This is a genomic window from Pasteurella oralis (assembly GCF_002850605.1).
Classification (GTDB): domain Bacteria; phylum Pseudomonadota; class Gammaproteobacteria; order Enterobacterales; family Pasteurellaceae; genus Pasteurella; species Pasteurella oralis.
Window position 1 is genome coordinate 173,014 of sequence record NZ_NXGB01000001.1, and the last position, 115,343, is coordinate 288,356.

Genomic DNA, 115,343 nt, shown 5'->3' on the forward strand with positions numbered 1-115,343 from the left:
ACCAGCCAATAGAGCCTGTAATATCCTGTTCTGCTAAACGATAATCAAAACGTAATGAATCATTGAAATCTTTAAAACGCTTATCTGCCGCTTGTGTAAAGCGACCACCCCAAAGTGCCATATCTTCCTCTTGTTTTTTAAGGTTTAATTCTTGTACCAATAATTTCTCCGCTAAAAAGTGCGGTCAGTTTTTCAGGATATTTCCAACTTGCAATATCTACACCACGATTGAGTATCGTTGCTGCATCTAATGCTGCTTTCACTTTGACAATCATGCCGTCAGTGATCACTTTCTCTGTAATGAATTGCTCAATTTGTGTCGTTGTCAATTCAGATAAGAGTTGCTTATTTGCGTCTAATACACCCTCTACATCAGAGAGCATGACTAAATCAGCATTAATCAGGGCAGCGATAGCAGTTGCAGCTTGATCTGCATTAACGTTCATTAATAAGCCATTTTCGTCTACTGCAATTGAGCTAATAATAGGCAAGAAAGCTTCGCCAAGCAAATAGTTTAATAATGTAGGATTTTTAGGAATAACAGTCGCAACATGCCCTAGTTCGGGATCAAGTTGAATGGCTCTAGTTAGGTTGCCATCTGCTAAGCATAAGCCAACAGGATTTAAATGGAACTTCGCAGCTTGGGCAACTAATGTCTTATTAGCGATACCAGCTAATGCCCCTGTAATGATATCAATTTGATCACTTGGTGTGATACGCAGTCCATTTTTCTTCTTTACGGGTAAATTCAAGCGCTGCATAAGGTCATCTGCAACGCAACCGCCACCATGAACAACGACTAAAGCACGATCAAAATGTTGTTGATAATTGGCTAGTGCGGTAAATAAATTTTGCAGAGCGATAGGCGTATCAAGTAATACGCCGCCTAATTTAATGACTAACGGGTTCATTTAAATTAATCCTAATGTTTCTGGTAAACCATAACGAATATTGGCACATTGTACGGCCTGTGCTGCTGCACCTTTTAATAAATTATCTTCTGCACCAATAATAATGATATATCCATTTTTAGTGACGAAACCAATATCGCAATAAGGGGTAAATTCGACAGCTTTAATGCTTGGTAACCCTTGTTGATAAAGACGCACTAATGGTTTATTCGCATAATATTGTTGATATGCAGCCTGAATTTGCTCATCTGTGATACCCACCTTGAGTTTTGCCGTGATCGTCGCGAGGATTCCTCGTTTAAAGTTACCCAAATGAGGTGTAAAGATGACTTCTGTACCTAAATGCGTTGCGATTTCTGGTTGGTGACGGTGATTAAATATACCATAGGCATTGAAACTGACTTCACAAAAACTCGTCGTGAGTGAGGCTTTCCGCCCAGCACCGCTTACACCACTGATGGCATTGATAATCGGGAGTTGGTTTAGATCGAGTAAATGATGCTCAATTAACGGTTTTAAACTTAATTGCGAAACTGTTGGGTAGCAACCTGCAACAGCGACTAAATTTGTTTGCTTAATTTGTTTATCATTCCATTCCGCAAGCCCATAAACAGCTTGTTGTAATAGCTCAGGGTATTGATGTTCAAAACCATAATAGTCAGTATAAAATTGCATATCATTGACGCGAAAAGCACCAGATAAATCAAATACTTTACAGTGATGTTGTAAGAAAATGGGAGCTAAATTATGACTGACTTCATGAGCTGTTGCTAAAAAAACAAGATCGTTTTGTTGTGCTAGCGTAGTCAAGTTTTCTGGCAAAGGTTGCAATGATAAATTGACAATGTGCTTAAGTTGAGGGTAGATATCAGCCAAAGCTTTGTGGGCATCTTGACTTTGATTTGATACATATAACCCTGTTAATGTGAATTTAGGGTGCTGAGTCAAAATACGCGCGAGTTCAGCTCCTGTATAACCGCTTGCACCGATGATGATTGCTTTTTGCATGTGATGTTGTACCTTAAATATACTAAGATAATATTACCTTTGATTAATTATGCTATTATTGTGCATAAATATCTAAAATACAATATTTATTTCATTTCGTAAGGTAAATTCAATGAAAAACATTCCTTCTTTTTTACAGATGTATCAACAATTAATAGCATCACCGACGATGAGTAGTGTAGAACCGAATTTTGATCAGTCTAATCGTTTTTTGATTGAGTTATTAGCAAGTTGGTTAGAGACGATAGGATTTAAGACAGAGATTATGGCGGTAGAAGGAAGTCGAAATAAATTTAATTTATTAGCAAGTTATGGTGAGGGTCAAGGAGGACTATTACTTGCTGGGCATACCGATACAGTACCTTTTGATGAAGGACGTTGGCGCTTCGATCCATTTAAGTTAACAGAACAAGATGGCAAATTGTATGGATTGGGGACAGCCGATATGAAAGGTTTTTTTGCTTTTGTGATTGATGCTGTGAAACAACTTGATTTGAAGCAATTAACAAAACCGCTTCGTATTTTAGCCACTGCGGATGAAGAAACGACGATGTTAGGTGCAAGGACTTTTATTCAACATACACATATTCGTCCAGATTGTGCCATTATTGGTGAACCTACTTCATTAAAACCAATTCGGGCACATAAAGGGCATATTGGTGAAGCATTACGTATTATCGGTAAAAGTGGTCATTCTAGTGATCCAACTAAAGGGATCAATGCGATTGAATTAATGCATGAAGCGACAGGCTATTTAATGCAAATGCGTGATGAGCTATGTGCAAAATATCATCATGCAGCCTTTGAAATCCCTTATCCAACTATGAATTTCGGTGCTATTTCGGGTGGTGATGCGGTCAATCGTATTTGCGCATGTTGTGAGCTGCATTTTGATATTCGCCCTTTGCCCAATTTATGTCTGCAAGATTTAAATGATATGTTACAGGAAAAATTAGCGCCAATGTTTGAGAAATGGGGTGATCGTATCTCATTGCACGCATTACATGAACCAATACCGGGCTATGAATGTGAGCATTCAGCCCAAATTGTACAAGTAGTTGAAAAATTATTAGGGGAAAAATGCGAAGTTGTTAATTATTGTACAGAAGCACCTTTCATTCAGCAGCTTTGCCCAACATTAGTATTGGGTCCAGGGTCAATTGAACAAGCTCATCAACCTAATGAATTTTTATCGACTGAATTTATTCATCCAACTCGCGAGCTATTGAGTAAAATGATTTGGCATTTTTGTATTTAGCATAGATGTGTTTGCACTGGCTTTTATATAGAAAAGTGCGGTCAGTTTTACAAAAGTTTTGTCAACCTGATCGCACATTTAAATGTCATGGCTTATTTCAACAAATCTTCATTTTTTGCGTGAATCCATTTGCCTCGTTTCTTATCAATATATTGAAAATATTCATTGGTGAAGGTACCTTGTGAACAAGTGAGTTTATCTAAGCGTGAGTTAACATCTTTATTTTCTAATGCTTTGATTAATGTTTTTGGTCCAGTTAAACTGAATACGCCTCCATTGACGCGTTCTTGCTCAATGTTATCAATAATGATATCTAATGTTTCCTTCAAAAAAGCATTGCCTTTTTTACTGGCTAAAAAGAAATTAGTATATTGACCACGACGTGCGATCACGACTTCATCGTCTTCCTCATCAATAATGCTGTCTAAGCACCACACAAGATGTCCATCAATATCCATATAAACACCGCCTTCATGATAAAGAGTGAAAATTCGCCAAAAATCAGCTTGTGCGGCACCGTCAGTTAATTTGCTATAAGCGTTAAATGTACGTTCATCACCGTGAGTTTTAATGTAGTCAGCACGTGCTTCTGTGCTGACATAACGATATTCATAGCTCCAAGAGAGTAAACGATTAAAAAGATAGTTACAGTAAATGGGTAAAGTGACTTTGTTACTGTAGTTCGTTTGCCAAATTACTCGATTAATTTTTGTGTTCTTCGTAGATTGGCGGCGAGCAGGATCAAATTCTGGGATAGTGAAACGTTTTTTGGGAAAAATGAAATGGAAAGGATAACTTAATGTTTTGACAATATTACCGAGTAAACGAGTTAAGCCGTTCGCAATTAAGATTAAGTTTTTGTATTTAACGGGTTTATACATCAGAGAATGCCATATTGAATAAAAATCATTGTGCGTACTTTATCATCTTATACAGAAAAGAACAAAATGCTTATGGAAGATATGTCTATTTTCTTAGGTTAGCTTGTGACATAAAGATATTTGAGTAGTCATGGCGGGCGATACCAGTCTCGAACCAGTGACCCCCTCCTTGTAAGGGCGGTGCTCTCCCAACTGAGCTAATCACCCTTCTTCTTTTTTACACATGAAATATGACATTGTCATCATCGAGGATGATTATTTGAGGCAATATATTTTGTAAGAAATTTAAACTTAAAGAAGAGGTTTTTTAAGTCTTAAGTGGTGGGCGATACCGGTCTCGAACCAGTGACCCCCTCCTTGTAAGGGAGGTGCTCTCCCAACTGAGCTAATCGCCCACTTGAGACTTAAAATCTTTGGGTAATATAACGAAGTGGAACACTTAAAAGTGGTGGGCGATACCGGTCTCGAACCAGTGACCCCCTCCTTGTAAGGGAGGTGCTCTCCCAACTGAGCTAATCGCCCTCGTTATATAACAACATTGGACACACCATCAAATAAGTTGAAAAGTGGTGGGCGATACCGGTCTCGAACCAGTGACCCCCTCCTTGTAAGGGAGGTGCTCTCCCAACTGAGCTAATCGCCCAAATGTTGTGAGGAGGCATTATAATTATTAGTTCTATTCAGTCAACAAGTTTTTGCAAAAAAATACTCAATTGTTTTAAAAATAGGCATAAATTCATAATTTTTATTCGGAATTATTTAAACTTATAGTACAATTTTGAACAAATTTTTCTTGAAAAAATGAAATGAGATAAAGGTTATACAATGAAATTAGCAGCATTATTTAATTTAGATCCAAATGTAAAAGTGCGTACACGTTTTGCACCAAGCCCAACAGGATATTTACATGTTGGAGGTGCTAGAACAGCACTTTATTCATGGCTATATGCAAAACATCATAATGGTGAATTTGTATTGCGGATTGAAGATACGGATTTAGAGCGCTCTACACCAGAAGCAACTGCAGCCATTTTAGAGGGTATGGAATGGTTAAATCTAGCATGGGAACACGGTCCTTATTTTCAAACGAAGCGTTTTGATCGTTATAACCAAGTTATTGATCAAATGATTGAACAGGGATTAGCATATCGCTGTTATTGTTCAAAAGAACGCTTAGAAACGCTTCGTCATACACAAGAACAAAATAAACAAAAGCCACGTTATGATCGCCATTGTTTACATGATGATGAGCATGATCCTAAACAGCCGCACGTTGTACGTTTTAAGAATCCAACGGAAGGTTCGGTAATTTTTGAAGATGCAGTACGTGGACATATTGAAATTAGCAATAGTGAATTAGATGATTTAATTATTCGCCGTACTGATGGTTCTCCAACCTATAATTTCTGTGTAGTAGTGGATGATTGGGATATGGGCATTACCCATGTTGTGCGTGGCGAAGACCATATTAATAATACACCGCGTCAAATTAATATTTTAAAAGCATTAGGTGCTCCAATTCCAACTTATGCGCATGTTTCAATGATTTTAGGTGATGACGGGCAGAAATTATCAAAACGTCACGGTGCAGTCAGTGTGATGCAATATCGCGATGATGGTTATTTACCAGAAGCATTACTCAACTATTTAGTTCGCTTAGGCTGGGGACATGGCGATCAAGAAATTTTTTCTGTGGAAGAAATGATTAATTTATTCGAGCTTGAAAGCGTGAGTAAATCAGCGAGTGCATTTAATACGGAAAAATTACTCTGGTTAAACCATCATTATATCCGTGAATTACCTGCAGAATATGTTGCAAAACATTTAGCATGGCATTATCAAGATCAAGGTATTGATCCTTCAAATGGTCCTGCGCTAGAAGAAATTGTCAACATGTTAGCAGAACGTTGTAAAACATTAAAAGAGATGGCTATTTCTAGTCGATATTTCTTTGAAGAATTTGATTGTTTTGATGAAGCAGCCGTGAAAAAACATTTTAAAGCAGCTGCGATTGAGCCACTTGAAAAAGTGAAAGAAAAACTGACCGCACTTTCAAACTGGGATTTACAGAGTACGCACGAAGCTATTGAACAAACTGCAACAGAATTAGCGTTGGGGATGGGGAAGGTTGGGATGCCGTTGCGTGTCGCAGTAACAGGCTCGGGTCAATCGCCATCAATGGATGTTACTTTAGTCGGTATTGGCAGAGAACGTAGCTTAGCACGTATTCAAAAAGCAATTGATTTTATTAAAAGTCAAAATGCTTAATATTTAATCTTGTAATACAATATCATGAAATTGATGTTGACAGCTTGCGTGGCGGAATTTATCATTACCGCCACGACATTTCTAATATGGGGTTATAGCTCAGTTGGGAGAGCGCTTGAATGGCATTCAAGAGGTCGTCGGTTCGATCCCGATTAACTCCACCAAGTTTTTCTTGTCTCCATTTTTATCATCGTTTTTTAACTTATTCATTGTTGTCTCTGAAAATAAGTTACCAATCCCTAGAAAAGCCTGTATAATAAGCAAGTTTTATTTTCTGTATTAGCGTGCGGCTATCAAAAGTAATTTTTAATTTTAAAAAACAGTCAAAAAGATTATTTTTGCTAGTCGCAATTTGGAAAGTAAAGCAAAGTTTAAGTTTATAAGTCGGTGAATTAATTCTTAGTTTCTCGACTTTTCATGTTAAAAAGGAAAACATTGTGAATCCAATTGTAAAACAATTTAAATATGGTCAGCATACTGTAACATTAGAAACCGGTGCGATTGCACGTCAAGCAACTGCAGCAGTAATGGCAAGTATGGATGACACAACCGTTTTTGTTACTGTAGTAGCAAAAAAAGATGTGAAAGAAGGTCAAGAAGATTTCTTCCCATTAACAGTGAATTATCAAGAGCGTACTTATGCAGCAGGTCGCATTCCTGGTGGTTTCTTCAAGCGTGAAGGTCGTCCATCTGAAGGTGAAACGTTAATCGCTCGTTTAATTGACCGTCCAATTCGTCCTCTTTTCCCAGAAGGTTTTTATAACGAAATTCAAATCGTTGCAACCGTTGTTTCTGTAAATCCACAAATTTGCCCTGATTTAGTTGCTATGATTGGTGCTTCAGCTGCACTTTCATTATCTGGCGTACCATTTAATGGTCCTATCGGTGCTGCTCGTGTTGGTTTGATTGATGATAAATTCGTATTAAACCCAACTATGAATGAGCAAAAACAAAGCCGTTTAGATTTAGTTGTTGCGGGTACTGATAAAGCGGTATTAATGGTTGAATCTGAAGCTGATATTTTAACTGAAGAACAAATGCTAGCCGCAGTTGTCTTTGGTCATCAGCAACAACAAGTGGTTATTGACGCAATTAAGGAATTTGCAGCTGAAGCTGGTAAACCGCGCTGGAATTGGGTTGCTCCAGAGCCAAATACGACATTAATCGATAAAGTAAAAGCCATTGCAGAAGTACGTTTAGGTGAAGCTTATCGTATCACTGAAAAGCAATCTCGCTATGAACAAATTGATGTAATTAAAGCTGATGTGCTTGCACAAATTGCTGCTGAAGCAACAGAAGGCGAAGAAATCAGTGAAGGTAAAATTATTGATATTTTCACCGCACTTGAGAGTCAAATCGTGCGTGGTCGTATTTTAAATGGTGAACCACGTATTGATGGTCGTACCGTAGATACGGTTCGTGCGTTAGATATTTGTACAGGTGTATTGCCACGTACTCATGGTTCTGCAATTTTTACCCGCGGTGAAACGCAAGCGCTAGCAGTCGCTACTTTAGGTACTGAACGCGATGCGCAAATTATTGATGAATTAACAGGTGAACGTTCAGATCATTTCTTATTCCATTATAATTTCCCTCCGTATTCTGTCGGTGAAACCGGTATGATTGGTTCGCCAAAACGTCGTGAGATTGGTCATGGCCGTTTGGCAAAACGTGGTGTTGCAGCCGTAATGCCAACATTAGCTGAATTCCCATATGTTGTGCGTGTTGTGTCTGAAATTACTGAATCAAATGGCTCATCATCTATGGCATCAGTGTGTGGTGCGTCGTTAGCTTTAATGGACGCTGGTGTACCAATTAAAGCAGCTGTTGCAGGCATTGCAATGGGATTAGTGAAAGAAGATGAAAAGTTTGTTGTGCTTTCTGATATCTTAGGTGATGAAGATCATTTAGGAGATATGGATTTTAAAGTGGCAGGAACACGTGAAGGTGTGACTGCTCTGCAAATGGATATTAAAATTGAAGGCATTACCGCTGAAATTATGCAAATTGCATTAAATCAAGCAAAAGGGGCGAGATTACATATTTTAGGTGTTATGGAGCAAGCTATTGCGGCTCCTCGTGCCGATATTTCTGACTTTGCTCCACGTATTTATACGATGAAAATTGATCCGAAGAAAATCAAAGATGTGATCGGTAAAGGTGGTGCAACAATTCGAGCATTAACTGAGGAAACAGGTACGTCAATTGATATTGATGATGATGGTACAGTGAAAATTGCTGCAGTCGATAGTAACGCTGTGAAAGATGTGATGGCGCGTATTGAAGACATTACTGCAGAAGTTGAATCTGGTGTAGTTTATAAAGGTAAAGTTACCCGTTTGGCTGATTTTGGTGCGTTTGTTGCTATCGTTGGGAATAAAGAAGGGCTTGTTCATATTTCTCAGATTGCAGAGGAACGTGTCGAAAAAGTTAGTGATTATTTAGCACTAGGTCAAGAAGTCACGGTTAAAGTTGTTGAAATTGATCGTCAAGGTCGTATTCGTCTAACGATGAAAGATATTGTACCTAAGCAAGAGCAAGCTGATGTTGTAGAAGAAATAACAACTGAAGAGCAAGCGTAATTAAGTTATAGGATTACAGTTCTTATTTTGAGAGCTGTAATTTTATTTTAGCAAGTACTATTTGTGCTTTAAGGCTAATCGAGATGAAGCAACCTAATAAGTTGTTAAATTTCATACTGTTCTTCCCTTTTTGGGTATTATTTTTGAGTGCTTGTGTCAATCATGAGCAAGTATTTATTGCGAAAGATAAATTATTATTAGCAGAACAGAATCCAAATAACCATCTTGAACATGAAATTATGGTTGCTAAGATTAGCCAATTGTTACTTATTAAAGGTTTAAAAAAAGAAGAACGGGCTATTTTATATTTTGAACGAGGCGTACTATACGACAGTTTAGGATTATGGGGATTAGCGCGTTATGATTTTGACCAAGCATTAACGTTGTATCCAAAATTGGTGGCAGCGTTTAATTATTTAGGATTATATTTATTATTAGAACAGGAATATAGTGCGTCTCTTGATGTGTTCAATATACTGTTTGAACTTGATCCTAATTATGAATATGCGTTTTTCAATAGAGGACTAAATTTTCATTACGTTGCACGTTATGAATTAGCACAGCGGGATTTTCTTCAATTTTATCAAGCTGATAAATCAGATCCTTACCGCACTTTATGGCTCTATTTAAATGAATTAAAGCTCAATCCTCAGGAAGCAAAGCAAAATCTTGCTCAACGTGCAGATTTGCTTTCTGATGAATATTGGGGGACGCATCTTGTCCAATATTATTTGGGAAAACTATCAGTTAAAGAATTATTTATTCAAGCACAACAATTTGCTGAAGCTAATAGAGCAAAATATGCTGAAATTTTAACTGAAACCTACTTTTATTTAGCAAAACTAAAACTCAATTCAGGTCAATTTAATGAAGCGGAAACACTGTTTAAATTGGCTCTTGCAAACCAAGTATATAACTTCGTTGAGTATCGTTTTGCGATGTTTGAACTTTTGAAATTGAAGCAAAATTCAAACCAATAATGACATTTTTAATGTCATGGGCTGTTGTAAAACGTGAAAGCGAACAACATTTATTACACTAGCTCACTGCTTAGTGAGCTTTTTTTTTATATTCGAGTATTTTAATGACTGAAACGAAAATGACTTTCAAAGATTTAGGCTTGCCTGAATTTCTTATTAACGCTGTATCTGATTTAGGGTTTGAAACCCCTTCTCCAATCCAACAAACTTGTATTCCATACCTTTTAGAAGGCAATGATGTCTTAGGTATGGCACAAACAGGTAGTGGTAAAACTGCTGCGTTTTCTTTGCCTTTATTGGCACAATTAGATTTAGATAAAAAGTATCCACAAATGTTGGTTATGGCACCAACTCGTGAATTGGCAATCCAAGTGGCTGATGCTTGCGAACAATTTTGTAAATATGCTAAAAATGTCAATATTGTGACACTTTACGGTGGTCAACGTTACGACATCCAATTACGTGCTCTGCGTCAAGGCACACAAGTGGTGGTGGGAACTCCTGGCCGTATTTTAGACCATATCCGTCGTGGAACATTAGACCTATCTAATTTACGCTTTATGGTGTTAGATGAAGCTGATGAAATGTTACGTATGGGCTTTATTGATGATGTTGAAACAGTAATGGCTGAATTACCAGAGCAGCATCAAACCGCACTTTTCTCGGCAACAATGCCAGAGCCAATTCGTCGTATCACCAAACGTTTTATGCATGATCCAAAAGAGATCAAAATTAAATCGACACAAACCACGAACCCTGATATTACGCAGAGTTGCTGGTATGTACATGGTTTCCGTAAAAATGATGCTTTATTACGTTTTTTAGAAGTAGAAAATTTCGATGCTGCAATTATTTTTACTCGTACCAAAACAGGCACGCTTGATGTGACGGAGCTACTTGAAAAACATGGTTTTCGTGCAGCTGCGTTAAACGGGGATATGACGCAACAATTACGTGAGCAAACCTTAGATCGTTTGAGAAATGGTAGCCTCGATATTCTTGTGGCAACTGATGTGGCTGCGCGTGGTTTGGATGTAGAACGTATTAGCCTTGTTGTGAACTATGATATTCCGCTTGATGCAGAATCCTATGTACATCGCATTGGGCGTACAGGACGTGCGGGTCGTACTGGTCGGGCGTTATTGTTTGTTGAACCAAGAGAACGTCGCTTATTACGTAATATTGAGCAGTTAACTAAAAAGCCAATTACTGAAGTTGAAGTACCAAATCATGAAGTACTGCAGGTTTGTCGTCGTGAAAAATTTAAAGCGAAAATCACTGTACAGCTTGAACATCATGATTTGGAACTTTACCGCAGTTTATTAGAAGACATGTTTACTGCTGATCAAGATCAAGAAGATATTGCTGCAGCAATGTTAATGTTATTGCAAGGTAAACAAAAATTAATTCTGCCGCCAGATCCAATTATTGACCGTAAAACTTCTCGTGGTGAACGAGGTGAGCGCCGAGATCGTGGCGGGCGTGAAAATCCGCGTTCAGCAGAACGTCGTGGCTATGGTAATCCACAACCAATGGATTTATATCGTATTGAAGTGGGACGTATTGATGGGGTTGAAGTGCGCCATATTGTGGGTGCCATTGCAAACGAAGGTGATATTAACAGCCGTTATATTGGGCATATTAAACTTTATGATGATTATTCAACGATTGAACTGCCACAAGGCATGCCAAAAGAATTGCTGAAAGTGTTCGAAAAAACACGTGTTATGAATAAACAAATGCAAATGTCATTTGTTAATACAGTTGGTGGTGGTCGTGAAGACTTTGCTGGTGAGCGTCGTGGTGGGAAGCGCAAAGGACGTGGCGATGAGTCGCGTTTTGCACGTGAAGATCGTAAATTTAAAGAAAAAAGTCACCGCACTTTTAATGAGCGTCCACGTAAAGAACGTCGCGATCGCAGCAGATAAAGTTAAATTATTTGATCATTAAAGGCATATTGAGCGCTGTATTATTCAGCGCTCAATTTATTTTTGTATGTAGCAAAAAGTTGATCTATTGTTTTTCAATAATCACTTTAATATCTTCTGGCGGGGCATAATAAGGGGCAGAAGTAATAAATAGATCAATTCCGAGTTTGGCATAATCTGCTACGTTATGTTTATTTACGCCTCCTGCTACTGATAGTTTGATATTTTGCTGTGTTGTTTTTAAGTATGTTAATGCTTGTTTTACTTGCTCTGGTGAGAATTTATCCAATTGAATAATATCGGGTTGTGCGTGAAGCATGTGCTGAAATTGCGTGAGATTATCTACTTCGAGCGTAATTTTATGTTCAGGAGCATTACGTTTTAGTGTTGCGACAATATGTTGCCAGTCTTCAGGGCTATCCAGTAAGTTACGATGATTAGTAAATACTAATAAGGTTTCACTAATCCCTTGCCGGTGAATATGCCCACCAGCAGCAAGTACTGCATTAGTCGCTAGTTTTCTTGTACCAGGAATACTTTTACGTGTGCAAGCAATTACCGCATCAGGATTAATTGCTCTTGCGTTGGCGAGCATGTCTGCTGTATATTGTGCAACACCACAAGACCATTCAAGCACTAATTGAACAACTTTCCAAGCTTGATGTAATTTATCTGCCGAATCGACCGCACTTATCAGCACTGTATCTGCGCTTACATAATCACCGTCATTCACATAGATTTTGGGGTTAATCTCTAGCTTTTTCAATAACTTCTCAGCAATATGAATGCCTGCCACAATTCCTGTATTTTTACGTTTAAATAATATTTTGGCTTGAGTGTTCTCAATATCTAAAGCATGCGTAGTGAGATCTCCACGATAAATATCTTCAAGTAAAAAATCATCAAGCTCGTTATCTGAAAAATAAATCATAGTGGATTCCTTTTTAGTTAATTAAGTTGCCCTTGGTGTAATTGGATTTGTCGATCTGCAAGATAGTCAGCTTCTTTAGGCTCATGTGTCACCAATAAAGTTGTAATTTGCGCTGTTTGAATTAAGCCTTTAAGCATTGTCCAAGTATGTTGTCTCGTTTCCCAATCAAGTGATGAAAATGGTTCATCCAGTAGTAATATATCTGGGGGATTAATGAGTGCTCGTGCTAATGCTGCACGTTGTTGTTCACCGCCTGAAAGTTGATGTGGATAGCGATCAATTAAGTGATCGATATGTAGTTTAGCCAATAATTGCAGTTGTTCAGCGCGAAGTGCGGTTGGTTTTGCCAAAATTAAGTTGCCAGCAACAGTTTTGTGTGGAAATAAATATAATCGTTGATTTAGATAGCGGCAATTACGTTGCCAAGGTGGGATTGAGCTGAGATTTTTTTGAGCTAACTCAATCTTACCTTGATAATCAATATAACCAGCAATCGCATTCAGCAAAGTAGTTTTTCCACTACCAGATTGTCCAACAACAGCAACACATTCGCCTGTTCTGAGGTGTAAATGGATATTTTTAAGAATTCCTGCATATAAGTGTTGAATCACTAGCATATTAGATATTCCGATTAATCGTACGCAATAAAAATAAGAGGCAGGCTGAAATAAAGAGTAGCCACAATGAGGCACCAACTGCAATCTCAAAATCGCCGCTCGCAATATTGAGATAAACTGCCATAGGTAAGGTTTCTGTTTTAAAACGCGTTGCACCAGCTAACATTAATGTAGCACCAAATTCACCTATTGCTCTTGACCAGGCAAGAATAGCACCGCATAGAAGCGGCTTCCAACACATGGGTAATTCTATTTTTAGTAACGTATTAAAAGGGGATAAGCCCAGATTATAAGCAACAAGGCGATAGCCTACATCTAACGCAGAAAATGTGCCACGTGCATTACGTAGCATAATTGAGCTTGCAATGTAAGTTTGGGCAATCACAATACCAATAGGGCTAAAAATCCACTGACTAATAAAAGGGACTAATTGACTTACAATACCCTGTGAATTGAATAAAAGTAGTAAACTTAGTCCAGTGACGAGAGGAGGTAAAACCATAGGTAAATCAAGGATAGTATCAATAAACTTCTGGAAAGGTAACTGCACTTGACTCATGACCCATGCTGAAGGAATCGCAATACAAAGCGCGAGAATAAGTGACAATAAGAAAGTACTAAGTGACATCAGCAGCGCAAAATGCAATTCAGGATCAGTTAATATGATCTTAAAAAAGTGCATATCTAGCTGGGTGATTAAAGAAAGCACTGAACCTAATACAATCAAGAGTAAGATAAGTAATGGTAACAGTGCTAATTTTAAACTGGCGCTTTTATTTAGCAGGTAAGAAACCTTCATCCGTAAAATATTTTATACCTTGTTCTGATTTGAAAAGTTCAAGTAACTGTTTAGCTTCTTTTGGATTTTTGCTTGAGGTCAGTAATGCAATAGTGACTTTTTCTTCTGGTGTACCAGCAGGGTTTGGTAGTAAATCCAGTTTATCACGTACTTTCCAAGCGCCTGAACGTCCTATGACAGCGGCATCGACATCACCATTTAATAAATACAACATAAGCTGCTTCACAGTGGCTGCTTTTACAACGATTTTGTCATTTAATTCTTTTTGATAGCCTGATAATTCAATGATTTTCTCAGCCCCTTTACCAAGAGCCATGGCTTTGCTATCGCCAATACCTAGGCGTAAGTTACTCTCAGCAAGGGCTTTGAAAGAATCAATTCCTGAGCTTTTGTCTTTACGAATTGCCATGACAGGAATATGTAAGACTAACGGTGCTGATTCTTTAACGTCACCTGTTTTTTCCAGTTTTTCTACGTAATCACTTGAACCTGGTAAGTAAAGATCGCCTGTTTTGACAGTATTATAGCGAGCAAGGAGTTGCCCTGAACCTGCATATTCAATCGTCACTTTATTGCCAGTTTCTTGCTCGAATTTTTTGACAATTTTCTCAACGGGATCTTTTAAACCTGCACCAGCATAAAGGTATAAATCGGCAGCTTGCACTGAAAGTGCGCTCATCATTAATGTTGAAAGTGTGATAAGTTTTTTCATTTGTATCTCCTTGATTTAAAGGAAACCCAATATAGCATATCATTATATAATTTGTAATATATCGAGCTTGAATGGAGGAGATGAGTAGATAATTTTTAACAAAAAAAGACTGAGTTTTTAAACTCAGTCTTTTTTAATTTATTGGGAGAGAGATTACATCATACCGCCCATTCCACCCATGCCGCCCATACCAGCTGCACCTAGATCTGCTTTGTCATCTTTTGGTAAGTCTGTCACCATACATTCTGTCGTGATCATTAAACCAGCTACAGAAGCGGCGAATTGTAATGCACTACGAGTTACTTTAGTTGGATCTAGGATACCCATTTCGATCATATCGCCGTATTGTTCTGTACCTGCGTTATAACCGAAGTTACCTTCACCATTTTTCACTGCGCTTGCAATTACAGAGGCTTCTTCACCAGCATTAGCGACGATTTGACGTAATGGTGCTTCCATTGCGCGTAACGCAAGTTTGATCCCAACATTTTGCTCTTCGTTATCGCCTTGAAGACTCGCTACTTTGCTTGCTGCACGAATTAATGCAACACCACCACCAGCAACGATACCTTCTTCAACAGCAGCACGTGTTGCGTGTAATGCATCTTCTACGCGTGCTTTTTTCTCTTTCATTTCAACTTCAGTTGCGGCACCCACTTTAATTACAGCCACACCGCCAGCTAATTTAGCGACACGTTCTTGTAATTTTTCTTTATCATAGTCAGAAGTGGATTCTTCAATTTGCTGACGAATTTGTGCTACACGACCTTGGATTTGGGCTTCATCGCCAATACCGTCAATAATAGTAGTATTGTCTTTATTGATAACAACACGTTTTGCTTGACCAAGATCTTCTAAAGTCGCTTTTTCTAATTCCATACCGATTTCTTCAGAAATCACTGTACCCGCAGTGAGGATTGCGATATCTTGCAACATCGCTTTACGACGATCACCAAAACCAGGCGCTTTTACTGCGGCTACTTTGACGATACCGCGCATAGTGTTCACAACTAAGGTTGCAAGTGCTTCACCTTCGACATCTTCAGCGATAATTAATAATGGTTTACCTGCTTTCGCAACACCTTCTAGCACAGGAAGTAATTCGCGGATGTTAGATACTTTTTTATCTACTAATAAAATAAATGGATTATCTAATTCAACGGTTGCGGTTTCTGGTTTGTTGATGAAGTATGGAGACAAGTAACCACGATCAAATTGCATACCTTCAACTACAGCGAGTTCGTCTTCTAAGCCTGTACCATCTTCAACAGTAATGACACCTTCTTTACCGACTTTATCCATTGCTTGCGCAATGATTTGACCAACAATACTGTCCGAGTTTGCAGAGATGGTACCAACTTGTTCGATTTCTTTTGAAGTTTCACAAGGCTTAGATAGTGCTTTTAATTCAGTGACTACGGCTGCTACTGCTTTATCGATACCACGTTTTAAATCCATTGGGTTCATACCTGCTGCAACTGCTTTTAAACCTTCATTGACAATAGCTTGTGCTAAAACCGTCGCTGTTGTTGTACCATCACCAGCAGCATCGTTAGCTTTAGATGCTACTTCTTTCACCATTTGCGCACCCATGTTTTCGAATTTATCTTCTAATTCGATTTCACGTGCTACTGACACACCGTCTTTAGTGATTGTTGGTGCGCCGAAAGATTTATCTAAAACTACATTACGACCTTTAGGACCTAAAGTGACTTTTACTGCGTCAGCTAAAATATTGACACCTGCTAACATTTTTACACGTGCATCATTACCAAATTTAACGTCTTTTGCTGCCATTTTTATCTTCCTTATTTATGTAGGACGGGTTTTAACCCATCGTATTCACTTTAATTAAATGATGGGCTATAGCCCATCCTACTTTTATTCAACAATTGCTAAAATATCGTTTTCAGAAATAATTAATACTTCTTCGCCATCAATTTTTTCTGATTTTACACCATAACCATCATTGAAAATGACGGTGTCACCAACTTTCACATCTAAAGGCTGTACTGTACCGTTTTCTAAAATGCGACCTTTGCCTACTGCTAATACTTTGGCGCGAGTAGATTTTGTTGCGGCAGAACCTGTTAAGACAATACCACCAGCAGATTTAGTTTCAACTTCTTCACGTTTGATGATCACACGATCATGTAATGGACGAATATTCATTTAATTACTCCTTAATTAAAAAAGTTATTTTACTTAAAACGTTTTCTTAATATGTGGGAGATTTCATCGGTTTCAAGGGGAAAAATGAAATTATTTTATTTTTTTATCTTCATCGACTTGTTTTTCATATTCTGCTTCAAATACGTTACTGTCTTGCTGAAAACCTTGCTGTGTTTTACGGAAAAAGCGAGTATGGAAGAATTGAATTTTATTGGCAATCAGATTTTCTATCCATAAGCCTGTTGCTGGTATTAATAGAACAAGCCCAAGTAGGTCGGTCAGAAAACCTGGGATAAAAAATAAGATACCCGCAACAATCCAAATTCCCGATTTTAATAATGAACGAGTAGGAATTTCACCACGAGAGAGTTGTTTTTGGACATTAAGCAAGGTATACCAACCTCGTGCGCGAATCATTAATAACCCAAATACTGAAGACAAAATAAGTAAAGCAATTAAGCCTAAAATGCCAATTGTAGAACCAATCCAAACGAGTAGTGATAGCTCTATATAGATAAATAGAAAGGCAAGGAGAATAAATAAAATCAGTGGCATATTGTTGTTTCCTTATTAGCGCGGTATATGTTGATTTTATAGATGGTATCAAACTTTTAAAATTTCAACCGCACTTTTATATAAAGTAGCAATAATAAAGCTCACATAATTATGTGAGCTTGAGTAATAGGAATTTTATTTTTTTATTGTGCAGGATGTGCAGGATAGAATATCGGTGAATTTGGACCTACTGGTAAGCCTAGTACAAATACCCAAATAAAGAACATTGCTGACCAGGCGATTAAAAAGGCGATTGAGTAAGGTAACATCATTGAAACTAATGTACCTACACCAGCATCTTTTTTATATTTAATTACGGTTGCCATAATTAAACCAAAGTAACTCATCATCGGAGTGATAATATTCGTTACTGAGTCATCGATACGATAAGCGGCTTGAATGATTTCAGGTGAATAACTCGTTAACATTAACATTGGTACAAAGATTGGTGCTGTTACTGCCCATTGTGCAGAAGCAGAACCGATCATTAAGTTAATAAAGGCACAAATTAAGATAAAGCCCATAAAGAGTATGCCACCATGTAAGCCGACTTCATTTAAGAAGTTAGCGCCTTTTACTGCAATATATTGACCAATATTAGTCCAGTTAAAAAACGCGACGAATTGGGAAGCAAAGAAGATAATAACCAGGTATAAACCTAATGTATTCATCGCTTCTGCCATTGCATTGACTACATCTTTTTCACTGCGAATACTTTTGGTGACAACACCATATACTGTACCTGGTAGGGCAAATAGAATAAAGATAAAGGCAACAATCGATTTTAAGAATGGTGAGCCTGTGACTAAACCAGTTTTAGGATCACGCAAGATACCATTTTCAGGCACAACACTCCAAGCAAGTAATGCGCAAAGAATTAAAAATACTAAGCCTGCATATTTTAACCCTTTACGTTCTAATGGGGTGACTTCATTCGAATGTTGTAGATCGATTTCATCTTGTGATAAATGACTGTTATAAGGGCCAAGCTGTGGTTCAACGATTTTTTCAGTGATGAAATAACCAATGAAGGCAATCACAAAAGTACTTGCTGCCATAAAGAACCAGTTTGCCTCTGGACCTACCGTATAAGTCGGATCAATAATTTGGGCAGTTTGTTGAGTAATCCCTGCTAATAATGGATCGATAGTTCCCAATAATAAATTCGCAGAATAACCGCCAGAAACCCCAGCAAAAGCAGCAGCAAGACCTGCAAGTGGATGACGACCAAGTGAATGGAAGATAATTGCGGCTAATGGAATCAATACCACATAGCCTAATTCTGAGGCAGTATTAGAGAAGAATCCCTGCAAATACAATTGTGAAAGTCGTTAGTTTACGTGGTGATTTAGTCACTAATAAGCGCATAACGGCAGAGAGTAAGCCTGCTTTTTCGGCGATACCTACTCCAAGTAATGCAACTAATACCGTGCCTAATGGCGCAAAGTTGGTAAAGTTTTTGACGAGATTAGTTAAGATTCGGCTTAAGCCATCAGCGTTCAGTAAGCTGACAACGTAAATCATGCCATCAGCTGCACGACCTTTAGTACCTTCAGGACGAGGATCGGGTACTGCTAACCCAAAATATTCACCTAATGCGGAAGAAATTAATAGTAAAACAATAAAAATCATAAAAAGAGTGACAGGATGCGGCAGCATGTTGCCTAGCCACTCAACAGTATGCAGAAATTTACTGCCTTTCTTTTGTTGTTGTGTTGTATTCATATTTAGTCCTTCTATTTTCAGCATGATACAAGGGCTACGATGATTTTGCCCAGTGGCAATCTATCATGCTCTGTATAATATTCAAACAAAAAAGTTAACAAAGTATTAACAAGATCAAATTATTTTGTTTCTATTTCTGTTATCCTAATTAAATCTATATGTATAAATTTTTATATAGCTATTTTTTAGATTAGAAAAAGTAATCTGAAAGATAAAAATATGTCGTGGAGTGGACAGTTAAAATGTGACCGCGATCAAATTTTTAGCATATTCATTTCCCTATAATAGGCGACAACTTGTTCAATACTCGAGATGGAGGATTAAAATGGTGGCAACAAGAAAAGAAGTGGATTTACTTGGTGAACGTGAAGTTCCAGCAGAGGCATATTGGGGAATTCATACTTTAAGAGCGGTAGAAAATTTTAACATTTCAAATGCGGTTATTTCAGATATCCCTGAATTTGTGCGTGGTATGGTTATGGTAAAAAAAGCAACAGCATTAGCAAATGGTGAGCTTGGGGCAATTCCAGATAAGATTGCTAAGGCAATTGTTGCAGCTTGTGATGAAATTTTGACAACAGGCAAATGTTTAGATCAATTCCCTTCCGATGTTTATCAAGGTGGTGCAGGTACTTCTGTCAATATGAATACAAATGAAGTTGTCGCAAACCTGGCATTAGAAATTTTAGGTCATAAAAAAGGGGAATATCAGTATTTAGATCCGATGGATCATGTTAATGCTAGCCAGTCTACTAACGATGCTTACCCAACAGGATTTCGTATTGCTGTATACAACAGCATTATGAAGTTGGTGGCGAAAGTACTTTATTTACAACAAGGATTTGAAAATAAAGCAAAAGAGTTTTCTCACATTTTAAAAATGGGGCGTACTCAGCTACAAGATGCTGTACCAATGACAGTTGGTCAAGAATTCAAAGCATTTTCTGTCTTGCTTGATGAAGAAGTACGTAATTTAACTCGTACTGCCGAGTTATTACTTGAGGTCAATTTAGGAGCAACTGCAATTGGAACAGGATTGAATACGCCACAAGGTTATGCGCCTTTAGCGGTGAAATACCTTGCAGAAGTAACAGGCTTGCCTTGTACATTAGCTGAAAACTTGATTGAAGCAACATCAGATTGTGGCGCTTATGTGATGGTACATGGTGCATTAAAGCGCACTGCAGTGAAATTATCTAAAGTGTGTAATGATTTACGCTTGTTATCTTCAGGTCCACGTGCTGGTTTGAATGAAATTAATTTACCAGAGCTACAAGCAGGTTCTTCAATTATGCCTGCAAAAGTTAATCCAGTGATACCAGAAGTGGTGAATCAAGTTTGCTTTAAAGTGATTGGTAATGATACTACAGTGACCTTTGCTGCGGAAGCAGGTCAATTACAACTTAACGTAATGGAGCCAGTGATTGGGCAGGCAATGTTTGAATCGATTGAGATTTTAACGAACGCTTGTGTCAATTTACGTGATAAATGTATTGATGGTATTACTGTGAATAAAGAAGTCTGTGAAAATTATGTCTTCAACTCAATTGGCATTGTCACTTATCTAAATCCATTTATTGGTCATCATAACGGTGACTTAGTCGGTAAAATTTGTGCGAAAACTGGGCGAGGAGTGAGAGAGGTTGTGCTAGAAAAAGGCTTACTCACTGAAGAGCAGCTTGACGATATTCTGTCAGTTGAAAACTTGATGAACCCAACTTATAAAGCCAAATTGAATAAGTAATTCATCAAAATTTGTTTAAAAGTGACCGCACTTTTTGCTATGGCGATAAAAGTGCGGTTTATTTTTATCAAGTTTTTTGCTTCAAGAATAAAAAAATAGCACTGAGTTAACAGCGCTATTTTTAAGTTTTATTACACTGACTATTGAAGTAATGAAATATCTGCAACTTGTAAGAAGAGATTACGTAAATTATTCAGGATTGCTAAACGATTTTGGCGTAATTTCTGATCTTCAGCATTCACCATTACATTATCGAAGAAGGTATCTACAGGCTCACGTAATGCAGCTAAGCGATCTAACGCGGTTTGATATTCGCCTTCGACAAATAATGGGGTTAATTCAGTCTGTAAAGCAAGTACTTGTTCTGCTAAGACTTTTTCAGCTATTTCAACACATAATGCCATATCAATGTTTGCTGTTAATTCACCTTCAACTTTTGCCAAAATATTGCTTACACGTTTATTCGCCGCGGCTAAGGCTTCTGCTGCATCAAGAGTGCGGAAGTGTGAAACTGCACGTACACGAGCATCAAAATCTGCTGGACGAGTTGGACGGCGAGCTAGTACTGCTTGGATGACATCTACCGCAATGCCTTCATCTTGATACCATGCACGGAAACGACCTAGCATGAAGTCAACCACTTCTTCCACTACATTTACATTCGTGAGTTTGTCACCGAAAAGTGCGGTGGATTTTTTCACAATTTCTTCAAGATCAAGCGGTAAGTTCTTTTCAACAATAATGCGTAACACACCTAATGCCGCACGACGTAGAGCGAATGGGTCTGCGCTGCCTTTGGGTTGTTGCCCGATACCGAAAATCCCCGTGAGCGTATCGAATTTATCTGCTAAGGCAACTGCACTGGCGACTAACGATTTCGGCAATTCATCACCAGCAAAACGTGGCATATATTGCTCATTTAAGGCAACGGCTACTTCTTCGTCTTCGCCATCGTGGCGTGCATAGTGCATACCCATCACGCCTTGTGTATCAGTAAACTCAAATACCATATTGGTCATTAAGTCACATTTTGACAATAAACCCGCACGTTTTGCTTTAGTTTCATCTGCGCCGATCTGTCTAGCGATTTCCCCCGCAAGTTGTTCAATTCGTGCCGTTTTGTCACGTAATGTACCAAGTTGTTGTTGGAACAACACCATTTCTAAGCGTGGAAGCTGATCTTCTAAACGCTGTTTTAAATCGGTTTTGAAGAAGAATTCGGCATCGGTTAAACGTGGACGAACCACTTTTTCGTTACCTTCAATAATTTTGCTTGGGTCTTCTGGATTGATGTTCGACACGAAAATAAAGTGCGGTAACAATTTGCCGTCTTTGTCATAAATAGGGAAATATTTTTGGTCACCTTTCATGGTGTAAACCAAGGCTTCCGCAGGCACAGCAAGGAAACGCTCTTCAAATTTAGCCGCTAGTACATTTGGATATTCCACAAGCGAAGTCACTTCATCAAGTAAATCGTCTTCAATATCCGCCACGCCGCCAAGTGCGGTGGCTTTCTCTTGCGATTTTGCCAAAATCATTTCACGACGTTGGTTGAAATCAGCAATCACTGAACCTTTTTCCGCTAACAGTTGTGGATATTGGTCAGCGTGAGTAATTTGGAATTCACGTTCACCTAAGAAACGGTGACTACGAATAGTAGTAGCACTTTGTACGCCTAAGATTTCACCTTCAATTAATTCATCCCCCAATAACATAGTGACAGTATGAACAGGACGAATAAATTGCACGGTTTTGTCTGCCCAACGCATAGGTTTTGGAATGGGTAATTTTGCTAAGGCACTAGCGATAATATCTTTTAATAAATGTTTAGTCGGTTGGCCTTCGATCGTTGCACGATGCACAAGCCATTCACCTTTATCAGTGGCAATGCGTTCCGCTTGATCTACACTGATACCACAACCACGCGCCCAGCCTTCAGCTGCTTTAGTTGGTTTACCTTCACTATCAAATGCCGCTGATACCGCAGGACCGCGTTTTTCAACTTGTTTGCTAGGTTGTGCTGTGGCTAATCCTAACACTTTCACCGCCAAACGACGAGGTGCCGCAAACCATTCTGCTTTTTCAAAAGCTAAACCAGCTTGATTTAACTCGAATTCCACATTCTCTGCGAATGCGGTTGCTAATTTCTTGAGCGCCTTCGGTGGCAGCTCTTCAGTGCCGATCTCGGCGAGGAAGTTTTGTGTTGTCATTGTGTTTCTCTTTAAAAAATATCAAGATTCTATTTCTTTCTCGTACATTTAATTGTTATTTTTTCTGTTTTAAGATCTGTTCCAAATTCAGTATGATAATTTTTATAAAGCATCATAGCTAAAGTCATTCCGCCAAAAAGAACAGCCAATATAATCGCGATTTCAAGTCCTATAAGTATGCCGATAGCCATTAATATTGTGTCCCTTGTTATTTCGAATAGTTCGTCAGTCGCTGATGGGATGAATGCTACGGCAAGGACGATAGCAAATGCGACTAAAGTCAATTTATTGATTGTGGTAATCTTTTTGGCCTTTTTTATTTTTTCGGCTAATTCTCCCTCAATAATGAAACTGGGTTCTTTATTATTTAGAGCTCTTTCAAGGTCTTCCTTCATATTAATGACTAACATTTAGTTTCTCCTTGTCGACATAATTTAGTATTTATAGCACTTTGATTTTGCTAAATCTTCAATATAACTAAAACTAGTGGTATTTCATTTGATAGCACTTGTAGCCTAATGAGTGCCTTTATTTTATTCGCTTCATTAAGATATATACTATCAATGCATCACTCATTTCGGCAGCGTTTCGTTCAGTTCCGTATATTTCTCATTCATCTCCATTGCCCATTGCACTAAGTGTGGTGCGATGTCTTTCAAATTCACACCGAGTTTTTCACCACGTAAGGCGTACCAGTCGATCAAGCAAACAGCAGAAATGGTGCCTAAATTCAGTTCATCGCCGAATTGTACTAAATAACGTTCTAACTCTTTGAAACTGCGGATATTGCGTTCGGTTAATTGTTGATGACGTGCAGTCCACCATTCGTTTTCAGGGCGGAGTAAACGCTCGGAAATAATCGGCAAGGTGTTTTCCATAATGCCGTCAGTTAGCGCGTGCAGTTGCAATACCTTCCAGCGTTGGCTGTTACGAGGCAATAAATGACTCTCTGACTGAGTTTGTGCACCAAGATGATCAAGGTATTCACAAATCACATGACTGTTATACAGCCATTCACCGTTATCCAGTTGTAATGCAGGCACACGCCCAAGCGGATTATCTTGATTGTGCGGTGAATTAGGATCAAAAGAAGATTGAATCGTGTGTAATTCAATTTGATCCTCAAGCTGATGATGTTTAATCACCGCCATCACTTTGCGTACATAAGGACTGGTGTTGGAATGCCAGAGTTTCATTTTTTGCTCCTTAATTTTTAGCCGAAAATGTCTTTTAACTGGAGAATATCGAGAATCACTTGCTCGTCTGCCAATAACAACGCCGGAATGCCAATATAGCCATTTTCTTTCGCTTGCTCAAAAGCGGGATGCTGATCACGCAGTGTTAAAAAACGTTTGAAATTTGCCATAGACGACATGATTTCAACGCTTTCATAGTCCACTTCTAAGCGCGCTAATTCTGCCACAAATGGGGCAGTATCAGGGCAGAGGTTGGCGAAGAATACAACGGGTTTGCTCATCATAAAAATACCTGAAAATGAACCACACTTTATTTACAGCCCGGGAACCCTAAGGCTTCACGGCTTGCATAGTAAGCTTCCGCCACGCCTTTGGTTAATGCACGAATGCGTAAGATATAACGTTGGCGTTCCGTCACGGAAATCGCTTTACGTGCATCCAGCAAGTTAAAGCTATGTGCTGCTTTTAAAATGCGTTCGTAAGCCGGTAATGGCAACGGTTTTTCTAAGGCTAACAATTCGCTGGCTTCTTTTTCGTATTGATCGAAGCAATAGAATAAGAAGTCAGTGTTGGCGTATTCAAAGTTGTAGGTGGATTGTTCCACTTCGTTTTGGTGGAAAACATCGCCATAAGTGGTTTTACCTAATGGACCATCGGACCAGACAAGATCGTACACACTGTCTACACCTTGAATATACATCGCTAAACGTTCTAAACCGTAGGTAATTTCACCTGTAACAGGTTTACATTCTAATCCGCCGACTTGTTGGAAATACGTGAACTGGGTGACTTCCATACCGTTTAGCCAAACTTCCCAGCCTAACCCCCAAGCGCCTAAAGTTGGGTTTTCCCAGTTATCTTCCACAAAACGAATATCGTTTTGAGTGGGGTCAAAACCAAGCATTTTTAAGCTGTCTAAGTAGAGTTCTTGAATATTATCGGGTGAGGGTTTTATGACGACTTGAAACTGGTAATAATGCTGTAAACGATTCGGATTTTCACCATAACGCCCGTCCGTTGGACGACGTGAAGGTTGTACATAAGCAAACGCCATTGGTTCAGGACCTAAAGCGCGTAAACAAGTCATCGGATGTGAAGTCCCAGCTCCAACTTCCATATCAAAAGGTTGCACAACTGTACAACCTTGTTGCGCCCAGTAATCTTGCAGCGCCAAGATCATACCTTGAAAAGTGTTAACATTGAATTTTGTCATAATAGTTTCTTGATAAAATTAGGTTAAAAATAGATCGAAAAATACGCTCTATTATAGGGGAAAGTCGCTTGGGGATAAAGAGTAATCTCTAGTGTGTAGTACGCATTTTGTGCCTTTTCAATAAAGTGCGGTCTATTTTAGCAAAGTTTTGCTTAATCGAACAAAATGGAGCAATTTTACTTGCCTGACAATAAGCAGCTTTTCAGGTAAACTTGGTCATCTTTTAGGCATATATTGAGGAGCTTGCTTATGATGTACCAATGGTTGTTAACATTGAAAAAACCAAGTAATCAACTATGGGTGACGCCTGCGATTTGGGCGTTAGTTACAGTGAGTTTTGTTTTTTCGCTACGTTTGGGGGCAAGAACATTAAAAGCAGGCATTCTACCCGATATCACTCAAGATACCTTAGATGGTTTATTGGATGTGATTGCGTCAAGTATGCTTGCAGTAAGTACTTTTTCTTTATCTATTATGGTGTCAGCCTTTGTTTCTGCTGCAAGTAATGCAACACCGCGTGCGACGGATTTAGTGATGGGCGATCAGAATACACGCACAGCTATCACTAGTTTCATTTGTGCTTTTATTTACGCCATTATTGCTAAAACTGCATTGGGTATGGAGTTTTATGAGCAAAATGGGCGTTTTATTTTGTTTATTAGTACTGTTGCCGTATTAGCTTATTTAATTGTCACTTTGATTCGCTGGGTTTACACCTTATCTCAATTAGGACGCTTAGGGAATACGCTAAGTAAAATTGAAAAAGTGACTGCAAAAGCATTACACCAATACCGTTTAGCACCAAGTATGCAAGCAACGCGAGTCAGTCAGTTAAGCCCTTACGCAAAGCCACTAAGAGCAGGATGTAGCGGCTATTTAACACATATTGATATGCAAACTTTACAATCTCAAGCGCAGCAGCATGATTGTGCTATCCATATTAATGTACGTCCCGGTGAATTAATAACACCAGATACAGTACTTTGTTTAATTGATGGAGAGATGGAAGATATTGCGGTATTACAACAGAGTTTTGTTTTTGCTCGTGAAAGAACTTTTGAGCAAGATCCACATTGGGGATTTATTGTATTAAGCGAAGCAGCACAACGTGCATTATCCCCAGCAGTGAATGATCCTGGTACGGCAATTAATGTCATGACGATAATGATGTCATTGTTGTTAAACGACCAAATTGCGCCACAATCTGATGATGTGGGTTATGATCGTTTGTCTATTAAAGCGCTTGATTTTTGCGAGTTAATTCGTGATGGATTTTCTCCTATATCTCGTGATGGCGCAGGTATTTTAGAAGTTAATTTAGTGATGCAGAAAGTGTTAGCGGGAATTTGGCGTAATGTATCAGAACCTGCAATTGCAGAAGCTGCATTTGAGATGGCACAACTTGCTTTAGCACGTGCGAAAAATGAAATGACGTTTGAACCTGAATTAAACCTACTAATACAAAAGCATCAAGTATTATTTGAACAGGCATAAGCAGATAAAAGTGCGATGAAGAATTAATGACGGCAGGTCAAAACTTCCGCTATAATGACCGCACTTTGTCTTACTAAAAACAATTTGAAGGAATTTATCATGCAAAATCCAAAAGATGATGTACTTTATGCACCGATTGAATGGCAAGATTGCAGTACAGGATATACGGATATCCTTTATCATAAATCTGTTGATGGTATTGCTAAAATTACTATTAATCGCCCTGAAGTACGTAATGCTTTTCGTCCTCAAACAGTAAAAGAAATGATTCAGGCTTTTTCAGATGCGCGTTTTGATGAAAAAATTGGTGTGATTGTTTTAACAGGACAAGGAGAGAAAGCGTTTTGTTCTGGCGGTGATCAAAAAGTACGTGGTGACTACGGTGGGTACAAAGATGATAGTGGTGTACACCATTTAAATGTATTGGATTTTCAACGTGATATTCGCACTTGTCCGAAACCTGTCGTTGCGATGGTTGCAGGTTATGCAATCGGTGGTGGTCATGTGTTACATATGATTTGTGATTTAACGATTGCTGCAGAAAATGCAATTTTTGGTCAAACTGGACCAAAAGTGGGCTCATTTGATGGCGGCTGGGGAGCAAGCTATATGGCGCGTATTGTTGGTCAGAAAAAAGCGCGTGAAATTTGGTTCTTATGCCGTCAATATGATGCTAAAGAAGCGTTGGAAATGGGCTTAGTGAATACTGTTGTGCCTTATACTGATTTAGAAAAAGAAACCATACGTTGGTGTCGTGAAATGCTGCGCAATAGCCCAATCGCATTACGTTGCTTAAAAGCCGCCTTAAATGCGGATTGTGATGGTCAATCGGGTTTACAAGAACTTGCAGGTAATGCCACTATGTTATTCTATATGACTGAAGAAGGACAAGAAGGGCGTAATGCTTTTAATGAAAAACGTGCACCTGATTTTAGTAAGTTTAAACGTAATCCATAATTATCTAGTGTGGTTGAAATTTAGTAAATTTTGACCGCACTTTTCAACACATAAGGAATGAAGTCTATGTTTTCTTGGAAAAAAATCTTTTTTTATAGCTTAATCATGATGTTTGTCGTTGTCCTATTGTTTATAGGTGGAATGTTTGTGTTAAGCAATGATGCCAAAGATAGATGCTTAGATTATGGTGGTCACTACAATGAAGTGACAAAAATATGTGAACAATAATAATGGTTAGAACATTTCATTTATATAAATATTCAATTCCTGTCGATAGTCAGCTGATTTTACGCCATCGTTTTTTGAAAAAGCGTGAAGGGCTTTTGGTTCAAGTTTGTTGTGATGATGCACAAGGTTGGGGCGAAATTGCACCTTTACCTGAATTTAGTCAAGAAACGTTAGAGCAGGCACTTGAACAAACGGTTACTTGGTTAAAAGAATGGACTATGACGACAAATAAATTATCGTTAGAACATTTATATCCTTCAGTGGCATTTGGATTAAGTTGTGCGTTGGCTGAAATGAAAGGCTTGCTTGGTGAAGCTGGCAATTATCAAGTTGCGCCACTGTGCTATGGCGATCCTGATGAACTTTATGCGCCACTTAATCAAATGCAAGGTGAGAAAGTAGCTAAAATAAAAGTGGGTATGTATGAAGCCAATCGCGATGGTTTGATTGCAGATATGTTATTAGAAGCCATTCCAGATTTACAGTTACGACTTGATGCAAATCGTAGCTGGACACTGACTAAAGCACAAATGTTTGCCAAATATGTTAAGCCTGAACATCGTGCACGTATCCAATTTTTAGAAGAACCTTGTAAAACGCCAGCAGAAAGCTTGCAATTTGCACAAGATACAGGTATCGCTATTGCTTGGGATGAAACTGTGCGTGAACCAGATTTTTGTGTAGAAAAACAAGCCAATTTAGCAGCTCTTGTGATAAAACCGACATTAGTTGGTTCGTTACAACGCTGTATCCAATTAATTGAACAAGCCCACCAATGCAGTTTAAAAGCTGTCATTAGTTCTTCAATTGAAAGTAGTTTGGGGTTGACACAATTAGCACGTATTGCTCAACAATATACACCAAATACGGTGCCTGGTTTGGATACACTAGATTTAATGGACTACCAATTAGTTCGCGCATGGCAGGGTTCGAGTTTGCCATTAGTTGGGTTGGATTCAGAATTTGTCGAACCTTTAGCTATGGACTGATAAGACCAGCGAATTACTGTTATTTTAGAAAAAGCAGTTATAATTTTTAAGTTTTAAAATTAGGAAAGCATTATGGCGCAAAAATCACGAATTTTGCTGTTAAATGGTCCAAACTTGAATATGTTAGGGGCACGCGAGCCTAAGCATTATGGGCGTTTATCTTTATCTGCAATTGAACAGCATTTACATGCATTAGCAGACCAGTATCAATTGCAGTTAGACTGTTTTCAATCCAATAGTGAAGAAAAATTGATTGAGAAAATTCATCAAAGTTTTCAACAAGTGGATTTTATTATTATCAATCCAGCCGCATTTACGCATACGAGTATTGCATTACGCGATGCTTTATTAGCGGTTGCGATTCCTTTTGTCGAAGTACATCTTTCGAATGTTCATCAGCGTGAAGCTTTCCGTCACCATTCTTATTTTAGTGATGTGGCTGAGGGAGTTATTTGTGGCTTAGGCGCTCAGGGATATGAATTTGCATTACAGTTTGCACGAGATTTTCTGTTTAAAACACGTTAGATTAAAGAAAATAACGTAAATTTGCAGAATTTTATCGCAAAGTTACTCTTTTTCAGGTAATCTCTCGCACGAGATGTAGAATTAACCAACTTGCACTGGAATATGACACCGGAGTGATAGAAAAGTGCGGTCAAAAAATAATAAGTTAGGACATAGATTATGGACATTCGTAAAATTAAAAAGCTTATCGAATTAGTAGAAGAATCAGGCATTATGGAACTCGAAATCTCCGAAGGAGAAGAGTCTGTTCGCATTAATCGTGGTTCTGCTGCGCCGACAGCTGTGCAATATAGTGTACCTGTGCAAGCACCAGTTGCGGCACCAGCACCTGTAGCAGCAACACCAAGTGTGCCAACACCAGCAGCACCTGTGGCAAGTGAAACTGTGACAGGTCATGCAATTCGTTCACCAATGGTAGGTACTTTTTATCGCAGCCCAAGCCCTGAAGCGAAACCGTTCGTCGAAGTGGGGCAAAGCGTGAAAGTAGGTGATGCGCTTTGTATTGTAGAAGCCATGAAGATGATGAACCGTATCGAAGCAGATAAAGCGGGTGTGGTCAAAGCGATTTTAATCAATGATGGTGAACCAGTTGAATTTGATGAAAAACTTATCATCATTGAATAATCAAAAATAACTCTAAATAAGCGATATCATATCGCTTATTTTTCATATTAATTTATTTTAAATAGTGATTTTACTATTTAACTCACAAGTGGAATTTTCTTATGTTAGAGAAAGTTGTTATTGCCAATCGTGGTGAAATTGCGCTACGTATTTTGCGTGCTTGCAAAGAATTAGGCATTAAGACCGTTGCGGTGCATTCCACAGCAGACCGTGAATTAAAACATGTTTTACTTGCTGATGAAACTGTTTGTATCGGTCCTGCGCCTTCAGCGAAAAGTTATCTGAATATTCCAGCGATCATTGCCGCAGCCGAAGTGACGGGTGCTGATGCAATTCATCCGGGGTATGGCTTTTTATCTGAAAATGCAGATTTTGCTGAGCAAGTAGAGCGATCCGGCTTTGTGTTTATTGGACCCACAGCAGATGTGATTCGCTTAATGGGAGATAAAGTTTCCGCGATTGAAGCGATGAAAAAATCTGGCGTACCTTGCGTACCTGGTTCTGATGGACCAGTTGGTTCTGACATGGCAAAAAATAAAGAAATTGCGAAACGTATTGGTTATCCTGTAATTATTAAAGCATCTGGCGGCGGTGGCGGTCGTGGTATGCGTGTTGTGCGTGATGAATCTTCTTTAGAAGAATCTATTGCAATGACTAAAGCGGAAGCTAAGGCGGCATTTAATAATGACATGGTATACATGGAAAAATATTTAGAAAATCCACGTCATATTGAAATTCAAGTATTAGCAGATACACATGGTAATGCAATTTATTTAGCGGAACGTGATTGTTCAATGCAGCGCCGTCATCAAAAAGTCGTGGAAGAAGCACCTGCGCCAGGTATTTCTGAAGAAGTGCGCCGTGATATTGGTACACGCTGTGCAAAAGCTTGCATTGAAATTGGTTATCGTGGCGCGGGTACTTTTGAGTTCTTATATGAAAATGGTGAGTTCTATTTCATCGAAATGAATACCCGTATTCAAGTGGAACATCCAGTCACAGAAATGATTACAGGCGTGGATCTGGTTAAAGAACAATTACGTATTGCAGCAGGTTTGCCACTGTCGATTAAACAAGAAGATGTTAAAGTACGTGGTCATGCTATGGAATGTCGTATTAATGCAGAAGATCCAAAATCGTTCTTGCCTTCACCAGGCAAAGTAGAGCATTTACATTCGCCAGGGGGATTAGGTGTGCGTTGGGATTCTCATGTCTATGCAGGCTATACCGTACCGCCACATTATGATTCAATGATTGCTAAATTGATTACGTATGGTGATACTCGTGAAGTTGCTATTCGTCGTATGCAAAATGCATTAGGTGAAACCATTATTAGCGGAATTAAAACGAATATTCCATTGCATGAATTAATTTTAGCAGATGAAAATTTCCAACAAGGTGGAACGAATATTCATTACCTTGAGAAGAAATTAGGTATGCGTGATTAATTAATCATGCTTGTGTTAAACAAAAAAGTGGATTTGCTCCACTTTTTTTATATATGGATGATTTTATGAGCAAACTTTCTCGTTATAAACAAGCTACTAAGGAAGCTCGTTGGGCATTAGGCTTAACTATTTTGTATGTAATAGGTTGGTGTTTGTGTGCTTACTTACCGAAAGGAACTTCAGGACCCATTGGATTTCCGTTATGGTTTGAATTAGCATGTATTTATTTACCTATCTTATTTATTGTGGTTGCTTATTGGGTCATTAAAATCGTCTATCAAGATATGGATTTAGATCATGAGCAAGAGGAGCAACAATAATGAATTTAGGTATTGTGCTCCCTTTAGTTATCTATTTAACTTTTGTATTTGGTGCTGCGATTTATGCTTATGTAAAACGTCAAAAAGGGGATTTTTTAACAGAATATTATGTGGGCAGTCGCTCTATGACAGGGTTTGTGCTAGCCATGACAACAGCAGCAACCTATGCGAGCGCAAGCTCATTTATTGGTGGACCTGGTGCTGCTTATAAATTTGGTTTAGGTTGGGTATTGTTAGCGATGATTCAAGTACCAGCTGTTTGGCTTGCATTAGGTGCTTTAGGTAAAAAATTTGCACTTCTTTCACGTGAAAGCAAAGCGTTAACTATTAACGATTTGTTACTTCATCGCTATAAAAATAAGTATTTGGTTTGGGTTGCCAGTATTGCGCTGTTAATCGCATTTTTTGCTGCGATGACAGTACAGTTTATTGGGGGGGCAAGATTATTAGAAAGTACGATTGGCATTGATTACCGTAGCGCATTACTGATTTTTGCCTTAACTGTCGGAATTTATACCTTCATTGGCGGTTTTCGTGCTGTCGTCTTGACAGATACGATTCAGGGGACAGTCATGATTTTTGGTACGCTGATTCTACTTGGTGGCGTTATTTATGCAGCTGGTGGTGTTGAAAGTGCGGTGCAAAAATTGACAGAAATTAATCCTGATTTAGTTAGTCCCTATGGACCGAATGAGATGCTTGATTTTCAATTTATGGCATCTTTTTGGATCTTAGTTTGTTTTGGTGTAGTTGGTTTACCACATACTGCCGTACGCTGTATGGCGTTTAAAGATAGTAAAGCCTTACATAGTGGTATGTTAATTGGGACTATCGTGTTAAGTATTGTTATGCTCGGTATGCATTTGTCAGGTGCATTAGGTCGTGTAGTTTTACCTGATTTAACTATTCCAGACCAAGTAATTCCAAGTTTAATGCTACAAGTCTTGCCACCTATTGTTGCTGGTATCTTTTTAGCAGCACCCATGTCTGCCATCATGTCGACCATTGATGCACAATTAATTCAATCTTCATCGATCTTTGTTAAAGATCTGTATTTATCTGCTAAACCTGAAATGGCACAGAATCAGCGTAAAATTAGCTGGCTTTCTTCTCTAATTACGCTAATTTTGACCGCACTTTTAATTCTTGCTGCATTAAATCCGCCAGATATGATTATTTGGCTAAATTTATTTGCTTTTGGTGGATTAGAAGCTGCATTCTTATGGGTTATTATCCTCGGTTTATATTGGGATAAAGCAAATGCTTATGGCGCGATAAGCTCAATGGTAGTCGGTTTAGCAACTTATATTTTGCTCACTTCATTCTCGATTAAATTATTTAATTTCCATGCTATTGTTCCTTCATTAGTATTCGGATTAGTGGCATTTCTAGTTGGGAATAAGGTTGGTGAGAAGAAGATAATTAAGTTTTAAAAAATATTGGGAATGAGTTAAATACTTAGGTTTGAATACTGCTATTGTAGTTTTGACTAAGTGAAACGAATAAATAATATCCTGATTAAGTTACTTTTCTCTTTTTCACACAATTTTTTATAGTGAATGTTGTAGTTGCTAACTTAGTTAAAGTAACTATCTCAAATTGAATCAAAGAATCCGCTATATTCAGGTAGCTTAAGAGAAAAGGATAGTTATAAAGGTAATAAAGGAAAACATTATGGCTTGGATCCAGATTCGAATTAATAGTACAAATATACAAGCAGAACCAATGAGTGATTATTTAGAAGAAATTGGTGCAGTATCTGTCACTTTTATGGATAGTCAAGATACACCAATTTTTGAGCCATTACCGGGTGAAACGCGCTTATGGGGTAATACTGATGTCGTTGCATTATTTGATGCTGAAACTGATATGCAGCAAATCGTTGAGAACCTTAGAGAAGCGCAATATCTTGATGCTAATTCTGCATATAAAATTGAGCAAATTGAAGATAAGGATTGGGAACGGGAATGGATGGATAATTTTCATCCAATGCAATTTGGTCAACGTTTATGGATTTGTCCAAGTTGGCGTGAGGTTCCTGATGAAAATGCAGTCAATGTGATGCTTGATCCTGGTTTAGCTTTCGGAACAGGGACACATCCGACCACTGCATTATGTTTAGAATGGTTAGATGGTTTAGATTTAACCAATAAAACGGTCATTGATTTTGGCTGTGGTTCAGGCATTCTTGCGATTGCAGCATTGAAATTAGGGGCTAAAAGCGCAATTGGTATTGATATCGACCCACAAGCTATTCTAGCAAGCCGTAATAATGCAGAACAAAATGGGGTTGCAGATCGCTTACAGTTATTTTTATCTGATGATCAACCTACAGATTTAAAAGCGGATGTTGTGGTTGCAAATATTCTCGCAGGTCCTTTAAAAGCGCTTTATCCCGTGATTAGTCAACTTGTTAACACCAATGGCGTTTTAGGGCTTTCTGGTATTTTAGCGACGCAAGCATCATCTGTTTGTGAGGCTTATGCACAAAAATTTGCTTTAGAACCTGTGCAAGAACGCGAAGAATGGTGTCGGATTACGGGAAAAATTAAATAGATAATGAAGCTATATTCTAGTACAAAAATTGAACTGAACAATAAATTGTCAAGTTTTATTTAAATTTTAATCAAGAAAACGGTTGCATTGTTAATAAAAATCAAAAAACATAAAAAAAATGCTTTTTGTATAAAAAATATGCTTTGCAAATGAGGCAAAAGTGCGTATTATAGCGACCCTTGTCGGTTAGGGTGGGTGTCAAACTGATAATATCAGGATTTATGATGTTTGAGAGGTAGTAAATGCGAATTGGTTCTTATCAACTTAAAAATCGCATTCTGTTAGCCCCAATGGCGGGAATTACTGATCAACCTTTTCGGCGAATCTGTGCTCATTATGGGGCAGGCTTAACTTTCTCCGAAATGATGTCAACAAATCCACAAGTTTGGCATACAGAAAAATCGAAGCTGCGTTTGGCTCATCACCAAGAGGCGGGAATTAATGCTGTGCAAATAGCAGGTTGTAATCCTGATGAAATGGCGAAAGCTGCTCAAGTCAATGTCGAGTATGGGGCAGAACTTATTGATATCAATATGGGGTGTCCTGCCAAAAAAGTAAATCGTAAAATGGCTGGCTCTGCACTTTTACAATATCCTGATTTGGTTAAACGTATTCTTGATGCTGTTGTTAATGCTGTTTGTGTGCCAGTCACTTTAAAAATAAGAACTGGTTGGGATCGAGATAACCGAAATTGTGTCGAAATCGCTAGAATTGCAGAGCAATGTGGTGTTCAAGCTTTAACTATCCACGGGCGAACAAGGAGTTGTATGTTCGAGGGGGAAGCTGAATATGACAATATCAAAGCGGTTAAGCAACAAATTTCTATTCCTGTCATAGCTAATGGCGACATTACTTCTGCTGAAAAAGCAAAGTATGTTCTCAACTATACCAACGCAGATGCAATAATGATCGGACGTGGTTCATTAGGCAATCCGTGGCTTTTCCAAGTGATGGAAGGCTTAATTGAAAAAGACTCGATTGTTTTAGAGCCAAGTTTAAACGAGAAATGTAATGTGATTTTACAGCATATCCAAGACCTTCATCATTTTTATGGTGCAGAGAAAGGATGTCGTATTGCACGTAAACACGTTGCTTGGTACTTACAGGGAATTCAAGCTAATCCCGTTTTTAGACAGGCTTTTAATGCAATTACTGATCCCAAAGAACAATTGATTGCTTTAGAAGATTTTTTTAATTTGATTCTGATGGATAAAGAAAAAAATGTTAGAACAACAACGTAATCCAGCTGATGCATTAACTGTATCAGTGTTAAATTCACAATCTCAGGTAACAAATAAACCATTACGCGATTCAGTGAAACAAGCATTGCGAAATTATTTATCGCAATTAGATGGTCAGGATGTCAATGAGCTTTATGAATTGGTATTAGCGGAAGTTGAGCACCCTATGCTAGATATGGTCATGCAATATACGCGTGGTAACCAAACTCGTGCAGCGACAATGCTAGGCATTAATCGCGGAACTTTGCGTAAAAAACTAAAAAAATACGGCATGGGTTAATTAGCCATTGTATTTTTAATTAATTTTTAGTTAGAGAAGGCGAACTTAGGTTCGCCTTTTTCTATATAGCTCCAGTTTGTTCATCAATCATTTTAGCGAGTTAGTAAAAGCTGAAATCTTGTTCTAATAAAGAGCATCATGTTTGTATTCAGCAATTTTAAATAAATGATTTTAACTTGCAGACACAAGCTATTGTGTTGCCACAGTCATTTCAAATGGTACTTGTTGTATTTGCTGACATAATAACAAGCTATCTTATAAAATTTTGCCAAAATTGACCGCACTTTGATTCTCGCTGGGTGGGATATAAATATCCGCGCAAACGTTTTCGTTTCAAGTAAATTTCCTTTATAATAACCTACAATTTTTTCAATTTATTTAACTCAACAGGGCTAATCCTATGTTACAAATTTTTCGTGGTTCTCCTGCGCTTTCTGAATTCCGTTTAAATCAATTAGCAACGACTTTCCAAAAATCTAGGTTGCCAGTGAAATCTTGTTATGCCGAATATTTACACTTTGCGAATTTGGTTGAAACGTTAACTGAAGAAGAAACGGCTAAATTAGATCAGCTGTTGCATTATGGACCAACACTCGCTGAGCATGAACCTGTAGGAGAATGTTTTATCGTGATTCCTCGTATTGGAACGATTTCTTCTTGGTCATCAAAAGCGACAGATATTGCACATAATTGTCGTTTAAATAAAGTGAATCGTTTAGAACGTGGATTAGCATTCTATTTTGAATTTGAACGTACTTTAACTGAAGAAGAGCAACAAAAATTAGTTTCACATATTCACGATAGAATGTTAGAAGGTATCATCCGTAAGCCAGAAGAGGCACAAACCTTATTTGACCAGCAAGAACCAAAACCATTTACGACAGTTGATATTCTTACTGGCGGTCGTCAAGCGCTAGAAAGTGCTAATGTTGAATTGGGTTTAGCTTTAGCAGAAGATGAAATTGATTATTTGCTCGAAAATTTCACTGCACTTGGACGTAATCCAAATGACATTGAGCTTTATATGTTCGCACAGGCAAACTCAGAGCATTGCCGCCATAAAATTTTTAATGCAGACTGGATCATTGATGGTGAAAAACAAGAAAAATCCTTGTTTAAAATGATTAAAAATACCTTTGAGAAAACCCCAGATCATGTGCTTTCTGCCTATAAAGATAACGCCGCAGTGATGGAAGGATCAAAAGTGGGGCGCTTCTTCCCGGATCAAGATGGGCAGTATCGCTATCACAATGAAGATACGCATATCTTAATGAAAGTGGAAACCCACAACCACCCAACCGCGATTTCACCCTTCCCTGGGGCGGCAACAGGATCTGGTGGTGAGATCCGTGATGAAGGCGCAACGGGACGTGGTGCCAAACCAAAAGCGGGTTTAGTGGGCTTTTCGGTATCTAATTTGGTGATCCCAGGTTTTGAACAAGCTTGGGAAAATCCAGTGTCTAAACCAAATCGCATTGCTTCTGCGCTCGATATTATGATCGAAGGACCTTTAGGCGGTGCAGCATTTAACAACGAATTTGGTCGCCCTGCGTTATTGGGTTATTTCCGTACTTATGAAGAAAAAGTCAAGAGTTTTGCGGGCGAAGAAGTGCGTGGTTACCACAAGCCAATCATGTTAGCCGGCGGGATTGGGAATATCCGTGCGGAACACGTGCAAAAAGGCGAAATTCCTGTCGGGGCAAAACTGATCGTATTAGGAGGACCTGCCATGAACATTGGTTTAGGTGGTGGTGCAGCATCTTCCATGGCATCAGGCAAATCAAAAGAAGATTTAGATTTTGCTTCGGTACAACGGGATAACCCAGAAATGGAACGTCGTTGCCAAGAAGTGATCGACCGTTGCTGGCAGTTAGGTGAGGATAACCCCATTCTCTTTATTCACGATGTGGGTGCAGGTGGTTTATCGAATGCGATGCCAGAACTCGTACATGATGGCGGTCGTGGCGGGAAATTTGAACTACGCAAGATCTTAAGTGATGAACGTGGTATGAGCCCGTTAGAAATTTGGTGTAACGAATCGCAAGAACGTTATGTGTTAGCGGTCGCCCCTGAAAAACTCGAATTATTTACCGCACTTTGTGAGCGTGAACGAGCGCCCTTTGCTGTGATTGGTGAAGCCACAGAACAAGAGCATTTAACCTTACATGATGATCATTTTGACAATAACCCAATTGATTTACCAATGAATGTGTTATTGGGCAAAACGCCGAAAATGACCCGTGATGTCATATCCAAAACCGTAGAAGGTACTGCTTTAGATCACTCACAAATCGACTTAAAAGAGGCGTTCCACCGAGTGTTACGCTTACCTGTAGTGGCAGAAAAAACCTTCTTAATTACCATTGGTGATCGTTCTGTTACCGGTATGGTGGCACGTGATCAAATGGTCGGTCCATGGCAAATTCCAGTGGCAGACTGTGCAGTCACTACAGCAAGTTTAGACAGCTATCACGGTGAAGCCATGTCAATGGGTGAACGTGCACCCGTAGCCTTATTAGATTTCGCTGCCTCGGCGCGTTTAGCGGTGGCAGAATCGATAACCAATATTGCAGCAACTAACATTGGCGACATTAAACGTATTAAATTATCAGCGAACTGGATGTCTGCCGCAGGTCACGAAGGGGAGGATGCCGGCTTATATCAAGCGGTGAAAGCCGTAGGTGAAGAACTTTGTCCACAACTTGGCTTAACCATTCCCGTGGGCAAAGACTCTATGTCAATGAAAACCACGTGGCATGAAAACGGTGAGCAAAAAACCGTGACGGCACCTTTATCCTTAGTCATCAGTGCATTCGCACGTGTAGAAGATGTCCACAAAACAGTCACACCACAATTACGTACCGATAAAGGTCACAGCCGCTTATTATTAATTGACTTAGGCGAAGGCAAAAATCGCCTAGGGGCAACCGCACTTGCGCAAGTGTATAAACAACTCGGTGATCAACCAGCGGATGTAGTAAATGTTGAAAATCTGAAACACTTCTTCAATGCCATGCAAGCGTTGGTGGCAGAGCAAAAACTCTTGGCGTACCACGATCGTTCAGACGGTGGTTTAATCGCCACTCTTGCCGAAATGGCGTTTGCGGGTAACTGTGGTTTATCGATCCATATCAGCGCATTAGGCGATAACGATCTTGCCGTGTTATTTAACGAAGAATTAGGCGCGGTGATTCAAGTGCGTGAGAGCGATTTAAGCTATGTACGTGATGTTTTATCACAACATGGTTTAATCCACTTAACCAAAGAATTGGGCGAAGTGACGACAGAAGATCGCATCGAAATTTCCCGTGGCACTAAATTATTATTTAGCCAAAAACGTTCGGAGTTACGTGGCATTTGGGCGGAATTAACCCACCAAATGCAACGTTTACGTGATAACCCAGAATGTGCTGACCAAGAGTTCGAGGCGAAAAAAGATCCTGACAATAAAGGTTTCTCTGCCTATTTAACCTACGACATTAACGAAGATATTGCTGCACCTTACATTGTCACTGGCAAGAAACCGCGCATTGCGATCTTACGTGAACAAGGGGTCAATAGCCATTACGAAATGGCTGCAGCCTTTGACCGTGCAGGCTTTGACGCCATTGACGTACATATGAGCGATTTACATAACGCTCGTCATCACTTAAAAGACTTCAATGCGTTAGTGGCATGTGGTGGTTTCTCTTATGGTGATGTGCTTGGCGCAGGTGGTGGTTGGGCGAAATCCATCCTATTTAACCCAATGTTGCGTGATCAATTTAGCGAATTCTTTGCCAATCCAAACACCCTCACTTTAGGGGTGTGTAACGGTTGCCAGATGGTTTCCAATCTTGCTGAAATTATCCCAGGTACAGAAGCTTGGCCACGTTTCGTGCGTAATAAATCCGAACGTTTCGAAGCGCGTGCAGCACTGGTACGTATCAATGATACCAACTCAGTTTGGTTCCAAGGCATGGCGGGTTCACATATGCCAATCGCAGTGTCGCACGGTGAAGGACGTGTCGAGTTTAAACACGCTCAACAGTTACAGATGTTAAAAGATCAACACTTAATCGTGGCGCAATACATCGACAACAACCTCAATCCAACGGAAATCTACCCAGCCAATCCGAACGGCTCCGTAGAAGGTATCACCGCATTGTCCAACCAAGACGGACGTGTCGCCATCATGATGCCACACCCAGAACGTGTATTCCGCACCGTATCCAACTCATGGTATCCAGAAGATTGGAGTGAAGATGGGGCGTGGATGAGATTGTTTAGAAATGCACGGATTAGTTTGAAATAATGTGAATTAGCTCACTGAAATTTTTCTGAATAAATGGATAATAAAAAAATTTATTATCCATTTTTTATCGTTATCAAAATAAGGAATGTTATATGTTGAGAGGCTCTGAATGGGGGCGTTGGGATCTCCATGTTCATACTAAAAATACAGCAAAGAATGATCAATTTGAATCTAAAGATATGAATGAATATTGTGAGATTCTATTTAGAAAGGCAATTGAAAAAGATATTAAAGTAATTGGGATAACAGATTATCTTAATATTGATAATTATAAAAAAGTTTTAAATTTTAAGGAGAATATTTATATAAATAATAAATTTACAGATGATGAGAAAGATAAGGTTAGTGATATTTTTATTATTCCTAATATTGAGTTAAGATTAGATAAAATAGCGAGAAAATCTTTGATTAATATTCATATATTATTTAACCCAGCATTTATAGAGGAAGTGGAAAATAGTCTGCTTACAAAAATTGAATTTCCTATCAGCACTGATTCGAGTGCTTCATTAAATCGACATGGCTTAATTAAACTAGGGAAACATAGAAACTCTAGACTTAATGATGAAGAAGCATATCTTGAAGGAATAAAGCATTTTTGTGTAGATTATAATAGGCTAATTAAAATTATTAACGAAAATAAATTATTAAAAGAAAATTGTCTGGTTTTTGTTGCAAATGGTGATAATGATGGTGTTTCAGGATTAAAAACTCACGAAGAACTCTTAGGTAGTACTAGTTCTAATTCAGAGTTGAGAGACTCAATTTATAGACAAGCGGACGGAATTTTTTCATCTAAAATAAGTGATCGAAATTATTTTTTAGGTAATGGAAAGGATAGCTCTGAAAAAATAATTGATAGATTAGGCTTTTTGAAACCTTGTATCCACGGAAGTGATGCTCATACTGAGAATAAGCTTTTTGAACCCGATCAGCAACGTTATTGTTGGATAAAAGCAGATCCAACTTTTGAAGGTTTAAAACAAATTCTCTATGAACCTGAGAGTCGAGTTCATATAGGCGCTACAGTTCCAGAATTTAAAAATGATTATGAAGTAATTGATCATATAAAACTAGATAATCTAGCTGATAATGACGTAGCTAATGAATATATATATTTTAATCAGAATTTAACTACAATTATAGGTGGACGTTCATCTGGAAAATCTACTCTTTTACAATGCTTAGCTAAAAAACTGAATAAGCCTTTAGCTGGAAATGAAGAAAGCGAAAATAAACTCTCTCATATAGAAAAATTATCTAGTAATTTACAAATTATTTGGAAAGATGGGAAAGAGGATAACTCAAGGAGAGTTGAGTATTTTTATCAAGGGCATATGTACCAAAAATCAACAAATAAAGGCATTGAAGATATTATTAAGGACATATTATTACAACAAAAAACGGATATTTTTGATAAATATGATGAGGCAATAGGCAATATTAAAATTAGTAACACTGCTAATTTAACTGAGTATTCTAATGCTCAAGAAAAGATAAAGGTTCTTAATCAATCATTAGAAAAACTTGGTAATTATAATGATGTTCTATCTCAAATAGCTAATTTAAATGAAAAAATTAATCAGCTCAATTTATCTGAGTTAAATGAACAGGATTTAGAATACTATAATAATAAAAATAAGGTATTTTTAGAAAACCATGAAAAATTTGATAAGATAACTAGTATATTGAATAAGTTAGATACTCTAAGAATAGCTGATATTTTCAGCTTCCAAATTAAACCTGGTATACCTTCATATATAGATATTCCTTGGAATCTTTCTCATGATCTTTGTGATATCCCAAAATATATAGAAAGTAAAATTAATGAAAGTCAGAAAGAGTATAGAAACAAATTAGTGGATGAGATAGATAGATTGTCTATATTGAATAGCGAAATAGAGAATGACGCTCTATTTAATAGAGTTAAGAGTTTATTAGAAAAATCTTTGCAAGCTACTCCTATATTAAATCAGCTTGAGCAAGAAAAAACTAAGAAAATTGCTATTGAAGAGATTAATACCGAAATTAAATCATTAGAAAGATTAGCCGATGAGAAATATAACAATATAGAAAATAATTGGCGATTAATGTTTGATGAGTTAGATAATTTAATTGATTCTATAAATCAAATGCCATTTAATGAAGAACAACTAATAATAAAATCTAGTCAAGAGTTTCAAGTAATTTCTTTTAAAGGATTCATTGAAGGATTTATTGATCAAAGATCTGGGCTGGCTCAACGTTTAGTTTCTGAAATACCTTTAATAAAAAATAAAATGGAGCTATATCAATTTTTTAATGAAATAAGAGATGGATTAACTAATCGGAGTATAAAACTAAGAAATAATCTTTCTCTACAGGAATTTATTACTAAGTTTTTTAGTGACTCTTGGTTTAAATTAAAATACGATGTTATCTATGATGAAGATAGCTATAATAATATGTCGCAAGGTAAAAAGGCATTCGTAGTATTAAAACTTAATTTAGAGTGTAGCGATAGTAAATGCCCCATTATTATTGATCAACCAGAAGATGATCTAGATAATAGAGCTATTTATTCAGAACTAGTAAGTTATCTTAAGGCGAAAAAATCAGAGCGGCAAATAATCTTGGTTACTCACAACCCAAATGTTGTTATAAATGCTGATAGTGAACTAGTTATTGTTGCAAATCAACATGGTTCTAAATCATTTAATACAAATGGCAAGAAGTTTGAATATATAAGTGGTAGTATTGAAAGCATTAAAGCAGAGAAAGAAAGCACTTTAACTCTTGCTAAAAAAAGTATTAGGGAACATATTTGTGAAATCTTAGAAGGTGGTGAGCAGGCATTCAAGTTAAGAGAAAGGAAATATAGTTTTTAATCAAATGGTTAGATGGCGCTCGTGTTTCACGAGTGCCTTTTTCTTTTCTTTAGAATATAAAATATTCATCACAAACCACAACATAAATAACCGCGATCAACAACATATTTCAGATATAACAGTTTTTTAATCAATACTATCGTATAATAAACAAGCTGTTTTTGCTTTTATTAGGATTTTATTTATGAAAAAACGTCAATACCTCCAGTCCCTATATGTTGTTCTTTTGGGAAGTCTTTGTTGGTTAAGTGTCAATGCTCAATCTCAGTTATTCACGCCAGAGCAAATAACTAAAATTGAAAATAAATTGATTGGAAAGCACAAACTTTCTTTACAGTGGGTGAGTTGGGAAAAGCTTGGCTCAGTGGATATCTTAAGAGATGCCGATGGGTTAAGTATTGAAGGGATACAAGAGTTAAATGGGAATTTTGTCTCTTTATTTGGCAGAATTAAAGTGATCGATGAAAACGCATTTCTTTTTACAGGGGAAATTGTCACGCGTGTTGATCATATTAACAATGGCAAAGCATGTACACGACAGGGTACGTATGAATTTCGGGCGACAGGCAAACGCAAATATTGGCGTTTACAACAAATGGAGAATCCTTGTGAACTTGTGGCTGATTATGTTGATGTGTATTTTTAGTGAGTAAAGTATGCTAGAAATTTCTGCAAATTTGACCGCACTTTTTAACGGAGAGCAAGATGACGTTAATTGAAAAGCTGAAGAAGATTGAAGACTATGTTTTACAACATAGCCAATACCGTTTTTATTTCGCTAAATCACCATTTGGTATGGCGTTAAAGGCACAATATTACTATTATCCTGAAGATATTCCTGAAGCCACTAAAGATTTGGGTACGCATTTCTTAACTCAAGCGGGCTATGAAGATTTTTATACGCCGCTTGCAGAACTGATGAGCAAGGCGAATATCACACCACCTAGCCCTGCGGAGATGATTGAGGGAGACAATTGGCGATTTTTTGCGATTAAATTCAATTTCTTTTCTCCGCTAAATCCAGCATTGAAGAAATACTATAATACAGAATATGTCACTTTTATTTGCATACCTTGCCAAGATCATGAAGGTAAGGATGATATGGAGTTGCTTTATACCTCACCAACAACGGGCAATCTATTCAAAGAAATGCGTAATAGCCAGTTGCTAGATCCAAGTCAGGACACTTATCATGCTTATCTGCAATTACTTGAAGAAGCTGTCGATTTTATGTGCGAAAAATTAGATATTGATGCAGCAGAACCAATTGACGTTACAGAAGCGTTGCATGAGTTCACTACTTTATTAAATGTTCATGATAAAGAGGAATTTAAAAAACGTTATCAACAAATTCAAGAGGCGCCTGAAAAATGCCTACTGGATTTAGTCGAACAAGGCTATGCAGCGGAAGGTGATAAACCTGAATTAGCATTTTTAAGCTATCGCTTCTTATTGCTACCAATGTTAACAGCGCTTGATACGGATTGGCGTATTGATAATGAAGAGTTAAGTGAATACTTATCAGAGGTGATTGGTAAAAAATTCAAATTACCGAAAAAAGCGCTTGAACCTTATGAAATTATCGAGCGTTTAGAGAAAAAGAGTGACTATACGTTGTTAAATATTGAAACAGAACAAGACTCATATTGCCTATTTGTTTGTAAACAGCGAGATAAAAAGCGGATTTTACAGCTAGCAAGAGTGTTAGATTTGGATATTGTGCCTTTTTAAATAGGAAGAGAGTGAAAATGCGTAATCTTATTTTTTATATTTTAAAAAGTTGGCTAAAAATGACCGCACTTTTCTGCATGTGATATTTTCCTCTGTTATTAATAATGCTACTATTGTCTAACTTTTAACAAATTATTGACATTTATTAGCACAATGGATTGGTTCGTTTTTAGTTTTCTTAGTCTCCCAGTTATTGCTACATTACTGCCTTTTTTGCCGTTTAATCATTGGACGGTACGAATTTTTGATTTCCCTCGTTTGCAGATTGCACTACTTAATTTATTTTGTCTTGGAATAGGCTGGTTTTTGCGACCTGAGCCAACGTGGTTGTTTATCCTTATGCAATTACTCAATTTAGTTTGTATGGGATATCAAATTTGGGAGATTCTAGCTTATACTGCGTTATCTCGCCCGCAAGTATTACATTATCAGGGTGAGCGAAATCAGCGTAGTATTTCATTGTTGACAGTTAATGTGCTCACACCAAATCGACAAGTGGATAAACTATTGGCTTTAATTGAAAAATGGCAGCCAGATATCGTGCTTACTTTAGAAACAGATTTGTGGTGGGAGGATAAGCTTGCTTCATTAGAAAAACAGTACAGTTATACTGTGAAAATTCCACTTGATAATTTATATGGTATGCATTTATATAGTCGCTTGCCATTGCGTAATACAGAAGTACGGCATTGGGTGCAAGAGGATATTCCATCAATTTATACACAAGCTTGTTTGTGGTCAGGTGAATGGATTCATTTGTATTGTTTACATCCTATGCCGCCAACACCAACCGAAAGTGCTACCTCAACACAACGTGATGCTGAGTTATTATTAGTTGGACAAGAAATTAGTAAAAATAACCAATCAGTATTGGTATTTGGTGATTTAAATGATGTTGCTTGGTCATCGACATCGCGTTTATTTCAGAAAACCAGTGGCTTGCTTGATCCGCGAGTTGGGCGCGGTTTATATAGTACTTTCCATGCAAAATATCCTTTTTTACGTTGGCCGTTAGATCATATTTATCATAGTAATGATTTTATGATGCGTGATATTCGCGTGTTATCTGATATTGGTTCCGATCATTTTCCAGTTTATGGCTGTTTTCAATATCATCCTTGTGTTGAAGTAGCTCAGTCTGAGCCAGATGTAGAGGATGCTGATCATGAATTGGCTCAAGAAAAAATTGATCAGGCAGAGCCTGAGAAGAAAGTTGTTGAAGAAAAGTATTGATAAAGATGGGCTAATAGGGTCTGAAATATTTGTGTATTATTATGTTTATCTGTTGCCTTCTGAAAGAATAAGCAAGTCATCAAAGCTTTTAGCGGAATAATATATTTATTCTGAAAGCTGAGAATAGTCTCTATTAATACTGGCTATAGCAGTAAAATTTATTTAGATAGGTACGTAAGTTGAGATTACGATTCTTTATTTGGGTACTTATCCATTAAAAAGAAAGAGACAGGAATTACCATTATTATGTTGAATTATGGAAAAATCGTAGTTAAAAATTTTGTATTTGTAGTGTAATAGTATTTTTAGATTAATATACCGATAGTTACGATATTTGATATACGCGAGAAAATAATAATAGTTAGTGATATTAAATATATTTTTATTAGTGTGATAGTGATCGCGGACAATTACTATAAAAAATGGGTAATATTTGCATAAGATATTACCCATTTTTATGTAAAGGAGAACATGATGTTTGCTTGGCAAAATTTATTAAATTCAGCAAGATTAAGCCATATTGATAATAATGAAACAAAAAGTAATGAAACTGAAATTTCATCTTTTGCAAGTGATTATAAAAGAATAGTGACTAGTCCAGCATTTCGACGCCTGCAGGATAAAACCCAAGTTTTCCCATTAGAAAGAAATGATTTTGTTCATACGCGTTTAACGCATTCAATTGAAGTTGCAATGATTGCGAGAGAGCTTGCGACAAATATTTGTCAGTATATTATTGAGGCTAATTTTGAGCCGAAAATAACAGAAAAACAGCGTGATGATATTTGTCGAATTGTAGAAAGTGCAAGCTTATTACATGATATTGGTAATCCACCTTTTGGTCATTTTGGTGAATACATTATTGCAAGTTGGTTTCAAGAAAAATTTTCAGCTTTATTAAAAGATATACCATTTGAAAAAGCATATTTATTGGATTTGCAACATTTTGAAGGGAATGCACAAGCATTGAGATTGGTGACAAAACTACATGAATTTTCGGGTAATCATGGGATGGATTTAACCTGCGCAACATTGAATACCATGATTAAGTATACAAGCTGTTCTAATGAGCCAAAAGATAACAATTTAGTGACACATAAAAAAATTGGCTATTTTCAATCAGAAAAGACGATTTTTAATACGATCACTTCAACAACACAAGTAGGTAAAAATCGCCATCCATTGACTTTTATTTTGGAAGCTGCAGATGATATTGCTTATTTAACAGCAGACATTGAAGATGCAATTAAGAAAAATGTAGTTTCTTTTCAGAAATTTCGTGATTTTTTACAAGAGTATAATAGTAAGGCAGTTACTAATCCAACTTTAAATAAGTATTTACTTCAAACAGTAATGTCTGAAGAAGAAAATCAAAATCGATTTTTTCTTGATATACGAACAAGATTAATGTCTGGAGCGAAATTTATTTTCACTTCAAAGTACAAAGAAATTATGTCAGGAAAATATCAATATGATTTGTTTAAAGGTAGTAATGGAGAAACGCTGCATCAAGCCCTCAAAGCATTTTCTTATCAATATATTTTTACTGATAAAAATATTCTTAAACTTGAAGTCTCAGGTTGGACTATTTTGACATTTTTGCTAGATCAGTTTATCCCTGCAGCCTTGTACTACAAAGGACTTGATGATCCTAGTTATCAAAATGATCATAAACTCCATCAAAAACTAATTGAGCTCATTTCAGAGAATCATAAACGAGTCTATCGTGAATTTGCTCAGAAGGCAGTTTCTGAGCAAGAAAAATGTTATTTAAGAGTGTTAATGGTGACAGATTTTATTTCAGGGATGACAGACAGTTATGCATATGAACTTTATATGACATTATCTGGAAATAAAATTTCATGATAAATGACAGGGAGTTAGAACATGTCTGCAAATCATATTTTTACTGAAATAGCTTATGCATTAAGTCATAATCGGTTATGTCTGTTTACTGGCGCTGGCTTTACAAAAGCAATTACGGATGGAAAGGCACCATCTTGGCGTGATTTATTACAACAAGTTTGTCAACGCAATGAGTTACCTTTAGATATTTTAGATGAAGCTAATGAATATAGTGCAGCTTTAAATTTGGAAGAAAAAGCACAGCTTATTGCTGGGTTGTTGCAAGATAAAAAGAAGAGCATTCATGTGGAAATTAGCGAAATAATTCAGGATATTCAATTAGCAATAACAGATATTGAAAATATTAAAACATTTTTTAAGAATGAGTCATTTCATCTTTTGACGACAAATTATGATAAGCTTGCGGAACAATTAGCAGGAGAGAATTATCAGAGTTTTTCGCCTAAAAAACCAATACCGAGAAGTTCGGCTAAGACAAAAATATACCATATTCATGGCGCTATTGATGCGCCCGATGGAATGGTGGTGACTGCTGAAGATTATTTTCAATTTATCAACTATGAATCCTATTTTTCACGTAAGTTAAGTGTATGTTTACATGAGAATCTTGTTGTGATATTAGGTTATTCTTTGTCAGATACAAATTTAAAAGCCATTATTAATGAATATAAGGGCTTTTCTACAGATCAGCATATTGCTTCTAATATTTTTTTCGTTTCTAGAGATAATGTTTCTCAGTATACCAAGGATTATTATTCAAATTGCTTTGGTATTCGCGTGATTGATAATATGGAAATTGACGATTTTTTTAAGGCAGTTAATGAGAAATCCAAACTAGTTAAACAGAAAAAAGATAAGAAAATCGAAAATATTAAAAATGTTTTATATAACGGAAGAGAATATACAGATTCATATTTAAAAAAAGATATTGCTTTATTTGAAATTTTAGCGTCTATACAGGCATTAGGTATTGATTTAAAAGATGAAGATGTGCTGAATTTAATTAATTGTATTCTAAAAAAGAAAATTGAATTTACTCGCCAAAATAGCGCGTGGGAGCAATATTACCACCTTGCATTATGGTTAGCCTATTTAGCCAGTATTATTAAGTTATATCATTCACCACTTAAAGCTATTTTTTTAGAGGGAGTCCAGTTATCATTGTCGATGTTAGGCGGTAGAAGAGAATGGGCAACACCTTGGGAAGCGACTCTAGAATGGCAAAAATCTTGGGGGAATATTATTCCTGAAAATCGACTTTTAATTAAAGAATATGTTGAAGAAAATATTTATAATGACTATGCAAGAAAATTAGTTGGTTTGTTATAAATCCGATTCAAATTAAAAATGGCACAAAGATTTGTGCCATTTTGCTGGGTTAAATTAATCAACAATCCTGCTTACCAAATTCATCCTTACGCAAGATCTGACGCACACTTTCATCAAACTGTGCTAAAACTTGTTCTGCATCTTGTGGATCTTTGCCTTTCGCATCTAAATAGAATTTGATTTTAGGTTCTGTACCAGATGGGCGGGCGATTAAGCGGCTGCCATTTTCAAGCACGAAGACCAAAATATCACTTTGGCGGTCAGTTTTAGTGTGATCTAAGAATTGTGCCACTTTGAAACCACCGATTTCGCTTGGTGGGTTGTTACGAAGTGCGGTCATTAATTTACCAATTTCAGATAAATCATCAACACGAATTGAAATTTGTCCACTGACATAGGCACCAAATTCTTGAGTGAATTCGTCAGCATAATCTGCTAGCGTTTTGCCTTGTTTTTTCAAGTAGCGTACTAAATCTAAGAACACAATTGCAGCGGAAATCCCATCTTTGTCACGTACTTTATCAGGGTCAACTAGGTAGCCTAGTGCTTCTTCAAAGCCAAATAATAAGCCTTCTACTTTACCGATATATTTGAAGCCCGTTAGTGTTTCTTCAGATTGGAAACCGTATTTTTTTGCAATTTCTGCCAGAGCAGGTGATGAAACTAATGAGCAAGCAAGAATCCCTTTTTGACCTTGTGCATGGTATTGTTTCGCCAAATACCAGCCTAAGAAACAACCAACTACATTACCATGTAGTGGTTTCCAGTTGCCTTCTGCATCAGGTACCGCCACCGCTAGACGGTCTGCGTCAGGGTCATTGGCAATGATAAATTCCGCATTTTTCTCTTTTGCGACTTTAATGGCTAAATCTAATGCGCCTTTTTCTTCTGGGTTAGGGAAGTTGACGGTTGGGAATGTGCCATCTGGCCAGACTTGCTCTGCGACCACATGAGGTTGTGGCAAACCTGCTTTTGTTAAGGTTTTGCTTAATACTTCATAACCTACACCATGCATTGCAGTATAAACATAGTTAATGTCAGTTTGTGGCTCTTTGGCAAGGGCTGCGGTTTTTGCAATATAAGCATCTACAACTTCGTCATCTAATACAACGAAATCTTGGCTACGAGGTAAATCTGTAATTGAACCTGCGGCAACGTTATCGATTAGCTTAGCAATGTCTTGATCGGCTGGGGAAACAATTTGTCCACCGCCATTCGCTTTACCTAAATAGACTTTATAACCATTGTCTTCTGGTGGGTTATGGCTTGCAGTGACCATCACACCTGCAGTGGTATCAAAATATTTGATGGCGTAAGCGAGTACAGGGGTTGGTAATTTGCGTGGTAATAAATAAGCTTTGATACCTGCACCAGCCATAATTTCTGCCGTATCACGTGCAAAAACATCGGAGTTTTTACGACCATCATAACCAATCACAATAGAAGGGGTTTGGTCATAGTCTTTTAAATAGTCAGCTAAACCACCAGCCGCTTGTGCGACAAGTACTCGGTTCATCCCCATGGAACCCGCTTGTAAGCGACCGCGCAAACCTGCAGTACCAAATTGTAAGCGACCATCAAAACGACTTGCTAATTCTGCGTTTGCTTTTTCATCGCCAGCTTTGGCAGCCTCAAGCAATTGCTCTAATTCTGCACGAGTTTCAGCATCGGGATCTTGTGCTAACCAATTTTGAGCGAGAGTGAAGATTGTCATAAATTCTCCTTAATTTTTTATTAAAAAATTATGTGATGTAAAACACTTCTAGACTAGCTGAAAAAGGGAAGAATTAAAATGACTAAACTCAAATTATTTGAGCTTAGTCACTTTGTAATCGATTGCTTTTTTATTTTAGTAAGAATTTAGGTTGGTTTACTCAGTCATAACAGGGATGTATGTTATTTTGTTAGATGAGGCTTTGTCGATCACAAGAGTAATGCGGCTCCCCATTTGATGATATCAAAGAAAAATTTATTCTGGTTTGTTGCAACACCATCTGGATGAGTTTTATCTTTGATTGCATTTTCTTCTGCCATCCCGCTTTTGTATTGCCCTTTCACGACGGCAAGATCATCTTTAGCCTGCATCCTTAATATTTGGCATTTGGCTTCCTCTAACGGTTTAGCCCTGTTTTGTTTGAATTTTTTATATTGATATGTCGCATAACCCATTGATTTTTCATCAGCTTGGATTATTTTTACATATTTCTCACCGATGATATCTTCTAAGGGATAGAAGAAGACGTATTGTGAATGTATATAAGCATCTTCTTGAGAGAAATGCTCACGTTGAATTCGAGTCAGATTTGGGTAAATACATTGTTCAACTTGTGTACTTGCTATTGCCCATTGTTTAGCTGCTTGATCAGAGAGTTCATAATCCAAATTAGCAAATTCAGCAGGGAAAGTAACAGGTTTAGTTGACAGACAACCTGCAAGCATATATGTCATGCTGAGTAAAAGTAATTTTTTTAACATAGTTAACCTTATTAAATACAAAAATTGGGCAGAATTTTAGCAATAATGCTCTCATTTAGAAAGTTGTGTTAGTTAAAGTGCGGTCAGTTTTTACAAAATTTTAAAGGCTTTGCGTTTAAACAAAGCCTTATGGATGATTAGCTGATTTTTAGATGTTGTTGGTGGTGAGCAATGAGTGTTGAACGGTGCCCTACACTGATAATAGTGGTGTTAGGCAATTCAGCTTTAAGTAAGCGATACATCGCATCTTCTAGACCTTCATCCATACTTGCTGTAGCTTCATCTAAGAATGCAACAAGTGGTTTATGTAACAGTACGCGAGCAAAAGATAAACGTTGTTGTTCACCTAAAGAGAGTACGCGTGTCCATTCATCTTCTTGTGTTAATTTGTTGCTTAAATGTGCTAATTGTACTTTTTGTAAAATATTGACCGCACTTTGCAAGTTGACATCATCTGGAGCAACATCAGGATAATATAACGCATCAATTAAGCGTCCTTGTGGCAAGTAAGGTTTTTGTGATAAGAACAAGGTATTGTGTTGCGGACAGTGAATAGTACCGCTTGCATAAGACCATAACCCTGCAACTGTTCTTAATAATGTGGTTTTACCAACACCGGAGTCACCTTGAATTAATAAAGATGTGCCGATAGGCAAAGTGAGATTTAAGTCTTGAATTAACGTATTGCCATTTGGTGTTTGTACGGTCAAATTTTCAAAACGTAATTGTGTTGTGCTGTCTTGGATAATCAAATCAGAAGCTTGGTTCGCTTGTTGAATCGCAGTATGGAAACCCGTTAGACGGTCCAATACGGCTCGATAAGCGGCGAAATCATCATAGGAATTACGGAAGAAAGATAACGCCGATTGTACTCGTCCAAAAGCACTTGAAGTTTGCATTAGGTCACCTAATGTAATTTGATTACTAAAATAGCGGGTAACTTGAATGACTAAAGGAAACACTACTGAAATTTGGGTCACAATTAAGTTAAAACCTGATAATTTTAAAGTACGGTGTACAACTTTCCATACGTTATCAATCACTTGATCAAATTGGGAATTTAGTAGGCGTTTTTCCATTTTTTCACCACGATAAAAAGCAATGCTTTCTGCATATTCTTTGAGACGAATCAGAGAATAACGGTAGTTAGCATTGAGACGTTCATTGGCGAAATTTAACTGGATGAGTGGGCGTCCAATTTTAAAGGCAAAAATACTGGTAAATAATACATAAATAAAGACCAGGAATACCATTGCATGTGGTACTTCAGTACTGCCAACATTCATTGTGCCAGAGAGGTTCCACAAGATGATAGTAAACGCCACAATAGAAACGATAGCGGAAATTAAGCCCGTAGCAAAATCTAAGGTATTTGAAACAAAAGAATTGATATCTTGTTGGATACGTTGATCAGGGTTATCTAACTGATTTTCAAGATATTGTGTTTTGTAATAGGCTTGATTTTCAGTCCATTTATTTAGCATTTTGCTATTGAACCATTGACGCCAGTGAATCAGAAAACGCTTACTTAAGTAATAGCTGATTAAGGCATTTCCAATACTGGATGTGGCAATCACTGCAAATACGACCATTTGCTGCCAAAACACAGTTTCATTCATGTCTTGTAATGATTTATACAGCGCGTTATACCAGTTTGAAACCAAAATATCGATACGTACCGAGAGTAAGTCAAAGAAGACGATAATAATAAAATAAAGAAGTGGACGGATATTTTTTCTTGGATTGAAATAATCTTCTGCCAATAGCCAAAGCTGGTGTCCCCATCTGGTTGTTTTTGACACAGCATAGACTGCTAAAGGGAAAAATATAGCGGTAAGTGATAGGCTTTTAAGTAGCCAGAGAAATGAGTCAAAGAGTTCCTGCGACCAATTCATAGTAATTCCAAATATAAAATTATTGTTAAAAAAATGGTTCAGTATTCTTAAAAATTTTTGTTAGTTAAGCAAGAAAAATGTGATTAAGATTAAATTTTTATTATTTCTTTAAGTTTTTAAAAACAGAGATTGATATAATTATTTGTAGTTATTTTTGTTAAATTTGAAATTGATATAGAGGTAAATTATGAGTGACATTGCGATCACTATAAGCCTCCTTGCTCTTGTCGCTGTCATTGGGTTGTGGATAGGGCATTGGAAGATTAGAGGCGTAGGGTTAGGTATTGGTGGCGTGCTATTTGGCGGTATTATTGTTGCCCACTTTATAAAGCAATATACAGAATTAGAATTAGATCCACATACACTACATTTTATTCAGGAGTTTGGTTTAATTTTATTTGTTTATACGATTGGGATTCAGGTCGGACCAGGTTTTTTTGCATCTTTGCGCGAATCAGGGCTGAAGTTAAATGGTTTTGCTGCGCTAATCGTATTACTGGGTTCTTTAGCGGTGGTTGTGATTTATATGCTGGCTGATGTGCCTTTAGAAATTATTCTCGGTATTTATTCGGGCGCTGTTACTAACACGCCTTCTCTTGGTGCGGGGCAGCAAATTCTCGCTGAGCTAACAGCTTCTCAAACTACGGCAACAATGGGGATGGCGTATGCTATGGCATATCCGTTTGGGATTTGCGGTATCTTACTTTCTATGTGGTTGATTCGCTTATTTTTCCGTATCAAAGTAGATGATGAAGCAAAAAACTTTTTAAAAGAAAGTGGGCAAGATAAAGATAGTTTGGGTTCGATGAATATTAAAGTCACAAATCCTAATTTAGATGGTTTGCGTTTAGTTGATATTCCCGGTTTCGATGAAAGGAAAGATGTTGTGTGTACACGTTTAAAACGTGATGAAAATATTAGTGTGCCACAAGCGAATACCATAATTAAACAGGGTGATCTTTTACACTTAGTGGGAGAGTTGCCGTTATTGCGTAAAATTAAATTAGTGTTAGGTGAAGAAGTGGATGTACCTTTATCTAGCTTTGCTGGCGATCTTCGTTCAGACCGTATTGTTGTCACTAATGAAAAAGTATTGGGAAAACGGATTCGCTCTTTAGGCATTCATCAAAAATATGGTGTAGTCATTGCACGTTTAAATCGTGCAGGGGTTGAGTTAGTCCCAACAGCAAATACAACATTACAATTTGGTGATGTTCTACATGTTGTGGGGCGTAGTGAGGTATTAAATCAAGCCGTTTCAATTATTGGTAATGCGCAACAAAAATTACAACAAGTACAAATGTTACCTGTTTTTATTGGAATTGGTTTAGGCGTATTATTGGGGTCGATTCCTTTCCAAATACCGGGATTTCCAGTAGCGTTAAAACTCGGGTTAGCGGGTGGACCATTGGTTGTTGCCTTGATTCTTGCTCGTATTGGGAGTGTTGGAAAACTTTATTGGTTTATGCCACCAAGTGCTAACTTAGCATTACGTGAAATTGGTATTGTGCTGTTTTTAGCTGTCGTTGGTTTAAAATCAGGTGGTAATTTCATGGATACTCTGCTAAATGGCAGTGGCTTAGAGTGGATGGGCTACGGTATTATTATTACTTTCATTCCATTGATGGTAACAGGGCTGATTGCGCGTTTATATGTCAAAATGAATTATTTAACTCTATGTGGTTTATTGGCTGGTTCGATGACAGATCCTCCAGCATTGGCATTTGCTAATGCAATTAAAGAAGATAGTGGGGCTTCTGCTTTATCTTATGCGACCGTCTATCCAATGGTGATGTTTCTCAGGATTATTTCACCTCAGTTATTAGCAATATTGCTATTTTAACCAGAAAAAGAAAAGACTGCATATTGAGATGCAGTCTTTTTTATGCTTTAGTATTATCAATTATCGTGTAGACAGTTGGAAAATCATGGCTTCTGCTTGGCAGCTGAATTCAAACTGTGCCTTTAATAATGCGCTATTTTCAGTTTTCACGATTTCACTTTTAATCTCACAAGGATCGCTTTCAGCCGCTTTTGCTTTTTGCGTTAAATAAGCTAGGGCTTCTTGTGCGAGTTCTTCTGTTGCATAAAGCTGCTCAAAATCAACTGTACAGTCAGAACCATCAATAATTGTACCAACATCAACACAGCAACAAGCTTTGGCTTCTTCAGCGTTACATTTTAATTTACTCATATTTTATCCTCTAATTTAGTAAAAATTTGCACTTATTTTAGCATTGTTCCAATCCTTCGCAAAATTTAACCGCACTTTATCTGCGTGATTGTGGTTAGAGGGTGATTTATACTGGTCTGAACTCTTATTTAAATAGAGAAATAAATTTGCACCACTATGCATACTTCTTTAGAATCCAAACGCTTATTATATATAATTTAAACAACAAAGGGCTAAAAATGGCAAGAACTAGCAAATTTACTCAAACTCTTCTTTCTTCAATTTTAGCTGTAGCAGCAGGTAGTGCTTCAGCAGCAGCTTTCCAATTGGCAGAAGTATCAACTTCAGGTTTAGGTCGCGCATATGCGGGTGAAGCCGCAATTGCAGATAATGCGGCAGTTGTCGCGACTAACCCAGCGTTGATGACACAATTTAAACAAGCTGAAATTTCTGTTGGAGCGATATTTGTCGATACGAATGTCAATTTAGAAGGTGAGGCGACTCTAATTAACCCTCAGACTAAACAACCTATGGCACAAAAATCAGCAGATCAAAAAAATGTAGTGCCAAATGGTTTATTACCAACCTTATATTTCATCAAACCAATCAATGAGCGTTTTGCTGTTGGTGCGGGTATGAACGTGAATTTTGGTATGCAAAGTAAATTTGATAGTGATTACAGTGCGGGTATTTATGGCGGTTCGACTAAATTAGCCGCAGTAAACTTAAATTTAAGCGGTGCATATCGTATCTCACAAGACTGGAGTGTCGGTCTGGGTTTAAATGCAGTACATGCCAAAGCCAAATTAGAGCGTAATGCTGGATTAGTTAGCAATCTTTATAATGGTATGGCTGGTAATTTAGGTATGACGACACCTGTTGCTAATGATTCAACGACAGTTTCTCGTTTACAAGATTCAGCTTGGGGCTTTGGCTGGAATGCGGGTGTTGTGTATGAATTTAACCAAAATAACCGTCTTGGTGTAGCTTATCATTCGCCAATTGATATTAAATTTAAAGATAGTGAAGCCTATCGATTCAGTTTACCGAAACCAATTACTGGTCCGGCAGAGTTAACATTGAATTTACCAGCATATTGGGAAATTTCAGGCTACCACAAAATGACAGATAAGTTTGCTATGCATTATAGCTTGAAAAGAACAGAATGGAGCCGTTTCAAAGAATTACGTGCAACCTATACTGATGGTTCAGAAGCATTACATAAACCAGAAAACTTCAAAGATAGTACACGTATTGCGCTAGGTGCAAGCTATGATGCAACAGATGCATTAACATTACGTGCGGGTATTGCATTTGATGAAACGCCATTGATTGAACCTTATAAATCAGCATCTATCCCAGATACCGATCGTACTTGGTATAGCTTAGGTGCAACTTATGCATTGACTCCAAATCTGTCTGTAGATGTGGGTTATACACATATCAGAGGTAAAGAAAGTACTTTCGTTGAAAAAGAAAATGGTAAGCCGCTTGTTGTGAAATACACTGCAAAATCGAAAGCAAATCTTTATGGTTTAAATGTAAACTACCGTTTCTAATTTAGGCAAAAATTTAGGATAATAAAGCGTACTTCGGTACGCTTTTTCTGTTTAAGGAGGAATATGATGCAGCCTATTTATTATTGTTATTTTGAGGCACCTGTTGGACGTTTGTTAATGCTATCTCAACATGACAAATTAACCAATTTAGATTTTGAATTAGAGCAGATTGCACCTAATCCGAAGTGGATTCTTGACGAAAATCGACCGCTCTTTGTAAAAGTGAAGCAGGCATTAGTACGCTATTTTGCAGGTGAGCCAGAAACCTTTGCTGGTATTCCTCTGGCACCACAGGGTACAGATTTTCAACAACAAATTTGGCAAGCGTTACAACAAATCCCTTATGGGCAAACATCCACTTATGGTGAGTTAGCACAATTAATTAGCAATCCAAAAGCGATGCGTGCAGTGGGTGGAGCAGTAGGACGTAACCCGATTAGTATCATTATTCCTTGTCACCGTGTTTTAGGTAAAAATCGCAGTTTAACTGGGTTTGGTGGTGGGTTACCGACAAAGCGTCATTTATTGCAATTAGAACATATTGTTTATGTGGATAAAGGTATTGAATTTGTCAAACCTAAGTTATTGAAAAAATATCGCTAAAATTAACCGCACTTTATGATCCCACATACTGAACAAGAATTACTCGCTCGTGCACAATCTATTGCGGGTTTAACCTTTGCTGAATTAGCCTGTGAGTTAAATCTGCCTATCCCTGCTGATTTAAAGCGAGATAAGGGATGGGTTGGTATGCTGATTGAAACGGCTTTAGGTGCCAACGCAGGCAGCAAAGCAGAACGTGATTTTGCTCATCTTGGTATTGAGTTGAAAACCATTCCCATTAATTCACAAGGATTACCATTAGAAACGACTTTTGTGAGTCTTGCGCCATTAATTCAGAATACGGGGGTTAATTGGCAGAATTCGCACGTTAGGCATAAATTGAGTAAAGTATTATGGGTACCTGTTGAAGGTGAACGGCAAATTCCATTAGCTGAACGTCATATTGGACAAGCAATTTTGTGGCAACCTTCAAGAGAACAAGAATATCGTTTACAGCGCGATTGGGAAGAATTGATGGAGTATATTAGTTTGGGCAAAGTTGCGCAAGTGACTGCAAAATTAGGTGAAGTATTGCAATTGCGTCCGAAAGGTGCCAATAGTAAAGCTTTAACTAAGGGGATTGGTAAAGATGGTGAGATTATCGATACTTTACCTTTAGGTTTTTATTTACGTAAAGCGTTTACGACGGAAATCCTGCAGCAGTTTTTACTTGGTGATGATTAATTTCTTGGCATTTTTTAAACAAAACTATATGATTTGTACAATTTTTTAACTTGAAGGAAACGTGATTATGTTTGAATGGCTCGCTAGCCCAGAAGCGTGGATTGCGCTGTTTACTTTAGCTGCATTAGAGATTGTTTTAGGTATTGATAATATTATTTTTATCAGTATTTTAGTGGGACGTTTACCTGAACATCAACGTCAATCAGGGCGCTTAATTGGTTTGGGATTAGCCATGGGGATGCGAATTTTACTCTTGCTTTCGTTATCTTGGGTAATGTCGTTAACAGCACCTTTATTTACAGTATTTAGCGAAGACATCTCAGGTCGTGATTTAATCTTATTATTTGGTGGATTATTTTTGGTAGCAAAAAGTACTCATGAAATTCACCATGCAATGAGTCCTGAAGAAGAAAATGCAGAAAATACACCGAAAAAGGTCAGTTTTATTGGGATTTTAACGCAAATTGCTATTTTAGATATTGTGTTCTCATTAGATTCTGTGATTACAGCAGTAGGTATGGTTGAGCAAATTGAAGTCATGATTGTCGCCATTGTTATTGCAGTTGGTGTGATGATGTTTGCGGCAAAACCAATAGGTGATTTTGTGGAAACACATCCAACTTTAAAAGTACTAGCCTTATCATTCTTAATTCTGATTGGTGTGGCATTAATTGGTGAAAGCTTAGACTTCCATATTCCGAAAGGCTACATTTACTTTGCTATGGGCTTCTCTGTCGTTGTCGAAATGATTAACATTAAAATGCGTAAAAAATTAATTAAGAAGCCGACAGCATAATTAGTAGTGTTTGATATAGCAAAGGCGGAGTTTACCTCTGCCTTTTTGTTTATGTCGTATAAATATTAATGCGCTTCGTCCCAATTCTTACCTATGCCAATATCGACAATCAGTGGAACGACTAATTGCGCCGCTTGCTCCATGGTTTGTTTAATGAGCTGGCTAAATTCAGCCACTTTTTCTGAGCATACTTCAAACACTAATTCATCATGTACTTGCATAATCATTTGGATATCAGGATGATCTGCGATTTGTTTATCTAATGTAATCATTGCACGTTTGATGATATCAGCTGCACTTCCTTGCATTGGTGCGTTAATTGCCACGCGCTCAGCCGCTTTACGACGAATTGCATTCGCAGAACTAATGTCGGGTAAATATAAACGGCGACCAAACAAAGTGGATACATATCCCTGTGCTTTAGCTGTTTCACGAATCTCAGTCATAAAAGTTTGTACATTAGGATAGCGTTGGAAGTATAAATCCATATACTTTTGCGCTTCGCCGCGTGGAACACCTAATTGGCGTGATAAACCAAAAGCACTCATACCGTAGATTAAACCAAAATTAATTGCTTTCGCACTACGTCGTTGCTCACTGGTCACTTGGTCTAGCGGGACAGCAAAAATTTCTGCCGCAGTAGAACGGTGAATATCTTTTCCTTCGCTAAATGCGTTAATAAGTCCTTGATCTTTTGATAAATGCGCCATAATACGCAATTCAATTTGTGAGTAGTCTGCCGCAATAATCGTATAGCCCTCACGTGCGATAAAGGCTTGTCGAATACGACGACCTTCTTCGTTGCGAATTGGGATATTTTGTAAATTTGGATCACTAGAGGATAAACGACCTGTCGCAGTTACTGCTTGATGATAAGAGGTATGCACACGTCCTGTTTGAGTATTGACCATTTGCGGTAATTTGTCGGTATAAGTTGATTTTAGTTTACTTAAGCCACGGTGTTCGACTAAAACTTTTGGTAATGCATGGTCGTAAGCTAATTCTTCCAACACTTCTTCATTAGTGGAAGGCGCACCTTTAGGTGTTTTCTTTAAAACAGGTAAACCTAATTTATCAAATAAGATTTCTTGTAATTGCTTCGTTGAGGCTAAATTAAAGCATTGACCGGCTAATTCATAGGCTTGTTGCTCAAGTGCGGTCAGTCTTGTGCCAATTTCATTTGATTGATTAAATAGTGCGTCACAATCAATTAATACGCCATGACGTTCCATGCGAGAGAGTACTGCAATTAATGGACGTTCCATATTTTCATACAATTCAACTAATGTTGGCTGCTGTGATAGTTTTTGCCACAGAACTTGCTGTAGTTTCATTGTAATATCTGCATCTTCCGCTGCATATTCGGCAGCTTGTTCTAATGGAATTTGATTGAAAGTCAGTTGTGCTTTGCCTTTACCCGCAATTTCTTCAAAGCTAATCGTTTGATGACCTAAATACCGTTTAGCCAGATCATCCATATTATGGCGCCCAGTGCTATCGAGTATATAAGACAGTAGCATTGTGTCGTAAGCGATACCTTGTACATCAATACCATTACGAGCAAAAATACTGAGATCGAATTTGATATTTTGTCCTATTTTTTCAATAGTTGGGTTTTCTAAAATAGGTTTTAGGAATGCCAGTGCACTGTTAACATCCACTTGTTGTGGTGCGCCGATATAGTCATGGCGGAGTGGAAGATAAGCTGCTTCACCATTCTCTAAAGCAAAAGAAATCCCGACTAAATTGGCAGACATGTAGTCTAAACTGTCAGTTTCCGTGTCTATAGCAATTAATTTTGCACTTTGTAATTTACTGAGCCATTTTTCCAGATCTGGCATTGTCAGAATACAATCATATTTACTGCGATCTATGTCAATTTTGACCGCACTTTCTGTTGCAACAGCAGCTGGCGTTGCTTGATAGTTATTGATTTTAACCGATTGTGTATGACCATTGGTGACAGTATTTTCTCCACTCATGACTTCGGTCAGCCAACGTTTAAACTCATAACGCCCAAAATATTCGATAAGTTGATCGTTATTTGCTGCACCAAAAGTGAGTTGTTCAGGGGTAATTTGTAAGCTGACATCAGTTTTAATGGTGGCAAGTAAGTAAGATAAATCTGCCATTTCTTTGGCACCAAGTAATTTATCCGCCAATTTTTTCGCGCCGCGAAGTGGTAGGTCAGCGACTTTATCCAAATTGGCATAAATTTCAGCCATACTACCAATTCCTTGCAATAGACCTAAGGCAGTTTTTTCACCGACACCGGGTACGCCTGGAATATTGTCTGAACTATCTCCCATTAACGCAAGGTAATCAATAATTAGCTCAGGGGGCAAACCATATTTTTCGATAACACCTTGTCGATCAAGCAAGCTATTATTCATCGTGTTAATCAGCATAATATTGTCATCAACTAGCTGTGCCATATCTTTATCGCCAGTACTGATTAACACTTTTTTACCTGCTTTTGAAGCTTGCACTGCCAGTGTACCGATAACATCATCAGCTTCTACACCTTCAACAATAAGAAGTGGAATACCTAAGGCACGAATAATATTGTGAAGCGGTAAAATTTGTTGGCGTAATTCATCTGGCATTGGCGGACGATGTGACTTGTATTGTTCAAACATTTCATCGCGAAACGTTTTACCTTTAGCATCAAATACTACCGCAATATGGCTGGGTTGTACTTGTGAAATGAGGCTTTTTAGCATATTTAACACACCATACATGGCACCAGTTGGTTCATTTAATGAATTAGTGAGTGGTGGGAAAGCATGAAATGCGCGATATAAATAAGAAGAGCCATCAACAAGAACTAAAGGATTTTCTGCAATGTTTGCCATAATCGATCCGTTTTTTAAAGTGAAAATTTGGGGACATTATAGCGTAAAAGTGAGGGAAAAGTGCGGTTAAAAATAGGAATGTTTTGTCTGTTCATGATTTATTGAATTGTAAGGAAATGTAAAAATAATCACAGAAATTAAAAAGTTTGTGATCTTAATCACGTTAAGCTAGGTATTTTGTATGAATTAATGCATTAGTTTGTTAGATTAGACCACTTACAACTTACAATTAAAATGGAGTCATTTAAGGAGAAAAAATGAAAAAGTTTAGCTTATCAATTATTGCAGTCAGCTCGCTTGTATTATTGACCGCTTGTTCAAATCAACAAGCTATGGAACAAGGTAATCAGGCACAACTACAGCAACAAATGTCTATGGGATTAGTATGGACCCAGCAATCTGGTGAATATGAAGCGTTAGCCCATCAAGCTTTTAATACAGCTAAAATTGCTTTTGATCATTCAAAAGTCAAAAAAGGCAAGAAAAAGGCAGTCGTAGTTGATTTGGATGAAACCATGATCGACAACAGTGCTTATTCAGGTTGGCAAGTCAAAACTGGTCAAGGTTTTTCACCAAAAACATGGACAAAATGGGTAGATGCAAGACAATCAGCTGCAATTCCAGGCGCAGTAGAGTTCTCTAACTACGTTAATGCGAATGGTGGTACGATGTTCTTCGTGTCTAATCGTCGTGATGATGTTGAAAAAGCAGGGACTGTGGATGATATGAAACGTCTTGGTTTTACTGGTGTAAATGATAAAACCTTATTATTGAAAAAAGACAAATCAAACAAATCAATTCGTTTCAAACAAGTTGAAGAGATGGGTTATGACATTGTGTTATTTGTAGGTGATAATTTAAATGATTTCGGTGATGAAACCTATAAGAAAACCAATGCAGAGCGTCGAGCATTTGTAGCTAAAAATAGTAAAAAATTTGGTAAAACGTTCATTATGTTACCGAATACACAATATGGTGACTGGGAAGGTGGTTTAGATAAAAACTATTTTAAAGGCGATTCACAAAGCAAGTTAGATGTTCGTGCGAAAGCAATTCACGCTTGGGATGGTAAATAAGGCTTTTTCTTTTTATTTGATTAAATGCGGTTAAATTAGCGTTAACCGCATTTTTTATTTCTTAGTATTTTGTTATCGCATTTTCAGTGTATTACTTATATCATTAGCCCATCTTGTTTCATGGGTACTATATGCAAAAAATATTTCTTATTTTGACCGCTCTTTGCTGCTTAAATAGCTGTGGGACTGTAGTGAAATTAATTGATCCGACTGAGCCTTATTCTGCGTATGCAGGCACAAAATATGATGTTGAAATGGCAAAGCAGTGGGGATTGCCTATTTTAGATTTGCCGCTTTCTTTTTTACTTGATTCCGTATTATTACCTTATGTATGGTCACAACAAACAGAACAAAGATAATCCGCTATGAAATTAAATGTGCAACAACAAAAAGCAGTTGAATATGTCACAGGACCTTGTTTAGTATTGGCAGGTGCTGGTTCTGGTAAAACGAGGGTGATTATTAATAAAATTGCACATTTAGTGGCAAATTGTGGTTATCAGCCACGCCAAATTGCTGCAGTGACTTTCACGAATAAAGCTGCACGTGAAATGAAAGAACGTGTTGCGCATTCTATTGGCAAGCAAGCAAGCCGTGGACTCATTGTGTCTACATTTCATACACTAGGCTTCGATATTATTAAACGTGAATATAAGCAGTTGGGCTTTAAAGCGAATATGACATTGTTTGATGAACATGATCAACTGGCGTTATTAAAAGAACTCACGGCAGACTTACTTGCAGAAGAGAAAGAATTATTGCGAGAGCTAGTTTCAACAATTTCAAATTGGAAAAATGATTTAATTTCACCTCAACAAGCAAAATATTTAGCACGTGATGCAAAAGGACAAACTTTTGCGCTATGTTACGAACGTTATAGTAAACAAATTCGTGCGTATAATGCGTTAGATTTTGATGATTTAATCATGTTACCGACTTTATTATTTAAACAGAATGAAGAGGTACGTTTAAAGTGGCAACAAAAAATTCGTTATTTATTAGTCGATGAATATCAGGATACTAATACTAGTCAATATGAGTTAATTAAGTTATTAGTAGGTGAACGTGCTTGTTTTACTGTGGTCGGTGATGATGATCAGTCTATTTATTCATGGCGTGGCGCACGCCCACAAAACATGATGCGCTTAAAGACAGATTTTCCTCAATTAGACGTCATCAAATTAGAACAAAACTATCGCTCAACACAACGTATTTTACATTGTGCCAATATTCTTATTGCGAATAATGAACATGTTTTCGATAAACAACTGTTCTCAAATTTAGAGTCAGGAGAGAAACTACAGATTATTGAGGCAAAAAATGAGGATGATGAAGCAGAACGTGTTGTGGGTGAACTAATTGCACATCGTTTCATGCGTAAAACAAAATATAAAGACTATGCCATTTTATATCGCGGTAATCATCAATCTCGTTTATTAGAAAAAGTGCTCATGCAAAACCGTATTCCTTATAAAATTTCAGGAGGGACTTCGTTTTTTTCTCGTGCTGAAATTAAGGATATGATGGCGTATTTACGTTTATTGGTTAACCAAGATGATGATGCGGCATTTTTGCGAATTGTAAATATCCCAAAACGTGAAATTGGTACAGTGACATTAGAAAAGTTAGGTACATTAGCACAAGAAAAGCAAATAAGTTTGTTTGAAGCGATTTTTGACTTTGAATTAATGCAACGGGTTACGCCTAGAGCTTACAATGCATTGCAAAATTTTGGTCAATGGATTGTGCAATTAAGCGATGAAATTATACGTGCTGAACCTGAGCGGGCGATTCGTACTATGCTAGCACAATTGCATTATGAGGAATATTTATATGAATATGCGCCCAGTCCAAAAGCGGCAGAAATGCAAAGTAAAAATGTCGCTACTTTATTTGATTGGATTGGCGACATGCTTAAAGATGATGAGGTTGATGAGCCTATGAGCCTAAATCAGGTGGTGACAAGATTAACTTTACGCGACATGATGGAGCGTGGTGAAGAAGATAATGAAAGCGATCAAGTTCAATTGATGACGCTACATGCGTCTAAAGGGCTAGAATTTTCTCATGTTTTTCTGATTGGCATGGAAGAAGGTATTTTACCGCATCAAACCAGTATTGATGAAGATAATGTTGAGGAAGAACGCCGTTTAGCTTATGTTGGCATTACGCGAGCACAACAAAGTTTGATCTTTTCTTTATGTAAAGAACGACGTCAATTTGGTGAAGTGTTAAAGCCTGAGCCGAGTCGTTTTTTAGCTGAATTACCAGTAGATGATGTGCAATGGGAACGTGATAAACCAGTGATGACAAAGGCACAACAGCAAGAAAATACGGCGAATCAATTAGCAAATTTACGTGCGATATTACGTGGTAAATAATTTTTTCTGTTTTATTTGCTCTAATTTGTAGAGAAATCAGTCAACTGAATAATTTTTTGTAAAAAATGATTTGACTTATTTTTAGAAAAACGTATCATACCGCCCACAAACCAATTGCGGTGAGATGGCCGAGAGGCTGAAGGCGCTCCCCTGCTAAGGGAGTATGGGGTCAAAAACTCCATCGAGGGTTCGAATCCCTCTCTCACCGCCATTTACTCAGGTTTGCTCGCTATTAAGTTAAGTTTTTTATTAAATAGCAAGTAAACAAGTGCTGCACCCGTAGCTCAGCTGGATAGAGTACTCGGCTACGAACCGAGCGGTCAGAGGTTCGAATCCTCTCGGGTGCGCCATTTTAAATTCGACTCTATTGTTTAAAATGGTTAAAGCAACTAAATCAAATTTCGACTATACGCACCCGTAGCTCAGCTGGATAGAGTACTCGGCTACGAACCGAGCGGTCAGAGGTTCGAATCCTCTCGGGTGCGCCATTTAATTTCATGTCTTCTTTATCCTGTTATCTTTGAGTTATTTGACAAGTTTATTTTACACATACAGCTTATCTGCTATCTGCTATCTGCTATCTGCTATCTGCTATCTGCTATCTGCTATCTGCTATCTGCTTCTTGTTTGGCTTGGCTTGCAAAAGTGCGGTCTGTTTTTGAGAGATTTTATGCTTTTAACGAGAAATCTTATTGAGCATGGCGTGATCGAGTTTATCTAAGATCTGTGGTTGATCGAGCAAAAGTGAATAATAATTTGCTAAAAAATAACTTTGCTCATTGGCAGGAATTGAGAAAGGGATCAGTTGTAAGATTTCTTTGTGCATAGCCAAAACTATTGGAAAACAGACCGCACTTTGAATCTTGGTTTGAAAGTCTTTATGCAGTGGTGAGGCACAATGGTGGCGCTTAATTCTGCCTAACGAATTGGCTAAATGAATCAATAGTGTTGTGGCTTGTGTTCTATTCACATCAACATGCCAATGTTGTGCCAAGTGATGTTGCGCATTGAATACAATTTCAATAATTTGTTCGTCAATTAGCTTACGAACTTGTAGCATTTTTAACTGAGATTGGATATTCATACTTTCCTCACCACGACTTGTCATTCAGTCTAGCTCAATTCTGTGTAATTAAACAGTGCATAGATCACAAATTTATAGCACAATAATGTTTATTTAAATTTCATTGAATAAACTAAAGTGATGATGTTAGATAAACAACTGTTTAGCCAATATGCTGGATTAATTTTTGATATGGATGGTACTTTAATTGATACTATGCCTTGTCATGCACAAGCTTGGCTGATGGTTGGTGAGTATTATGGATATGCTTTACAACCTGAAATCATGTATAAAATGGCAGGCGCCCCGCTGCGTACGATTGCACAAGCAATAATGCAAGAAGCGAACATGCCTTTAACTTTATTACAAGATGTGATGCGTTTAAAACGTCAGTTTGGCAAAGCACTTATTTTAAACCAAGCAAAATTATTACCTGCCGCAAATGTCGCCAAGCATTTTTATCAACAGAAAGCTATGGCATTAGGCACAGGATCGCACCGTGAAATGACATATTTATTGTTAGATAAATTAGATATTGCACATTGCTTTGAGGCTGTTGTGACTTCAGAAGATGTAGAAAAACATAAGCCAGCGCCTGATACCTTTTTACGTTGTGCTGAATTAATTCAAGTTAAGCCACAAGATTGTTTGGTTTTTGAAGATGCAGATTTAGGTGTACAAGCTGGGTTAGCCGCAGGTATGCATGTATTTGATGTGAGAACGTGTAGATTAATTACAGAGTAATTGTATGTTAAGCGATAAAGAAAAAATGCTAACAGGTTTAGCTCATCAACCTTATGATCAAGAATTAGCCGCACTGCGTTTGCGTAATAAAGAATTATTGCATGAATATAATGTATTAACTCGCCCTTCTGATAAAGAAAATAAAGCACGTTTAATCTTAACTATTCTTGGTAAAGCAACGAATATTCCACATATTAACTCTCCTTTCTATTGTGATTATGGTCAATTTATTGAAGTGGGCAAAAACTTTTTTGCTAATTATAACTGTACTATTTTAGATACAGGTGGCGTGAAAATTGGTGATGATGTTTTGTTTGCGCCAAATGTGAGTTTATACACAGTAGGACATCCCATTGATCCTGAATTACGTAGATCAGAATGGGAACAAGCATTACCTATTGTGATTGGTCATAATGTTTGGGTTGGGGGTAATGTGGTGATTTTAGGCGGTGTGACAATTGGCGATAATTCCGTGATAGGCGCAGGTTCTGTCGTCACGAAAGATATTCCTGCTAATTGTGTGGCAGTAGGTAATCCATGTCATGTCTTAAGACCAATTAGTCAAAAAGATCGTGATGACTATTTACAACGTTTTAAACCTGATTTAAATGATTGAGTTATGGTCTTGGGAATTTTGGCAGCAGCATAGTTTATACTTGATGTTTGCCAGCGCGTTTTTAAGTGCCACTGTTTTGCCAGGTAATTCAGAGGTGATCTTTGTTGGAATATTAACGCCTTGGGCTTTAAGTCAAGGAACGTTGTTGAGTGATAATGTGTTAAGCTTGTTTACAGTTGCTGTGTTAGGCAATAGCCTTGGTAGCTTCACTACCTATTGGTTTGGGCGTGTTTTGCCCCAAGTGTCAGAAAAACAACAGCGACATCCACGCTTTGGATTGGTTATTCGCAATATCCAACGTTATGGTATTTGGAGCTTATTTTTCAGCTGGTTACCTGTCATTGGCGATATGTTGTGTGTTGTAGCTGGCTGGTTGCGTTTAAATATGCTGGGTGTATTTGTGCTAATGACATTAGGTAAAGCTGTACGCTATCTTTTTTTATTGTTATTAACGATGAATTTGTTTGCAATTTGAGTAAAATAAATACGTTTTTAACGTAAAAAAACACCACCCAAAAGGGTGGTGAAATAACCTAAGGAACCAATTTTATTAAAAACAACTGCAAGTTGCTGTATTTTAAGACAGATGCCTTGAAGTAAAGTTCAAAAAAATTTAACTAAAATTGAAATAAATTGACAATTTAAAGGAAACAATTATGCCACTACTTGATAGTTTTAAAGTCGATCATACTCGAATGAATGCGCCAGCTGTACGTATTGCAAAGACAATGCGTACACCAAAGGGAGATGATATTAGTGTATTTGATTTACGTTTTTGCGCGCCAAACAAAGCTATTTTATCTGCTAAGGGAATTCATACTTTAGAGCATTTATTTGCTGGCTTTATGCGTGATCATTTAAATAGTGATGAAGTAGAAATTATTGATATTTCACCAATGGGATGCCGTACTGGTTTTTATATGTCATTAATTGGCACGCCAAACGAACAACAAGTTGCCGTAGCTTGGTTAGCGTCAATGCAAGATGTACTTAACGTAAAAGAACAAAGTCAAATTCCTGAGCTAAACGAATATCAATGCGGTAGTTATACAGAGCATTCCCTTTCTGATGCACATCAAATCGCGCGCAATGTGATAGCAAGTGGTGTTGGTGTAAATAAGAATGAAGATTTGTTACTTGATGAAAAATTATTAAACCCATAATCCTATATCTGTATGACACAGCCAGAAGGAAATTAACATGACAAAAATTGGTACTGCCTTAACAGCGAAAGCAACGAAAGTAATGATGCTTGGGTCTGGTGAATTAGGTAAAGAAGTCGTGATTGAATTACAGCGTTTAGGTGTTGAAGTCATCGCGGTTGATCGCTATGAAAATGCGCCTGCTCAACAAGTAGCACATCGTGCTTATACACTTTCTATGTTAGATGGTGAGGCATTAAAAGCGTTAGTGGAACAAGAAAAGCCTGATTATATTGTGCCAGAAGTAGAAGCAATAGCGACAGCGACACTAGTTGAACTTGAACAAGCGGGCTTTAATGTCATTCCGACAGCAAAAGCGACCCAATTAACCATGAATCGAGAAGGTATCCGTCGCTTAGCTGCAGAAGAACTGGGTTTACCAACATCACATTATCAATTTGTAGATAATTTTACTGATTTCAAAAATGCAGTAGAAAAAATAGGCATTCCTTGTGTAGTGAAACCAATTATGTCTTCTTCAGGTCATGGTCAAAGTATTTTAAAATCTGCTGACGATATACAGAAAGCATGGGATTATGCACAGCAAGGTGGGCGTGCTGGTGGTGGTCGTGTCATTGTTGAAGGGTTTGTAAAATTTGATTATGAAATCACATTATTAACTGTGCGCCATATTCATGGTACTTCTTTCTTGGCACCAATTGGACATATTCAAGTTGACGGTGATTATCGTGAATCTTGGCAACCACAAGCGATGTCTGATATTGCTTTAGCAAAAGCACAAGACATTGCGGAGAAAATTACGACAGCATTAGGTGGGCGTGGTATTTTTGGTGTGGAAATGTTTGTCTGTGGCGATGAAGTGATTTTCAATGAAGTTTCTCCACGCCCACATGATACGGGCATGGTGACCTTAATTTCACAAGAATTATCAGAGTTTGCGCTACATGCACGTGCTATTTTAGGTTTGCCAATCCCAGAGATTCATTTGATTAGTCCATCAGCATCTAAAGCGGTTGTGGTAGAAGGTCAATCCAATCAAGTCCAATTCGCTAATTTAGTAGAAGTACTGGCTAAACCGAATACCAATATTCGTTTATTTGGAAAAGGTGAGGTCAATGGTCATCGCCGTATGGGTGTGATTCTTGCCCGTGATAGCTCTGTAGCGCGTGCTTTAGAAAAAGTACGTAGTGCGCATGATAAGTTAGAAATTATACTTTGATAAATAGTGGTATAATATCGTAAAGCCGTTTAGAAACGGACCGCACTTGAGGTAAAGTGCGGTCCGTTTTTTGCTAATTTATTGAGTTAAGTAGTCTAATACGACTTGGTGATGGTTTGAGGTTTTAAATTGACTAAAGACTTGCTCAACCATGCCTTGTTCATCAATTAAAAAACTGATGCGGTGAATCCCATCGTAGGTTTTGCCTAGAAATTTCTTTTCGCCCCATACACCAAACTGTTCTGCAACTTGATGATCTTGATCTGCTAGCAAAAGAAAATTGAGTGCTTTTTTGTCAGTAAACTTTGCTAATTTTTCTGGTGAATCAGGGCTGATCCCTAAAATTACCACACCTAATTTTTCTAATTCGGTTTTACTATCACGTAAGCCACAGGCTTGTGTATTACAGCCAGGGGTCAGTGCTTTAGGGTAGAAATAAATGAGCACTTTTTTGCCTACAAATTGTTTTAGAGAAACAGACTCATTATATTGATTAAATAGCGTAAATTGTGGCGCAGGTGCACCAATTTGTAAGATTTCCATGAAAATTTCCCCGTGAGAAATAAGTTTAGATAAAAAATTTAAAAAATGACTTGCAAATTCAGGCTATTTTAGCGATCTTAAACTGCAATTTACAAGCAAACTCAACAATCAATAGAATGAATATCATTCAAAAATGATAACTATTTCAAATTAATAAATATGCTCAGGAGGCGTTATGTCAGTAAATAATTATTTATTCTCGGGTAGCATTGTTGCAATTGTGACACCAATGGACAATTCAGGTGAAATTGACTTTGTGGCGCTGAAGAAATTAGTTGAGCATCACATCGCAGCAGGCACTGATGCTATTGTTTCTGTAGGCACTACGGGCGAAGCTGCGACATTAAGTATTGATGAGAATGTGAAAACGATTTTGAAGACAGTTGAATTTGCCGATGGACGTATTCCTGTTATCGCGGGTGCGGGTGCTAATGCAACCAGTGAAGCGATTGTGATGACGAAATTATTGAATGATAGTGGTGTAGCTGGTTGCCTTTCTGTTGTGCCTTATTACAATAAACCAACGCAAGAAGGGATGTATCAACATTTTAAAGCTATTGCGGAATGTACTGATTTACCACAAATTTTGTATAACGTACCGGGACGTACTGGGAGTGATTTATTACCTGAAACAGTAGGACGTTTATCACAAATTAAGAATATTGTGGGTATCAAAGAAGCGACTGGTGATTTGACTCGTGTAGCGAAGATTAAACAGCTTGCAGGTGAAAATTTTATTTTCTTAAGTGGTGATGATGCTACTGGTCTTGAATCAATGAAATTAGGCGGACAAGGCGTGATTTCAGTGACAAATAATGTTGCAGCAGCAGAGATGGCAAAAATGTGCCATTTAGCACTGAAGGGTGAATTTGATGAAGCTGAGGTGATTAATCAGCGCTTAATGGCATTGCATAAAGATCTTTTCGTAGAGTCTAATCCTATTCCAGTTAAATGGGCAGCTTACCGTTTAGGTTTAATTGATACACCAACGTTGCGTCTGCCGTTAACTACACTAAGTGAATCCTTGCAACCTCAGGTTGAAAATGCGTTAAAAGTAGCTGGGCTACTTTAATTCTCTATGTTGTTTAGGGTCTGTATTAAATAAACAGACCCTAAACTTTTTTATTTTTTCACTGTCAAAGTGCGGTAATTTTTAACAAAATTTAGCATTAAGGAAAAATTTTATGACAAAGTGGCTACTCTCTCTTGCCCTTTTTTCCACGCTGGCAGCTTGTTCAGCAAGTAATGAAAGTAAACAACAAGCTAATGATACTTATCAAAAATCAGATGAAGCGCTACCAGCATTTATGCCGTTAGCAACTGGTGGCGTGAATTTACCGAAACAAGATACGACTTATCAGCTTCCTCAAATTAAAGTGCAAAAAGCACAGAATATTGATATTCGTCCGCCTGAGAATCCATTAGCGATTATTCAAAATTCAATTGCTCAGTTTGATGGTGAGCGTGCTTTAATTGCTTATCCAGCAGATAAACAACAGGTATATAGTGTGGCACAAGTACAGCACTTATTAAAAGAACAAAGCGTAGGTTACAAGCTAGATGGCAATAAAATTGTGACAGATTGGGCGCCAACAGGGCGTACTGATGATATTGGTAAGACTCAAATTCGTTATGAGATTGAACAAGTCAGTTCAGGTGGTTATAGCGCATTATTTGTTTCAGTATTACAGATGAAACGTGATGATGTCGTATTTACTCCAAATTTAGCAGATAAACAACGTTATAGCTCAGATCGTTTAAATCAATTAGTTGGTGAGTTAAATTCAGCCTATCATAAACAAGCCCAAGCATTAAATAACTCGAGCTTTACGCCAATTCAATCAACATTCGCCACTGATAGCAATGGACGTGAGGCTTTAATATTAGCAGCACCTTTTAATCAAGCTTGGGCAAAATTAGGTCAAGTGTTACCACAACTTGAGTTCAGTATTAAAGATGAAGTAATTGGACGAGGTTCTCGCGAATTAAAATATAGTCCTACAGGCGCGAAAAGTTGGTGGTGGCCATTTGGTAGTGCAGATACAAGCACGGGATTAGAAAAAGGCACTTATTTTATGCAATTGAGTGCACTGGGTAAACAAAGTGCAGTGGTGATTACAGATGAGGATGGTAAAGCACTTTCTGATACACGAGCACAAGCAGTATACCAAGCATTACAGAATGTTCTCGCGAGATAATCGTGCTATGAAAAAACTCAATTTAAGCAATGAATGGTTTATTCGCTTAAGTTATATTGCATTAATGGGACTGGGTTTTCCCATTATGCGTTATATGAGTATTCACTTTGACACATTAAATAATAACGCTGTCCGCTTTTTGTCAGGGGGGCAGCGTTTTCATTTTGATATGTCTGTTTAAATTTAGAGGCGAGTTTAAACAAGTCTTACAAGACTATCGGCGTTTATTTAAGTTATTGATATTAGCCTGTTTTATGACAGGGAATATGTATTTCTTTATTAATGGCATGAAACAGACATCGGCGTTATCTGGTAGTATTTTTGGTGTATTAGCAATGCCTTTATCCGTATTAATGGCGGCGATTTTTTATCCTGATGAACGCCAAAAAGTTACTAATATAAAATTTTTGTTGGGTAGCGCGGTTCTAATCATCGGTTCACTGGTATTTGTGTTTTATGGTAAACAAAGTGCGGTTGAAAATAACTTTATTTTAGGTGCAATATTTTTGACTACTGCTATTTTTATCCAATCAATTCAAAATTTAGTGGTCAAAAATATTGCAGGTGGGATGAATGTTATCATCATCAGTGCGTTTACGGCTTTTTTATCAGGCTTGATTTATTTGCTTTGGGCATGGCAAAGTGAGGTGATTTTTAATTTAGCTGATATGAATATTGGTGCTCTGATTGGGCTGAGTTTAGCTGGCGTTTATGGCATGATGACGGGAATGCTTATGGCTTTTTTTATTGTGAAAACACAAGGGATTGTCACTTTCAACATCATCCGGTTATTAGTACCACTTTCTACCGCGATAGTAGGCTATATTACTTTAGGTGAGGTGATTAATTTATATCAGGGCATTGGGGCATTATTGGTAATTTTAGGTTGTGTCTGTTGTCTAAAAATCAAAATGAAGTAAGTAATTTGTGTTAGTTCACGTCTAATTAAATAGCATGAAATGTTGTTTAATCGCTTTTGAAAGGACAGTAAATCGCATTAGTAGTTTGTTTTTTTACTGTTTAATTTTACTAATCCAGAACATGTCGTTCTTTTAATATAGAGAAAGCAAATGAAAATTCAGCAAATGATTAAACAAAATCAATTGGGTTTGTTATTCCAACAAGGTTCATTTGGTTTAGAAAAAGAGAGTCAGCGTGTTTATGCTGATGGTTCCATTGTGACAAGTGCACATCCTAGCCAGTTTGGTAATCGCTCATATCATCCTTATATTCAAACAGATTTTGCCGAAAGTCAACTTGAGTTGATTACACCACCGAATAAAAAATTAGAAGATACTTATCGTTGGCTATCCGCGATTCACGAGGTTGTACAGCGTTCGCTACCTGATGATGAATACATCTTTCCGTTGAGCATGCCTGCTGGGTTACCAGCAGAACAACAGATTAAAGTGGCACAACTAGATAATTCTGAAGATGTGGCATACCGTGAATATTTAGTTAAAGTATATGGTAAGAATAAGCAGATGGTGAGCGGTCTTCATTATAATTTCCAGCTCGCGCCTGAGTTAGTTGCAACATTATTTTCTTTACAGAATACCTATCAAAGTGCGGTCGATTTTCAAAATGATTTGTATCTGAAAATGGCGAAAAACTTTTTACGCTATCAATGGGTCTTGTTGTATTTGTTGGCAGCAACGCCAACTGTCGAAGACAATTATTTTAGCGAAGATGCCGCGCCGCTTAAAGCTGGTGAATATGTACGCAGCTTACGTTCAAGTCAGTATGGCTATGTTAACGATCCTGAAATTAAAGTATCTTTTGATAGTGTGCAACAATATGTTGAAACCTTAGAGCATTGGGTCGCTACTGGAAAGCTTATTGCTGAGAAAGAATTTTATTCTAATGTCCGTTTGCGTGGTGCAAAGAAAGCCCGTGAATTATTGCAAAATGGTATTCAATATCTCGAATTTCGTTTATTCGATCTAAATCCATTTGAAGCTTATGGTATCAGCTTAGCGGATGCAAAATTTATTCACTTATTTGCTTTATTAATGATTTGGCTAGATGACACTGTAGATCAAGATGGCGTTGAATTAGGAAAAGCACGTTTGGCAGAAGTCGCTTTTGAGCATCCATTAGATAAAACGGCATATGCGGAAGAAGGTGAATTACTTTTATTAGAAATGCTTACGATGCTTGAACAAATTAGTGCGCCAATAGAATTAAGTGTGATTGTGAGAGAAAAATTGAGTCAGTTTGCTCATCCAGCACAAACGATTGGTGGACGTTTGTTCCACGCGATTGAACAAGTGGGAGGATATCAGCAATTAGGCGCACAATTAGCACAACAATATAAAGCACAAGCATTTGAACGTTTTTATGCGTTATCTGCGTTTGACAATATGGAGCTGTCAACTCAGGCTCTGCTGTTTGATTTAATTCAACAGGGCATTCAGACTGAAATTCTAGATGAAAATGATCAGTTTTTATGTTTAAGCCATGGTGAACATGTTGAATATGTCAAAAATGGCAATATGACCTCTCATGATAGCTATATTTCCCCTTTGATTATGGAAAATAAAGTGGTAACGAAGAAAGTGTTGCAAAAAGCGGGCTTTAATGTACCACAAAGCCGAGAATTTACTTCCGTTGAACAGGCTGTTGCGAATTATGCATTGTTTGAACATCGCGCTGTTGTGATTAAGCCGAAATCGACGAATTATGGTTTAGGCATTACGATTTTCCAACAAGGTGTACAAAACCGAGAAGACTTTGCTAAAGCAGTGGAAATCGCTTTTCGTGAAGATAAAGAAATTATGATTGAAGACTATTTAGTTGGCACGGAATATCGTTTCTTTGTGTTAGGTAATGAAACTTTAGCGGTATTATTACGCGTGCCAGCTAATGTCATTGGCGATGGGAAGCATACTGTAGCCGAATTAGTTGCCATGAAAAATGATCATCCACTACGCGGTGATGGCAGTCGAACGCCATTGAAGAAAATTGTTTTAGGCGAAATTGAACAATTACAACTCAAAGAGCAAGGCTTAACAATAGATTCTATTCCTGATAAAGATCGACTTGTACAGTTACGCGCCAATTCGAATATTAGTACTGGCGGTGATTCTATTGATATGACAGATCAAATGCATGACAGCTATAAGCAACTCGCTGTTGCAATTACACAAGCAATGGGCGCGGCGGTATGTGGTGTCGATTTAATTATTCCTGATTTGAATAAACCTGCACAACCCAATTTAGCGTCTTGGGGCGTGATTGAGGCTAATTTTAATCCGATGATGATGATGCATATTTTCCCTTATGCAGGAAAATCTCGCCGTTTAACGCAACATGTGATTAAGATGCTGTTCCCAGAAATTCAATAAAAAGTGCCATAAATAGAAAAGCAGACTCTCTGTCTGCTTTTTTAGTCTGCTATTTTTTCAATCAAAGTAGTATAGTTAAATCTGATATTTTGTTTTGTCACCAATATCAAAGTGCAATGGCATTTGCCATTTTTTAATAGCTAAAATCAAAAACAAGATAGCGATAATTACTGACATCACTTGTGTGGCGAAACTGTTATTAAATGGGATAATGCACCAAAATGCGGCTACGAAAAACGGCTGAATATTGAGAAAAAGAATGCGAAAACAAAAGTATTCTTTGTAGCATAATCCTCCTAAAGTTAGAAGTGCACCACCTAAAGCTAAATGCTCAAATCCCATCGACTGGCACAATAATGCGCCCCATGTTGCCATTTGTAAAATGAGCCGAAAAGATTTCATATAAATATGTAAACTTGAAGCACAAAGTACCGCTGCAACTAAAATTCCTCTATGTGCCATTTGGGCGTGATAAGGAAAAATGAGAAGCATGATACCCGCTAAAACAAAGCCTAAACGATATAAAATAACGGTGAGATAATCCCAAAAGTCCATAGGGGATTGAATTTGCGGATCTGCCATATTTTATTCCTTTCCAGTTAAAAATTGAATTTGTCCTTGTTCATTCACCGCCAAAATTGAGGCTGTTTCTCCCCAATCACCTAACACAATACGTGTAAAGTACGGTGGGATTTGGTGGATATTTTGCCGATGAGTATGACCATGAATCATTTTTTTGACAGCAAATTGTTTAAAAGTTTGTAATACAAAATCAGGATTGACATCCATAATTTCAGTAGATTTATGTTGTTTATCTGCTTGGCTTTTAGCTCGGATTTTCTCAGCAATTGTCAACCGCACTTTGAGTGGTAAACATAAAAATAACCACTGACACCATTTTTGATGTACTTTTTTACGGTAACGTTGATAAGTTACATCATCAATACAAAGTGTATCACCATGACAAAGCAAGATTTTTTCACCATATAAATTAATGAGTTGATAGGTTGGTAAAAGTGTTAAATCACAGTCTTGCGCAAATTGTCGACCGATTAAAAAATCTCGGTTGCCATGTTGAAAATAACATTTCACACCTTGTTGGCTTAAGCATTTAATTTCGGCTTTAACTTCTTCAATTAGAGGCGAGCTTTCGTCATCACCAATCCAAAAATCAAACAGATCGCCTAAAATGTAAAGAGATTCTGCTTGTGGCGCTTGATTTCGCATAAAATCGCAGAAAAGCTTGGTTAAGTGCGGTCTGTTTTCGCTAAGATGTAAGTCGGCAATAAAATAGGTTTTTCTCATTGGTTTTCTACATAGTTTTTTGTGTAGAGTAGCACATTTTTTATGTTGATTTGTACACATATTCCAGCAATTTCGCTATACTGAGCCAAATTTTTAAAGGAATAGACTTATGTTGAAATTACTCCGTACGATTGTGATCGTTTTTTGTTGTATTTTAATTTGTGTGTTTGGTTCAATTTACTCTTTTATCCGCTTTAAAAACCCAAGTAATGTCGGTATTATGGCGCGTTGGTTTGGGCGTCTTCATCCATTGTTCGGCTTAAAAGTTGAACATCGCTTTCCAAACAATGCAGATAAAGTCGGACGCTGTATTTATATTGGAAATCACCAAAACAATTATGACATGGTGACGATTTCTTATATGGTGATGCCTCGTACGGTAAGTGTGGGGAAAAAAAGTTTAATTTGGGTGCCTTTTTTTGGCATATTGTATTGGGTTACTGGCAATATTTTAATTGATCGTGAAAATCGAACGAAAGCACATGGCACCATGAATGAGGTGGCACGTCGAATTAATGACGATAATTTGTCTGTTTGGATGTTCCCTGAGGGTACGCGTAGTCGTGGACGTGGATTATTACCTTTTAAAACAGGGGCATTTTATGCCGCGATTGCTGCTGGTGTTCCTATTGTGCCAGTAGTTTGTTCAACAACACATCATAAAATTGACTTAAATTGTTGGGATAATGGCAAAGTGATTTGTGAAATGTTAGAACCCATTGATATCTCTGGTTATGATAAAGATAATGTGCGTGAACTGGCGGCTTATTGTCATCAATTAATGGCAAAACGTATTGCAGAGCTTGACGCTGAAATTGCCCAACAGAGCTAAGTTATTATGCCAACACTTTCTCGCCGTCAGTTTTTTAAAAACAGTTTAATTGCGACCGCACTTTCTACTTTGCCGGCACCTCTTTGGGCAGCGAATCGCCAGCCTTTACGTATCCCACCTTTAATGGAAACACGGCGAGGGCGCCCTATTTTTTTGACGATGCAAGCCGTAGATCATGCTTTGGAAACAGGTAAAAATGTTGAAGCTTGGGGATTCAATGGGCAATATTTGGGACCCACAGTTAAAATTCGCCGAGGCGATTTTGCGAAAGTCAATTATCGTAATAATTTGTCACAAGCTGTTGCCCTCAATATTCAAGGAATACAAGCTTCAAGCGAATTACTAGGTGGTGTAGGGCGTGTTTTACAACCTAAACAAACATGGTCACCAATTATTCCTATTACTCAATCCGCAGCAACTTGTTGGTATCATTCAGTCACCTTAGCCAATTCTGCTTACCAAACTTATCGCGGTTTGGTTGGGATGTGGATTATTGAAGATAACGAAAGTCGTCAGCCGCAGTTACCGCAAAAGTATGGGGTGAATGATATTCCATTAATTTTGCAAGATATGCGTTTGAATAGCAGTGGTTTACAGTTATTTCAACAAAATGAGAACACTTTTTTAGGTAATCGCTTATTTGTAAATGGGCAAGAGGCACCTTATTTAACGGTTCCACGTGGCTGGGTACGTTTACGTTTAGTTAATGCCTCGCTGTCACGTAGTTATGAATTACGTTGTGATGATGAACGAGACATGCATTTAATCGCACAGGATCAAGGTTTCTTACCGCAAGCTAAACGACTAAAATCAATTTTGCTGTCACCAAGTGAACGTATTGAATTATTAATTGATTTGAATGAGGGTGAGAATGTGAGTTTAATTGCTGGCGAAAAGCGTAATTTTATGCATAAATTCACCGCACTTTTTGCCAGTGATGATGAACTGATCGACAATATTATATTAGAACTACGTCCCGAAGGATTAGCCTCTGTATTCTCTAATCAGGCAGTGCTACAGTTTAATACTGATGCGGTTACGCATTTATCTGCTCAAATTGCTCAAGAACGCCAGTTCCATTTTGATGTAAACACGGGTATGGTCAATAATAAACATTTTGATCCAAGACGTGTTACAACAGCTAAATTAGGCACGACAGAACGCTGGACTTTAACGGCTTCTAGCCCAATGGGTTTTCGAATTCAGGGGGCTAAATTTGTGTTAGAAAAGCTTGATGATAACCCATTAGAATTAAATGAAATCGCGTGGAAAGACAGTATTTGGATTACAGGTAAAGTACAAATCTTAGTTAAGTTTGACAATGTCTCTTCAAACAACCATCCATTTATTTTTGGTTCTTCTAATTTAATGTTAGCAGATAAAGGCTGTATTCGATTATTAGTAGTCCAGTAGATTTTATAGAAAAGAAAACCGTTTTAATCAAATTTAAAACGGTTTTCTTATTTTGAGTATAGTTTAATCTAATCTTGTAAAGGACCACTGTTAAACATTGGTAGCCCCATGACTTTTAAACTATCTCGATAAATACCGAGTAAATCTTTAGTTGATATTTTTTGTAGTTCTTCCAACGGTTTATCTAACGAAGCAACCGTTGTTATTGTTAGCTGTTGAGGACCTGATTCCCATAAAGCAATTTCAAATAATGCTTGCCCACGACGCACATGGCTACCTGAACTAATGAGTACTGCTTGTTTAATGTTATGTTTCGCTAAAGCATAGCGAGAGAATAAGGCATTTTCAACGGTCGATCTCGCATAGTCATCGGCGTAAATTCGGTTTGGACTAATCCCTTTGTCAATGAGCCATTGTTTCATTAACTTTCCTTCGGTTTGATTATTTTTTGGTACCCCACCAGTGACAATAATTAACGCATGAGGATTTTGCTTTGCAATTTCTAATGTTTTTTCAAGACGTTCAACTAGAATTTTATTCATACTACCATCTAATTCAAGCGCATAGCCTAAAGTAATAATCGCTGAATTTTCAGGCAGTTTATCTTTTAAATGATCAGTAATGGGTGCCGTTGCAACTTTATCAATTGTCTTAAATACTTTTTCTAATAAAGCATATTTTTCGGGCGCAATGTGTTTAAGTTTACTCGCATAAGTGGAATATTTTTCTTGATTTCCCTTAAAGCGATTCCAGGAGGTTAAATAAATATGTGCTTTGACATCTTCTGGTGCAACAGTTAAAACTTTTTCATATAACTCAATTGCTTTATCAACATTACCATTATAAATATTTGAATTTGCTGCACCAAATAAGAAATCTACTCGATAAGGTTCTAACTCATAAGCTTGCAATAATAGATCAGCAATGCGTTCCATATTGCTTGGTAGTTTTGCCGTAAAGCCTGCATTAGAGACGCGAGCAGGCGAGTTTTGAATGATCACAGCTTGTTCTAACAGTTCATCTACAACTTGGCGCTGAGTTAGAAGTTGCTGATAATTCAGTTGTGGCTGCAGCGTTTGTACTTCAGTTGCACTTATCGCAGAATTTGCGATGAAAGCAGATAGTGTTGTAACTAAGAAAAGTTTAAATGGTTTTTTCATAACTTGCTCCTAATTGAGTTGAGGTAATCAGAGATATCACTTTAAAAAAAGCGGAGTAAAGATGACACATTGAAATAAGGTGTTATTCACTCTCTTTTTATTTTGTTAATAAACTTTCATAAACGTTTAGGCTGACAACTGATTTATGGCATTTCATTGTATTTTCCCCTACAAACGAGTTACTGCCTTCTTATCAATGAATTGGCGACCCAATACTTTTCAAACTCTGGTGATAATAATTTGATAAATACTATTTATCAGATTTAGTTGTTTAAGGCGATTTCTTTAAAAATAAACGTAACACAATCATCGCATACATCATGCTTGGTAAAGCAAACATAGCCGCGTAAAACAGCATCGCTAAACTTTGTTCCCATAAAGAAAGTGCTTGTGCTTCTTGTAAAGGGGCATGCGCGATTAAAAAAGAAAGTGTTACTAATGTATAAAAGAAACTAATTACACCAGAAAAAAAGGCAATTTGAACAAGATTACGTTGATGGTATTGATAACCTATACAAACGAGAGAAAATAAAAATGCAGGAATAGTCGTTAATAGAAAAACATAACTTAGATTATCAAGATTGAACGCATCAAAAAATAGCAAAAATAAAGAAAAAATGCACTGTGTTAAGAGTGGAAAAATAATAAGTGTTTTCTTATTCGTCATTGCTACTATTCCTATTTGTTCATATTGCAGCGTTACTAATATAAGCTAGGAACGCCACAATAGTTGATTTTAACGCTTGGATTTCTTAATAAATTTCATCAAACGTTTACGCTTACGTAACTGATTTGGCGTGAGCTTATTACGTTTACCTGCAAATGGGTTGTTACCTTCTTGGAATAATAAACGAATTGGCGACCCAATAATTTTCAAACTGCGGCGATAATAGTTTGATAAATAACGTTTATAAGAATCAGGCAATTTATCCATTTGATTACCATGTACGACGATAATTGGCGGGTTATAACCACCTGGATGCGCATATTTTAATTTAATTCGACGACCACTCATCATCGGTGGTTGATGCTCGTCAGTTGCCATTTGTAAGATACGTGTCAACATAGAAGTTGTCATTTTCTGTGTTGCACAAGTATAAGCTTCTTGGATCGAATCGAATAGATTGCCTACTCCGCTGCCATGTAACGCAGAAATAAAATGAACACGCGCAAAATCAATAAAGTCTAAACGACGATCAAGTTCAGATTTCACTTGATCTTTAATATCTTGATTTAAGCCATCCCATTTATTGACTACGATAACTAATGAGCGACCCGCATTTAAAATAAAGCCAAGTAAAGAGAGATCTTGATCTGAAACACCTTCACGTGCATCAATTGTTAATAACACGACATTCGCATCTTGAATTGCTTGTAACGTTTTGATTACCGAGAATTTTTCTACTGTCAAATGAACCTTACCACGCTTACGTACGCCTGCCGTATCAATAATCGTATATTGTTGCCCATCACGTTCCATCGGAATATAAATACTGTCTCTTGTTGTTCCTGGTAAGTCGTACACCACAACACGATCTTCGCCTAAAATACGATTAGTTAGGGTCGATTTACCTACGTTTGGGCGTCCAACGATAGCAATCTTAATATTTTTGTCTTGCTCTTCGACATCTTCTGCAAGTGCATCATCTAATAGTGCCGTATCTTCTTCATTAGCGAAATCGAAATCTCGCTCCCATTCATCCTGCTCATCATCTTGCGAAATTTCTGAATTTTCGACCGCACTTTGCTTGCCATCATTTGCATTCATTCGTTCTGCAATTGGTGCTAGTACTTGTTCCATCAAGGCAGAAACACCACGCCCTTGCGAAGCTGCAATTTGCTCTACTTCGCCTAGACCTAATTGATAAAACTCGGCACAATGGGAATCCGCATCAATACCATCTGTTTTATTCGCGACGACAACTGTGATTTTATGTTGGCGTTGACGTAAGTAGTTGGCGATACCAATATCGGCTGAAGTTAAGCCTGCTCGTGCATCCACTAAAAATAACACGACATCAGCTTCTTCGATGGCAAGCAATGATTGCTCCGCCATTTTTTCTTCCACACCTTCTTCTGTGCCATCAATTCCGCCTGTATCAATAACAATAAAATCATAACCAGCAATATTCGCCTGACCATATTTACGATCACGAGTTAAGCCTGGAAAATCAGCAACTAATGCATCACGTGTGCGTGTTAAACGATTAAATAATGTTGATTTCCCTACATTAGGGCGACCAACAAGGGCAACTACAGGCGTTGTCATAAAAACCTCTTTATTTAGAATTTCTGCTTATGGATTCATAGCGCAGTTAAAAATCAAACTATTATAGCGGATTCTGTGAAAGATGAGAAATGGACAAGTAATGAAAATAAAAATTATTTTTTATTAATTTATCAATGCGCGTATTTATAATTTTCTATGAATCACAAAGGTAAAAAATAATGGCTATATAAATAATATCTGTTTTTAAAATTTTATTTTTAAATAATTAAAATGTGATATTGGTCATGGTTTTTGATTCGGCTATATTGACATTTTTTCTTTTAGTATTAATGTTTCTATAATAATTTTTTTGATATGGTTTGATTTACTGCATGACTTATTTAATCATATCAAATGATTAACCAAGAATATTTTTGCTATGTTTAATTTTAAAGTGGTAAATGTTTTTTTGTCTTTTTGTGTTCTTATTCTATTTTATTACTTGTTTTTGGGGATGAGTTGGAATGAGTATAGTTATTTTAATCAATTGATGAGTAAAAATTCAAAACCATTTTTTATTAGCCAAGCGGAGTTTGTCAAAAAGAATAAAGATGGATATTGCTGGAGAGATAGAAAGTATTATTCATTAGATGAACTAAAAGATAAGGCAATGGTTCAATTAAGTTCTATATTACTTTATGAAATATATAGCGCTAGAAATGAAAAATTGGTAAAAGATGGTGGCGAAATTGAGAAAGAATCTGCATATTTTTGTAAGAAAAATAAAGAAGTATGTAGCCTTTGGTTTGTAGCTGGAGATTATACCAATGAAAAATTGAAGAAATATTTATTAAATCACTTTCCTTTATCTCCAATAAATAAAGAAGTCTTAGAAGCGTTTTATGCTAATGAAGTTATTACTCCAGAGTATTTAGAAGATTATATAAGTAATGGTAATCAATATGCATTATTTGGAAATAGTTTCTTAAATAATTATATGCTAGGCTCAGATTGTTGTGCTGTCATAAAAGATAAGCCTCCAGAATTTAAAAATTACAGACTTATTACTGGAGAGAGTAATTTTTCAAAGAGAGGAAATATTCCTGAGCAAGTTGATATCAAGGCTTATGGTATAGGAATATATTATTTTTATTTAGATTATTTTTATTATTTCGTATCAGAATCTTTTGAGGGAGGGAAGCATCATTATGTTAGAGAGTTTAATGATATAAAAGATGTTTATTTTTTAAGTAATTGTAGCGATCTTTTATTTAAGCCATATTATTCAAATTGATTTGATTTTAGTATGTGTTTTTTAATTTCTGTTTTTATAGTTGTAAATAATTTATTTTTACCATAAGGTTTGATTTTAAAAATAGTGAGGTGTTGTTATGGTTAAAATTATTAATAAAAGATATTTTTTTATTATTTCTTTGTTATTTGTTTTGATTTTTTATTATTTAAACTCAAGACATAAGCCAGATCGAGAAGATACACCTCTGTATTCCATTGATTTATCAAAAAAATTTACAAAGGTTATTGATTATCAAACAAAAAAGCATATTAAACATTATAAGTGTTTTGTATTATTGTTTGAACTTAATAGTTTTGAAGAGAAATTAGGTATTTTTCCTGTGGTTTTTAATCCTAAATATAATCCCTACACATTAACTGATGAACAGTTTTATTCTTCTTTAATTATTGGAAAACCTCACTTTTTATTGAATCTGTATAAAGATGGAGAATTAATTTTAAAAAAAGAGATATATATCACAGCTAGTGAATCATCTTTCGGCGAAATTGTGGATGGCAAGAGAATAAGTTTAGGTCAAGCTTATGGGCATTTTAAACCAAGGACATCTGCTTGTTATGATTTTATAGAAAATTCACATTATACAATAGAGTTAATTAATGATACACCATTGCCACAATATCAAGGTGTTGAAACATTCTTTAGCATTAGACATATATACAATAAATAATCTTGAAAACGAGGGAGGCAAAGTATGTCAGAAAATAAATATACTATAACTTTTAAAACTGCTATAAGAGGTCACAAGTATATCAATTATAAGAAGGAAATTTGAAAGACTGGCTATACAAGTCAGTTTGGATAAATAAAAGTAAGTAAAATATTTATTCAGCCCATTAAAAACCACGATAGATGAGAGTTTGATAGAACAGTAATAAAGTGTGAAAAGTTAAAATTTTGAATGAGATCACAAACTCAAGAGAATAATTTTTTTCTGTTATTACTTATGGTATTAAATTAATTATTTTTTATGGTGATAAATTATGATCGATTTTTTAAAGAAACATTATGGTCAAGTGTTATTGTTATTAATCCCAATCCTATTAGGATATTCTATTTATCTTTATTTTTATTTTACTAGGTTTATCTATAAAGAAGATAGAAGAGATTTCCGTTATTACCCGATTTCTTTAACAAATGAATGGATTAAGGTGATTGAGTACGATACTAAACCTAAAGTGAAGCATAAAAAATGTTTTCTTGTTGCATTTAATCATCTCCAGTTAATGGATAATTTGAAAAAGGAATTTGGTGAAAATTATTATAGTGATTTTTATTCTCCAAAATATTCTGCTTATCAAGTTGCTAAATTAAGTGAGAGTGTATTTTATCAAGAAGCTAAAGAAAAACCTAAGTTATTATTAAAGATCTATAAAGATGAGATATTAATAGAAACAAAAGATATTTATTTTTCTTACTTCTTTTCCTTTAGCAGCCTTGAAATTAATGGTGGGGGAATATCTATAGCAGAAATTTTGGGACATTGGACACTTGAGTCTGCAGCTTGTTATGATTTTTCTGAAAATACACATTATAGATTAGAAATAATAAATCAGAGTATTTTGCCGGAATACCAAGATGTGGAAACATTTTTAGTTATTAGACCAGTAGCACATAAAGTTTAATTGATAGCCTTTTATTATCTATATTTAAGGAGAATAATATGCCTGATAATAAATATACAGTAACATTTAAAGTAGCTCAGATGGGAGATGATTATATCGTTCCTATTGCTGGAGATGATAAATCATCAGCAGGTCATCTTTGGTATGTATTACATAAAAATAATGAATTTATTCAAAGTGCAGGATTTCATCCTAAATATAAAGAAATACATGGTCTAGGTGAAATTACCAACTTGGATGAGGGACGTTATGTATCTTCTTTCCCTGCTATAACTATTCAAATTAATCGGCAACAATATGAGACTTTATTAAGATTTGGAGAGTCAAATTCTAATGCTAAAGAAATGGGTTTTGATCCAACGATATACAATGGATTGAAACACAGCTGTGTTCATTATGTTTTTAGAGCATTAGAGCTTATTGGGTATAAATTCACACATGACCCTAGTTGGACATTTCCAATAAACGCATTTGCTAGTATTCGAGCTGTATTAGCAAAAAATAAAGCCATAGAAGTTAAAGAAAATCAGTTATTACCTCTTCGTCCCAATGTAACTCCTAATCCTTTAGTTCCTGGTTTAGTTAATTATTTGCGTTTGAAAAAAGATTATGAAATTATTGGGTATGATGACAGAGCAGATTATATTAAAGGGTCTATGGGAAAAGATCATCTCATAGGCAAAAGTGGCGATGATATTTTAGATGGTGGTAAAGGAAACGATGTATTAGACGGAGGTGATGGTTTTGATGTCTATCATGCAGGTAAGGGCGATACAATTATTGATTCTGATGGGCAAGGGAAAGTCTTGTTAAATAATAAAGTGTTAAGAGGAGGGGAAAGAAATAGTAAAAAAGATCCAGAGGGGGGTTATCGAAGCGATGATGGTACAGTTTATAATTGGACTGGTGGTGATTTGACGGTAGAAGGTGTGACGATTCGCAATTTTAAGGACGGCGACTTGGGGATTCAGTTGAAAATCAAGAATGATAAAAAACCTGATGTTGTTGAAGCTTTCCGTAAGGGAGATTTTGTGACCGCTTCGCCGTTGATTATTGATATGAATGGAGATGGTGTAAAAACGCTAGCGAAAGATAAACATAATGTGTATTTCGATTTAGATAATAATGGCTTTGCGCAGAGTACTGGTTGGGCTAGTCAAGATGATGCACTTTTAGTTCTCGATCGTAATCAAAATAATATGATTGATAATGGCTCTGAACTCTTTGGGAATTATACGCCATTAAAAAATGGAGAAAACGCCACAAATGGCTTCCATGCATTAGCAGAATTTGATGAAAATCAAGATGGTCTTTTAGATAAAAATGATGCTATTTGGGCACAATTGAAATTATGGAAAGACTTAAATAGTAATGGTGTTTCTGAGGCTAATGAACTAATAAATTTATCTGAGTCTGAATTAGAGTCAATTGATTTGGCGTATAAAAATAATAGATATTATGATTCTGGCAATAATTATCATGGTCAAATATCGAAAGTAACTTGGAAAGATAAAACACAAACTGACATTATTGATATTTGGTTTCATAATGATCCAAGTGATGCACGCGCGTTACCAATTAATTCTGCTATTTCTGAAGAGATTGCATTATTACCTAATATTGCTAGCTTTGGTAATATGTATAGTTTACATATGGCAATGGCTTTAAAGCCTTCCTTAGTAGAAAAAGTCAAATCTTATATTCAAGCCTTACCAGAAGATAAAGAATCTTTGTTAGATAGTCTTATTTATAGCTGGGCTGATATTCAGACAATACCAGGTTTACGTGGTTTCATGGATGGTCAGAAATTAGATGTTATTGTAAAGTTAGGTGCGCTTGATAGCTTGACTAAAGCGACTTATGCTGCAGGACCAGAGGCAGCAAAAGTGTTAGAAAAAGAATATCAGAAGTTTCGGCAATATGTTGCAGCTCATATTGAAGCACAAACTACTTATAAATCTATTTTTGATTCGGTTAAATTACGTTATGACTCAACATATCAAAAAGCAGTATATGATTGGACTCAATTTAGCCTTTACATGACTAAATTGAAAGAAGAAGGCAAACATACAGAATTTGAAACCTTAAATAAAATTGCAACGAATTTAGGCACTTATTCAACCGATTTAAACTATAACTACATTGATCGAGTCACATCTGAGGAGGGGAATGAGGGGATAATTGGAACGAAAGGTAATGATACGTTAGTTGGCTCGTCTATTAATGATGAGTTCTATGCAGGAACAGGCAATGATACGATTATTCTAAATCAAGATTGGGGACAAGATATTGTTAGATTATATTGGAAAGGTATTGGTAGCGATATTGATTCCGTTTATTTTAATAATGTTTCGCCAGATGATTTGATTATTAAAATTGTTGATACTGATATGATTATTAGCCATGTGAATGGAAAGGATCAGCTTACTATCGAACAACAATTTAAGGCAGGTTATAGCAACAACTATCGAGAAAATTTTGTTTAGTGATGGTACTGTTTGGGATGCTGACCAAATGAAAGCCGAAGCATTGAAAGGCAGTGCTGGCGCAGATGAAATAGATGGTATAAGTAATAACGATATTATTCGCGCTGGTGAGGGTGATGACATTATTAGAGGTGCTGGTCAATTATATGGCGAAGGCGGCAATGATAAAATATTTATTGTAAATCAGTATTCACCATATTCTGATGAGAAAATTACAGGTAGCTTATTATCTGGTGGTGCTGGAGATGATGTATTAGATGCTGGGGATGGGGGATATTTTTATATTGATACCTCAGATGATTTGGATTCGTTTGATCGAAAAACGATATTTTCAACGAATACATTAGATGGTGGCACTGGTAATGACATTTTGTATGGCTCATATAATAATGAAATATATCATTTTGATGTGAATTTTGGGCAGGATCATATCTATGAGTGCCGTCAAGGAAAAGCTTACAGTAATGTATTAGATTCCTATGATGTTATTCGTTTTGGTGAGGGAATTGCTGTGTCAGATATCCAGTTTATTCGTGACAATAATCATCTTGTTTTAGCTCATCGAAACAATGTTGATCGAATTACAGTGCATAATTATTTTATTGATTGGACACCGCATTATAAAGTCAATGAAGTGATATTTGCTGATGGTACTACATTAGATAGAGAACAAATTGAGGCAAAAGTAATACGTTATGGCTCTGAGAATGGGGATAAGTTATTCGGCACAAATAGCGCAGAAACGATCAATGGTAAAGGTGGGAATGATTACATTGATGGTAAAGGTGGGAATGACCTTTTAGTTGGTGGTTCGGGTGATGATACCTTAGTCGGCGGGATTGGTAATGATATTTTATTAGGTGGTGCTGGTAAAGATAGCTATTTGTATTATGCCGGTCATGGAATAGATGTTGTTAAAACTAATGGGGGAGGAGATGTTTTATTTTTTCAAAATATTAAGCGTTCTCGTTTAAGTTTTCACCGTAATGGAAATGATTTAATTGCATTAGTTGATAAAAATATTAATCAGCAAGTAAGAGTGTTAAATCATTTTGTTGATAGTCAAAGTGCGTTAAGTGCAATTGGTTGCGCAGACGGTTATTTCAATACTGCAACTATTGCTAACAAGTTAACGGTATTGCCACAAATTGAAAGTCAAGTGAATGTACAAGCACAGCAACTTGTTGATAATCTTATACAGACTATAGCAAGTTTTGAAGGAGAAGATGGGGAGGCTATTTCTCTGACAGGAAGTATTAATCCATCGCTTCATACTTTATTAGCCGTGAATGCTGCTGCATAAGAAAAGAGTAAGTAAGAGAGTTGGTTTTTATTACCAACTCTTTTTTATTGCATATCATTTAGTAAAAAGGTGAAAGTGCGGTTGGTTTTTTAAGAATTTTGAACTTAATCACAGAATTGAAATTTTTAACCCGATATAAATTGTGGTTTTTTGAGACTTATGTTAATTAATTTCTTGAACAAAAATAATAAATTAATTTCAATTTAGGTCTTAACATGTCTATACAAACTCCTCCTGATTTAGCGCTTTCTGCGCTAGTAGTATTAGCCAGTTTTCATCGTATTTCTGTCAATCCTCATCAACTGAAACATCAATTTGATATTTATGGTACAGGTTTAAGCAAAGCGAATTGGTTACTTGCAGCAAAAAGTTTAGGTCTGAAAGTAAAAAGTATCAAAAAAGAACCTCATCGTTTACCTTTTTTATCATTGCCTATTATGGTTTGGCGTGATGATGGCAAGCATTTTATTTTAGCGCGTATCGATCAAGAGCATGGACGCTATTTGATTCATGATTTGGAAACAGAAAGTCCAGTCGTATTAAATGAACAAAAATTTAGGGAGCGATATCAAGGTGAAGTCATTGTGGTTGCTTCCCGTGCTTCTGTATTAGGGAGTTTAGCGAAATTTGATTTTACTTGGTTTATTCCTGCTATTGTGAAATACCGCAAAATCATTGTTGAAGTATTAGTGGTGTCTATTGTGTTACAACTTTTTGCGCTCATTACACCGCTCTTTTTTCAAGTTGTGATGGATAAAGTCTTAGTACATCGAGGATTTAGCACATTGAATGTCATTGCGATTGCATTAGCTGTAGTAGTGATTTTTGAAGTTGTACTTGGCGGCATTCGTACTTACGTATTTGCTCACACAACTAGCCGTATTGATGTGGAGTTAGGCGCTAAGTTATTTCGCCATTTATTAACCTTACCGATTTCTTATTTTGAAAATCGTAGAGTGGGAGATACGGTTGCTCGCGTGCGTGAATTAGAGCAAATTAGGAATTTTTTAACGGGTCAAGCATTAACTTCAATCTTAGATTTATTATTCTCTTTCATCTTTATTGCGGTGATGTGGTATTACAGCTTTTGGTTAACGCTAGTTGTATTGATTTCTTTACCTTGTTATGCCATTTGGTCCGCTACAATTAGCCCAATGTTACGTCATCGCTTAAATGAAAAGTTCGCGCGTAATGCGGATAATCAATCTTTCCTAGTTGAATCTGTCAGTGCGATGAACACCATTAAATCAATGGCGGTCAGCCCACAAATGACAGAGCATTGGGATAAACAGTTAGCAGGTTATGTGCACGCAGGGTTTAAGGTCACAAAATTAGCGACGATTGGGCAACAGGGAGTACAGCTAATTCAAAAATTAGTGATGGTTATCAATTTATGGTTGGGCGCCCATTTGGTCATCAGTGGAGATTTAACTATAGGTCAATTAATTGCTTTTAACATGTTAGCAGGTCAAGTTGCGGCACCAGTGATCCGTTTGGCTCAACTCTGGCAAGATTTTCAACAAGTCGGTATTTCTGTGAGTCGTTTAGGGGACATTTTAAATACGCCAACAGAAAACCCGACGAACCGATTAACTCCACCTGAAATCAAAGGTGATATTAAGTTCCAAGATGTGTCTTTCCGTTATCGTCCAAATGGTAATGAGATCCTTAGTCATTTATCACTCTATATTAAAGCTGGTGAAGTGATTGGGATTGTTGGTCGTTCTGGATCGGGTAAAAGTACTTTAACTAAGTTGATCCAACGTTTATATGTTCCTTCAGATGGCAAAGTATTAATTGATGGTCATGATGTCGCATTGCTTGATCCTGCATGGTTACGCCGCCAGATTGGCGTTGTGTTGCAAGACAATATTCTACTTAACCGTTCAATTCGAGATAACATTGCGTTAAGTGAGCCTGCTATGCCGATGGAACGTGTTATACAAGCGGCAAAATTAGCTGGGGCAGATGGTTTTATTGCTGAATTACCAGAAGGATATAACACTATTGTTGGTGAACATGGCACCAGTTTATCAGGCGGACAACGTCAACGTATTGCCATTGCTCGAGCACTTGTTACCAATCCCAAAATCCTGATTTTTGATGAAGCAACAAGTGCCTTAGACTATGAATCAGAACATATTATTATGCAAAACATGAAGCATATTTGTCGGGGACGAACGGTGATTATTATTGCGCATCGTCTTTCTACGGTGCAACAAAGTGATCGTATTTTAGTATTAGATAAAGGACATTTAGTCGAACAAGGTAGCCATCAACAATTATTAGAAAAAAATGGCTTGTACCATTATTTACATCAGCTACAGGCGAATTAGGGAGAATTGTCGATGAATTTATACTGGCAAGGATTATGTGATTTGGCCAAGCGCTATTTAGGTATTTTTAAAGAAGTTTGGAAAGTACGTAAACAATTAGATACACCAGTACGTGAAGCCGATGAAAATGCGTTTCGTCCCGCACATTTAGAATTGATTGATACCCCTGTTTCTGCATTACCAAAATGGATTGCGCGTCTAATCATGCTCTTTTTATTGCTTGCTATCATGTGGGCATGGCTAGGGAAAGTCGATATTGTTGTTGTTGCACAAGGTGAAATTACGCCAAGTGGGCGCAGTAAAATTATTCAGCCAATTGAAACAGCCGTAGTAAAAAAAGTGTATGTCCGTAATGGTGAGGAAGTGAAAAAAGATCAGCTGCTCATGGAGCTTGTGGCATTAGGGGTAGAAGCGGATTATTCAAAATCAGAAGAGGCATTAAAAGCGGCTAAATTATCTCAATTGAGGCAACGTGCTTTGTTATATGCAATGGATACAGGTAATCAACCAATAATGGAAGAAGATGAACAAAGCCAATTGCTGTTTTCGAGTGAACATCCGTTATTTAAGCAAGAAAAATTACTTGCACATAGCCAATATATTGCTTGGAGAGCTCAGAAACAAAAATTAGAAGCGAGTATCGAACAACGTCAAGCAGAAATAAAAACCACCGAAATTGAAGTGGCAAAGCTACAAGAAATGCAAAAATATGGTAAAGAACTCAGGGATGGATTGAAAAATCTTTACAAAAAAGGGCATAGTTCAAAACAAGAGTACTATGCGCAAGAATACCAGTTTATTGAATTAGTCAATAATTTAAATGCACAGCGTAGTCGACTAAATGAACTGACTGCCAGTTTAACTCAAGCAAACGAAGATTATCGCTACTATATTGAATCTTTTCGCCGTGATGTGCTAGAGCAGCTTCGTATGGCAAATGATAATGTGACCCAGTTTGCTTTTGAAGTAGCGAAAGCGAAAGAGCGTCAACAATTTACTGAAATTCGTTCGCCAGTCGAAGGTACGATACAACAATTGCAAACTTATACACTTGGCGGTGTTGTTACCACCGCACAATCTTTAATGGTGATCGTACCAAAACAAGATTATTTAGAAGTAGAGGCAATGATTAGCAATAAAGACATTGGTTTTGTCAATGTGGGGCAAGATGTAGTGATTAAAATAGAGGCGTTTCCTTACACACGTTATGGCTATCTAACAGGCAAAGTTAAAACAATCAGTTTTGATGCGATTGATCATGAACAACTCGGTCCTGTTTTTGCGACAACGATTTTAATTGATCAAAGTACTCTACTGATTGAAGGTAAAATGGTGGAATTAATGGCAGGTATGGTAGTTTCTGCTGAGATTAAAACAGGTAAACGTAGTGTATTAGATTACTTATTTAGCCCATTAAAGACCACACTAGATGAGAGTTTAAGAGAGCGGTAATAAAAGTGCGGTAGGTTTTAGAAAAGTTTTGAATAGGATCATAAATTAAACAAAGTTTGTGGAATATCAAGTCGTAGTTATATGACGAATCATATGTTAAAGTTTAAACCCGTTAAATAACCAAGAGGTGGAAGATGGCGGAAGAAAATGAAGAAAAAGGAAATGGATATATTTTATGGTTCATACTAGCTCTCCTTTCAATCTATTTATTTATTACCATACAAGAAAGGCGGGGTTATTGTTTTGACAAATGGGAGTATATCCATAACCTTTATACTGAGCAAGAGTTGATCGATAGAGGGGTTGAATATGTGGTATCAACAATGCCGTCAGGTGTCATTGAACCAGATGGAACAACAAAAGAAATAAAACGCTATTCTAGCGTTGAGGAGTTTAAACAGATGAACTCAGATTGTTGTACATTAACGACTTTTATTGATGAAGGAGATGGCTATCCAGATGACTATGGATATGGTTATATAAGAATTGAATATTTAAGGCATTATGTCGAGAATTTAGAACCTGATCATGAAGTAATTTATCTTGAATATACGCCTTGTGGAGAGTTAAGGGAAGAGGTTGCATTTTAAACATAAGTAATAGTGAGGTGAAAATGACATTACCAACAGCAACAGAAATAACGAACGCATATTTATATAAAAATAAATTAACCCCTAAAGAGGAAGATAGATTAGATTCAATACAAATTCTTGAAAAAGAAATTAAACCTTTTAAGGTAAATAAGAACAAATTTATGGATTCTAAAACAGGACCTGGACGATTTGTTACAGCAGCTGATTTTGATATTCTACATTTGTTCTTTAGACCATTTTCAAATGCATTTAATGCGTATTGGGGAGATGTAGTTCCTTTAGGTGAGCTTGCTCCAGGAGAATATACAAAAACTCAGATATTACAAAAAACAGGTTATTTAGATGTTAATGGGAAAGCTCTTAATGGATTTGCTGGCGTAAAGCAAACTTTAGCATTTTATGATGATGGGCAAGATGATCTTTTAGAGCGAGCGTATATTTGGAATACGACGGCTTTTAAGATTACTGATGAAGCGATTTTTGTCGTAGAGAAAAATGGTAATCGTTATATTAAAAATTTTGCGATTGAGCCTCATAAAAAAGAAAACTTCGATTTTAAAGGAGGATTTTGGTCTAATCTGGCTAACCTTACATTAGAACCACAGATTGATCCCTCTGGAGTTGGTAAAAAAGTCATAATAGAGTTTATTGGTGAGGTTGAGAAAAAAACTAAGTTTACGAAAGCCGATTTTATTGCTGAGGAAGAGAGAAAAAATCATTTTAGTATTTTAAATGGAGCAGAGGTTGGATTAAAGCTTAATAGATTAATTGAAAGACTTTGGAATAATGGTTCTATTAAGCATTTATATAAAGGTAAGCCTGTTATTTATGGTTCAGTACAAGATGATAAATTAGACGGAGCTACGACACTTACTGGGGTAGAGCTTGATCTAGAGTCTTACATCGAAATGAATCAGGATGGACCTATTAGATATCATAGATTAATGAATTATGTCAAAAATGGTATCACTTATGTAACAGGTAAAGGAAATGATGAAATCAAGGGGACTAAATATAATGATATTTTTTATGCTGGCGAAGGGAGTGATCTTTTAGAGGGCGGAGAAGGGCATGATATTTATTATGTGACAAATGGCGATATTATTATAGATAGTGATGGGAATGGAGAAATTCGTTTTCAAAATAAGGATAATAAATATCCAGAAGAAGTAAAAAATGAAGATAATGAAGTCGTACAAAACATGTATTTCGGTAAAATTACTGAAATGCGAGGACGTAGTGCTAAGTTTGTTGGTTCTGATGGTGTGAGTACTCCTTATTCTTATCAACTGAATGGTTTGTCTTTTAAAGATGGAAATTTTTCTGCCACTTTAATTATGACTAATTTAGTGACAGGACATCACATAACGATCAGAAATTTTAAAAATGGTCAGTTAAACATTTATTTAAATGATCTTATACATTTCGATGGTGAAATGTCTGTTATCCAATATTATTTTGAGAAAGGTGAAAATTTATTTGATACTTATGATGTGGATCCCGATGGTTCTGGTTATAACTGGGCTAGATTAAAACATGGAAGCTATAGAAGTGAGTCTACTGATTTAGATTCACGCAGAGATAATAATTCAAATGGAAATGGTTCCAATGGAGGTTCTAACGGAGGTGGTTCTAATGGAGGTGGTTCTAATGGAGGGAGGGGGTCCCCTAATCAGCGTGGACGCAGTCCTCAACTCTATGATCCTTTAGTCCTTGATCTTGATGGAGATGGTATTGAAACAGTAGGACATAATGGTCATTCTGGTTCATTATTTGATCACGATGCTGATGGTATCCGAACATCTACTGGTTGGATAAAAGAAGATGATGGGTTTTTAGTCTTAGATAAGGATGGCGATGGTAAGATTACGAATGCTTCAGAGCTGTTTAGTGATATGGTAATCTTGTCTGATTCAACTCGTGCTCAACATGGATTTTCTGCGCTAAAAGATTTGGATAGTAATGATGATGGTGTGATTGATAAACAAGATACAAAATTTTCGGAATTGAAACTATGGCGAGATTTAAATCAAAATGGGATAAGCGAAGAAAATGAGTTATTTAATTTATCTGATTTTGCGATTAAATCATTACATACAGCTTATGAAGATCGCTATGATGAAATGGCAGGCGATAATGTGTTAAGCCAACTTGGTAAATATGAGAAAGAAGATGGTTCATTCGGTGTCATGGCGGATATTAATTTTAGCTTTAATCCATTTTATAGCGATTTTGCTGAAAAATTGAAGTTAACAGAAGAACAGGAAAAAATCATCAATCTTAGAGGTATTGGGCGCGTTCGAGATTTAAGAGAAGCCGCAACTTTATCAGCAGAGTTAAATGATTTATTGCAACAATATACTATTGCTAAAACGCGAGAAGAGCAACTTGCTTTACTGCCTAGTATTTTGCAAAAATGGGCACAAACAGATAATAAGTATCAATCTTATGATTTGCATTTAGAAAAAACAGTTGAAACTGATGCGCCAGATGCGGAAGTTATTCGATTAACACCAAACCAGCTAAATGCATTAAGAAATGCGCAGCATGATCCTGCCGTTATGCAACGTTTTGAGGATAATAAAGCAAAAATTTCGACGATCAATTCTTTATATAGTATGAATATTGCCCAACTCTATTATACTGTTGATGAAGATATTGATTATATTACCGATAAAATAAATCAAATTTATAACAATTCAATTCAACTTGCCTATGAATCTTTGTTGTTACAAACACGTTTGAAAAAATATGCAGATTCAGTCGGTTTTCTTTATAAAGATGGCGTATTAAGCCGTGATTATTCTTATACAGTTCAATTATTTAATGAAACATTTGCTGAATCACCTTCTAATGCCTTAACTGATTTAAGTGAGTATATTGCGTTTTTAAAAAATCCAAGAGAATGGTATGAAGGATTACTTTTGCTCAATAAATACTTTGAGACTGCACAAAAAGAAGGTTTCGCTGAAGATTGGAAAGCAAGTTCAGGAAGTATTTTAGGGTACTTACATAAAAAAGGGATTGTGTTTACTGAATCAGTGGTTTTAGAAAGTAATAAAAGTGATGATATTATCATCGGAAATGCGATGAATAACCAGTTAAAAGCAAAAAATGGTGATGATGTATTAGTTGGCGGTGCTGGTGATGATACATTATATGGCAGCTATGGTTCAGATACCTATTTATTTAGTCGCGGACATGGTCATGATGTGATAGAGGAATATGATGATTCAACGCCGACCAAACATGACCGTATAGTATTTAGTGATGTGGCATATAGTGATGTGAAGTTCCGTCGAGAAGGGGATGATTTACTGCTGTTTGGTTACAGTGAGACGGATTCATTGCGTTTGAAGGATTTCTATTACAGTGCACGTTATGAGGTGGAAGAGTTTGTGTTCACGGATAGAAGCTTAAGTTTAACGACGATGCGTGAAGAAGGCATCCGTTTTGTGGGTACATCAGGTGATGATGTAATGACAGATTGGAAGGATGCACAAGCTAAGTCGATTTTTGAAGGTGGTTTGGGCAATGATACCTTGAAAGGGCATTATGGCGATGATACGTATTTATTTAGTCGTGGACATGGTCATGATGTAATAGAAGAATATTCTTCTAATAGCTCAGATATTGATGTTATTCGTTTTGTAGATATAAATAATCCAGAGAAACTTTGGTTTTCAAGAAAAGATAATCATTTGTTGATTACTAACTTGGATACAACAGATACAGTGACTGTAAACTACTGGTATTCTAGCCAAAAATATCAAGTTGAACGTATTGAGTTAGGCGATGGCCGCTCATTAGATCCTAGCCAAGTAGATAAGCTAGTATCAGCAATGGCAGCGTTTGAAACACAGCATGGTAGTGATATGTTTTCAGTTCAACAAGATGATGTGAAACAGTATATAAGTACTTTAGCTGTGGCGAGTTATTATTCTTAAATATATTAAAAAATAAATAATGATCTGTTTTTAATTAGTTGATTATTCAACTTTTTAAGGCAGATCATTTTTTGTTGGTAAATATTTATTACATATAGTTAGAAAGAATAAAGTGTGGTTTGTTTTTATAGGTCGATGTTTATTAATGTCTTAGCTTTTTTATAAGGCCCCTCCAAGTCTAGCGGGTTTTACGCTAGTGATATTGGCTAGTTTTGACGGTATTTCTGCCAATCTTCACTAACTGAAACATTAATTTACTATCTATGAGATGAGGTTAAGCAAAGAGAATTAGTTAGTTGTGGTAAAAATTTACATCTGAAAACAAAAATATGTCATTTATTGAAATTCGTTCGCCAGTCGAAGGCACGATACAACAATTGCAAACTTATACACTTGGCGGTGTTGTGACCACCGCACAATCTTTAATGGTGATCGTACCAAAACAAGATTATTTAGAAGTGGAAGCGATGATTGGCAATAAAGACATTGGTTTTGTCAATGTGGGGCAAGATGTAGTGATTAAAATAGAGGCATTTCCTTACACTCGTTATGGCTATCTAACAGGCAAAGTCAAGACAATCAGTTTTGATGCGATAGATCATGAACAACTTGGTCCTGTTTTTGCGACAACGATTTTAATGGATCAAAGTACTCTACTAATTGAAGGAAAAACAGTAGAGTTAATGGCAGGTATGGCAGTTTCTGCGGAAATTAAAACAGGTAAACGCAGTGTATTAGATTATTTATTTAGCCCACTAAAAACTACGTTAGATGAGAGTTTAAGAGAGCGGTAATAAAAGTGCGGTAGGTTTTAGAAAAGTTTTGAATAGGATCATAAATTAAACAAAGTTTGTGGAATATCAAGTCGTAGTTATATGACGAATCATATGTTAAAGTTTAAACCCGTTAAATAACCAAGAGGTGGAAGATGGCGGAAGAAAATGAAGAAAAAGGAAATGGATATATTTTATGGTTCATACTAGCTCTCCTTTCAATCTATTTATTTATTACCATACAAGAAAGGCGGGGTTATTGTTTTGACAAATGGGAATATATCCATAACCTTTATACTGAGCAAGAGTTAATTGATCGGGGAATTGAATATGTAAATGCTCATGAGTTAGGAGGAAGGGTATGGTTAGAGAATAAAAGGCTAGAAAGTAAGCGTTATTTAAATATAGAAGAATTCAAAAGATCGAATCCAAATTGTTGCAGTTTAACAATATTTATTAATGAAGGAATAGATGGCTATCCAGATGATGATGGATATGGTTATATAAGAATTGAATATTTAAGGCATTATGTCGAGAATTTAGAACCCGAGCGTGAAGTAATTTATCTTGAATATACGCCTTGTGGAGAACTACATAGAAAGGCTTCCTTTTCAAAAAATAAATAAGAGTGAGGTGAAAAAATGACATTACCAACAGCAACAATAATGAGGAATTTATCTTTATCTAAAAATCAATTCACTCTGAAAGGGATGGAATGCGTAGATTCCCTATTTCAAGCATGCAGTAATATGGATCATGGGTACTGAGGTGGCAGATGGCAGAAGAAAATGAAGAAAAAGGAAATGGATATATTTTATGGTTTATATTATTTCTCGTCGCAGTCTATTTATTTATTACCATACAAGAAATGCGGGGTTATTGTTTTGACAAATGGGAATATATCCATAACCTTTATACCGAGCAAGAGTTGATCGATAGAGGGGTTGAATATGTAGTATCCACTATGCCGTCAGGTGTCGGAAAAACAAAAGAAATAAAACGTTATGCTAGTGTTGAGGAGTTTAAACAGATGAACCCTGATTGTTGTAAATTAACAAGATTTATTAACGAAGGAATAGATGGCTATCTCGATGACGATGGATATGGTTATATAAGAATTGAATATTTAAGGCATTATGTGGAGAACTTAGAACCCGATCATAAAGTGATTTATCTCGAATATACGCCTTGTGGAGAATTAAGCGAAGAGGCTTCCTTTTCAAAAAATAAGTAATATGGAGTGAGAAAATGACATTACCAACAGCAACAGAAATAACGAACGCATATTTATATAAAAATAAATTAATTCCGAAAAAAGGAGATAGATTAGATTCAATACAGCTTCCTGAAAAAAGAAGTGAACGTTTCAAAGTAAATTTTAATTGATCAAAATACTCTACTGATTGAGGGTAAAATAGTGGAATTAATAGTGGGTATGGCAGTTTCTGCGGAAATTAAAACGGGTAAACGTGGTGTATTAGATTACTTATTTAGCCCATTAAAAACTACGTTAGATGAGAGTTTGCGAGAGCGGTAATAAAAGTGCGGTGGGTTTTAGAAAAGTTTTGAGCGAGATCACAGAATAGAAATAATAACTAGTAAAGCGTTGTGTTTTTTTTATCTATATGATATTCAAAGGATAGAATATGGTTATTCTTAAATTTAAAGGAGAGAGGATGCGTTCTTTTTCTAAGAAATATCTTTGTTATATTTTGATTTTTTCCTTTATTATTTTCCCTCTTACTTGTTATCTTCTATGGCTTAAAGACGTAAATGATATTCGCTGGTATCCATTTGATTTTTCAGCGTCAGCAGAAAAAACGATTGTATATAAAACCACTTATCCCACTTGGCGTGAAAAATGTATAGAGATGGCAATAGAAATAAGGGAACGTGAGGATATAGGCTATTATGATGCATACTATTCTTATCCCCAAATTGACTTTCCAGACATGACTATAGAAGATTTCAAAATAGCGATGCAAAATAAACCAAAGATATTAATTCAGATTTATCAAGATGATACTTTAATAAAGGAATATCCTCTTTATTTTTTTGCTAGTTATGGAATCGGACATATTGACGTAAATAATGAAAATTATTTTGTGAGTGCAATTTTGAGTATATCTGAGCCAGGGGTTAAGGCTTGTTATCATTTTTCGCCTTTTTCAACGTATAAAATTAAGTTTATTAGTTTAGTTCCAATTTCAATAGCTAAAGATAGGAAGCATTTTCTAAGTATTAGACCGACTAGAGTAAGATAAATATTTCTTTAAATAGCATAATAGCTGTTAAATTACTTATGTAGTTTAAATAAGTATTCATTTTTTTGTTTGATCTAGTATGTTGAAAAGATAAAAATTACTCTATTTTATATAATAATTAGTTAACTTAAGTGCCTAATTTATATTCATTTAACCAAAAAAGTAAAAGAATAGATGGGTATTCTGTAACAGTGAGTTACTGAGGAGTTCTTATTGACAAGATGTAGTACTAGCTTAAAAAGCAGAATATGTTGGGTATACTTCTTGCAATATTTGATAGACGTATTGTTATTACAAATAAAAAAGCCACTTTTTAAAAGTGGCTTTTTTTGAAATTCGTTGGCGGAACGGACGGGACTCGAACCCGCGACCCCCTGCGTGACAGGCAGGTATTCTAACCAGCTGAACTACCGCTCCGTAGTAGAATAAAATTGGCGGAATGGACGGGACTCGAACCCGCGACCCCCTGCGTGACAGGCAGGTATTCTAACCAGCTGAACTACCACTCCGCATAGGTGAGGCGTATATTAATGACGAACAGGATTTTCGTCAACTTTTTTTTTCATATTTGCAGCTACTTGATTAATCAATGAACGATCTTTTTAGTGTATATTTTGTTCTTCAAGTCGTTTTTGCCATAAGCAATTTCCTTTACTTTTTTTATGCAATAGCTGAATGTAATCAAGGTGTGCTTGCAACTCATCTTCATTGGGTTGTAAGCATTTTAAATCTTGTGCAAAACTAACCGCACTTTGGATTTGTACTTGTTTTTGAACTGTAGCAACAATAGGCTCAGGTTCTGCATCATCAAATAAGCTGGTTTGCCCGCCTGTCATAGTCAGATAAACATCCGCTAAAATTTCCGCATCCAGTAATGCGCCGTGTAAGGTTCGTTTGCTGTTATCAATACCGAGTCGATCGCAAAGCGCATCTAAACTATTACGTTTCCCTGGATACATCTGGCGTGCCATTTGTAAAGTATCTGTCACTAAACAAATATTATCTGTGTTGATGTTTAAATTGAGCTTTTTAAATTCATAATCCATAAAACCGACGTCGAAGGGTGCATTGTGAATCAGCAATTCTGCACCTTGAATATAGTCAATGAATTGTTGCGCAATTTCATTGAAGCTAGGTTTATCTGCCAACATTTCATCTGTAATACCATGAACTTTGATTGCTTCTGGGTCGACAGGACGATCAGGTTTGATGTAAATATGGAAGTTGTTACCAGTAAGGCGGCGGTTGATCATTTCGACAGCACCTATTTCAATGATGCAATGCCCTTCATAATGAGCACCAAATTGGTTCATACCAGTGGTTTCGGTATCCAGTACAATTTGGCGAGTTGGATTGATTGATACACTCATTTTCTTTTCTATATATTTAAATTAATTTCGGTTATGATCTTGGTTTAATTCTGAATTGTAACAAAGATTATGCAAAAACAAATTGAAATTTTTACTGATGGCTCTTGTTTAGGCAATCCTGGTGCTGGTGGGATTGGGATATTGTTGCGTTATAAACAACATGAAAAACAGATCTCAAAAGGGTATTTGTTAACAACGAATAATCGAATGGAATTATTGGCTGTGATTGAAGCCTTAAACAGCTTAAAAGAGCCTTGTATCGTGACTTTACACAGTGATAGTCAATATATGAAGAATGGGATCACAAAATGGATTTTTAACTGGAAGAAAAATAATTGGAAGGCGAGTACGGGTAAACCAGTGAAAAACCAAGATTTGTGGATACAACTAGATCAAGCTATTCAGCCTCATGCTATAAACTGGCAATGGGTGAAAGGGCATTCAGGACATGTTGAAAATGAAATTTGCGATCAGTTGGCAAAAGCTGGAGCAGAAAATCCGACTTTAGAAGATGTAGGTTATCAACCTGACTAAAACTTGATAAAAACTGACCGCACTTTTGTGGTTTAAGTCAGATCGTTTGTTAAGTTATAAGTGACCTCGTTAGCTGTAAGTATAAATGGGAGTGAGGAACGAAAGGCTGCTAACATGAGTTAAAGCAATTTAAGTTTCTAGCCAATTTATATTTATCACACTATTTTTTTCCTCTGCAAATAATTCTATTCTTATCTGCTCTACTGTTGGCTATTATCATTTTTAAAAATAATTCGATATTTGCGGAATTGATATACATAAATCTTTTATCGTATAAAATGCATACTTTTAAATGATTTTAAAACTAAGGAAAAAAATGAAAAAAAATCTTATCACAACATCTGTTTTACTTGCCTTACCAACTTTAGTGTCTGCTCAAACTGAGCAAACTCATACTGAGCTTCAACCAATCAATGTTTATTCTGCTTATGCTGTGCCAGTCATTCAAGATAAAACGGCTTCCTCAGTGACAGTGTTAACTGAAAAAGACTTTTCAGCACGTAATGCCACTTATGTGAGTGATGTCTTGAAAACAGTACCAAGCGTTGCTTTAGGTATAAGTGGTGGGCGTGGCACACTAACCAGTCTTTTTTTACGTGGTGCAAATTCAAACCAAACAGCGGTGATTATTGACGGTGTAAAAATGAAGCCTGCTTCCAACTTAGGTTTTGATTTTGGTGGTTTAAGTTTGAGCAATATTGAACGAATTGAAGTACTACGAGGGGAACAATCTGCGCTTTGGGGTAGTGATGCGATGGGCGGTGTCATTTATATCACGACAAAGAGTGGGCTTTATCAAGAGAAACCTTTTAATTTCGATTTTGATTTAGGTGTCGGTTCTCATGGGACATTTGATGTTTCAGCCACACTTTCTGGCTACAAACAAGGGTTTTATTACGCGTTGCATGGTGATAATCATTACACCAAAGGTATTTCAGCATTAAGTGCTAATAAATTCTATTATACTTCCACAACAGGTACTGACTTTTCAACTGGTGGAGCTGTGGAAAAAGATAAGTTCCAACGCGATAATGGGTCTGTGCGTATAGGCTATGATGACAGTAATAAAGGTATTGAAGTATTAGCATCACATTCCTCGCAAACAGCTCACTTTGATGAAACTTACGATCGTCCAGAAACCTTCTACGATGATCAGACTCGTACCCGTGAAACGCTATTTAAGTTGAGTGGTTATTTGGGCAATGATCAGGAATTATTAACGCATAAAGTGGCAGTGAGTCAGTTAAAAACGGATAGTGATACTTTTACAACGACGAATCTTTATGATCCGAATACTTATGCCAAAATAGCGACTGTTCCAAGTACAAGCGCTTATGATGCCAAAAAACTTGCAGCCAGTTATCAATTAGATGTGAATTTTGATCGTGAAGGGAAGACTACACAAGCGGTCAGTTTTTTAACCGAATATCAACACGCAAGCTATAACTCAAGTCATTATGCGAACGGTGAGAAAACATTAATAGAGAAAAGTATTGCAGCTGAATATCGTTTATTTACTGAAACTGATCATAGTATCTCATTGAGTGGTCGTTTTACCGATAATGCACCCTATCAAAATGCATTTACTGGGCGAATTGCAGGGGCATATCGCTTATCACCAAATTTTCGTGCACATGCAAGTTTAGGCAGTGCGATTCAAAACCCGACCTTAATTGATTATTATGGTTATTTTGGCACTTATCGTGGTAATCCTGAGCTAAAACCCGCTAAAAGCTTAGGTGGTGATGTTGGTTTATTAATGGAAAATCACGATAAACGCCATAGTTTAGATATCACTTATTTTGCGCGTAACGTGAAAGATTTTATTGCAAGTAACCAAAGCTATACAGCATCAATTAATCTCGCTGGTACAACTAAAGTTAAGGGAGTTGAGGTTGTGTATAATGGCAAGTTAACGGATGTGTTAACGACTTATGCGAATTATACATTTACTCAAACGAAAGACAGTAACAATATTGAATTACCACGTCGTCCAAAACACTTAGCGAATGCAGGTTTCACTTATCAAATGACACAAGCATTAAGTAGCGATTTGAGCGTTTCTTATGTAGGTAAACGTTTAGATACTTATCCTCAAGTAACTAAATTACCTTCTTATACGTTAGTCAATTTAGGTGTTAACTATCAGTTGACTGAAAACTTGACGATCTATGCAAACTTAAATAACGCTTTTGATAAAAAATATGAAAATATTCTTGGTTATGGGCAAGATGGTCGTAATGTCTATATTGGCTTAAAAGGTTCATTCTAATGTCATCGGGCGTGGTGACACGCCCTTTTATTATGCTCAAAATTCTGAAAATATCTACCGCACTTTTATTGACAATCAGCACCGCTCAAGCGGAACAATTTGTATCGCTTAATCTCTGTGCCGATCGCTTGTTGATCGAACTGGCTCGCTCTGGACAAATTGTGGCGATGTCAAACTATTCTGCTAATCCGTTGATGATGTTGGATAAACTCAACAATGATAAACCACAAATTGAGCCAACTTTAATTAATCTATTGCCTTACTTAGATAAAACCTTACTTATTAATGAACAGTTTTATCCACAATTAGTAGAAAAATTACGCGTTTTAGGGGTAAAAGTAGAAAATATCAGCAATCCACAATCACTCGAGCAATTATTTGAGTTAATTTTACATCTCGGCAAACTAACCGGTAATCAACCCAAAGCTGAACAATGGGTGGAAACGCTTAAATTGCAAAATTTCCGCTTAGACTTACCGTTTGCAAACACTTTGATCCTATCAGATACAGGGATTGTCGAAAGTCAGTTACAACCTTACCGTACATTGCTGGATTTGCTGGGCTTATCGCCGCTAAAAACAGTTTTAACTCAACAAAATTTTTCCCTAGAGAAGCTGTTACTTAGTCAACCAAAGGTGCTTATTCGCCTAACGGATAAACGGGGTTACAATGAACAAGCGGAACTGCTTAATCATCCAATTTTACAAAAAATCTTCCAAAATCGACCGCTTGCAACCATTCCATTAAAATACAGCTATTGTTTTGATCATGGACTGTGGCAAGGGGCAGAGAAGATTTATCAGCAAATAAAACCGGTTGAGGGAATGAAAAATTGAGCCAGTGACGACTTATCAACATTTGAAATTAATTTAATGAAATAAACTACTAAAAATGATGCAACCTAGAACCTTAAATCTTATTTTATTTCTGTCGCTGATTGCCTTGATTGTCTTTGCCTGTAGCTATCAACTCAGTCAATTTAGCGCACTTGCTAACGCTGAAGGTATGTTGACAGATATGCGATCCCTTGTACTATCTGATATTCGCTTGCCACGCATTTTGTTGGCGGTTCTTACTGGTGCAAGCCTTGCTTTAGCGGGCAATGTAATGCAGGGAATTTTTCAAAATCCATTAGCCAGCCCGGGATTATTAGGCAGTGCCAATGGGGCAACTACTGCTAGTGTGTTTATTCTGTACTATTTCTCTGCGCCCTTTACTGTATTACTATTCGGTGGCATTGTGGGGGCATTATTGAGCTTTTTAATCGTTTATTTCATCGCCAGAAATTATGGTACTACAATGATGATTTTAAGTGGCGTGGCGGTGAATATGTTACTCGGCTCCGCCATCGCCTTGTTACTTTCCAACGCGCAAAGCCCTTGGGCATTAGCGGAACTTTATCGTTGGCTACAAGGCTCGCTGATGTGGGCAAAATTTGATATGTTATTGCTTTCGCTGCCGATTGTCTTTATTGGCATTTTCTGTATTTATAACCAACGGCGCTATGTTGATTTACTGACCTTCGGCGAAGAAACCGCTAGCACAATGGGCATCGATCCCAAACAGAGCTTTTTTATCACGACTTTTGGTGTGGCATTGCTCGTAGGAGCGACGATTCCGCAAACGGGGACTATTGGCTTTATTGGCTTAATCGCACCGCACTTTGCTCGTATGCTGCTTAAAAAAAGTCCGTCACAGCTTTATCTTACTAGTAGTCTAATCGGTGCTTTGCTATTACTAGTAGCAGATCTCAGCATTTTGTATATTCCATTCTTCTCACATATTTATATAGGCACCCTCACTGCACTTATTGGTGCCCCTGTGTTGATTTGGATTTTGCTTACACAACAGCGAAGAATTGCGAATTAAAATAGAAGCTAGTCCTGTACCTGTCTATTATCTCTCAGATTTTCAGGTTGGCACAGGTCGCAACCCTTATGGAAACATGATGATAAAAGTAGAAAATTTAACCTTATCCTACGCTTTAAAAAACATTAGCTGCCACATTCCGCAAGGCAAATTAGTTGGAATTATGGGCGCAAACGGCGCAGGTAAATCGACTTTGCTTAAGGCAATGGCTGGGATTGTGCCTGTTACACGCGGTAAAATTTGGCTTGGCTCTCGCAAATTGAGTGAGCTATCCCCTACAGAACGTAGCCAACAGATCGCTTACCTCGCCCAAAGCACTGCCATTCATTGGGATTTAAGCGTCTATGATGTCATCGCCCTCGGCTTGCCGCAGCTGTTGCCAGCGGACAAAGAGCAGCAAAAAGTGCGGTCAATTTCCGCCCAGTTTTCGATTGCTCACTTGCTCGATAAACCTTTCCAACAGCTTTCTGGCGGCGAAAAAACTCGCGTCCAACTCGCGCGTTGTGCCATTAAAAACGCGCCTATTTTGCTTGCCGACGAACCTATCGCCGCCCTCGATCCCTACTACCAAATCGACATTATGGAGCAACTCAAGTCTCTAACACCTGAAAAAACTTGTGTGGTGGTGATTCATCATTTATCACTGGCGTATCGGTTTTGTGATGAAGTGGTGTTGCTCAAAGATGGCAAAATTATCGCGAGTGGTAAAACTGAAGAGATTTTAACTGAAAATAATCTTGCTCGAGCTTTTAGAATTAAAGTAGAGATTGATCAAAAAAGTAAAGAGATTATCAATATAAAAACATTATAATTTTAGTTAATAAAGTTGTAGCCGACCGCGAAATTCGAGAAACACAACCGCTTAAAGTGAGAAATTTTTACAGATTGATTTTTCCCATTTTAAGCGGTTTTTTATTGTCTTTAAATCGTGTTTAAACCACCTTTAAAATTTATAAATCAAATTATCCTCGTACTTACCGTTATAACTTGCTGATGCATTAACTGTAATTCGATTGACTTTATTAAATGCTTGCCAATTATCCCATTTATCTTCCACCATTGCTTCAATAAATCTAATAAACTCGGATTTTGTTGAGCTGAAGAAGATAAATGGTGGTTTTGTGAGGTGAATTAATCGTAAGAAGTCGATTAAATCAAAATAACTAGCCTGTTTGTAGCTTTCCTGTCTTGTACACAAATAAGGAGGATCTAATATTAATAATACCTTTTCGTTATCTATAAACTTAGGTAATAGTTGATGAAAAGACTCATTAATAACTTCTAAGCCATCCAGATAACCATCGGCTAATTCATAGTCACTTTTTCTAATGCAATTATAGAAACGCTGCTTAAATAGCTCATCTAAAGAGTTCACTTGCTGACCGCTAAAAAGCAGCCATGAAGATCATTGACAGATCTGTCTAAATACACACAAATCGCTAGAATAATTGCCATCAATAACGCACCTCCAAATTGAATCGTGCCTGTTGTAGAAAGGCGTCCATTATCATTTGTGATGAGTTCTTTGAGTCCCATGTAATACTCCTTATTCAAATAAGTGTTCATCATTAATCACTTGCTCACTGTCGAGCCAGCTCCATACGTCAAAACAAGGGCAATCTTTCAGCCACTCGTTAGGTGTGATTATGCCGTCGCCATTTAAGTCAGGGCTTAAATCACGATGTCCACAAATACGAGCGCTGGGAAATCGGCTTTCTAGGTTGCGTAAGAGTTTGTGCAAGGCTTGCCATTGTTCGCGAGTATATTCACCATGGTTTTTACCCATACCAGTGATGCCTCCCACAAGACAAATGCCAATAGAATTTTGATTATGACCTCTGACGTGGGCACCTGTTTCACCAACCTCACGTCCAGTCTCAACCCTGCCGTCAGTATCAATAATGAAGTGGTAGCCCACGTGTTTTAAGTGTGGGTTAAAGCGTTTGATATGAGCAAGATTGCGTTTAAAGCCTCGCTTTGCGTGCCATTGGTCGATGTGTTCGGCTGCGGTTTGATTGTTGGTGCGTAACTGTTTTCCGTTTCGTGTAGCAGAACAATGAAGCACAATTTTGGCGATATGGATGGATAATGACATTTCTTAAAACTCCTTTAATAGACATTAAAGAAAGTTTAAGAAATCTAAGACTATTACTACATTAAAGCACTTTAAAGAAAAGGCTGTCATAAGACAGCCTTTAAATTAATGGTTACGATATTTATGTGCTGGGATCTCAATGCGGAAAACACCGCCTTGAGGATGATAAATTCGTTTACCGTTCTTAGTGATGTATGGGGTAAAAATTACCACCACTTGCTCACCATTAGGATTGGTTTCGAATACCATGTAAACCTCCTCATACGTTAGGAGGGCGTATTTATTATTGTAATTTTGTGAGAAAACACACAATTTACAAACTTAATCCTTGCGAAAATCTACTAAAAGAGTAAAATCTGCATTGCGTTTAGGTTAAGAAAATCAGTAACGCCCTATGGAACTGATTTTTTTGCTCTTTATTTATATTTAATAAAGTACTGCAATACTTTATTAAATCTTAGAAACCCAGTCCTTGTGATTGGGTTTTTTACATTCCATCAAAGTCAAGTTCTAACTGTGGTGAGATGCAAAATCCTAGTCTTTCTAATACAATTTCTGCAAATGTATCAGCTTGCCATTCAGCATCTTCATTCTTGGTAGGTGGTATCTTCGCGTTATGTAATACCGCTCTGTGCCCTAAAAACAAATGCCCAAATTCATGAAAAATAATGAAGAGCGATGTTCTATCCCCTCTACAGGCTAAATTATAGGTACTTTCGGGGATTGTTATCGTAAATGTGTTTGGATCAAAATGCCCGCGAGTTAGATTTTTTGTTGACTTAGCCCATTCTTCATCAGATTTTACCGATATATTAATAATAAAATTACTTCTCTCTTCAATTTGTTGAAAAACCTTTTCGCATTTCTTTCGTACCCGTTTATTGAGTGCGAATTCATTACAAAAATTTATTGCAATAGAGGCTACTTCTACTTCTTGCATAGGATGGACTCTATTCCCACGTAATTCGTATATACTCATTTTTTCTCCTTTTCATGACTAATACGAGTTAATAATTCTGAAATTTGAGCTAGTTCTTGAGCGGTATAACGCGAGTTAGCAAATCCAGCCACAAGCATCTTATGATTCTCGGATAAACCCTCAATCGGTACATTTTGATTAGATACATCAGCTAATTGTTGTAAATTAGCAAGTTCAATACCTTTTTCTTTGAAAAAATGAGTGATTTCAGCAACCCATTTTTTAGAAATCTTCTTACTACCAGTTTCCAGTCCGCTCAAATATGCTGGGGTAGTTTGTAATGCCTGAGACATTGTAAGCAAAGTTTCACCGGCATCAATTCTAGCCTTACGAACAGCTTTGCCGAATTCTGTAAGTGCCATAATATAAATCTCCTAATCCTAGTTAAATTACTCCTATGGAGTAACAAATTGAATAATACATAATAAATATAAATAATTCAACTTTTTTAGTTAAATTTTTATACATTAAAAAACGCCCTTCTGGACGTTTTTTCTCACTTATAACGGTTACGTATTGCCAAACATATCAAACTGCCGTCTTGCAATTTCTTCTTTAGTGACCTTCTTCACAATTTGATAAATCCATTGCATAGATACGTTGTATTTTCGTGCAAGTTCTCTGTGATTTGAGCCGTTAAATTCGTTGAAAATTCTGCGGTCACGTTCACTAAGCAATAAGACGAGATTACGTGGTATATAAATCACTTCACCGCCCCAGCTTTGAGCGATATGGCTTGCGACTTCGATACCGATTTGCTTGGCTAATTCTGAGTTGAACTCGTTGCTTTTTACTTTCGTTAATAATTGAGTTTCAATATGTTTAGCTAAATCAGCTAAGATTTCAGGTGCTTTTTCATCAAAAATATCCGCATTTGTACTCATCATTTAGCTCCTATTTTGTTATCTTTCCACGCTTTCCAAATATCGTAGCCTTCTAAGTTTTCAACTGGTTGCCCCAATCGATATATACGATCTATGTATAAAATGGCGTCTTCTATTTTTTTATCTTGTTCTTCAGATATTGTTTTCTTTTGTTGTTGCTCTTCAGCTTTACATCCTCCAACACCTGAGAAATGTGGTTTATTTGTTTCATACACTTGTTTTAAATAATTATGGTTTACCAATGGGGCAGTGTTTTTATATTCACGGCGTTTATTTTGTACTGCGTTCACCGTTTCGCTTAATGCATGGGCTAACAAATGAGATTGAGGAAATAAACTTAATACATCATTAATTAGCTTTACTGCTCTTGCATTATTTAATGCCGATTTTGCAGGGCGAAAGAGAGCAATATAACTAACCAGAGGACGAGCAATACCGTATTTCAACTGAGTTAAAATTGTGAGTAATTCACGTCCCGCATCGTCCTCAAGTAACTGATCTAAATTGATATCAGAGTGGCAAACGGGACAACGACCTAATTTCATTCACTTACTCCTTTTCTTAATGTATTTATTTCTCGCTCACGCCACTTTTTCAAGCGTTCTAATACAATCGTTCCTTGTCTGTAATCTAATGCAGCTACACCCAACACCATTAGTTTTTTAGGCTTTAATATGGGATTGATCACATTACGCACAAATTGATTTAATGCTTCTTCCGAACCATCACGCAAAAAGCCTTGTTTTGACATTTCAATCCAAACAGCTCGAATTTTTAAAGCAATGTCGTGTTTGACTACGGCTTTTCCTGAACTTGGACTGTGATAGTTTGAAGTGCGAGTTTTTTTGTGAAAACCTGCTGCGTTATTTTGAAAGCCTTTCGTTTCTAGCGCACTTAGCACTTTCTCTAACTCTGCAACTTTCATCTGTTTACAGGTACTTTTTCCTGTCAAATTCATTAATAAAGAACGATAAGTTGATTCATCAATTGACAGCTTGTGCTTGGCAATATGGATAAGTTGAATATATTTTGCTTTAGTGTATCGCATGATGTTTTCTCGTTTATGTTAAAACACATTATTCAGCCCACTTTGGGTTTGGGAAGTGGGCTGTAAATGGGTTTTATATGCTTCTTTTCCTTTTTTTTATAAAAGCTTTTACTAATTTAGCGTATAGGATTATTCCATCTAAATTTGCAATAAAATCTGAAATAAACTCTTCTTCAGTGTAAGTATTATTCTCGGTTGGATCGTTTTGTTGTAAGAACTCTGTCAAGGGAAGATTTCTATAACTCATAAATGTCTCATAACAATATTTGCTGATATCGTCCATTGCATCTAAATTAAGTAAGATTAATGAGCCTTCTAATTGATATTTGTTAAAAAAATCATCTTTTGTCATTTTCTCTACCTAATTGATCTCTACTGGTGTCATTCGCCAATTGAGGCGTTTTAGCTGTAATGTTGCAGTTTGTAGTAATAAAGTGTTGGGTTTTCCCTCTGTGCTTCTCAAAACTTCATCTTTAGCGAGCTCTAATAATTGTTGAATCGTATCGATTTCTTCAACAAGATCCTGTTTATTCATAATTTCTCCTTTATTATCTTAAAACACATTTTGAACGCCCCTTAAAATCGGTTTTAAAGGGCGTTTAAATGGGCTTTAATCTGATTACATCACTTCCTGTTCGAAAGGTTTGATAATAAATTCTTCTTCACCTGATTTGATATTTATTCCCTCAATAGCAGAAACAGCTTGTGGGTCTGCTAATACAGCTTCTTTATTCACTTCCGATTTCGTTCTGATGAATTGATATAAACCAAAACTTTCAAGTAGCTCAATGACTGCTTCAGCATTTCTGACACTGACTGAAGGTGGCTTAATACGCCATTGCACCTCACCTGTTACGAATGAACCAGTTTTGCATTTGCCGTTATCGGTCAATTCATTTCTATGTACTTCACACCACATCTGAACACCTTTTTGCATTGGTTTTAGTTCTTCTTTCACACTGTCTAAAAGTGGAGCGTAACGTTCAGAAATAGCGGCAAGTTCATCATTCATTTCCGTTGCTAAACGTTGTAATTCGCGTTGTTTATCACCGATTTCTTTAATTGCAATTTGCACTTCATCACGACTTTGGTAGATTGCCGTTTGAGTTGCACTTTTCATTCTGGTTGCTTTCTTAGCCATTGTTTTTCTCCTGTTTTTCATCAAATAATCCCATAGCCTCTGCCATATTGAACATAGCTTCATACGTCACTAAGCAAGCTTTATCATTGCCGTCCGCTTTAATTTCAATGCCCGATGAACGTTGATATACATTAACGTGATATGTTTTGTTATTGATTTCTGTTATTGCATCTCCGATGTGTTCTTTCAATGTAATACCTAATTTTTCATATCGAACTCCTAGCTTCTCTAACTGAGCTTTGCATTCTTCTTTTGTGATTTGGTTTTCCATTTTTTCTCCTGTTTATTTTGGAATATCATTAGTTTTGGTTGTACAAGTGTATGGGTAGAAGTCTTCATTAATCTTCGGCGTGATACCGCCTTTACTTATTACTAAGTAAGTCACACCGTTTATACATACTTCTGAAATTTGTCCTACTAGCCCTATATATGTTTTATCTCGACTGACTTTTTGTATTTCGCCACATCCGACTAGAGCAAGCAGACTGAAAATCACGATGCTTTTTTTCATTTTCTTTACCTCGCTAGTTAAGATACTTACGCCAAATCACACGAATACCTTCAACTGTCATTTGGGCTTCTTGATAGCGCTTACCGTCTGAACCAGTGATGAAAACAAAAGCTTTGTTTTCACTCTCTAACCGTTCAGTGTTAAAGCAAGGTTGTACACGTAAGGTAGGACGGATTTTTTCAAAATGAATGTTAATCACGCTAAGCCCCATTTCATCTAGCTTGTTAATTGCTTTTTGTACTTGTTTTAGGTATTTGCTCATCACTTCATTATTGTGATTGAGCGTTGTTTGTTGCTGTCCGTTCATCATATTTAGTTCGCTCCCTTCATTTGTGCTTGTGCCGTTAAAATCAGATCTAATGTGATCACTTTTCCTTGTCCCTTAGCTGTCATGCCCGCAAGACGTAGATATTGTGTTAAGGCTCTCAAACCACCTTCCTTGCCGCCAATGTCGTAAAGCACTGTCATTAAATCGTTGTCTGTTACATCTAGCCCCCACGCTTGCGCAATCGCTTTAATATCGCCCTTTGTGCTGGCTTTTAAGCCACAATTGTTGCCGATACGAGAC

At 36.9% G+C, this 115,343-nt stretch carries 104 protein-coding genes, 10 tRNA genes and 5 pseudogenes (2 of these 119 only partly in view); 67 read left to right on the forward strand and 52 right to left on the reverse strand.

What is annotated here, in order from left to right; all coding sequences use genetic code 11:
• The 3 genes in view from argH to argC are tightly spaced (at most 16 nt apart) and all read right to left on the reverse strand, a layout consistent with a single transcriptional unit that may run on beyond the window.
• Window positions 1-121 carry the beginning of an argininosuccinate lyase gene (gene argH / locus C0975_RS00870; RefSeq protein ID WP_101774812.1) on the reverse strand. The gene continues 1,253 nt to the left of window position 1, outside the view, so 121 of the gene's 1,374 nt are visible here — the first part of the coding sequence; it begins with the start codon at window positions 119-121; the stop codon falls past the left edge of the window.
• Window positions 122-137: 16 nt separating this feature from the next.
• Window positions 138-911, reverse strand: coding sequence for an acetylglutamate kinase (gene argB, locus C0975_RS11460; protein ID WP_101774523.1), 774 nt, complete (start codon window positions 909-911; stop codon window positions 138-140).
• Complete coding sequence (argC, locus tag C0975_RS11465; protein WP_101774524.1) at window positions 912-1,919, reverse strand: N-acetyl-gamma-glutamyl-phosphate reductase; 1,008 nt, start codon at window positions 1,917-1,919, stop codon at window positions 912-914.
• A 112-nt stretch (window positions 1,920-2,031) separates the two neighbouring features.
• Here argC and argE point away from each other — a divergent pair, with 112 nt between their 5' ends.
• Window positions 2,032-3,177 carry an acetylornithine deacetylase gene (gene argE / locus C0975_RS00885; protein WP_101774525.1) on the forward strand — a complete coding sequence of 382 codons (1,146 nt, stop codon included), beginning with the start codon at window positions 2,032-2,034 and terminating at the stop codon, window positions 3,175-3,177.
• Window positions 3,178-3,269: 92 nt separating this feature from the next.
• Here argE and C0975_RS00890 read toward each other — a convergent pair whose 3' ends face one another.
• From C0975_RS00890 to C0975_RS00910, 5 genes are all read right to left on the reverse strand, one after another.
• Window positions 3,270-4,058 (reverse strand): glycosyltransferase family 32 protein, encoded by a 789-nt coding sequence (locus C0975_RS00890; RefSeq protein WP_101774526.1) that lies wholly within the window; start codon window positions 4,056-4,058, stop codon window positions 3,270-3,272.
• A gap of 131 nt (window positions 4,059-4,189) precedes the next feature.
• A tRNA-Val gene (locus C0975_RS00895) sits at window positions 4,190-4,265 on the reverse strand.
• 112 nt (window positions 4,266-4,377) lie between these two features.
• Window positions 4,378-4,453 (reverse strand) — tRNA-Val (locus C0975_RS00900).
• A gap of 51 nt (window positions 4,454-4,504) precedes the next feature.
• Window positions 4,505-4,580: transfer RNA gene (locus tag C0975_RS00905), tRNA-Val, on the reverse strand.
• A gap of 45 nt (window positions 4,581-4,625) precedes the next feature.
• A tRNA-Val gene (locus C0975_RS00910) sits at window positions 4,626-4,701 on the reverse strand.
• 182 nt (window positions 4,702-4,883) lie between these two features.
• Between C0975_RS00910 and gltX the strand changes: the two genes are divergently transcribed.
• The 5 genes from gltX (at window position 4,884) to C0975_RS00935 (ending at window position 11,816) form a co-directional block, all read left to right on the forward strand.
• Complete coding sequence (gltX, locus tag C0975_RS00915; protein ID WP_101774527.1) at window positions 4,884-6,326, forward strand: glutamate--tRNA ligase; 1,443 nt, start codon at window positions 4,884-4,886, stop codon at window positions 6,324-6,326.
• A gap of 88 nt (window positions 6,327-6,414) precedes the next feature.
• A tRNA-Ala gene (locus tag C0975_RS00920) sits at window positions 6,415-6,490 on the forward strand.
• Between the two features lie 273 nt (window positions 6,491-6,763).
• Entirely contained in the window at window positions 6,764-8,908 is a 2,145-nt protein-coding gene (gene pnp, locus C0975_RS00925) for a polyribonucleotide nucleotidyltransferase (protein WP_101774528.1), read from the forward strand.
• A gap of 83 nt (window positions 8,909-8,991) precedes the next feature.
• A complete protein-coding gene (nlpI, locus tag C0975_RS00930; RefSeq protein WP_101774529.1) occupies window positions 8,992-9,888 on the forward strand; it encodes a lipoprotein NlpI in 897 nt (298 codons plus the stop codon).
• Window positions 9,889-9,992: 104 nt separating this feature from the next.
• Complete coding sequence (locus C0975_RS00935; protein WP_101774530.1) at window positions 9,993-11,816, forward strand: DEAD/DEAH box helicase; 1,824 nt, start codon at window positions 9,993-9,995, stop codon at window positions 11,814-11,816.
• A gap of 85 nt (window positions 11,817-11,901) precedes the next feature.
• On the opposite strand, the gene modD is transcribed toward C0975_RS00935, so the two are convergent.
• From modD to C0975_RS00975, 8 genes and pseudogenes are all read right to left on the reverse strand, one after another.
• A complete protein-coding gene (gene modD, locus C0975_RS00940) occupies window positions 11,902-12,747 on the reverse strand; it encodes a ModD protein (RefSeq protein ID WP_101774531.1) in 846 nt (281 codons plus the stop codon).
• A gap of 17 nt (window positions 12,748-12,764) precedes the next feature.
• Window positions 12,765-13,364 carry an ABC transporter ATP-binding protein gene (locus tag C0975_RS00945; RefSeq protein WP_101774532.1) on the reverse strand — a complete coding sequence of 200 codons (600 nt, stop codon included), beginning with the start codon at window positions 13,362-13,364 and terminating at the stop codon, window positions 12,765-12,767.
• A 1-nt stretch (window position 13,365) separates the two neighbouring features.
• The gene (locus C0975_RS00950; RefSeq protein ID WP_101774533.1) at window positions 13,366-14,163 is read right to left on the reverse strand and encodes an ABC transporter permease; all 798 of its coding nucleotides are present in this window, start codon (window positions 14,161-14,163) and stop codon (window positions 13,366-13,368) included.
• Window positions 14,138-14,875 (reverse strand): molybdate ABC transporter substrate-binding protein, encoded by a 738-nt coding sequence (gene modA, locus C0975_RS00955; protein WP_101774534.1) that lies wholly within the window; start codon window positions 14,873-14,875, stop codon window positions 14,138-14,140. The genes C0975_RS00950 and modA overlap by 26 nt, the downstream gene beginning before the upstream one ends.
• 153 nt (window positions 14,876-15,028) lie before the next feature.
• Window positions 15,029-16,672 (reverse strand): chaperonin GroEL, encoded by a 1,644-nt coding sequence (gene groL, locus C0975_RS00960; protein WP_101774535.1) that lies wholly within the window; start codon window positions 16,670-16,672, stop codon window positions 15,029-15,031.
• Window positions 16,673-16,756: 84 nt separating this feature from the next.
• The gene (locus C0975_RS00965; protein ID WP_101774536.1) at window positions 16,757-17,047 is read right to left on the reverse strand and encodes a co-chaperone GroES; all 291 of its coding nucleotides are present in this window, start codon (window positions 17,045-17,047) and stop codon (window positions 16,757-16,759) included.
• Between the two features lie 90 nt (window positions 17,048-17,137).
• Window positions 17,138-17,602 carry an FxsA family protein gene (locus C0975_RS00970; RefSeq protein WP_101774537.1) on the reverse strand — a complete coding sequence of 155 codons (465 nt, stop codon included), beginning with the start codon at window positions 17,600-17,602 and terminating at the stop codon, window positions 17,138-17,140.
• Window positions 17,603-17,745: 143 nt separating this feature from the next.
• Window positions 17,746-19,327: pseudogene (locus C0975_RS00975) on the reverse strand (AbgT family transporter).
• Window positions 19,328-19,652: 325 nt separating this feature from the next.
• Between C0975_RS00975 and aspA the strand changes: the two are divergent.
• Window positions 19,653-21,071, forward strand: a complete 1,419-nt coding sequence (gene aspA / locus C0975_RS00980; RefSeq protein WP_101774538.1) for an aspartate ammonia-lyase — start codon at window positions 19,653-19,655, stop codon at window positions 21,069-21,071.
• A 140-nt stretch (window positions 21,072-21,211) separates the two neighbouring features.
• On the opposite strand, the gene glyS is transcribed toward aspA, so the two are convergent.
• The 5 genes from glyS to glyQ all read right to left on the reverse strand — a co-directional run bounded on the left by glyS (window position 21,212) and on the right by glyQ (window position 25,690).
• Window positions 21,212-23,281, reverse strand: coding sequence for a glycine--tRNA ligase subunit beta (glyS, locus tag C0975_RS00985; protein WP_101774539.1), 2,070 nt, complete (start codon window positions 23,279-23,281; stop codon window positions 21,212-21,214).
• Window positions 23,282-23,310: 29 nt separating this feature from the next.
• Entirely contained in the window at window positions 23,311-23,691 is a 381-nt protein-coding gene (locus C0975_RS00990; RefSeq protein ID WP_101774540.1) for a hypothetical protein, read from the reverse strand.
• A 162-nt stretch (window positions 23,692-23,853) separates the two neighbouring features.
• Entirely contained in the window at window positions 23,854-24,477 is a 624-nt protein-coding gene (locus tag C0975_RS00995; RefSeq protein ID WP_101774541.1) for a glutathione S-transferase N-terminal domain-containing protein, read from the reverse strand.
• Between the two features lie 17 nt (window positions 24,478-24,494).
• Window positions 24,495-24,758: a hypothetical protein gene (locus tag C0975_RS01000; protein WP_101774813.1), complete on the reverse strand. Its 264-nt coding sequence runs from the start codon at window positions 24,756-24,758 to the stop codon at window positions 24,495-24,497.
• A gap of 29 nt (window positions 24,759-24,787) precedes the next feature.
• Window positions 24,788-25,690 (reverse strand): glycine--tRNA ligase subunit alpha, encoded by a 903-nt coding sequence (gene glyQ / locus C0975_RS01005; protein ID WP_167383016.1) that lies wholly within the window; start codon window positions 25,688-25,690, stop codon window positions 24,788-24,790.
• Between the two features lie 249 nt (window positions 25,691-25,939).
• Between glyQ and C0975_RS01010 the strand changes: the two genes are divergently transcribed.
• From C0975_RS01010 to C0975_RS01095, 19 genes are all read left to right on the forward strand, one after another.
• On the forward strand, window positions 25,940-27,184 hold the full coding sequence (locus C0975_RS01010; protein WP_101774543.1) for a DUF2254 domain-containing protein: 1,245 nt from the start codon (window positions 25,940-25,942) through the stop codon (window positions 27,182-27,184).
• 99 nt (window positions 27,185-27,283) lie between these two features.
• The gene (menB, locus tag C0975_RS01015; protein ID WP_101774544.1) at window positions 27,284-28,141 is read left to right on the forward strand and encodes a 1,4-dihydroxy-2-naphthoyl-CoA synthase; all 858 of its coding nucleotides are present in this window, start codon (window positions 27,284-27,286) and stop codon (window positions 28,139-28,141) included.
• A gap of 66 nt (window positions 28,142-28,207) precedes the next feature.
• Window positions 28,208-28,369, forward strand: coding sequence for a hypothetical protein (locus C0975_RS11300; protein ID WP_167383013.1), 162 nt, complete (start codon window positions 28,208-28,210; stop codon window positions 28,367-28,369).
• A 2-nt stretch (window positions 28,370-28,371) separates the two neighbouring features.
• Window positions 28,372-29,358, forward strand: coding sequence for an o-succinylbenzoate synthase (gene menC / locus C0975_RS01020; RefSeq protein ID WP_174674036.1), 987 nt, complete (start codon window positions 28,372-28,374; stop codon window positions 29,356-29,358).
• 72 nt (window positions 29,359-29,430) lie between these two features.
• A complete protein-coding gene (gene aroQ / locus C0975_RS01025; protein ID WP_101774546.1) occupies window positions 29,431-29,883 on the forward strand; it encodes a type II 3-dehydroquinate dehydratase in 453 nt (150 codons plus the stop codon).
• 159 nt (window positions 29,884-30,042) lie between these two features.
• Window positions 30,043-30,507 (forward strand): acetyl-CoA carboxylase biotin carboxyl carrier protein, encoded by a 465-nt coding sequence (gene accB, locus C0975_RS01030; protein WP_101774547.1) that lies wholly within the window; start codon window positions 30,043-30,045, stop codon window positions 30,505-30,507.
• A gap of 101 nt (window positions 30,508-30,608) precedes the next feature.
• Entirely contained in the window at window positions 30,609-31,955 is a 1,347-nt protein-coding gene (gene accC / locus C0975_RS01035; protein ID WP_101774548.1) for an acetyl-CoA carboxylase biotin carboxylase subunit, read from the forward strand.
• A 65-nt stretch (window positions 31,956-32,020) separates the two neighbouring features.
• Complete coding sequence (locus tag C0975_RS01040; RefSeq protein WP_101774549.1) at window positions 32,021-32,275, forward strand: YhdT family protein; 255 nt, start codon at window positions 32,021-32,023, stop codon at window positions 32,273-32,275.
• On the forward strand, window positions 32,275-33,708 hold the full coding sequence (gene panF, locus C0975_RS01045; RefSeq protein ID WP_101774550.1) for a sodium/pantothenate symporter: 1,434 nt from the start codon (window positions 32,275-32,277) through the stop codon (window positions 33,706-33,708). Before C0975_RS01040 ends, panF begins: the two co-directional genes overlap by 1 nt.
• 241 nt (window positions 33,709-33,949) lie before the next feature.
• The gene (prmA, locus tag C0975_RS01050; RefSeq protein ID WP_101774551.1) at window positions 33,950-34,831 is read left to right on the forward strand and encodes a 50S ribosomal protein L11 methyltransferase; all 882 of its coding nucleotides are present in this window, start codon (window positions 33,950-33,952) and stop codon (window positions 34,829-34,831) included.
• Between the two features lie 242 nt (window positions 34,832-35,073).
• Window positions 35,074-36,072: a tRNA dihydrouridine synthase DusB gene (dusB, locus tag C0975_RS01055; RefSeq protein ID WP_101774552.1), complete on the forward strand. Its 999-nt coding sequence runs from the start codon at window positions 35,074-35,076 to the stop codon at window positions 36,070-36,072.
• A complete protein-coding gene (fis, locus tag C0975_RS01060; protein ID WP_005723276.1) occupies window positions 36,053-36,352 on the forward strand; it encodes a DNA-binding transcriptional regulator Fis in 300 nt (99 codons plus the stop codon). Before dusB ends, fis begins: the two co-directional genes overlap by 20 nt.
• Window positions 36,353-36,752: 400 nt before the next feature.
• Window positions 36,753-40,646 carry a phosphoribosylformylglycinamidine synthase gene (gene purL / locus C0975_RS01065; RefSeq protein ID WP_101774553.1) on the forward strand — a complete coding sequence of 1,298 codons (3,894 nt, stop codon included), beginning with the start codon at window positions 36,753-36,755 and terminating at the stop codon, window positions 40,644-40,646.
• Window positions 40,647-40,738: 92 nt separating this feature from the next.
• Window positions 40,739-43,513 (forward strand): TrlF family AAA-like ATPase, encoded by a 2,775-nt coding sequence (locus C0975_RS01070; RefSeq protein ID WP_101774554.1) that lies wholly within the window; start codon window positions 40,739-40,741, stop codon window positions 43,511-43,513.
• A 184-nt stretch (window positions 43,514-43,697) separates the two neighbouring features.
• On the forward strand, window positions 43,698-44,159 hold the full coding sequence (locus C0975_RS01075; protein WP_101774555.1) for a hypothetical protein: 462 nt from the start codon (window positions 43,698-43,700) through the stop codon (window positions 44,157-44,159).
• Window positions 44,160-44,218: 59 nt separating this feature from the next.
• Window positions 44,219-45,244 carry a DUF6630 family protein gene (locus tag C0975_RS01080; protein ID WP_101774556.1) on the forward strand — a complete coding sequence of 342 codons (1,026 nt, stop codon included), beginning with the start codon at window positions 44,219-44,221 and terminating at the stop codon, window positions 45,242-45,244.
• 153 nt (window positions 45,245-45,397) lie between these two features.
• A complete protein-coding gene (locus tag C0975_RS01085; protein ID WP_101774557.1) occupies window positions 45,398-46,477 on the forward strand; it encodes an endonuclease/exonuclease/phosphatase family protein in 1,080 nt (359 codons plus the stop codon).
• A gap of 474 nt (window positions 46,478-46,951) precedes the next feature.
• Entirely contained in the window at window positions 46,952-48,343 is a 1,392-nt protein-coding gene (locus C0975_RS01090; protein WP_101774558.1) for a deoxyguanosinetriphosphate triphosphohydrolase, read from the forward strand.
• 21 nt (window positions 48,344-48,364) lie between these two features.
• Window positions 48,365-49,672, forward strand: a complete 1,308-nt coding sequence (locus C0975_RS01095; RefSeq protein ID WP_101774559.1) for an SIR2 family protein — start codon at window positions 48,365-48,367, stop codon at window positions 49,670-49,672.
• A gap of 58 nt (window positions 49,673-49,730) precedes the next feature.
• On the opposite strand, the gene C0975_RS01100 is transcribed toward C0975_RS01095, so the two are convergent.
• From C0975_RS01100 to C0975_RS01110, 3 genes are all read right to left on the reverse strand, one after another.
• Window positions 49,731-51,386, reverse strand: a complete 1,656-nt coding sequence (locus C0975_RS01100) for a phospho-sugar mutase (protein WP_101774560.1) — start codon at window positions 51,384-51,386, stop codon at window positions 49,731-49,733.
• A 209-nt stretch (window positions 51,387-51,595) separates the two neighbouring features.
• Window positions 51,596-52,147: a DUF5358 domain-containing protein gene (locus C0975_RS01105; protein WP_101774561.1), complete on the reverse strand. Its 552-nt coding sequence runs from the start codon at window positions 52,145-52,147 to the stop codon at window positions 51,596-51,598.
• 137 nt (window positions 52,148-52,284) lie between these two features.
• Complete coding sequence (locus tag C0975_RS01110; protein WP_101774562.1) at window positions 52,285-54,042, reverse strand: ABC transporter ATP-binding protein/permease; 1,758 nt, start codon at window positions 54,040-54,042, stop codon at window positions 52,285-52,287.
• A gap of 187 nt (window positions 54,043-54,229) precedes the next feature.
• On the opposite strand from C0975_RS01110, the gene C0975_RS01115 reads away from it, so the two are divergent.
• Window positions 54,230-55,885 carry a putative transporter gene (locus C0975_RS01115; protein WP_101774563.1) on the forward strand — a complete coding sequence of 552 codons (1,656 nt, stop codon included), beginning with the start codon at window positions 54,230-54,232 and terminating at the stop codon, window positions 55,883-55,885.
• A 60-nt stretch (window positions 55,886-55,945) separates the two neighbouring features.
• Here C0975_RS01115 and C0975_RS01120 read toward each other — a convergent pair whose 3' ends face one another.
• Window positions 55,946-56,236 carry a YfcZ/YiiS family protein gene (locus C0975_RS01120; RefSeq protein WP_101774564.1) on the reverse strand — a complete coding sequence of 97 codons (291 nt, stop codon included), beginning with the start codon at window positions 56,234-56,236 and terminating at the stop codon, window positions 55,946-55,948.
• Between the two features lie 218 nt (window positions 56,237-56,454).
• On the opposite strand from C0975_RS01120, the gene C0975_RS01125 reads away from it, so the two are divergent.
• From C0975_RS01125 to C0975_RS01140, 4 genes are all read left to right on the forward strand, one after another.
• On the forward strand, window positions 56,455-57,774 hold the full coding sequence (locus C0975_RS01125) for an outer membrane protein transport protein (RefSeq protein WP_101774565.1): 1,320 nt from the start codon (window positions 56,455-56,457) through the stop codon (window positions 57,772-57,774).
• A gap of 66 nt (window positions 57,775-57,840) precedes the next feature.
• Window positions 57,841-58,377 carry a methylated-DNA--[protein]-cysteine S-methyltransferase gene (locus C0975_RS01130; protein ID WP_101774566.1) on the forward strand — a complete coding sequence of 179 codons (537 nt, stop codon included), beginning with the start codon at window positions 57,841-57,843 and terminating at the stop codon, window positions 58,375-58,377.
• Window positions 58,378-58,392: 15 nt separating this feature from the next.
• Entirely contained in the window at window positions 58,393-59,061 is a 669-nt protein-coding gene (mutH, locus tag C0975_RS01135; RefSeq protein ID WP_101774567.1) for a DNA mismatch repair endonuclease MutH, read from the forward strand.
• Window positions 59,062-59,128: 67 nt separating this feature from the next.
• Entirely contained in the window at window positions 59,129-59,857 is a 729-nt protein-coding gene (locus C0975_RS01140; protein ID WP_101774568.1) for a TerC family protein, read from the forward strand.
• Window positions 59,858-59,922: 65 nt separating this feature from the next.
• Here the strand turns inward: C0975_RS01140 and polA are convergent, their stop codons facing one another.
• Window positions 59,923-62,712 carry a DNA polymerase I gene (gene polA / locus C0975_RS01145; RefSeq protein ID WP_101774569.1) on the reverse strand — a complete coding sequence of 930 codons (2,790 nt, stop codon included), beginning with the start codon at window positions 62,710-62,712 and terminating at the stop codon, window positions 59,923-59,925.
• A gap of 257 nt (window positions 62,713-62,969) precedes the next feature.
• Here polA and C0975_RS01150 point away from each other — a divergent pair, with 257 nt between their 5' ends.
• The 6 genes from C0975_RS01150 (at window position 62,970) to C0975_RS01175 (ending at window position 66,657) form a co-directional block, all read left to right on the forward strand.
• The gene (locus C0975_RS01150; protein WP_101774570.1) at window positions 62,970-63,788 is read left to right on the forward strand and encodes a 5'-nucleotidase, lipoprotein e(P4) family; all 819 of its coding nucleotides are present in this window, start codon (window positions 62,970-62,972) and stop codon (window positions 63,786-63,788) included.
• A 131-nt stretch (window positions 63,789-63,919) separates the two neighbouring features.
• Complete coding sequence (locus C0975_RS01155) at window positions 63,920-64,147, forward strand: YceK/YidQ family lipoprotein (protein ID WP_101774571.1); 228 nt, start codon at window positions 63,920-63,922, stop codon at window positions 64,145-64,147.
• 6 nt (window positions 64,148-64,153) lie between these two features.
• The gene (gene rep / locus C0975_RS01160) at window positions 64,154-66,169 is read left to right on the forward strand and encodes a DNA helicase Rep (RefSeq protein WP_101774572.1); all 2,016 of its coding nucleotides are present in this window, start codon (window positions 64,154-64,156) and stop codon (window positions 66,167-66,169) included.
• A 118-nt stretch (window positions 66,170-66,287) separates the two neighbouring features.
• Window positions 66,288-66,380, forward strand: a tRNA-Ser gene (locus C0975_RS01165).
• 62 nt (window positions 66,381-66,442) lie between these two features.
• Window positions 66,443-66,519: transfer RNA gene (locus C0975_RS01170), tRNA-Arg, on the forward strand.
• A gap of 61 nt (window positions 66,520-66,580) precedes the next feature.
• Window positions 66,581-66,657 (forward strand) — tRNA-Arg (locus C0975_RS01175).
• A 188-nt stretch (window positions 66,658-66,845) separates the two neighbouring features.
• On the opposite strand, the gene C0975_RS01185 is transcribed toward C0975_RS01175, so the two are convergent.
• Complete coding sequence (locus C0975_RS01185) at window positions 66,846-67,253, reverse strand: PRD domain-containing protein (RefSeq protein WP_101774574.1); 408 nt, start codon at window positions 67,251-67,253, stop codon at window positions 66,846-66,848.
• Between the two features lie 123 nt (window positions 67,254-67,376).
• On the opposite strand from C0975_RS01185, the gene C0975_RS01190 reads away from it, so the two are divergent.
• From C0975_RS01190 to purT, 5 genes are all read left to right on the forward strand, one after another.
• Entirely contained in the window at window positions 67,377-67,976 is a 600-nt protein-coding gene (locus C0975_RS01190; RefSeq protein ID WP_101774575.1) for a beta-phosphoglucomutase family hydrolase, read from the forward strand.
• A 4-nt stretch (window positions 67,977-67,980) separates the two neighbouring features.
• Window positions 67,981-68,592 carry a sugar O-acetyltransferase gene (locus tag C0975_RS01195; RefSeq protein WP_101774576.1) on the forward strand — a complete coding sequence of 204 codons (612 nt, stop codon included), beginning with the start codon at window positions 67,981-67,983 and terminating at the stop codon, window positions 68,590-68,592.
• Complete coding sequence (locus tag C0975_RS01200; RefSeq protein WP_101774577.1) at window positions 68,585-69,067, forward strand: YqaA family protein; 483 nt, start codon at window positions 68,585-68,587, stop codon at window positions 69,065-69,067. Before C0975_RS01195 ends, C0975_RS01200 begins: the two co-directional genes overlap by 8 nt.
• Before the next feature lie 181 nt (window positions 69,068-69,248).
• On the forward strand, window positions 69,249-69,755 hold the full coding sequence (gene luxS / locus C0975_RS01205) for an S-ribosylhomocysteine lyase (protein ID WP_101774578.1): 507 nt from the start codon (window positions 69,249-69,251) through the stop codon (window positions 69,753-69,755).
• Window positions 69,756-69,792: 37 nt separating this feature from the next.
• A complete protein-coding gene (gene purT, locus C0975_RS01210) occupies window positions 69,793-70,974 on the forward strand; it encodes a formate-dependent phosphoribosylglycinamide formyltransferase (RefSeq protein ID WP_101774579.1) in 1,182 nt (393 codons plus the stop codon).
• A gap of 78 nt (window positions 70,975-71,052) precedes the next feature.
• Here purT and bcp read toward each other — a convergent pair whose 3' ends face one another.
• Window positions 71,053-71,517, reverse strand: a complete 465-nt coding sequence (gene bcp, locus C0975_RS01215) for a thioredoxin-dependent thiol peroxidase (RefSeq protein ID WP_101774580.1) — start codon at window positions 71,515-71,517, stop codon at window positions 71,053-71,055.
• 175 nt (window positions 71,518-71,692) lie between these two features.
• Between bcp and dapA the strand changes: the two genes are divergently transcribed.
• From dapA to gshAB, 4 genes and pseudogenes are all read left to right on the forward strand, one after another.
• Window positions 71,693-72,589 (forward strand): 4-hydroxy-tetrahydrodipicolinate synthase, encoded by an 897-nt coding sequence (gene dapA, locus C0975_RS01220; RefSeq protein ID WP_101774581.1) that lies wholly within the window; start codon window positions 71,693-71,695, stop codon window positions 72,587-72,589.
• Between the two features lie 112 nt (window positions 72,590-72,701).
• Window positions 72,702-73,715, forward strand: coding sequence for an outer membrane protein assembly factor BamC (gene bamC, locus C0975_RS01225; protein WP_101774582.1), 1,014 nt, complete (start codon window positions 72,702-72,704; stop codon window positions 73,713-73,715).
• Window positions 73,716-73,722: 7 nt separating this feature from the next.
• Window positions 73,723-74,635: pseudogene (locus C0975_RS01230) on the forward strand (DMT family transporter).
• A 150-nt stretch (window positions 74,636-74,785) separates the two neighbouring features.
• Window positions 74,786-77,062 (forward strand): bifunctional glutamate--cysteine ligase GshA/glutathione synthetase GshB, encoded by a 2,277-nt coding sequence (gene gshAB, locus C0975_RS01235; RefSeq protein ID WP_101774583.1) that lies wholly within the window; start codon window positions 74,786-74,788, stop codon window positions 77,060-77,062.
• A 75-nt stretch (window positions 77,063-77,137) separates the two neighbouring features.
• On the opposite strand, the gene C0975_RS01240 is transcribed toward gshAB, so the two are convergent.
• Entirely contained in the window at window positions 77,138-77,644 is a 507-nt protein-coding gene (locus C0975_RS01240; protein ID WP_101774584.1) for a DUF2301 domain-containing membrane protein, read from the reverse strand.
• A gap of 3 nt (window positions 77,645-77,647) precedes the next feature.
• Window positions 77,648-78,367 carry a UDP-2,3-diacylglucosamine diphosphatase gene (lpxH, locus tag C0975_RS01245; protein WP_101774585.1) on the reverse strand — a complete coding sequence of 240 codons (720 nt, stop codon included), beginning with the start codon at window positions 78,365-78,367 and terminating at the stop codon, window positions 77,648-77,650.
• A gap of 109 nt (window positions 78,368-78,476) precedes the next feature.
• Here lpxH and C0975_RS01250 point away from each other — a divergent pair, with 109 nt between their 5' ends.
• Both C0975_RS01250 and C0975_RS01255 read left to right on the forward strand, forming a co-directional pair.
• Window positions 78,477-79,199, forward strand: a complete 723-nt coding sequence (locus tag C0975_RS01250) for a 1-acylglycerol-3-phosphate O-acyltransferase (protein WP_101774586.1) — start codon at window positions 78,477-78,479, stop codon at window positions 79,197-79,199.
• 6 nt (window positions 79,200-79,205) lie between these two features.
• Window positions 79,206-80,612, forward strand: coding sequence for a multicopper oxidase domain-containing protein (locus tag C0975_RS01255; protein WP_101774587.1), 1,407 nt, complete (start codon window positions 79,206-79,208; stop codon window positions 80,610-80,612).
• Between the two features lie 68 nt (window positions 80,613-80,680).
• On the opposite strand, the gene C0975_RS01260 is transcribed toward C0975_RS01255, so the two are convergent.
• From C0975_RS01260 to der, 3 genes are all read right to left on the reverse strand, one after another.
• Window positions 80,681-81,772 carry a YdcF family protein gene (locus tag C0975_RS01260; protein ID WP_101774588.1) on the reverse strand — a complete coding sequence of 364 codons (1,092 nt, stop codon included), beginning with the start codon at window positions 81,770-81,772 and terminating at the stop codon, window positions 80,681-80,683.
• A gap of 271 nt (window positions 81,773-82,043) precedes the next feature.
• Window positions 82,044-82,439 (reverse strand): hypothetical protein, encoded by a 396-nt coding sequence (locus tag C0975_RS01265; RefSeq protein ID WP_101774589.1) that lies wholly within the window; start codon window positions 82,437-82,439, stop codon window positions 82,044-82,046.
• A 69-nt stretch (window positions 82,440-82,508) separates the two neighbouring features.
• Window positions 82,509-84,041 (reverse strand): ribosome biogenesis GTPase Der, encoded by a 1,533-nt coding sequence (gene der / locus C0975_RS01270; RefSeq protein WP_101774590.1) that lies wholly within the window; start codon window positions 84,039-84,041, stop codon window positions 82,509-82,511.
• Between the two features lie 454 nt (window positions 84,042-84,495).
• Between der and C0975_RS01275 the strand changes: the two genes are divergently transcribed.
• The 14 genes and pseudogenes from C0975_RS01275 to C0975_RS01335 all read left to right on the forward strand — a co-directional run bounded on the left by C0975_RS01275 (window position 84,496) and on the right by C0975_RS01335 (window position 102,072).
• The gene (locus C0975_RS01275; RefSeq protein ID WP_143485119.1) at window positions 84,496-85,275 is read left to right on the forward strand and encodes a hypothetical protein; all 780 of its coding nucleotides are present in this window, start codon (window positions 84,496-84,498) and stop codon (window positions 85,273-85,275) included.
• 97 nt (window positions 85,276-85,372) lie between these two features.
• Window positions 85,373-85,963 carry a hypothetical protein gene (locus tag C0975_RS01280; RefSeq protein WP_101774592.1) on the forward strand — a complete coding sequence of 197 codons (591 nt, stop codon included), beginning with the start codon at window positions 85,373-85,375 and terminating at the stop codon, window positions 85,961-85,963.
• A gap of 313 nt (window positions 85,964-86,276) precedes the next feature.
• Complete coding sequence (locus C0975_RS01285; protein WP_101774593.1) at window positions 86,277-86,918, forward strand: hypothetical protein; 642 nt, start codon at window positions 86,277-86,279, stop codon at window positions 86,916-86,918.
• 38 nt (window positions 86,919-86,956) lie between these two features.
• On the forward strand, window positions 86,957-89,404 hold the full coding sequence (locus tag C0975_RS01290; RefSeq protein WP_101774594.1) for a calcium-binding protein: 2,448 nt from the start codon (window positions 86,957-86,959) through the stop codon (window positions 89,402-89,404).
• Window positions 89,397-90,707, forward strand: a complete 1,311-nt coding sequence (locus C0975_RS01295) for a calcium-binding protein (protein WP_167383017.1) — start codon at window positions 89,397-89,399, stop codon at window positions 90,705-90,707. The genes C0975_RS01290 and C0975_RS01295 overlap by 8 nt, the downstream gene beginning before the upstream one ends.
• Window positions 90,708-90,922: 215 nt before the next feature.
• The gene (locus tag C0975_RS01300; protein WP_101774596.1) at window positions 90,923-93,043 is read left to right on the forward strand and encodes a type I secretion system permease/ATPase; all 2,121 of its coding nucleotides are present in this window, start codon (window positions 90,923-90,925) and stop codon (window positions 93,041-93,043) included.
• A gap of 12 nt (window positions 93,044-93,055) precedes the next feature.
• Window positions 93,056-94,495 carry an HlyD family type I secretion periplasmic adaptor subunit gene (locus C0975_RS01305; protein ID WP_101774597.1) on the forward strand — a complete coding sequence of 480 codons (1,440 nt, stop codon included), beginning with the start codon at window positions 93,056-93,058 and terminating at the stop codon, window positions 94,493-94,495.
• Window positions 94,496-94,629: 134 nt separating this feature from the next.
• On the forward strand, window positions 94,630-95,085 hold the full coding sequence (locus C0975_RS01310; protein ID WP_101774598.1) for a hypothetical protein: 456 nt from the start codon (window positions 94,630-94,632) through the stop codon (window positions 95,083-95,085).
• Between the two features lie 164 nt (window positions 95,086-95,249).
• The gene (locus C0975_RS01315) at window positions 95,250-99,035 is read left to right on the forward strand and encodes a calcium-binding protein (RefSeq protein WP_167383018.1); all 3,786 of its coding nucleotides are present in this window, start codon (window positions 95,250-95,252) and stop codon (window positions 99,033-99,035) included.
• 323 nt (window positions 99,036-99,358) lie between these two features.
• Window positions 99,359-99,829, forward strand: a pseudogene (locus C0975_RS01320) (HlyD family type I secretion periplasmic adaptor subunit); the annotation flags it as partial.
• A 134-nt stretch (window positions 99,830-99,963) separates the two neighbouring features.
• Window positions 99,964-100,434, forward strand: coding sequence for a hypothetical protein (locus C0975_RS01325; RefSeq protein WP_101774601.1), 471 nt, complete (start codon window positions 99,964-99,966; stop codon window positions 100,432-100,434).
• 149 nt (window positions 100,435-100,583) lie between these two features.
• Window positions 100,584-101,042 carry a hypothetical protein gene (locus tag C0975_RS01330; RefSeq protein ID WP_101774602.1) on the forward strand — a complete coding sequence of 153 codons (459 nt, stop codon included), beginning with the start codon at window positions 100,584-100,586 and terminating at the stop codon, window positions 101,040-101,042.
• 14 nt (window positions 101,043-101,056) lie between these two features.
• Entirely contained in the window at window positions 101,057-101,194 is a 138-nt protein-coding gene (locus C0975_RS11305) for a hypothetical protein (RefSeq protein ID WP_167383019.1), read from the forward strand.
• A gap of 260 nt (window positions 101,195-101,454) precedes the next feature.
• The gene (locus tag C0975_RS01335; protein WP_101774603.1) at window positions 101,455-102,072 is read left to right on the forward strand and encodes a hypothetical protein; all 618 of its coding nucleotides are present in this window, start codon (window positions 101,455-101,457) and stop codon (window positions 102,070-102,072) included.
• A gap of 340 nt (window positions 102,073-102,412) precedes the next feature.
• Here C0975_RS01335 and C0975_RS01340 read toward each other — a convergent pair.
• From C0975_RS01340 to dnaQ, 3 genes are all read right to left on the reverse strand, one after another.
• Window positions 102,413-102,489 (reverse strand) — tRNA-Asp (locus tag C0975_RS01340).
• A 15-nt stretch (window positions 102,490-102,504) separates the two neighbouring features.
• Window positions 102,505-102,581, reverse strand: a tRNA-Asp gene (locus tag C0975_RS01345).
• 93 nt (window positions 102,582-102,674) lie between these two features.
• Window positions 102,675-103,442, reverse strand: a complete 768-nt coding sequence (dnaQ, locus tag C0975_RS01350; RefSeq protein WP_101774604.1) for a DNA polymerase III subunit epsilon — start codon at window positions 103,440-103,442, stop codon at window positions 102,675-102,677.
• Window positions 103,443-103,511: 69 nt separating this feature from the next.
• On the opposite strand from dnaQ, the gene rnhA reads away from it, so the two are divergent.
• The 5 genes from rnhA to C0975_RS01375 all read left to right on the forward strand — a co-directional run bounded on the left by rnhA (window position 103,512) and on the right by C0975_RS01375 (window position 108,928).
• On the forward strand, window positions 103,512-103,976 hold the full coding sequence (gene rnhA, locus C0975_RS01355) for a ribonuclease HI (RefSeq protein WP_101774605.1): 465 nt from the start codon (window positions 103,512-103,514) through the stop codon (window positions 103,974-103,976).
• A gap of 316 nt (window positions 103,977-104,292) precedes the next feature.
• Window positions 104,293-106,248 (forward strand): TonB-dependent receptor plug domain-containing protein, encoded by a 1,956-nt coding sequence (locus tag C0975_RS01360; protein ID WP_101774606.1) that lies wholly within the window; start codon window positions 104,293-104,295, stop codon window positions 106,246-106,248.
• 32 nt (window positions 106,249-106,280) lie between these two features.
• On the forward strand, window positions 106,281-107,084 hold the full coding sequence (locus tag C0975_RS01365; protein WP_101774814.1) for a substrate-binding domain-containing protein: 804 nt from the start codon (window positions 106,281-106,283) through the stop codon (window positions 107,082-107,084).
• A gap of 55 nt (window positions 107,085-107,139) precedes the next feature.
• On the forward strand, window positions 107,140-108,117 hold the full coding sequence (locus C0975_RS01370) for a FecCD family ABC transporter permease (RefSeq protein WP_101774607.1): 978 nt from the start codon (window positions 107,140-107,142) through the stop codon (window positions 108,115-108,117).
• A 79-nt stretch (window positions 108,118-108,196) separates the two neighbouring features.
• A complete protein-coding gene (locus tag C0975_RS01375; protein WP_101774608.1) occupies window positions 108,197-108,928 on the forward strand; it encodes an ABC transporter ATP-binding protein in 732 nt (243 codons plus the stop codon).
• A gap of 132 nt (window positions 108,929-109,060) precedes the next feature.
• On the opposite strand, the pseudogene C0975_RS01380 reads toward C0975_RS01375, so the two are convergent.
• From C0975_RS01380 to C0975_RS01445, 16 genes and pseudogenes are all read right to left on the reverse strand, one after another.
• A pseudogene (locus C0975_RS01380) lies at window positions 109,061-109,522 on the reverse strand (hypothetical protein); the annotation flags it as partial.
• 8 nt (window positions 109,523-109,530) lie between these two features.
• Window positions 109,531-109,653: pseudogene (locus C0975_RS01385) on the reverse strand (DUF2644 domain-containing protein); the annotation flags it as partial.
• A gap of 10 nt (window positions 109,654-109,663) precedes the next feature.
• The gene (locus C0975_RS01390; protein WP_101774611.1) at window positions 109,664-110,212 is read right to left on the reverse strand and encodes an N-acetylmuramoyl-L-alanine amidase; all 549 of its coding nucleotides are present in this window, start codon (window positions 110,210-110,212) and stop codon (window positions 109,664-109,666) included.
• A 105-nt stretch (window positions 110,213-110,317) separates the two neighbouring features.
• The gene (locus C0975_RS11310; RefSeq protein ID WP_167383020.1) at window positions 110,318-110,461 is read right to left on the reverse strand and encodes a hypothetical protein; all 144 of its coding nucleotides are present in this window, start codon (window positions 110,459-110,461) and stop codon (window positions 110,318-110,320) included.
• Window positions 110,462-110,699: 238 nt separating this feature from the next.
• Window positions 110,700-111,191 carry an ImmA/IrrE family metallo-endopeptidase gene (locus C0975_RS01395; RefSeq protein ID WP_245853271.1) on the reverse strand — a complete coding sequence of 164 codons (492 nt, stop codon included), beginning with the start codon at window positions 111,189-111,191 and terminating at the stop codon, window positions 110,700-110,702.
• Window positions 111,188-111,553: a helix-turn-helix domain-containing protein gene (locus tag C0975_RS01400; protein ID WP_101774612.1), complete on the reverse strand. Its 366-nt coding sequence runs from the start codon at window positions 111,551-111,553 to the stop codon at window positions 111,188-111,190. Before C0975_RS01400 ends, C0975_RS01395 begins: the two co-directional genes overlap by 4 nt.
• 147 nt (window positions 111,554-111,700) lie before the next feature.
• Entirely contained in the window at window positions 111,701-112,075 is a 375-nt protein-coding gene (locus C0975_RS01405) for a Mor transcription activator family protein (RefSeq protein WP_096743639.1), read from the reverse strand.
• Window positions 112,075-112,620 (reverse strand): hypothetical protein, encoded by a 546-nt coding sequence (locus C0975_RS01410; RefSeq protein ID WP_016533303.1) that lies wholly within the window; start codon window positions 112,618-112,620, stop codon window positions 112,075-112,077. Before C0975_RS01410 ends, C0975_RS01405 begins: the two co-directional genes overlap by 1 nt.
• On the reverse strand, window positions 112,617-113,123 hold the full coding sequence (locus tag C0975_RS01415; RefSeq protein WP_101774613.1) for a gp16 family protein: 507 nt from the start codon (window positions 113,121-113,123) through the stop codon (window positions 112,617-112,619). The genes C0975_RS01410 and C0975_RS01415 overlap by 4 nt, the downstream gene beginning before the upstream one ends.
• A 73-nt stretch (window positions 113,124-113,196) precedes the next feature.
• Window positions 113,197-113,475, reverse strand: coding sequence for a hypothetical protein (locus C0975_RS01420; protein ID WP_101774614.1), 279 nt, complete (start codon window positions 113,473-113,475; stop codon window positions 113,197-113,199).
• Window positions 113,476-113,484: 9 nt separating this feature from the next.
• Entirely contained in the window at window positions 113,485-113,658 is a 174-nt protein-coding gene (locus C0975_RS11315; protein ID WP_167383021.1) for a hypothetical protein, read from the reverse strand.
• Window positions 113,659-113,742: 84 nt separating this feature from the next.
• A complete protein-coding gene (locus C0975_RS01425) occupies window positions 113,743-114,264 on the reverse strand; it encodes a host-nuclease inhibitor Gam family protein (RefSeq protein WP_101774615.1) in 522 nt (173 codons plus the stop codon).
• Window positions 114,257-114,535, reverse strand: a complete 279-nt coding sequence (locus C0975_RS01430) for a hypothetical protein (protein ID WP_101774616.1) — start codon at window positions 114,533-114,535, stop codon at window positions 114,257-114,259. Before C0975_RS01430 ends, C0975_RS01425 begins: the two co-directional genes overlap by 8 nt.
• Before the next feature lie 12 nt (window positions 114,536-114,547).
• Entirely contained in the window at window positions 114,548-114,775 is a 228-nt protein-coding gene (locus C0975_RS01435; protein WP_101774617.1) for a hypothetical protein, read from the reverse strand.
• 13 nt (window positions 114,776-114,788) lie between these two features.
• Window positions 114,789-115,085: a hypothetical protein gene (locus C0975_RS01440; protein ID WP_101774618.1), complete on the reverse strand. Its 297-nt coding sequence runs from the start codon at window positions 115,083-115,085 to the stop codon at window positions 114,789-114,791.
• A gap of 2 nt (window positions 115,086-115,087) precedes the next feature.
• A protein-coding gene (locus tag C0975_RS01445) for an AAA family ATPase (protein ID WP_101774619.1) crosses the window boundary here: on the reverse strand, window positions 115,088-115,343 show its 3' portion. 662 nt of this gene lie beyond the right edge of the window; 256 of the gene's 918 nt are visible here — the last part of the coding sequence; the start codon falls outside the window, past its right edge; it ends in the stop codon at window positions 115,088-115,090.

Excerpts from the sequence above, each read along its gene's own strand:
- argB (WP_101774523.1), bottom strand. The coding sequence starts at position 911 with ATGAACCCGTTAGTCATTAAATTAGGCGGCGTATTACTTGATACGCCT.
- argC (WP_101774524.1), bottom strand. The coding sequence starts at position 1,919 with ATGCAAAAAGCAATCATCATCGGTGCAAGCGGTTATACAGGAGCTGAA.
- argE (WP_101774525.1), top strand. The coding sequence starts at position 2,032 with ATGAAAAACATTCCTTCTTTTTTACAGATGTATCAACAATTAATAGCA.
- C0975_RS00890 (WP_101774526.1), bottom strand. The coding sequence starts at position 4,058 with ATGTATAAACCCGTTAAATACAAAAACTTAATCTTAATTGCGAACGGC.
- gltX (WP_101774527.1), top strand. The coding sequence starts at position 4,884 with ATGAAATTAGCAGCATTATTTAATTTAGATCCAAATGTAAAAGTGCGT.
- nlpI (WP_101774529.1), top strand. The coding sequence starts at position 8,992 with ATGAAGCAACCTAATAAGTTGTTAAATTTCATACTGTTCTTCCCTTTT.
- C0975_RS00935 (WP_101774530.1), top strand. The coding sequence starts at position 9,993 with ATGACTGAAACGAAAATGACTTTCAAAGATTTAGGCTTGCCTGAATTT.
- modD (WP_101774531.1), bottom strand. The coding sequence starts at position 12,747 with ATGATTTATTTTTCAGATAACGAGCTTGATGATTTTTTACTTGAAGAT.
- C0975_RS00945 (WP_101774532.1), bottom strand. The coding sequence starts at position 13,364 with ATGCTAGTGATTCAACACTTATATGCAGGAATTCTTAAAAATATCCAT.
- C0975_RS00950 (WP_101774533.1), bottom strand. The coding sequence starts at position 14,163 with ATGAAGGTTTCTTACCTGCTAAATAAAAGCGCCAGTTTAAAATTAGCA.
- modA (WP_101774534.1), bottom strand. The coding sequence starts at position 14,875 with ATGAAAAAACTTATCACACTTTCAACATTAATGATGAGCGCACTTTCA.
- groL (WP_101774535.1), bottom strand. The coding sequence starts at position 16,672 with ATGGCAGCAAAAGACGTTAAATTTGGTAATGATGCACGTGTAAAAATG.
- C0975_RS00965 (WP_101774536.1), bottom strand. The coding sequence starts at position 17,047 with ATGAATATTCGTCCATTACATGATCGTGTGATCATCAAACGTGAAGAA.
- C0975_RS00970 (WP_101774537.1), bottom strand. The coding sequence starts at position 17,602 with ATGCCACTGATTTTATTTATTCTCCTTGCCTTTCTATTTATCTATATA.
- aspA (WP_101774538.1), top strand. The coding sequence starts at position 19,653 with ATGGTGGCAACAAGAAAAGAAGTGGATTTACTTGGTGAACGTGAAGTT.
- glyS (WP_101774539.1), bottom strand. The coding sequence starts at position 23,281 with ATGACAACACAAAACTTCCTCGCCGAGATCGGCACTGAAGAGCTGCCA.
- C0975_RS00990 (WP_101774540.1), bottom strand. The coding sequence starts at position 23,691 with ATGTTAGTCATTAATATGAAGGAAGACCTTGAAAGAGCTCTAAATAAT.
- C0975_RS00995 (WP_101774541.1), bottom strand. The coding sequence starts at position 24,477 with ATGAAACTCTGGCATTCCAACACCAGTCCTTATGTACGCAAAGTGATG.
- C0975_RS01000 (WP_101774813.1), bottom strand. The coding sequence starts at position 24,758 with ATGAGCAAACCCGTTGTATTCTTCGCCAACCTCTGCCCTGATACTGCC.
- glyQ (WP_167383016.1), bottom strand. The coding sequence starts at position 25,690 with ATGACAAAATTCAATGTTAACACTTTTCAAGGTATGATCTTGGCGCTG.
- C0975_RS01010 (WP_101774543.1), top strand. The coding sequence starts at position 25,940 with ATGATGTACCAATGGTTGTTAACATTGAAAAAACCAAGTAATCAACTA.
- menB (WP_101774544.1), top strand. The coding sequence starts at position 27,284 with ATGCAAAATCCAAAAGATGATGTACTTTATGCACCGATTGAATGGCAA.
- C0975_RS11300 (WP_167383013.1), top strand. The coding sequence starts at position 28,208 with ATGTTTTCTTGGAAAAAAATCTTTTTTTATAGCTTAATCATGATGTTT.
- menC (WP_174674036.1), top strand. The coding sequence starts at position 28,372 with ATGGTTAGAACATTTCATTTATATAAATATTCAATTCCTGTCGATAGT.
- aroQ (WP_101774546.1), top strand. The coding sequence starts at position 29,431 with ATGGCGCAAAAATCACGAATTTTGCTGTTAAATGGTCCAAACTTGAAT.
- accB (WP_101774547.1), top strand. The coding sequence starts at position 30,043 with ATGGACATTCGTAAAATTAAAAAGCTTATCGAATTAGTAGAAGAATCA.
- accC (WP_101774548.1), top strand. The coding sequence starts at position 30,609 with ATGTTAGAGAAAGTTGTTATTGCCAATCGTGGTGAAATTGCGCTACGT.
- C0975_RS01040 (WP_101774549.1), top strand. The coding sequence starts at position 32,021 with ATGAGCAAACTTTCTCGTTATAAACAAGCTACTAAGGAAGCTCGTTGG.
- panF (WP_101774550.1), top strand. The coding sequence starts at position 32,275 with ATGAATTTAGGTATTGTGCTCCCTTTAGTTATCTATTTAACTTTTGTA.
- prmA (WP_101774551.1), top strand. The coding sequence starts at position 33,950 with ATGGCTTGGATCCAGATTCGAATTAATAGTACAAATATACAAGCAGAA.
- dusB (WP_101774552.1), top strand. The coding sequence starts at position 35,074 with ATGCGAATTGGTTCTTATCAACTTAAAAATCGCATTCTGTTAGCCCCA.
- fis (WP_005723276.1), top strand. The coding sequence starts at position 36,053 with ATGTTAGAACAACAACGTAATCCAGCTGATGCATTAACTGTATCAGTG.
- purL (WP_101774553.1), top strand. The coding sequence starts at position 36,753 with ATGTTACAAATTTTTCGTGGTTCTCCTGCGCTTTCTGAATTCCGTTTA.
- C0975_RS01070 (WP_101774554.1), top strand. The coding sequence starts at position 40,739 with ATGTTGAGAGGCTCTGAATGGGGGCGTTGGGATCTCCATGTTCATACT.
- C0975_RS01075 (WP_101774555.1), top strand. The coding sequence starts at position 43,698 with ATGAAAAAACGTCAATACCTCCAGTCCCTATATGTTGTTCTTTTGGGA.
- C0975_RS01080 (WP_101774556.1), top strand. The coding sequence starts at position 44,219 with ATGACGTTAATTGAAAAGCTGAAGAAGATTGAAGACTATGTTTTACAA.
- C0975_RS01085 (WP_101774557.1), top strand. The coding sequence starts at position 45,398 with ATGGATTGGTTCGTTTTTAGTTTTCTTAGTCTCCCAGTTATTGCTACA.
- C0975_RS01090 (WP_101774558.1), top strand. The coding sequence starts at position 46,952 with ATGTTTGCTTGGCAAAATTTATTAAATTCAGCAAGATTAAGCCATATT.
- C0975_RS01095 (WP_101774559.1), top strand. The coding sequence starts at position 48,365 with ATGTCTGCAAATCATATTTTTACTGAAATAGCTTATGCATTAAGTCAT.
- C0975_RS01100 (WP_101774560.1), bottom strand. The coding sequence starts at position 51,386 with ATGACAATCTTCACTCTCGCTCAAAATTGGTTAGCACAAGATCCCGAT.
- C0975_RS01105 (WP_101774561.1), bottom strand. The coding sequence starts at position 52,147 with ATGTTAAAAAAATTACTTTTACTCAGCATGACATATATGCTTGCAGGT.
- C0975_RS01110 (WP_101774562.1), bottom strand. The coding sequence starts at position 54,042 with ATGAATTGGTCGCAGGAACTCTTTGACTCATTTCTCTGGCTACTTAAA.
- C0975_RS01115 (WP_101774563.1), top strand. The coding sequence starts at position 54,230 with ATGAGTGACATTGCGATCACTATAAGCCTCCTTGCTCTTGTCGCTGTC.
- C0975_RS01120 (WP_101774564.1), bottom strand. The coding sequence starts at position 56,236 with ATGAGTAAATTAAAATGTAACGCTGAAGAAGCCAAAGCTTGTTGCTGT.
- C0975_RS01125 (WP_101774565.1), top strand. The coding sequence starts at position 56,455 with ATGGCAAGAACTAGCAAATTTACTCAAACTCTTCTTTCTTCAATTTTA.
- C0975_RS01130 (WP_101774566.1), top strand. The coding sequence starts at position 57,841 with ATGCAGCCTATTTATTATTGTTATTTTGAGGCACCTGTTGGACGTTTG.
- mutH (WP_101774567.1), top strand. The coding sequence starts at position 58,393 with ATGATCCCACATACTGAACAAGAATTACTCGCTCGTGCACAATCTATT.
- C0975_RS01140 (WP_101774568.1), top strand. The coding sequence starts at position 59,129 with ATGTTTGAATGGCTCGCTAGCCCAGAAGCGTGGATTGCGCTGTTTACT.
- polA (WP_101774569.1), bottom strand. The coding sequence starts at position 62,712 with ATGGCAAACATTGCAGAAAATCCTTTAGTTCTTGTTGATGGCTCTTCT.
- C0975_RS01150 (WP_101774570.1), top strand. The coding sequence starts at position 62,970 with ATGAAAAAGTTTAGCTTATCAATTATTGCAGTCAGCTCGCTTGTATTA.
- C0975_RS01155 (WP_101774571.1), top strand. The coding sequence starts at position 63,920 with ATGCAAAAAATATTTCTTATTTTGACCGCTCTTTGCTGCTTAAATAGC.
- rep (WP_101774572.1), top strand. The coding sequence starts at position 64,154 with ATGAAATTAAATGTGCAACAACAAAAAGCAGTTGAATATGTCACAGGA.
- C0975_RS01185 (WP_101774574.1), bottom strand. The coding sequence starts at position 67,253 with ATGAATATCCAATCTCAGTTAAAAATGCTACAAGTTCGTAAGCTAATT.
- C0975_RS01190 (WP_101774575.1), top strand. The coding sequence starts at position 67,377 with ATGTTAGATAAACAACTGTTTAGCCAATATGCTGGATTAATTTTTGAT.
- C0975_RS01195 (WP_101774576.1), top strand. The coding sequence starts at position 67,981 with ATGTTAAGCGATAAAGAAAAAATGCTAACAGGTTTAGCTCATCAACCT.
- C0975_RS01200 (WP_101774577.1), top strand. The coding sequence starts at position 68,585 with ATGATTGAGTTATGGTCTTGGGAATTTTGGCAGCAGCATAGTTTATAC.
- luxS (WP_101774578.1), top strand. The coding sequence starts at position 69,249 with ATGCCACTACTTGATAGTTTTAAAGTCGATCATACTCGAATGAATGCG.
- purT (WP_101774579.1), top strand. The coding sequence starts at position 69,793 with ATGACAAAAATTGGTACTGCCTTAACAGCGAAAGCAACGAAAGTAATG.
- bcp (WP_101774580.1), bottom strand. The coding sequence starts at position 71,517 with ATGGAAATCTTACAAATTGGTGCACCTGCGCCACAATTTACGCTATTT.
- dapA (WP_101774581.1), top strand. The coding sequence starts at position 71,693 with ATGTCAGTAAATAATTATTTATTCTCGGGTAGCATTGTTGCAATTGTG.
- bamC (WP_101774582.1), top strand. The coding sequence starts at position 72,702 with ATGACAAAGTGGCTACTCTCTCTTGCCCTTTTTTCCACGCTGGCAGCT.
- gshAB (WP_101774583.1), top strand. The coding sequence starts at position 74,786 with ATGAAAATTCAGCAAATGATTAAACAAAATCAATTGGGTTTGTTATTC.
- C0975_RS01240 (WP_101774584.1), bottom strand. The coding sequence starts at position 77,644 with ATGGCAGATCCGCAAATTCAATCCCCTATGGACTTTTGGGATTATCTC.
- lpxH (WP_101774585.1), bottom strand. The coding sequence starts at position 78,367 with ATGAGAAAAACCTATTTTATTGCCGACTTACATCTTAGCGAAAACAGA.
- C0975_RS01250 (WP_101774586.1), top strand. The coding sequence starts at position 78,477 with ATGTTGAAATTACTCCGTACGATTGTGATCGTTTTTTGTTGTATTTTA.
- C0975_RS01255 (WP_101774587.1), top strand. The coding sequence starts at position 79,206 with ATGCCAACACTTTCTCGCCGTCAGTTTTTTAAAAACAGTTTAATTGCG.
- C0975_RS01260 (WP_101774588.1), bottom strand. The coding sequence starts at position 81,772 with ATGAAAAAACCATTTAAACTTTTCTTAGTTACAACACTATCTGCTTTC.
- C0975_RS01265 (WP_101774589.1), bottom strand. The coding sequence starts at position 82,439 with ATGACGAATAAGAAAACACTTATTATTTTTCCACTCTTAACACAGTGC.
- der (WP_101774590.1), bottom strand. The coding sequence starts at position 84,041 with ATGACAACGCCTGTAGTTGCCCTTGTTGGTCGCCCTAATGTAGGGAAA.
- C0975_RS01275 (WP_143485119.1), top strand. The coding sequence starts at position 84,496 with ATGAGTTGGAATGAGTATAGTTATTTTAATCAATTGATGAGTAAAAAT.
- C0975_RS01280 (WP_101774592.1), top strand. The coding sequence starts at position 85,373 with ATGGTTAAAATTATTAATAAAAGATATTTTTTTATTATTTCTTTGTTA.
- C0975_RS01285 (WP_101774593.1), top strand. The coding sequence starts at position 86,277 with ATGATCGATTTTTTAAAGAAACATTATGGTCAAGTGTTATTGTTATTA.
- C0975_RS01290 (WP_101774594.1), top strand. The coding sequence starts at position 86,957 with ATGCCTGATAATAAATATACAGTAACATTTAAAGTAGCTCAGATGGGA.
- C0975_RS01300 (WP_101774596.1), top strand. The coding sequence starts at position 90,923 with ATGTCTATACAAACTCCTCCTGATTTAGCGCTTTCTGCGCTAGTAGTA.
- C0975_RS01305 (WP_101774597.1), top strand. The coding sequence starts at position 93,056 with ATGAATTTATACTGGCAAGGATTATGTGATTTGGCCAAGCGCTATTTA.
- C0975_RS01310 (WP_101774598.1), top strand. The coding sequence starts at position 94,630 with ATGGCGGAAGAAAATGAAGAAAAAGGAAATGGATATATTTTATGGTTC.
- C0975_RS01315 (WP_167383018.1), top strand. The coding sequence starts at position 95,250 with ATGGATTCTAAAACAGGACCTGGACGATTTGTTACAGCAGCTGATTTT.
- C0975_RS01325 (WP_101774601.1), top strand. The coding sequence starts at position 99,964 with ATGGCGGAAGAAAATGAAGAAAAAGGAAATGGATATATTTTATGGTTC.
- C0975_RS01330 (WP_101774602.1), top strand. The coding sequence starts at position 100,584 with ATGGCAGAAGAAAATGAAGAAAAAGGAAATGGATATATTTTATGGTTT.
- C0975_RS11305 (WP_167383019.1), top strand. The coding sequence starts at position 101,057 with ATGACATTACCAACAGCAACAGAAATAACGAACGCATATTTATATAAA.
- C0975_RS01335 (WP_101774603.1), top strand. The coding sequence starts at position 101,455 with ATGGTTATTCTTAAATTTAAAGGAGAGAGGATGCGTTCTTTTTCTAAG.
- dnaQ (WP_101774604.1), bottom strand. The coding sequence starts at position 103,442 with ATGAGTGTATCAATCAATCCAACTCGCCAAATTGTACTGGATACCGAA.
- rnhA (WP_101774605.1), top strand. The coding sequence starts at position 103,512 with ATGCAAAAACAAATTGAAATTTTTACTGATGGCTCTTGTTTAGGCAAT.
- C0975_RS01360 (WP_101774606.1), top strand. The coding sequence starts at position 104,293 with ATGAAAAAAAATCTTATCACAACATCTGTTTTACTTGCCTTACCAACT.
- C0975_RS01365 (WP_101774814.1), top strand. The coding sequence starts at position 106,281 with ATGCTCAAAATTCTGAAAATATCTACCGCACTTTTATTGACAATCAGC.
- C0975_RS01370 (WP_101774607.1), top strand. The coding sequence starts at position 107,140 with ATGATGCAACCTAGAACCTTAAATCTTATTTTATTTCTGTCGCTGATT.
- C0975_RS01375 (WP_101774608.1), top strand. The coding sequence starts at position 108,197 with ATGATAAAAGTAGAAAATTTAACCTTATCCTACGCTTTAAAAAACATT.
- C0975_RS01390 (WP_101774611.1), bottom strand. The coding sequence starts at position 110,212 with ATGTCATTATCCATCCATATCGCCAAAATTGTGCTTCATTGTTCTGCT.
- C0975_RS11310 (WP_167383020.1), bottom strand. The coding sequence starts at position 110,461 with ATGGTATTCGAAACCAATCCTAATGGTGAGCAAGTGGTGGTAATTTTT.
- C0975_RS01395 (WP_245853271.1), bottom strand. The coding sequence starts at position 111,191 with ATGAGTATATACGAATTACGTGGGAATAGAGTCCATCCTATGCAAGAA.
- C0975_RS01400 (WP_101774612.1), bottom strand. The coding sequence starts at position 111,553 with ATGGCACTTACAGAATTCGGCAAAGCTGTTCGTAAGGCTAGAATTGAT.
- C0975_RS01405 (WP_096743639.1), bottom strand. The coding sequence starts at position 112,075 with ATGAGTACAAATGCGGATATTTTTGATGAAAAAGCACCTGAAATCTTA.
- C0975_RS01410 (WP_016533303.1), bottom strand. The coding sequence starts at position 112,620 with ATGAAATTAGGTCGTTGTCCCGTTTGCCACTCTGATATCAATTTAGAT.
- C0975_RS01415 (WP_101774613.1), bottom strand. The coding sequence starts at position 113,123 with ATGCGATACACTAAAGCAAAATATATTCAACTTATCCATATTGCCAAG.
- C0975_RS01420 (WP_101774614.1), bottom strand. The coding sequence starts at position 113,475 with ATGACAAAAGATGATTTTTTTAACAAATATCAATTAGAAGGCTCATTA.
- C0975_RS11315 (WP_167383021.1), bottom strand. The coding sequence starts at position 113,658 with ATGAATAAACAGGATCTTGTTGAAGAAATCGATACGATTCAACAATTA.
- C0975_RS01425 (WP_101774615.1), bottom strand. The coding sequence starts at position 114,264 with ATGGCTAAGAAAGCAACCAGAATGAAAAGTGCAACTCAAACGGCAATC.
- C0975_RS01430 (WP_101774616.1), bottom strand. The coding sequence starts at position 114,535 with ATGGAAAACCAAATCACAAAAGAAGAATGCAAAGCTCAGTTAGAGAAG.
- C0975_RS01435 (WP_101774617.1), bottom strand. The coding sequence starts at position 114,775 with ATGAAAAAAAGCATCGTGATTTTCAGTCTGCTTGCTCTAGTCGGATGT.
- C0975_RS01440 (WP_101774618.1), bottom strand. The coding sequence starts at position 115,085 with ATGATGAACGGACAGCAACAAACAACGCTCAATCACAATAATGAAGTG.